The organism is Brucella sp. MAB-22, assembly GCF_025908475.1.
Taxonomy (GTDB): domain Bacteria; phylum Pseudomonadota; class Alphaproteobacteria; order Rhizobiales; family Rhizobiaceae; genus Brucella; species Brucella anthropi.
Genome location: NZ_CP109782.1, coordinates 2,223,194 through 2,338,536, shown reverse-complemented (window position 1 = coordinate 2,338,536; position 115,343 = coordinate 2,223,194). Strand labels below are relative to the sequence as shown.

The window sequence follows — 115,343 nt, the reverse complement described above, 5'->3', positions numbered from 1 at the left end:
CAGAAGCGTTCGACCGTCGCTCAGTTCGTCAAGGTTCTCGAAGAACGCGGCGCTCTGGAATATTCGATCGTTATTGCGGCTACCGCTTCCGATCCGGCTCCGATGCAGTATCTCGCTCCGTTTGCGGGCTGCGCCATGGGCGAATATTTCCGTGACAACTCGATGCACGCTCTGATCGGTTATGACGATCTGTCCAAGCAGGCTGTCGCTTACCGTCAGATGTCGCTTCTGCTCCGTCGTCCTCCGGGCCGCGAAGCTTATCCGGGCGACGTTTTCTATCTGCACTCCCGTCTTCTCGAACGCGCTGCAAAGCTCAACGACGAAAACGGCGCTGGCTCGCTGACGGCTCTGCCGGTCATCGAAACGCAGGGCAACGACGTTTCCGCCTTCATTCCGACCAACGTGATCTCGATCACCGACGGTCAGATCTTCCTCGAAACCAACCTGTTCTACCAGGGTATCCGTCCGGCTGTTAACGTCGGTCTGTCGGTTTCGCGCGTTGGTTCTTCGGCGCAGGTCAAGGCCATGAAGCAGGTCGCCGGTTCGATCAAGGGCGAGCTCGCCCAGTATCGTGAAATGGCCGCCTTCGCACAGTTCGGTTCGGATCTGGATGCCTCGACCCAGCGTTTGTTGAACCGTGGCGCACGTCTGACCGAGCTTCTCAAGCAGCCGCAGTTCTCACCGCTCAAGACGGAAGAACAGGTTGCCGTGATTTTCGCCGGCGTGAATGGCTATCTCGACAAGATCGCCGTCAACCAGGTTGGCAAGTTCGAAGCAGGTCTTCTTTCTTCGCTGCGCACCGAGCACAAGGATGTGCTGGATGCGATCCGCGACGAAAAGGCGCTCACCGACAACATCAAAGCAAAGCTCAAGGCAGCGGTCGACGCGTTCGCCAAGTCTTTCGCTTGAATTTTGTGACGGGATGAACGGATGCCTTCACTAAAGGATCTGAGAAACCGTATCGCCTCGGTCAAGGCGACGCAGAAAATCACCAAGGCGATGCAGATGGTCGCCGCGGCGAAGCTGCGCCGTGCCCAGGAAGCCGCGGAAGCCGCAAGGCCGTATTCGCAGCGCATGGGTGCCGTTCTCGCAAATATCGCGCAGAACGTAACCGGCGAAGATGCGCCGGCTTTGATGGCCGGTACGGGCAAGGACGACGTGCATCTGCTCGTCGTCTGCACCGCAGAACGTGGCCTTTGCGGCGGTTTCAACTCGCAGATCGCGCGTCTGGCGCGCGATCATGCCCGCAAGCTCCTCGCTGAAGGCAAGACGGTCAAGATCATCACGGTCGGCAAGAAGGGCGCAGATATTCTGCGTCGCGAGTTTGCCTCTCTGATTATCGACCACGTCAATTTGCGCGAAGTCAAGCAGCTCGCTTTTGTGCATGCCGACCAGATCGGCCACAAGGTGATCGAGCTTTTTGAACAAGGCGAATTTGATGTCTGCACCCTGTTCTATTCCGAATTTAAATCGGTGATTGCACAGATTCCAACTGCACAGCAGATCATTCCGGCTTCGGCTGGCGATGTTGCGCAGGCGGAGACTGCAGGCGATGCGATCTATGAGTACGAACCTGATCCTGCGGCGATCCTGAGTACGCTGATCCCGCGCAACATTTCGGTCCAGATTTTCCGCGCTCTGCTGGAAAATGTGGCGGGCGAAATGGGTGCGAAGATGAGCGCGATGGACAATGCGACGCGTAACGCCGGTGACATGATCAACAAGTTGTCGATCACGTATAACCGTCAGCGTCAGGCTCAGATCACCAAGGAACTGATCGAAATCATTTCGGGCGCGGAAGCGCTCTAATCGGAAGGTAAAGGATCGATGGCAAAAGCAGCGACCCCGAAAACTACCGCCGCGGCCGAAGCGAAGCCAGCAGCGGCGAAAGCTCCAGCCAAAAAGGCTCCGGCGAAGACAGCCGCCGCTAAGTCCGATGCAGCTCCCAAGGCTGCAAAGACCGGCGCAGTTGGCAAGATCACTCAGGTCATCGGCGCTGTTGTCGACGTACAGTTCGAAGACGGTCAGCTTCCGCTGATCCTCAACGCTCTGGAAACCGACAATCTCGGCAGCCGTCTGGTTCTTGAAGTTGCGCAGCATCTGGGCGAGAACACCGTTCGCACCATCGCCATGGACTCGACCGAAGGTCTGGTTCGCGGTCACGAAGTGCGTGACACCGGCAACCCGATCATGGTTCCGGTTGGCGAAGAAACGCTCGGCCGCATCATGAACGTTATCGGTGAGCCGGTTGACGAAGCTGGTCCGATCAAGACCACTGCCCGTCGCGCGATCCACCAGGAAGCTCCAGAGTATATCGAACAGTCGACCGAAGCTGAAATCCTCGTAACGGGCATCAAGGTCGTTGACCTTCTCGCTCCTTATGCAAAGGGTGGCAAGATTGGTCTGTTCGGCGGCGCAGGCGTCGGCAAGACCGTTCTCATCATGGAACTGATCAACAACGTCGCCAAGGCGCACGGCGGTTACTCGGTATTCGCAGGCGTTGGTGAACGTACCCGTGAAGGTAACGACCTTTACCACGAAATGATCGAATCGGGCGTTAACAAGCTCGGTGGCGGTGAAGGCTCGAAGGCCGCGCTCGTTTACGGTCAGATGAACGAGCCTCCGGGTGCGCGCGCTCGTGTTGCTCTGTCGGGTCTGACGGTTGCTGAAAACTTCCGTGACAAGGGTCAGGACGTTCTGTTCTTCGTGGACAACATCTTCCGCTTTACGCAAGCTGGTTCGGAACTTTCAGCTCTTCTCGGCCGTATTCCTTCCGCTGTGGGTTATCAGCCGACGCTGGCAACCGACATGGGCGCGATGCAGGAACGCATCACCACGACGACCAAGGGTTCGATTACTTCGGTTCAGGCAATTTACGTTCCTGCCGACGACTTGACCGACCCTGCACCGGCAACGTCGTTCGCTCACTTGGACGCGACCACGACGCTGAACCGTTCGATCGCTGAAAAGGGTATTTACCCGGCTGTGGATCCTCTTGAATCCACGTCGCGTATGCTCGATCCGATGATCGTTGGTGAAGAACACTACGCCGTTGCCCGTCAGGTTCAGTCGATCCTTCAGCGCTACAAGTCGCTTCAGGACATCATCGCCATCCTTGGCATGGACGAACTGTCGGAAGACGACAAGCTGACCGTTGCGCGCGCTCGTAAGATCGAACGCTTCCTGTCTCAGCCGTTCTTCGTTGCTGAAGTCTTCACCGGTTCGCCAGGCAAGCTGGTTGACCTCGCCGACACCATCAAGGGCTTCAAGGGCCTTTGCGCAGGTGAATACGATCATCTTCCAGAACCGGCTTTCTACATGGTCGGATCGATTGAAGAGGCGATCGAAAAGGCGAAGAAGCTGGCAGCTGAAGCTGCTTGATGAATTGAATTTCCCGGTGGGTCGCAAGGCCCGCCGTGAAAGCCAATCATTTTGTTTAAGCATGTTCTGAAAGTCGGTTTGTTTTCGGGATTGTGCTTTTGAATTCAAGTGAGAACCATGGCTCAAGCTTTCCAATTCGAACTCGTGTCGCCTGAACGGCTCCTGCTGTCCGCGCAGGTGACGGAAGTCGTCATTCCGGGTAGCGAAGGCTATCTGACGGCTCTCGCCGGTCATTCGCCTCTGATGACGACGATCATGCCGGGTGTCGTTTCGGTGAAGCTTGCCGACGGCAAGTCCGACTCCTACGTGGTCTTCGGCGGTTTCGCCGATATCACCCCGCAGGGTTGCACCGTTCTGGCCGAATCGGCGACCCATGTGGACGATATCGACCCGGCAGATATTCAGCGCCGCATTGAACATGCCCGCAAGGCTCTGGACGATGCTTCGTCGAACGAACACCGCACCAAGGCGGAAATCTTCCTGCACCAGCTGATGACGCTGCAGGGAACGATCATGCCAGCCTGATCGGCAGCATTCTATCGTTTTTCGGGAAAGCGGGCTTTTGCCCGCTTTTTCTTTTTCAGATCATCTGCTCTCCAGTGAATTTGTTCGCAGAACTGTCATATTGCCGCTAAATCCCATCACGCTTGCGTGAGTTCAGGAAGTTCGCTTGAAAATAGTTCGCCAGCGATTTATCCAAATCCGTAATCATTAGTTTACTAATATATGAGGCGGTTGGCATGGATACGGCAGATCTTAAAGCTGAAATGATTGATGCCATGGCGAAGGTTAATCGCAGGCTCCGCACTGTTTTCGACGCGCGTGTAAAGGAACGGGGCCTGACCCTGGCGCGGGCGCGCACCCTGCTTGCCTTGATGGAACAGGAAGGCCTCTACCAGAAAGAACTGGCAGAAGCGCTGGAAATTGAGAATGCGACTATGGTCCGCCTGCTCGACGGTCTGGAGCGCCAGTCATTCATCGAACGGCAAACCGTTCAGGGTGACCGCCGCGCCAAGCGCGTGGTGATGACGGCGGAAGGCAAGATTCTGGCTGAACAGGTCGTGAAGCTCGCCGGTGATGTCCGCGAGGATTTGCTGGAAGGTGTAAGCGATGAGGAGTTGAGCATCGCGCTCAACGTGCTTCGCAAAATGTCAGAATCGATGAACAAGACCCACTGATCGGGTTGTTTTGCCGTAAGTTTTCATCAGTGTCAGCTACGTCGTTACAACCTGATACGATAACCGTGATGACAATTTCGGCGCATCTGTTCAATTCGTAGCAATTGACGTTTGGCTACGTTCCAGTGAGCCGGTCACCTAGTGCATGTCTCCCCAAAGTAAGAACCGGTTTGGGAGACATGCGCAAGAACAAAGAGATAGAGTATTTCCAACGATTCAAATGAAACAGGAAATGCTCCGGCAATCACGATCTTGCGAGGACATGTCGTCCTTGTCGCAGATCAAAGATCGCAAGGTCGGTGAGGTCTTGAATACCTGAGTAACACCATTGCTCAGGAGTTCTCATGATACGCCTTTCCAGACCCTCGTACACAGCCGTGGCACTCGCATTTCTGGCGGTGACCGGGACATCAGCCCTCGCATCTGGTTCGCACGAGCATCCGGCGGAAAACGGCAGTGTCAAAGCTCCACTCAACATTGTCCGTCCGGCGAATGACCTGGCATCGCCAATTACAAGAAGCGAGCCAGCGACCATCAAGGTAAAGCTCGATACCGTCGAGGTGACGGGACAGCTCGCAGACGGCGCAGCCTACCACTATTGGACGTTCAACAAGAAGGTCCCCGGCCCGTTCGTGCGCGCCCGAGTAGGTGACACGATCCTGGTGGAGCTCTCCAACAAGGCCGACAGCAGCGAACGTCACAGCGTAGACTTCCATGCTGTGACCGGACCAGGCGGCGGAGCGGCGGCGACCGATGCCGCACCAGGCGAAACCAAGGCCTTCTCGTTCAAGGCGCTGAAACCGGGGCTGTACGTCTATCACTGTGCTGTGCCAATGGCCGCACATCACATCGCCAACGGTATGTATGGCCTGATCCTCGTCGAGCCGGCAGACGATCTGCCGCCCGTTGACCGGGAGTTCTATGTAATGCAGGGCGAGCTCTACACGTCGCAGCCATACGGATCCAAGGGGAAGCTGACCGAGAGCGTCGAACGCCTGCTCAAGGAGGACCCGGAGTACTATGTCTTTAACGGGGCTGCCAATGCACTCACAGGCGACAATGCCCTGACGGCGAAGGTCGGCGAAACCGTACGCATCTACTTCGGTGTCGGCGGACCCAACAAGACGTCGAGCTTTCATGTGATCGGAGAAATCTTCGACAAGGTTTATCAGCTGGGCTCCTTGACGACGGAGCCGCTATCCGATGTCCAGACAATTACGGTCCCACCGGGAGGCGCGGCGGCGGTCGACATCAAGCTGGAAGTTCCCGGCGAATACACTCTGGTGGATCACGCGCTGTCGCGAGCGGCACGCGGATTGGTCGGAACGCTTGTCGTGAGCGGCGAGAACCGTGCCGAACTTTTCCAAAGTGCCATGCCTGTCACGACCGAAGTGGAGCAGGGCGAACACAAGGCTCATTGATTGGGATTGGTTCTTGTGGGATGGACGCCCTTCCGACGGCCTTAGAGCGCATCCCGAAAAGTGTGAAACGGTTTTCGGAAAAGATGCGCGTAAAAACAAATGATTAGAGCGCCGATCTGATTCAATCAGATCGAAACGCGCTCTAATGTGGCAGAATGGATTTGTTGAGCACCATTGAGGAGAGGGCGTCCATCCCTACAAAGCCATATTGGTCGGACGCCGGGTGTCAGGGTGCAAGAGTGCGCAGATAGGCCATCAGTTCACTGGCCGTGTCGCTGGCCCGTTCCGGCTGACGGGAGACGATCGCCTCGATCAGTGTCGCATGGGCATTGGCAGAACCGGCTATGCCGGTCGAGGGGCGAAGGCGGAACCAGAAGCGGCGGCTGTGGGTTTGCAGGGGGGCTGCAATACGCGCGGCATAGGGATTGCTCGCCGCCGCGCCCAGAACAATATCGAATGCCTTGTCGGCATCGAGAAACAGGGCCACATCCTCGTTGGGGATGGCCTGCCGCATGGCGGCTGCAGCGGCTTCAAGCCGTTCATAATCGCGAGGGCTGCCAAAGCGTGCGGCATCGCGCGCCAGAACGCGCTCGACACCTTCGCGGGCATCCAGCACCTTGATGAAATCCGTCGGATCGATGGCCGCGATGGCAATGCCCGAGCGCGGACGCACTTCCACGAGACCTTCCCAGGCGAGCCTCTGAATGGCTTCGCGCATCGGCGTGCGGCCCATACCGGTCAGCTCGATCAGCGTGCGCTCGTTGACAACGGTGCCCGGTTCGAGTTCCAGTGTGACGATGGAGCGCTCCAGAATGCGATAGGCTTGCTCGGCGAGGCTTTCGCTACCCCAGCTGTCCATGGTCGCCAACGGCATGTTTGCCGGGCTCCGCGTCAACCTGTCTCGAACGTTTGCTTCTTCCATGCCTGTCCATGCCCTGTGGTTACGACGATTGACATAGTGCAATCTTACAGATATATCTCTGATATATCAATATGAGGTGATTTGAGTTTGTCGATCCCTAACTTTGCCTTTGTGGCTTTTTCAAGCGATGGCGAACTTTCAGCACAGTGTCATTCCAAAAAATCGATGGACAGAGCCGAAAGGCTGGCATTGAACATACTGAACGCCAATTGCTCGAAGCGTCGACATTGTCCGGTTCTTTGGCAAGGCTATAGGCAAAAATGAATCCGGTGGGGAGCCGCACAAGATGAAATCTGATCCGCAGGGTCAGCAGGATATTCTCATTATCGGTGGCGGTATTGTCGGGGTTGCCACTGCCGCCCTGCTTGCCGAGGCTGGACGCGAGGTTTTGGTCGTCGACAGAACCGGTATTTGCGAAGAGACCAGTTCTGGCAATGCTGCGGCGCTCGCTTTTTCGGACATTCTTCCGCTGGCCTCCAAGGGAGTCATGCGCAAGGTGCCAGGCTGGCTGATGGACCCGCTTGGTCCGTTTACGATCCGTCCTTCCTATTTTCCCAAAATGGTGCCGTGGCTCTACCGCTTCTGGCGCGCAAGCAGCGCGGATGCATTGGCGAAAACTGCAATTGCGCAGGCTGACATCATGCGTCTTGCCGGCAGCGAGATGATGGCGTTGATCGACAGGGCAGGGCTGCGCGGAAGATTGCGCGAGAATGGCAATCTGGAGCTTTATGAAAGCGAAGCCGAACTCGCTGCCTCACAGCCGGGCTGGGATGTTCGCGAACAAGCCGGAATTGCCTATGAACATGTGCGCGGTGACCGGCTTGCCGAACTGCAGCCCGGCCTGAACCCGCGTTTCGTTGCCGGAACTTTCGTTCCCGGCTGGAAGAATGTCAGCGATCCGAAACTGTTCGGCAAGGCGATCTGGGCTTATGCCCAGAGCAAGGGTGCGCGCTTCCTTCAGGCCAAGGTCACGAATGCAAAGCCGGGCCATGGCGGGGCGAGCGTTCATCTTGAGGATGGAACGAAAATCAAGACGACGCATCTTGTCCTTATGGCGGGCGCATGGTCTCGCGATCTTGCCAAGGGTTTTGGTGATGCGGTGCCGCTCGATACGGAACGCGGCTACAACACGACGCTGCCAGTGGGCAGTTTCGATGTGAAACGGCAATTGACCTTTCCTGGCCATGGCTTTGTCATCACGCCGATGGAAACCGGCCTGCGTGTCGGTGGTGCGGTGGAATTCGGCGGGCTCGACCTGCCACCAAATTTCGCGCGATCTGAAGCCATGCTTAAGAAGGCTTCCATGTTTCTGCCGGGCTTTCGGACAGAGGGCGGGCGACAGTGGATGGGCTATCGGCCATCCATGCCGGATTCCGTACCGGTCATCGGCCGGGCCTCGGCAGGTGGCAACATCTATTACGGCTTCGGCCATGGCCATCTCGGCCTCACGCAATCGGCGGCAACCGGGCGGCTTATCCGTGATCTCATCACGGGGGCTGCGCCTGCAATCGATATCGAACCTTTCAAGCCACAACGTTTTCGGAACTGACCATCATGGCAAGACATTCCTTCTTCTGCGTCGACGGACATACATGCGGCAACCCCGTGCGTCTCGTGGCTGGCGGCGGGCCGAACCTCGAAGGTTCGACCATGATGGAAAAGCGCGCGCATTTTTTGCGCGAGTATGACTGGATCCGTACTGGTCTTATGTTCGAGCCGCGCGGCCATGACATGATGTCCGGCTCCATTCTCTACCCGCCGACACGTCCTGATTGCGATGTTGCGGTGCTTTTTATTGAAACCTCGGGGTGTCTGCCGATGTGCGGTCACGGCACCATCGGAACCGTGACGATGGCGATAGAGCAGGGGCTGGTGACGCCGAAGACACCGGGCAAGCTCAATCTGGATACGCCTGCCGGTCTGGTGGCGATCGAGTATGAGCAGAACGGCCAGTATGTCGAGCGCGTTCGTCTCACCAATGTTCCGGCTTTCCTTTATGCTGAAGGACTTGAGGTCGAATGCCCGGACCTTGGCAACCTCAAGGTCGATGTGGCTTATGGCGGCAATTTCTACGCTATCGTCGAGCCGCAAGAAAATTACACCGATATGGAAGATTATTCTGCGCTGCAGCTGATTGCCTGGAGTCCGATACTGCGTGAGCGGTTAAATGAGAAGTACAAATTCCAGCATCCGCTGCTGCCGGATATCAACCGTCTGAGCCATATTCTGTGGACTGGGAAGCCGAAACATCCGGAAGCGCATGCCCGCAATGCCGTCTTCTACGGCGACAAGGCAATCGACCGTTCGCCATGCGGAACCGGTACGTCTGCTCGCATGGCGCAACTGGCTGCCAAGGGCAAATTGAAGCCCGGCGACGAGTTTGTGCATGAATCCATCATCGGGTCGCTTTTCCATGGCCGTGTGGAACGTGCTACCGAAGTTGTAGGCCAGGACCGCACATTGCCGGCGATTATTCCTTCAATTGCGGGCTGGGCACGCATGACGGGATATAATACGATCTTCATCGACGACCGTGATCCCTTTGCACATGGGTTTACGGTCGCGTAAAGTGGGTACGGTCGGTAATTTTAATGCTGGCCCCCAATTTTTTGGCTTTTCGGCCATGTAGAAAGTATGGAATAAGGCGTTCTGGGTAGGAGAAAAAAACATATACAGGACGTTTAGTAGGGGACATAACTAGTTTGTGGAGGGATGATGCCCTTAGTCTTTTGTCTGAGGCAAAAGGGGGTTGCATTCCTCTATACAGCCGTTAGGTGTAAAGAGCCGGGAATAAAATGAAGACGCACGAAATAAAGATGCGTCAATAAAATCCCGGGCGGTAAAATGGGTGGCTTCTCGATGGAATATTTCTTCCAGCAGGTGATCAACGGGCTCGCGCTCGGCTCGATCTATGGCCTGATCGCCATCGGCTACACGATGGTCTATGGCATTATCGGCATGATCAACTTTGCTCATGGCGATGTCTTCATGCTCGGCGCCTTCATGGCGCTGATTGTTTTTCTCATGATCACAACCTTCATTGGAGCATTGCCGATTGCGCTGATGCTTCTTCTGATGATGATCGTCGCCATGTTGCTGACGGGTTTGTGGAGTTGGACGATCGAGCGCGTGGCCTACCGGCCGCTGCGTGGTTCGTTTCGCCTCGCACCGTTGATCACGGCTATCGGCATGTCGATTGCCTTGTCCAACTTCGTACAGGTAACGCAGGGTCCGCGTAACAAGCCGGTGCCTCAGCTGCTGAACGGTTCCTACAATATCATGGGAACCAACGTGACGATCTCGCTGAAGCAGATTGTGGTCATTGTGGTGACAGCCGTGCTGCTGACGATCTTCTGGTATATCGTCAATCGCACCTCGCTTGGTCGCGCGCAGCGTGCCTGTGAGCAGGATCGCAAAATGGCAGCGCTTCTCGGCATCAATGTCGATCGGGTCATTTCGCTCACCTTCGTGATGGGTGCGATGCTCGCGGCTGTGGCCGGTACGCTCTACCTCTCCTTCTACGGTGTGATTTCCTTTGCCGACGGGTTCATCCCTGGCGTGAAGGCGTTCACGGCGGCAGTTTTGGGCGGTATCGGATCGCTTCCGGGTGCTGTGGTCGGTGGCTTGCTCATCGGTCTCATCGAGGCATTGTGGTCGGCGTATTTCTCGATCGACTACAAGGACGTTGCCGCGTTTTCGATCCTCGCCATCGTGCTGATCTTCATGCCGTCCGGCATTCTTGGCCGTCCTGAAGTCGAAAAGGTTTAATCATGGCTGCACAGTCGAGTTCACGCCCGGATTCCCTTTTTGGCCGGGCCATTCGTGAAGGGTTCTTCGCCGGTCTTCTGGCTCTGGGTCTCTTCTGCCTCATCATCGGTTTCAAGACCGATCAGAACATCAACAACGAACTGGTGCTCGTTCAGCGCTGGGGCACACTGGCCGTCATGGTCGCGCTCGCTGCGGTTGGTCGTTTCCTGTTCGTTGCCTTCCTTCAGCCAACGCTGGAGGCGCGCAAGCTTGCCAAGAGCAAGCAGCCGACCGCTGCGGTCGACGAAAGCCCGTCTTTCGTGCGCCGCAACTTCTCGCGCCTCGGCGTTGCCTTCCTTTTTGTCTACCCGGTCCTGATCGTCACCTTTCTGGGCTGGCAGGGATCGCTCAAATGGGTCGATAATTTCGGCGTTCAGATCCTCATCTATGTGATGCTGGCCTGGGGCCTCAACATCGTGGTGGGCCTCGCCGGTCTTCTCGATCTGGGTTACGTCGCCTTCTATGCAGTCGGCGCCTATTCCTATGCACTCCTGTCGGCCTATTTCGGTCTGTCCTTCTGGATGCTGCTGCCGATTGCCGGTATTCTTGCTGCAACATGGGGCGTCATTCTGGGCTTTCCGGTCTTGCGTCTGCGCGGTGACTATCTTGCCATCGTGACGCTTGCCTTCGGTGAAATCATCCGTCTGGTGCTCATCAACTGGACAGATGTCACCCGCGGCACCTTCGGCGTTTCCGGCATTGCCAAGGCAACCTTCTTCGGCCTGCCTTTCAATGCCAGCAAGGACGGTTTTGCGGCCCACTTCGGCCTCACCTTCTCGGCGGCGCATTACAAGTTCTTCCTCTATTACGTCATCCTTCTGCTGGCGCTGCTGACGGCCTGGGTCACCATCCGTCTGCGCCGCATGCCGGTTGGCCGTGCTTGGGAAGCACTGCGTGAAGATGAAATTGCCTGCCGTTCGCTTGGCATCAACACCACCACGACCAAGCTCACGGCCTTTGCCACGGGCGCGATGTTCGGTGGTTTTGCCGGTTCCTTCTTTGCAGCACGCCAGGGCTTCGTCAGCCCGGAATCCTTCGTGTTTCTCGAATCCGCCGTCATTCTTGCCATCGTCGTTCTGGGCGGCATGGGCTCCCTGGTCGGTATCGCCATTGCTGCGATCGTCATGATCGGCGGCACTGAAATCCTGCGTGAAATGAGCTTCCTGAAAGCAATTTTCGGCCCAGATTTCACGCCGGAACTCTACCGCATGCTCATCTTCGGCCTTGCCATGGTCGTGGTCATGGTCTGGAAACCGCGCGGTTTCGTCGGAAGTCGAGAACCCAGTGCCTTCCTGCATGAGAAGAAGATGGTGTCGGGTGCCTTTACCAAGGAAGGGCACGGCTGATGGCGGAGATAAGCACTATGTCTGGCACTGCGCCTGATAAAGCCGAATTGGGCAACACTGAAAAAGACACGATCCTGCAGGTCGAGCATCTTTCGATGCGCTTTGGCGGTCTCGTCGCCATCAACGATCTGAGCTTCAATGTGAAGCGTGGGGATATCACGGCGATCATCGGCCCGAACGGTGCAGGCAAGACCACGGTCTTCAACTGCATCACCGGCTTCTACAAGCCGACGGGCGGCATGCTGACGATGAACCGGAAGACGGGCGACAAGTTCCTGCTGGAACGCCTGCCCGACTTCCAGATCACCAAGCAGGCCAAGGTGGCGCGTACCTTCCAGAACATTCGCCTGTTCTCGGGCCTCACTGTTCTGGAGAACCTGCTGGTCGCGCAGCACAACACGCTGATGCGTTCGTCGGGCTTCACGATCCTCGGTCTTCTCGGTTTGCCCGGCTACAAGTCTGCGGCGAAGGATGCGATTGAAAAGGCGCGTCACTGGCTGGAGAAAATCAACCTGATCGGTCGTGCGGACGATCCGGCAGGCGATCTGCCTTATGGCGATCAGCGCCGTCTGGAAATCGCCCGCGCCATGTGCACCGAGCCGGAAATTCTTTGCCTCGATGAACCGGCCGCCGGTCTCAATCCGCGTGAATCGGCAGAGCTCAACAAGCTCCTGCTCGATATCCGCAAGGAAACCGGGACGTCAATTCTGCTGATCGAGCACGACATGTCGGTGGTCATGGAAATCTCCGATCATGTGATCGTGCTGGAATACGGCACCAAGATTTCTGACGGTGCTCCAGAAGCAGTCAAGAATGATCCGCGCGTTATTGCCGCTTATCTCGGCGTCGATGACGAAGAGATTGCCGAGCTTATCGAAGAGGCGGACAAGCCGGGCACCGGTGATGCGGCGGACTTCGTGGCGGCACAACTCGCCGAGGAAGCCATCGAGGAAGAAATTGCCGAAGAGACAGGTGAAGCACCGTCCGGACGCGTTTCTCTCGCCGGGGGTCTGGCGGAGGCACGTGGTGGCAAGGCCGATAATCTGACCCTCATCAAGGGCATCGGCGCGGTCAACGAAAAGAAGCTTCACGAACACGGGATCTATCATTTTGATCAGATTGCCGCCTGGAGCGACGCGGATATTGTGGACGCTGAAACCTATCTGGAATTCGACGGGCGTATCGCGCGCGAAGACTGGGTCGGGCAGGCCAAACAACTTGCCGCCGGTCAGGCGACAGAGTTCTCCGAGCGCGTTGAACAGGGTGATGTTCCGACGAGCCATAAGACTGCTCCCGTAAAGGCTGCCAAAAGCGGTGGTGCGAAACGCGCTAAAGCGCCGACAAAAGCACCGACTAAAACCGCGGCCAAGCCCAAGAAGGGAGGCGAATGATGCAGGCTGAAACCATGCAGAAAAAGCAACCGCTTCTGGCCGTCGAGAAGGTCGAGACCTATTACGGCAATATTTGTGCCCTCAAGGGCATTGACCTTACCGTCGATGAGGGCGAGATCGTCGCGCTGATTGGCGCTAACGGTGCCGGCAAGTCGACGCTTATGATGACGATCTTCGGCTCGCCGAAGGCGCGTACCGGCCGCATTCTCTTCAACGGCAAGGATATTACATCCATGCCGCCGCATGAGATTGCCAAGCTGCGCATTGCGCAGTCTCCGGAAGGCCGTCGCATCTTCCCGCGCATGACGGTTTTGGAAAATCTCCAGATGGGCGCAAGTCTCGATCATCAGCAACACTTCGAAGAAGACGTGAAACTGATGTTCGACCTGTTCCCGCGCCTGAAGGAACGCATCAACCAGCGTGGCGGCACGCTTTCGGGCGGCGAACAGCAGATGCTGGCCATTGCCCGCGCGCTGATGGCGCGTCCGAAGCTCTTGCTTCTGGATGAACCGTCGCTCGGTCTGGCACCGCTGATCGTGAAGCAGATTTTCGAAGCGATCAAGGAACTGAACCGCACGCAGGGGCTGACGGTGTTCCTCGTTGAGCAGAACGCATTCGGTGCTCTCAAGCTCGCAGACCGTGGCTATGTGATGGTCAACGGTTCGATCACCATGAGCGGCGCTGGCCGCGAATTGCTGGCCGATCCGGAAGTCCGCGCCGCCTATCTCGAAGGCGGAAGGCACTAGGAGGATAAGATGCAGGGTATTCTCTACGAAGAATCGTCGTTCTGGTTGTTTTTCCTCATCACCTGTCTGCTGGGCGGCTGGGCCGCCTGGATGACGGGGCGTGCCTGTGCTTCGACGTGGCGCACCTATCCGCAGCTTCTGCTCTATCTGATCCCGCTGGGAGCTGCGGTGCGCTTCATCCATTTCGCACTGTTTGAGGGAACGCTTCTTTCGTTCCACTATTATCTGGTGGATACGATCGTCCTGATGATCATAGGTACGGTCGGCTTTCGCTTCACCCGCACCAAGCAGATGGTGCGGCAATATAGCTGGCTTTATGAAAAAGCTTCGCCTCTCAGCTGGAAGGCAAAATAATTTTAAAGCTTCGCCGTCATGCGGCGAAGCTTTCTTGTAAGATCACGTTGACAGTAATAAGATTCAGCGTAGATATTGCTGAGTATTCAGCAAGAAAATAAGACGATGCAAAACATCGTTTCGGGGTAAATACAATGATGGGAGTTTCAACAATGAAGAAGTCACTTTTCTCAGGCGTTGCTCTTGCAGCAGTTATGGCTTTCGGGGGCTCGGCTTGGGCTGATGTTCTTGTCGGTATTGGTGCGCCGCTGACGGGACCAAATGCCGTTTACGGTGCGCAGATCCAGAAGGGCGCGGAAGCGGCCATCAAGGAAATCAACGATGCGGGCGGCATCAACGGCGAAAAAATCGCGATCACTCTCGGCGATGACGTATCGGATCCGAAGCAGGGTATCTCGGTTGCCAACAAGTTCGCAGCTGATGGCGTGAAATACGTTATCGGTCACTTCAATTCGGGCGTTTCGATCCCGGCTTCGGACGTTTATGCCGAAAACGGCATTCTCGAAATCTCGCCTGCTGCGACCAACCCGGTCTATACAGAGCGCCAGCTCTGGAACACGTTCCGTACCTGCGGTCGCGACGATCAGCAGGGCATCGTGGCCGGTCAGTATATTTTCGACAATTTCAAAGACGGGAAAATTGCCGTCATTCACGACAAGACCCCTTATGGTCAGGGCCTTGCCGATGAAACCAAGAAGAAGCTCAACGAGCTTGGCGTCAAGGAAGCCGTCTATGAAGGCGTGAATGTTGGCGAGAAGGATTTCTCGGCTCTGATCGCCAAGTTGAAGCAGCAGGGCGTTACGGTCCTTTATTGGGGTGGTCTGCACGCTGAAGCCGGTCTGATTATCCGTCAGCTTGCTGATCAGGGGCTGAAGGTCCAGTTCATCTCTGGCGACGGTATCGTTTCCAACGAGCTGGCCTCCATCGCTGGCGATGCGGTTGCCGGTACGCTGAATACGTTCGGCCCGGACCCGCGCAATAACCCGAACAATGCCGATCTGGTGAAGAAGTTCCGCGATGCTGGCTTCGAACCGGAAGCCTACACGCTTTACTCTTACGCTGCCGTTCAGTCTCTGGCCGGGGCTGCGAAGGCTGCCGGAAGCAACGACCCGCAGGAAGTTGCCAAGGCGCTTAAGGAAAAGGGTCCGTTCAAAACCGTGCTTGGCGACCTGTCCTATGACGAAAAGGGCGATCCGAAGCTTCCAGGCTATGTCATGTACAAGTGGGAAAAGGGCGCTGACGGGAAATATACTTACATTCAGCAGTAAGTTTCGCTTACATTCTTTCCCGACGAATGGAAATGCCCGGCTTCAAGCCGGGCATTTTCGTTTCGATGGCGTCGGTCCGCATAAAGTCATGCGGAAAAAGCAAGATATAGACTAAATCATTACTTTACTTCGGTGTTGGACGTGATTGTATCTAGCTTGACGATTGAATATAGGGCGAATCTCTATATCCAGTCTCGCGTTCTGGTGGGAGGACCAGTTTCAGCGCGGGCAGTTTCAAGCCCGAATTGCGTTTCTGGCGCTGATGCAGTCTCCCATTCGAATATCAGGTTTATGCAACGCCTCTGGTGTTGCTGTTCATGCCTGCAAAAAATGGCGGTCATCTGATCCTGTCAGACTGCCGCTCTGAATGACTATTTTGACGTGTGTCTCGAAAATCGTTTCATACCTTTCGGGATGCGCTTAGTGGGAGCAACTGAAATGAAGAAATCCTTATTCTGCGGCGTCTGCCTTTCGGCACTGGTTGTGATGGGTGGCGTGTCCTTTGCCGACATCCAGCTCGGCGTCGGCGCACCGTTGACCGGCAGCCAGGCAGCTTTCGGCGAGCAGATCAAGCGCGGTGTCGAAGCGGCTGTCGCAGAAGCCAATGCCAAGGGCGGCATGAACGGCGAGCAGATCACCATCGTCTATGGCGACGACGCTGCCGATCCGAAGCAGGGCATTTCGGTTGCAAACAAGTTCGTGGGTGATGGTGTTCAGTTCGTTATCGGTCACTTCAATTCCGGCGTCAGCATTCCGACGTCGGACATCTATGCTGAAAACGGCGTGCTGATGATCGCGCCCGGCACCACCAACCCGACCTTCACCGAGCGCGAACTTTGGAACACGTTCCGCACCTGCCGTCGCGATGACCAGCAGGGCATCGTTGCCGGCAAATATATCGCCGACAATTACAAGGACGGCAAAGTCGCAATCCTTCACGACAAGACCCCTTACGGTCAGGGCCTTGCCGACGAAACCAAGAAGTCGCTCAACGACAACGGCATGAAGGAAACGCTCTACGAAGGTGTAAACCAGGGCGACAAGGACTTCTCCGCGCTCATCTCCAAGATGAAGGCTGCTGGCATTACTGCTGTTTACTGGGGCGGCATGCATCCGGAAGCGGGTCTGCTCATCCGTCAGATGGATGATCAGGGCCTCAAGGCACAGTTCATTTCGGGCGATGGCATCGTGTCCAACGAACTTGCCTCGATTGCCGGTGATGCTGTTGGTGGTGTCATGAACACTTTCGGTCCCGATCCGCGCGACGACAAGTCGAATGCGGAACTGATCAAGGCATTCCGCGACAAGGGTTTTGAGCCCGAAGCCTATACCTTCTATGCCTATGCCGGTGTGCAGTCGCTGGTCAATGCCGCCAATGCTGCCGCAAGCAACGATCCGCAGGAAGTTGCAACCGCGATGAAGGAAAAGGGTCCGTTCAAAACGGTGCTCGGCGAAATCTCGTTCGATGCCAAGGGGGATCCGAGCCTTTCGCCTTACGTCATGTTCGAATGGCGCAAGGGTGAAGACGGCAAGTATAATTACTTCCAGAAGTAATGGAGCATTTCCAGCAAAAGCGCGAAGCGGTTTTGCGTTGGATAATGCGAGAACACAGATGCTTAGAGCGGTTCTGATGATTGCTTCATAATAGGAACCGCTCTTGTGCCTGATATATTAGCATAAAGTGCTACAAAATTCATCAATCTGCCCGGCATTTAGTCGGGCATTTTGTTTTTATCTCCCTGTTGCACAGTTTGTTTGCGCTTGTGTCTATTGCAGGTTAAGCAATGGCGCCTTTGTCATTGCAGTTAGGGAGATCTGCCTTGTCTTTCGCCCAAAAGCCTATCCGGAAAATTCTGGTCGCCAACCGATCTGAAATCGCAATCCGCGTATTCCGCGCCGCCAATGAGCTGGGGCTCAAAACGGTGGCCATATGGGCTGAGGAAGACAAACTTTCCCTGCATCGCTTCAAAGCTGATGAAAGTTATCAGGTCGGTCGCGGTCCGCATCTGGATCGAGATCTTGGTCCGATTGAAAGCTATCTTTCTATCGATGAGATTATCCGCGTCGCCAAGGTTTCGGGCGCCGATGCGATCCACCCCGGCTATGGCCTTTTGTCCGAAAGCCCGGAATTTGCTGAAGCCTGCGCTGAAAATGGCATCATCTTCATCGGACCGAAGCCGGAGACTATGCGCCGCCTCGGCAACAAGGTTGCGGCACGCAATCTCGCCATTGAAATCGGCGTGCCGGTGGTTCCAGCCACCGACCCGCTTCCCGACGATATTGAGGAAGTGAAGAAACTTGCGGCAGAAATCGGCTATCCGCTGATGCTGAAGGCAAGCTGGGGCGGTGGCGGTCGCGGCATGCGTGCTATCCGCGCCGAGGCTGATCTTGCCCGTGAAGTGACGGAAGCCAAGCGCGAGGCCAAGGCCGCATTCGGCAAGGATGAGGTTTATCTCGAAAAGCTGATTGAACGCGCGCGCCATGTCGAAGTGCAGATATTGGGCGATACCCATGGCAATGCGGTTCATCTTTTCGAGCGTGACTGCTCGATCCAGCGCCGCAACCAGAAGGTCGTGGAGCGCGCACCGGCACCTTATCTCGATGACGCGCAGCGTCAGGAGCTGGCAGGCTATGGTCTGAAGATTGCCCATGCGACCGATTATATCGGCGCGGGTACTGTCGAGTTCCTGATGGATGCCGATAGCGGCAAGTTCTATTTCATCGAGGTCAACCCGCGCATTCAGGTCGAGCACACGGTGACCGAACAGGTGACCGGTATCGATATCGTCAAGGCGCAGATTCATATTCTCGAAGGCTTTGCCATAGGCACGCCGGAATCGGGTGTGCCGCGTCAGGAGGATATTCGCCTTAATGGCCATGCGCTCCAGTGCCGTATCACCACGGAAGATCCGGAACAGAACTTCATTCCTGATTATGGACGCATTCAGGCCTATCGCTCGGCGTCGGGCTTCGGCATTCGTCTGGATGGCGGTACGGCCTATTCGGGTGCGTTCATCACCCGCTACTACGATCCGCTGCTGGTCAAGGTGACTGCTTCAGGCGCAACGCCTCTGGAAGCCATTCGCCGGATGGATCGCGCCTTGCGCGAATTCCGCATCCGTGGCGTGGCGACGAATCTTACCTTCCTGGAAGCGATCATCAATCATCCGAAGTTTCAGGCAAACGACTACACGACGCGCTTCATCGACACGACGCCGGAACTGTTCGAGCAGGTCAAGCGGCAGGATCGTGCCACCAAGCTTCTAACCTATATCGCCGACGTGACGGTCAATGGCCATCCAGAAACCAAGGGGCGCGCAAAGCCGGCTAAGGATGCCGCCAAGCCGCGCGTGCCGTGGTTCGGCGATAAGCCGGTCGCTGATGGCACCAAGCAGCGTCTGGACCAGCTTGGGCCGAAGAAGTTCGCGGAATGGGTGCGCAACGAAAAGCGTGCGCTGATTACCGATACGACCATGCGCGACGGCCATCAATCGCTTCTGGCGACGCGCATGCGCACATACGACATTGCCCGCATCGCCAATTCCTATGCGCAGGCACTGCCGAATCTGTTTTCGCTGGAATGCTGGGGCGGTGCGACATTCGACGTTTCGATGCGCTTCCTCACCGAAGACCCGTGGGAGCGTCTGGCGCTGGTGCGTGAAGCGGCGCCGAACCTTCTTTTGCAGATGCTTTTGCGCGGTGCAAACGGCGTCGGCTACAAATCTTATCCCGATAATGTCGTAAAATATTTCGTGCGCGAGGCAGCACGCGGCGGCATCGATCTGTTCCGCGTTTTCGACAGTCTGAACTGGGTCGAAAACATGCGCGTATCGATGGATGCGGTGCTGGAGGAAAACAAGCTCTGCGAAGCAGCGATCTGTTACACAGGTGATATTCTCAATCCGGAACGCGCCAAGTATGACCTCAAATATTACGTCAATCTGGCGAAGGAAGTTGAAAAAGCTGGCGCGCATATCATTGCGGTGAAGGATATGGCGGGGCTTTTGAAGCCTGCCGCGGCCCGCGCCCTGTTCAAGGCGCTACGCGAGGAAACCGATCTGCCGATCCATTTCCATACGCATGATACGTCGGGCATTTCGGCGGCGACCGTACTTGCCGCGATCGATGCGGGCGTGGATGTGGTCGATGCGGCGATGGACGCTCTCTCCGGCAACACATCGCAGCCTTGCCTCGGTTCCATTGTCGAGGCACTGCACGGTTCCGAGCGCGATCCGGGCCTTGATCCGGATTCGATCCGCCGCATCTCTTTCTATTGGGAAGCCGTACGCAACCAGTATGCCGCCTTCGAAAGCGACCTCAAGGGACCAGCTTCAGAAGTTTATCTGCATGAAATGCCGGGTGGTCAGTTCACCAACCTGAAAGAGCAGGCCCGTTCGCTGGGACTTGAAACCCGCTGGCATGAGGTGGCGCAGGCCTATGCTGATGTGAACCGCATGTTCGGCGATATCGTCAAGGTCACGCCATCCTCCAAGGTTGTGGGCGACATGGCACTGATGATGGTCAGTCAGGACCTGACGGTTGCCGACGTCGAAAATCCGGCAAAGGACATTGCTTTCCCGGATTCCGTGGTGTCGATGATGCGCGGCGATCTTGGCCAGCCGCCATCGGGATGGCCGAAGGCGCTTCAGAAAAAGATTCTGAAGGGCGAAGAGCCGTTTACCGTGCGTCCCGGTGCCCTGCTGGAACCTGCCGATCTGAACGCCGAGCGTGAAGGGTTCGAGGAGACAGTCGATCGCAAGATTTCCGATCAGGAATTCGCGTCGGCACTGATGTATCCGAAGGTCTTCACCGATTATGCATCCGCGCAGGAAACCTATGGTCCGACAAGTGTTCTGCCAACGCCGGTCTATTTCTACGGCCTGAAGCCGGAAGAAGAAGTCTTCGTCGATCTGGAGCGCGGCAAGACGCTGGTGATCGTCAATCAGGCAATGAGCGAAACCGATGAGAAGGGCATGGTGACGGTGTTCTTCGAGCTGAATGGTCAGCCGCGCCGCATCAAGGTGCCGAACCGGGCCAAAGGCGCTTCTGGCGGTGTGCGTCGCAAGGTGGAAGCCGGGAACGACAGGCAGGTTGGTGCACCGATGCCGGGTGTCGTATCAACGGTTGCCGTGGCGACCGGCCAGGCGGTTACGCAGGGTGATGTGCTGCTTTCCATAGAGGCGATGAAGATGGAAACCGCCATCCATGCCGAACGCGATGGCACTATCACGGAAGTGCTGGTACGTCCCGGCGAACAGATCGATGCCAAGGATTTGCTCGTCGTCTACTCGTAACAGTTATGGGCTTCTGTCAAAGTGGATCGATCTTCGGATCGCGTTCCAGGTCTCCTTTTCCCTCATCCTGAGGAGCCGTTGAAAACGGCGTCTCGAAGGGCGAGGGAAATGCACAACGCCTACCCTCGTCTTTCGACAAGCTCAGGATGAGGGGGAAGCGTAGCGGCCCATCAGAGACCGTAACTGTCGCTTTCGAGTCGTTAAAAGCATCAGAAACGTTAATGCCGTGCCTGTCAAAAGGTACGGCTTTTTTTGCGCTTGCAGGGTTCCCAAAATCTGATATGCATGTTTGTGCCGATTTATGCATGATTGTGCATGATAAGGAGGGTGGTGGTGACAGAGCTTCTGCTTCACGAAAGACAGGCGCGCATTCAGGAACTGCTACAGCAGTCTGGTCGTGTACTGGCTGCTGAACTGGCTGAAAGTTTCGGCGTGTCCGAGGATACGATCCGGCGCGATCTGCGCGAGATGGCGGCGGCGGGGCTCTGCAAGCGTGTCTATGGCGGCGCGTTGCGTGCCGTGCCCGAGCCTTCTCCGCTCGCAGAACGGGATTCCGAGCGACCACAAGCGAAAGCCGCCCTGGCTGCGGTCCTTGCGGAACTGGTCGAATCCGGCATGACGGTGTTTCTCGATGCATCTTCGGTGAATACGGCTCTGGCGCGACTTTTGGTCGAACGTGGTGAAGCCATCACCGTCGTCACCAATACGCCGTCTATCGCTGCAATTCTTATGGGCTCGCCGGAGATTGAGCTGATCATGATTGGTGGTCCCATCGACCGGCGGGTGAGTGCCGCCGTCGGGGCACGCGCCTTGCGTGATGCGGAACTGCTGCGGCCTGATCTTTGCGTTTTGGGCGCGTGCGGTATTGCCGCCGAAATCGGCGTAACGGCGCTGCATCTGGACGATGCGGAATTCAAGCGAGTGATAGCCGGACGTAGCCGGGTGGTGGCACTGGCCATTACGAGCGACAAGCTCGGTACGGTTGCCGCCCATGATGTCGTTCCCCTGAACGATGTCGGTGTCATGGCTGTCGAATATGATGCGGATGAAGCAGCGCTTGCGCCCTATGCGACATCGGATATGAAGATTTTACGTGCGGCAGCGGACCGCAACTGAGGGACAGATGGAACAGGTTTCCGGACGCGAAGATGCGGCGCCTGCGCGTGCGCCGATTGTAACCAGAGAGCGGATTGCCGTTGCGCTACTCTTCCTGATGAACGGCTATATTTTCGGCGGCTGGGCCCCAAAAATTCCGGAATTTGCCGAACGCCTCGGACTTGATAGTGCAGGCATGGGGTTGATGATCCTCGTCTTCGGCCTTGGTTCTCTGGCCATGATGCCGGTCGCAGGTGCGCTTTCAGCACATCGCGGTTCGGGCATGGTGGTGCGCATTTTTGCACTCGCCTTTATCCCGGCGCTGCTCATCATCGCACTGGTGCCGAATGTGGTCACGGCTGTGATCGTGATGTTCTATTTCGGCGGGACCATGGCTGCGATGGATGTGTCGATGAACGCCAATGCGGTCGCGGTCGAGAAAAAAATGCGCCGGGCAATCATGTCGTCCTGCCATGCATTCTGGAGCCTCGGCGGCCTTATCGGTGCTGCGACAGGCGGCTTTCTTATCGCGCAATTCGGATCGACCGTTCATGCGCTGGTGACAACGATTGTCGCCGCAATCCTGATTGCTATCGCATGGCCTTCGATCATCCCGGACACGGAGCATCATCATCCAAGCGGCGAAAAGCAGAAGCTGACCTTGCCGCGCAATCCTCTGCCATGGCTTGTCGGTGTCATGGCGCTGTTTTCCATGGTGCCGGAAGGGGCGATTCTCGATTGGGGCGCCTATCATATGCGCCAGGATCTGGGCGCCTCCGTCACGGTGGCAGGCTTCGGCTTCGCAGCCTTCTCGGGTTCAATGGCTATCATGCGTTTTGCAGGCGATCTGGTCCGCGATCGGTTCGGCGCGGTCAAAACCCTGCGCGCCTGCACGATCATCGCCATCATAGGCATGCTGATCGTCGGTTTCGGAAACAGCTCAGCAACGGCGATTATCGGCTTCGCGATCTGCGGGATCGGTATTTCCAACATGGTGCCGATCGCCTTCTCGATGGCTGGTAACATGCCGGGCGTCAATCCGAGTGTCGGCCTGTCCATCGCAACGACGCTCGGCTATTCGGGTATGCTGGTGGCACCGTCGCTGATCGGTTTTGTTGCCAAGCATAGCGGCTTTGGCGTGGTGTTTCTGGCGCTTCCGGTCTTGCTGCTGGTCGTGCTGGCCTTTTCAAGTCTGGCCCGATACGCGGATCATAAGCATTAAGCTTTCTTATGCCGCGCATCTTATCCGAAAACCGGTTTCCACTTTTCTGGATGCGCTATTCTGCTGTCCAGCCGCCATCGACAGGAATGGCAGCGCCATTGATCTGCGCTGCCGCATCGCTTGCGAGGAAAGCGGCAAGGGCGCCGATTTGTGCGGTGGTGACGAATTCCTTCGTCGGCTGCTTGTCCAGCATCACTTCGCGGATCACGGTTTCGCGGTCCATGTGGTAGGCCTTCATCTGGTCCGGTATCTGCGCTTCGACAAGCGGCGTCAGCACATAGCCGGGACAGATGGAATTGGCCGTGATCTTTGCGGTCGCAAGTTCCAGCGCCAGTGTTTTGGTAAAGCCGACAATGCCATGCTTGGCGGCAACATAAGCCGACTTGAACGGCGATGCCACGAGGCCGTGGGCTGAAGCGATATTGATAATGCGGCCCCAGCCAGTCTTGCGCATATGCGGGATCGCGGCAGCCGAGGTGTGAAAGGCCGATGTCAGGTTTATCGCGATGATGCGGTCCCATTGTTCGGCCGGAAACTCCTCGACGGGAGATACATGCTGGATACCGGCGTTGTTGACGAGAATGTCCACACTGCTGAACTGCTTTACCGTTTCTGCGATCAGTGCGCGGCATTGGTCGGCCTTCGACATGTCGGCCGCAATATAGACCACGCTGACGCTATGTTCTTCGCCGAGCTTGCGTGCGAGGGTATGATCCTCCTCACGGTCGGTGAAAGAGTTGATCACGACGTTGTGTCCTGCCGCCGCCAGCGCATGGGCTATACCGAGGCCGATCCCGGAATTCGATCCGGTGACGATTGCGGTCTTGCGGGCAGATACAGCATTCATGCGTGATTTCCTCCTTGTTCCCGGCGACATAATGAGAGGGCGACAAGGCAACGGCAAGCGATTATATAAAGCGAGAGCCGAATATATGCGGGCCTCAATATAGGCGGGCGTTGACATTCGCGTCGCGCTGCGCCACCTGAGAACAGGTACAGTTAAGAACAGAGCAAAATGTCTTCCGAGGCCGTCAGCTATTTTTCGCATCCATTTCCTCGTCGCCAGTCGGTTGGCGTCAGTGTCGGTGGCGTTATCGTCGGCGGCAGTGCGCCCGTCGTCGTGCAGTCAATGACCAACACGGACACAGCGGATGTGGACTCCACGGTCGCGCAGGTGGCTGCACTTCACCGTGCCGGTTCGGAAATCGTGCGCATTACGGTGGATCGTGATGAATCGGCGGCCGCCGTTCCGAAAATTCGCGAACGGCTGGAACGTCTTGGCCATGATGTGCCGCTGGTTGGCGACTTCCATTATATTGGTCACAAGCTGCTGGCCGATCATCCGGCCTGTGCGGAAGCGCTTGCAAAATATCGTATCAATCCGGGCAATGTCGGCTTCAAGGACAAGAAGGACAAGCAGTTCGCTGATATCGTCGAAATGGCGATCCGTTACGACAAGCCGGTGCGTATTGGTGTGAACTGGGGATCACTCGATCAGGAACTCTTGACCACGCTGATGGATCGCAATCAGGACGCTGGCGCGCCATTGAGCGCACAGGAAGTCATGCGCGAAGCCATTGTGCAGTCGGCTCTGATTTCCGCCAATCTTGCCGAAGAGATCGGACTTGGCCGCGACAAGATCATTCTGTCGGCCAAGGTCAGTCAGGTGCAGGACCTGATCGCCGTCTATACGATGCTGGCGCAGCGTTCCAATCATGCGCTGCATCTCGGCCTCACCGAAGCAGGCATGGGCACCAAGGGCATTGTCGCCTCGTCGGCGGCCATGGGCATTCTATTGCAGCAGGGCATCGGCGACACAATCCGTATTTCGCTTACCCCTGAACCCGGCGGCGACCGCACCCGCGAAGTGCAGGTTTCGCAGGAGCTTCTGCAGACCATGGGCTTCCGGCAATTTATTCCGATTGTTGCGGCGTGCCCCGGTTGCGGCCGTACGACATCGACCGTGTTCCAGGAACTGGCGCAGACTATTCAGGACGATATCCGCCGCAACATGCCGGTCTGGCGCGAGAAATATCCCGGCGTAGAAGCGCTGTCGGTTGCCGTGATGGGCTGCATTGTCAACGGGCCGGGCGAATCGAAGCACGCTGATATCGGCATCTCGCTTCCCGGCACGGGCGAAACGCCGTCCGCACCGGTCTTTGTCGATGGCAAGAAAGTCACGACGTTGCGCGGTCCTGCTATTGCCGAGGACTTCCAAAAAATGGTTGCCGATTACATCGAGAACCGCTTCGGACTCGATCAGAAAATCGCTGCTGGCCAGAACTAAGCGGTACAGGTAACTGCGCGCGTAGCGGTCTCTGGTGTAGCCTTTAATGTTGCTGCCCAGAAGATGAGCGTGACAAGGCTGATGCCTGCGCCAAGCAGGCAAACGCCATTCCAGCCTGCATAAGCATAGACCCAGGTTGAAACCGCCGAACCGCTTGCGCTGCCGATGGAATAGAAAACCATATAGGCGGCGGTGAGCCTGTTCTGCGCGTCCGGGCGTACACGGTAGATCATCGCCTGATTGGTGACGTGGACAGCCTGAAGGCCGAAGTCGATAATCAGCACACCTGCGATCAGCCAGAGCAGTGAATGTTCCAGCAGGGCTATCAGACCCCATGACATGAACATCAGCAGCAAAGCGATGCCTGTCATCCGCTGCGCATAGCCGCGGTCGGCAACACCGCCAGCACGCGACGCGGCAAGCGCTCCTGCAGCACCTGCCAGTCCGAACAGACCGATCTCTGCATGGCTCAGTTCGAAGGGTGGTGCGCTGAGCGGCATGACCAGTGGCGCGAGCAAAGTGGTAATATTGGCGAAGATCAGCATGGCGATGATGGCGCGAATGCGTAGTACCGGCTCGGAGCGAAACAGCGTCACAAGCGACAGAATGAGTGCCGGATAGCTAACGCTGGTCGGCTGCCGCTTCTGGTCGGGCAGGCTGCGCCACAGCAGGAGCGCGATCAAAAGCGTGATAATAGAGGAAACGAAGTAGACGCTGCGCCAGCCGCCAATGTCGGTGAGGGCGCCAGCTATCGCGCGCGCCAGCAATATGCCGAGCACGATGCCGCTGGTTACGATGCCAACCACATGGCCGCGTCGCGCCGGTGCTGCGAGGCTGGCCGCATAGGCGACAAGTGCCTGTGTGACGACGGCGAGCAGGCCCATAGTGGCCATGGCGACCAGAAGCACGGTGGCATTGGCCGCAAAGCCGATTGCGATCAGGGACAGGACCGACAGAAGGAAATGCGTGATGATCAGCTTTCGCCGGTTGAAGAGGTCGCCAAGCGGGACGAGAAAAATCAGGCCAATTGCATAACCGAGCTGGCTGGCGGCGACGATGAGACCTGCTGTTGAGCGTTTGAGGCCAAGGTCATCGGCCATCACATCGAGCAGCGGGTGAGCAAAGTAGACATTGGCTACCGCCAGTCCGCTTGCAGCCGCAAACAGAAAAAGGGTAGTCGAGGAAAGCAAAGGGCGTGCATCAGGGTTCGCGGACAGCGTTGCTGCCGCGCCGGTTGAAGGTTGCATGACGGACTCCTGCAAAACGGTTTTAAAATGAAACCATTTTGCTTGTAGCGAAAAAGGTTTTATATTGCAACCAGATTGCAATCTGTGGAGTTAACATGGTTCGAAAGAAAAGCATGAAAGGCGATTATTGCCCGAGTGCGCGCGCGCTTGATGTGATCGGCGACTGGTGGTCGCTGCTGATCGTCCGTGAAGCCTTCGACGGCGTGACACGTTTCAGCGCCTTTCAGAAGAATCTCGGAATCGCCCGCAATATTCTCTCGGAACGTCTGCGCAAGCTGACGGGAGAGGGAATCATGGAATCCGTGCCAGACCCTAATGGTGGCGCGCATCAGGAGTATCGCCTGACGGCAAAAGGGCGCGATCTGCTGCCTGTCATCGTGTCGCTCAGGCAATGGGGAGAAAAGCATCTCTTTGCGCCGGGTGAAACTCATTCGCGTCTTGTCGACAGCGTTTCAGGCGAGGACGTGGCCGCGCTTGATGTGCGTTCTCAGGACGGGCGCATGCTTTCCGCTGACGATGTGGTTATCGTCAAGGTACGTGAAGACGATCTTTAAATCGTTGTTTTTACGCATTATCCTGAGCAAAATCGGTTCCCGCTTGCGGGAGACATGCTTTAGCTCTGCCGTTCGGCGATGAAGCGGGCGGCCTGCTTCAGAATATCCGCATCCTTGCCAAAGGGTGCCAGCAAGCTTTCCGCCTGGGCAACCAGTCCGGACAGTTGCTTGCGGGTCCAGTCGATGCCGTGGAGTGAAACCAGCGTGGCCTTTCCGGCGGCGGCATCTTTACCAGTGGCCTTGCCCATCGCCTCGGCGTCGGCGGTCACGTCCAGAAGATCGTCCGCCAGCTGGAAGGCAAGGCCAATAGCGGAGCCGAATTCGGCCATGCGCTCGCGGTCTTCGCTGGATGCATTGGCGATGATGGCTCCGGCCTCGCAGGCAAAACGGATCAATGCGCCAGTCTTCATTGCCTGCAACGTGATGATGCCGGCTTCGTCAGGCTTGCTGGTTTCGGCCATCAGATCGAGAGCCTGTCCGCCCACCATGCCACCGAGACCGGATGCGCGGGCGAGCGCTGAAACCAGTTGCAGGCGAATTGCTGCATCGAGGTCGGTTTCATCCGACGAGATGATGTCGAAAGCATAGGTCAGAAGACCGTCTCCGGCCAGAATGGCGGCAGCTTCATCAAATGCCTTGTGCACGGTCGGCTGGCCGCGCCGCAGGTCATCGTCATCCATGGCTGGCAGATCGTCATGGACAAGCGAATAGCAGTGAATGCATTCGAGCGCGGCTGCAACACGCAGAACGGCGTCGCTACCTTTGCCGAACAAAGCGGCACTTTCGACAACGAGAAAAGGCCGGAGGCGCTTGCCACCGTTCAGGACACCATGCCGCATGGCGGCGAGCAGCCGTTCCGGGCGGGCGATTTCTCCCGTCTTGAGGCGCTGGTCCAGAAGGCCCGTCAGTGCCATTTCTACTTCCATGGCACGATGGTTGAGAATGGCGGTGAAATCGGTCGACAGCTTTTCCATGTCAAAGGGGATGGACGAAAGCGCTGATTTGGTCAACTGGCCACAACGATCAGCACAGGCTTTTTCATTTGAACGTCACGAAACGGCGTGTTTCGACTTGTTTCCCCGGTTGGATTATGGAATCCGGTTCAAACTTATTAAGGAATGGTTTATGTCGCTTGGGGGAAGGTAGCAGGCGGTGGCAGTGGCAAAAATCATCATCAAGAGCAAAGATGGACGCAATTATCTGGCGGATCCTGTTTGGGGTGCCCGGATTGCTCTCGCGCTCAAGATTCTGGTGATTCTGGCCGTGTTGCCGATTTTCCTGCTTTTCGTCTATTCCGTACCCTTTGTCCGCCCGATCTCGACCCTGATGGTCAAGGACTATGTTCTGTTTCAGGGCGTGGACCGGAGATGGGTCAGTATCGACGATATCGCGCCGGTTCTCGTCAATTCGGTAATGATGGCCGAGGACGGCCAGTTCTGCAGCCATGGCGGGGTGGACTGGCATCAGCTGGGGCTGGTTCTGGACGATACGGGCGATGGCGGTCCGAGCCGCGGCGCTTCCACGATTACGATGCAGACCGTGAAGAACCTCTTCCTGTGGAATGGGCGCTCCTATGTCCGCAAGGGGCTCGAATTTCCGCTGGCGCTGGCTGCTGACGGTATTCTGTCCAAAAAGCGCATTATGGAAATCTATCTCAATATCGCCGAGTGGGGACCGGGCATTTACGGAATCGAGGCCGCAGCCCAGCATCATTTCAAGCGCCCGGCAGCAAAACTCAATGCGCAGCAATCCGCACTGCTTGCCGTCACGCTGCCAAACCCGGCCTTGCGCAACCCCGCCAAGCCGACGCGCAACATGCAGCGCATTGCCCGGATCGTCGCCGGACGCGCCGCACGGTCAGGTCCCTATGTGGTTTGCGTGCAATAAATGCATGATACGAAAAAAAGATAAGACTCCCGCTGGTCAAATGCCGTTAGAGCGTGTATAGGCACGTGACTTTCCGGAATTTTGTCCGATGTGACAGGCTCTTCGGGGCCGTGCCGGACGTTTATTGACCGATCAGTGGAGCTGGATCCATGGCAGTACCAAAACGAAAAACGTCTCCGTCGAAGCGTGGCATGCGCCGTTCGGCTGACGCTCTCAAGGCCCCGACCTATGTCGAGGACAAGAACTCGGGCGAACTTCGTCGTCCGCATCATATCGATCTGAAGAGCGGTATGTATCGCGGCCGTCAGGTCCTCGAAGCTAAGGAATAAATCTGACGCTGCATTGCAGCCGAAAGATGGTTTTCAAAAACGCCGTTTCCGGTTTCCGGAAGCGGCGTTTTCTTTTGTGCGGTCTTCTCTGCAAGCTGCATGAAAAAGGCCGCATAAAGCGGCCTTGATCGCGAGCTTTTGCTGAAAATCAGCCTGCGTCTGATGCAAAGCCTACGCCTTCGATACCGGCAATGGCTGCAATTTCGTCATTGTCTGATGTATCACCGGAAATGCCTACGGCACCGAGGATTTCGCCGCCTGCATCCTTGATCAGAACGCCGCCCGGCACCGGCACGACCTTGCCGCCGGACACGCCCGACAAACCTTCCAGGAAGTGTGGACGGTCCTTGGCCTGATTGTGCAGCCAGCGCGAGCCCGTTCCGACGGCGAGTGCACCGAAAGCCTTGCCCGAGGCGATCTCGAAACGAAGGATCGAAGTTCCGTCCTGCCGCTGAAACGCTTTCAGGCTTCCGCCTGCGTCAAAGACGGAGACAGCCAGCGGCTTCAGTTTCAGCTCGGCTGCCTTGGCAAAGGCACCAGCAATAATCCCATTGGCTTGTTCGAGCGTCAGTGAAGTCATGAATATCTCCTATTTATAGCTAAATGCAATTTAGCGATCATGACCGGCAATGCACACTCCAATGCTGCTCGTCATGGGAAAAACACTTTATCGATTTTCATGAAGACGGTTGCGGGCACACGGCAAAGCTTGCCAAGGCCGGAATTTTGGTCTTTGTGTTGCGCAACATTTCAAGGAGGAAAGAATGTCCGACCAGAAAGCCATCGTCATTGCCAGCGCGGCGCGTACCGCAGTGGGCGCTTTCAACGGTGCGTTTGCCAATATCCCCGCACATGAATTGGGCGCGACGGTTATCAAAGGAGCGCTGGAACGCGCCGGTGTGGCGGCGACGGATGTGGACGAGGTTATTCTCGGACAGGTGTTGACGGCAGGCGAGGGCCAGAACCCTGCGCGGCAGGCGGCGATGGATGCCGGTTGCCCGAAAGAGACGACAGCCTTCTCGATCAACCAGCTATGCGGTTCCGGTTTGCGAGCGGTTGCGCTCGGCATGCAGCAGATTCTTTCCGGCGATGCCAAGATCATCGTGGCAGGCGGTCAGGAATCCATGTCCATGGCGCCGCATTGCGCGCATTTACGGTCCGGCGTGAAGATGGGCGACTTCAAGATGGTCGATACCATGCTGAAGGACGGCCTGATTGATGCCTTTCATGGCTATCATATGGGGATCACTGCCGAGAATATTGCCAATCAGTGGCAGTTGACCCGCGCCGATCAGGACGAGTTCGCACTTGCTTCCCAGCAGAAGGCAGAGGCGGCACAGAATGCGGGCAGGTTCGAGGATGAAATTGTTCCGTTCACTGTAAAGGGTCGCAAGGGCGATATCGTCATTTCGGCGGATGAATATATCCGTCCCGGCACGACGATTGAGGCATTGACCAAGTTGAAGCCCGCTTTCGACAAGGAGGGGACGGTTACTGCAGGCAACGCATCCGGGATTAACGATGGTGCTGCGGCTGTCGTGCTGATGGATGCGGATGAAGCCACCAAGCGTGGTGTGAAGCCGCTTGCGCGCATCGTTTCCTGGGCAACGGCTGGCGTCGATCCTTCGATCATGGGAACAGGCCCGATTCCGGCGACGAAGAAGGCGCTGGAAAAGGCAGGCTGGAGCGTCGGCGATCTCGATCTGGTCGAAGCCAACGAAGCCTTTGCAGCACAGTCCTGTGCTGTTGTGCGTGATCTTGGTCTCAACCCCCATATCGTCAACGTCAATGGCGGAGCAATCGCGATCGGTCATCCGATCGGCGCATCAGGCGCACGCGTTCTGACGACGCTGCTTTACGAAATGCAGCGCCGCGATGCCAAGCGCGGTCTGGCGACACTTTGCATCGGCGGCGGCATGGGCGTTGCCTTGTGCGTCGAGCGCGACTGACCTTCTCCTTCACTGGAACAGAGGCGGACGGAGATTTGGCTCCGTCCGCCTTTTTGTTTCCGCAATGAGACGTTTGAAATCGCTGGCGTCGGTATGGTGGCCTTGTCAGAAAGTTAACGCGAAACCGATGAGACGGTGCTCAAAGTCTGTTTAATACTGGTTTTCTATGGCGCATTGCGATCACGGACTACCAGATGTGGTGAGAACAAACGGAGAAACGTTGCAGATCAGCGATTCGTCGCCGATTCGTTCCGGCTTTGGCCTGAAGGTTAACGAAAATCGAGTTTCCATCCGCTTCGGCATTAACGAACTATCAGTAATCATTAAGATTTTCTGAAGAATTGCATTGTAATCGGAACAGCCTGTTGACAGGTTTTGCCAAAAGTTAACGGCGGTGTTGTTCCGCGTCGGGAGAACGAGGAAAAGCGGAACATCCGATTCATTATGTTGTGGGGTTTTGTGTTAGGCTTACTATATGTTGCCGTGAACAAAAGGCGAAGCTCTCTGAGTCAGCGATTCGTCGCCGATTCGTTCCAGAGTCGTTCCAATCGTTAATCGACAAGTTATTGACCGGCTGCAGATCGGTAGCCGAAAGGTTGGCAACTCGTCCATACTGAAACTTAACAGGAGCGCTTTCGGTGCAGGTCGTATAGTGCTATCGCAAGAACCAGCATCCAGCCCGTGACGGGCGCTTGTACCGGGAATCCGATTATTGGCATGAACCAACTCCCTGCCCATGATTTGCCGCTGACCTTGAGTGGCCGCGATGTGACTGCGGTGCTTGGGCCGACCAATACCGGCAAAACGCATCTCGCCATCGAACGTATGCTGTCGCATGGAAGCGGGATGATCGGCCTGCCGCTGCGCCTTCTGGCGCGCGAGGTCTATAACCGCGTGGTGGAACGGGTCGGGGCGGCCAATGTCGCGCTGGTCACGGGTGAGGAAAAGATCGTGCCGCCCGGCGCGCGCTATTCCGTCTGCACGGTCGAGGCCATGCCGCGCCGCACTGATGTGGCTTTTGTGGCTATCGATGAAGTGCAGCTCGCCGGTGATCTGGAACGCGGGCATATATTCACCGACCGCATCCTGCATTTGCGGGGACGGCAGGAGACGCTCCTGCTTGGCGCTGGGACGATGCGCGGCATTCTGGAAAAGCTCTTGCGCGGCATCAATGTGGTAACGCGTCCGCGCCTGTCGCATCTGGCCTATGCTGGGGCCAAGAAGATTACCCGCCTGCCGAACCGTTCCGCCATTGTCGCCTTTTCTGCCGACGAGGTTTATGCGATTGCTGAACTGATCCGCCGCCAGCGCGGTGGTGCTGCGGTGGTCATGGGCGCGCTCAGTCCGCGCACGCGCAATGCGCAGGTAGAGCTTTACCAGTCGGGTGACGTCGATTTTCTGGTGGCGACCGATGCCATCGGCATGGGGCTCAATCTGGATGTTGACCATGTCGCCTTTGCGCAGAACCGCAAATTCGACGGTTATCAGTTCCGCGATCTGACGCCTGCCGAAGTTGGGCAGATAGCCGGGCGCGCTGGACGTCATCTGCGTGACGGCACATTCGGTGTGACCGGGCAGGTGCATCCATTCGACGAAGAACTGGTCGAACGGGTGGAAGCGCATAATTTCGATCCGGTGAAAGTTCTGCAGTGGCGCACGGCGCGTTTCGACTTTTCATCGCTCGATTCTCTGCGGTATTCTCTGGAAACGCCCGCACCGATTGAAGGATTGGCCAAGGCTTTGCCTGCCGTTGATCAACAAGCGCTTGTAAATTTGTCGAAAGACGAAGAGATTGTGCGGCTCGCCAAGACACCGGCACGCATCGAGCTTTTGTGGGACGCCTGCGCGCTGCCCGATTATCGCAAGATCGCGCCGGCGCAGCATGCCGATATCATTGCAACCATCTACCAGGATCTTGTCCGCCGAGGGAGCGTCGATGAAGATTATATGAGCGAACAGGTGCGCCGCGCCGATAGCACAGAGGGGGAAATTGACACCCTGTCGCATCGTGTGGCGCAAATTCGAACCTGGACTTTTGTGTCGCACAGGCCGGGATGGCTTGCCGATCCGACACACTGGCAGGAAAAGACGCGCGAAATTGAGGACAGATTGTCCGACGCGCTGCATGAAAGGTTGACGAAACGCTTTGTAGACCGCAGGACAAGCGTGCTTATGAGGCGCCTGAGAGAGAATGCCATGCTTGAAGCAGAAATCAGCCCGGCCGGAGACGTGATTGTCGAAGGCCACAATGTCGGGCAACTGGAAGGATTCCGTTTTACCGCTGACGTTCAGGCCGAGGGGCCGGACGCCAAGGCGGTGAAGTCGGCTGCACAAAAGGCGCTGGCCGCCGAGTTCGAACGTCGCGCGGAGCGCTTTGCTGCCGCGCCGAATGGCGATTTCGCGCTGGGCTCGGACGGCGTTATGCGCTGGGTTGGTGCAACGGTCGCAACGCTGGTTGCGGGTGATGACCTGCTGAAGCCGCGCGCGGTGATCCTGGCCGACGAACAGCTTACCGGAGCAGCACGCGACAAGGTCGCCGCGCGTATCGAACGGTTCGTCGCTCATCATATCGAAACCGTTCTGAAGCCGCTCACCGACCTGGCTGCCGCTGATGCCCTGACCGGCATGACCCGCGGTCTTGCATTCCAGATCGTCGAGAATCTCGGCATTCTCCCGCGCCGCGATGTGGCAGAGGAAGTGCGCGGACTCGATCAGGATTCGCGTGCGGCGCTCCGTCGTCTCGGCGTGCGTTTCGGTGCCTATCACGTCTTCATGCCCATGCTGCTGAAGCCCGCTCCGGCTGGCCTCATCACGCTGCTCTGGGCGCTGAAGAACGATGGCCGCGAACGTGCCGGTTATGGCGATGTCGTGAACGTGCTGGCCGCTGGTCGCACTTCGGTCGTCGTCGATCCGGCTTTCGATCCGATGTTCTACCGTCTGGCAGGCTATCGTGTGCTGGGCCGTCGCGCTGTGCGCATCGATATTCTGGAACGTCTTGCCGATCTCATTCGCCCGGCGCTTGCCTGGCGTCCGGGTTCCGGTGCGCGTCCGGATGGCGCTTATGACGGCGGACGTTTCATCGTCACGCCTGCCATGATGTCGATTCTCGGTGCGACAACCGACGACATGGAAGAAATCCTGAAGAGCCTTGGCTATCGTCACGAGGCCATGGAAGCCGCTGCGGTCACGGCGAAGCTCGCCGAACTGGATGCTTTTGCGGCTGAAGCTGCAGTCAAGGAAATTGGCGCTTCGCCGGTCGCAGCGGCTGAGAAACCTGCCGTGCCAGCGGCTGAACCTGTGCCTGCACCGGTTGTTGTCGCTGAAACGGAAACTGAAGCCAAAGCGGAAGAAGCTCCGGTGGCTGCAGAAGCCGCACCGGCAGGTGAAACCGCAGAAGCGGCGGCTGAAGAGCCAAAGCCTGTTCTTCTGTGGCGTCAGGGTCGTTTCGAAGGCCGCAACCGTAATCAGGACCAGAACCGTCAGCGTCAAAATCGCGGCAACCAGAATCGCGGTCATCAGAACCGTGATCAGGGCGGTGAAGCACGCAAGTCTGAAGGTGGTGCAGACCAGCAGGCGCGTAATGATCGCGGTGGCAAGCGCTTCGACAAGCAAAAGCGTCATGACGGCGAAGGCAAGCGCGAAGGCTCCAAGGGTGACTTTCGTGGTGGCAATCAGCGTCAGCCGAAGCGCGATCACGGCCATCAGGGCGGCAAGCGCGTCGAGCAGGAACGTCCTGCACGTATCGATCCCGATTCGCCTTTCGCCAAGCTTCTGGCTCTGAAAGAACAGATGAAGAAGTAAAATGACTGTAGATGCGGGCGCAAGACAGCGAATCGACAAGTGGCTGTTCTTCGCGCGCGTGGTCAAATCAAGATCGCTGGCGGCGAAACTCGCCGTCGGCGGCAAGGTCCGGGTCAACCGTGACAAGATCGAGCAGGCGGCTCATCAGGTGAAGGTTGGCGATGTGCTGACCATTACCCTCGACCGACGCATCCTCGTTTACAAGATACTCGCTCCGGGGGAGCGTCGTGGTCCGGCGCCCGAAGCCCAACTGCTTTATGAAGATCTTACGCCTCCACCTGCATCCACTTCTACGATATCGCCGGAGGCCGTAGCGCCGCAGCGCGAAAGCGGAGCCGGGCGCCCGACCAAGAAAGAACGTCGCGAAACGGATCGTTTACGCGGAAGCTGACACGGACGCGTTGCCGCAGGCTCGTTGCGGCGGTGATGGAAATTGCGCATCAAACCGTTCTGGCGAAAGCGTTTTCCAAGCAAAAGCCGTCAAACGAAATGCTGTTTCAGATGTGCGTTACTTCGTGACGTTGCGGCGTTTGTACCCTTGTCACGGCAGGATAAAATCGTTACCTCACGCATTGTCATAAAAGGGCATGGGCTGAGGCTAGTGGTCTGATTCCGACATTTGCGTTCCCCTGATACAGACGTTGAGCAAATGTCGGAAGCTAAAAGACCACTAATAAACCCATGGATCTAGTGGATTTTTCGAATTTGACGTTTGAAATGAGATTGATGTCGGACGGGTATCAAACGTCAAATTCAATCCACTAGCAACCATTTCCGTGCACAGTGACTTCGTGGCGAGATATTCCAAAGCCCCGAGCCGATTGTCGGCTTGCCGGAGTATCGGCGCAAAGCTGTAGGATAGATAAGCCGCCTGTTCTGGAATTCGGGCGGCAACAGGAGTTCGACGATGACGTATGTCGTGACCGATAATTGCATTCGCTGCAAATATACGGACTGCGTCGAGGTCTGTCCGGTCGATTGCTTCTACGAAGGCGAAAACATGCTCGTCATCAATCCCGACGAGTGCATCGACTGTGGCGTATGTGAACCGGAATGCCCTGCCGAGGCGATCAGCCCCGACACCGAGCCGGGCCTCGACAAGTGGTTGGAATTGAATACGGAATATGCGGCAAAATGGCCCAATATTACCGCGAAGAAAGATGCCCTGCCGGAGGCCAAGGAAATGGACGGTGTGGCTGGCAAACTGGAGAAGTATTTCTCCGTCGAGCCTGGTAGCGGTGACTAATACCCAGCCAGCATTGCAGGTACTGCTTGCAGGCTGTTGCGAGCTGGACGGTATTGTATAAGTATGTCTTCGTTCCGGAAGACTTTGCGCTCCAGGAACGTGTACGTTCAGCCTGGCAAGACTGCCAGGTTGTCCGACATTACAGGAATGCAGGATTTATCACTTGCTTTTTCTGCAATGCATCGGCAAAAGACGAATGAAATCACGGGAAAACGCTCATATTTTAGGCGTGTTGCATTGCCAGATACGACATATTTGGCAATTTGTTGATTCTTTCGCGAAATTGTGTTAGGTTGCTCCAATAATTTCGGTGACTGGACGTCAATTCGTGGCGCTATGCGTTAATCTCTGAAAGGGCTGATCTTTAGTACCGGGCTGATGGCACCGGGGAAGATGATTGCGATTTGGCGTCGTCCCCCTCACCGTACACCCGGTCGGCTAGATTTGCCGTCAGATACGTTTTCAGTTCCAAGCCGACAAACAACTTCCGTGCTTCATTTCTCCGGAGCGCGGTCGAACATCATGTGTCAACCGGCGGGTCGCGCCGGGCACAACAGGGAGTAATGAAGCGTATGTCATCCCAGCAGAAAAAGTCTCCAGTAGCGCGTGGCGGTTTCAAGGCCGGTGAGGCCATCGTGTATCCGGCTCATGGCGTTGGTCAGATCGTCACTATCGAAGAGCAGGAAGTGGCAGGCCACAAGCTCGAGCTTTTCGTAATCGATTTCGAAAAAGACAAGATGCGCCTGAAGGTGCCGGTTGCCAAAGCCGCTTCCATCGGTATGCGCAAGCTGTCGGAGACCGACTATGTTGAACGTGCACTCAAGGTCGTACAGGGCCGCGCACGTGTGAAGCGTACCATGTGGTCGCGCCGCGCCCAGGAATATGATGCAAAGATCAATTCCGGCGATCTGATCTCGATCTCGGAAGTCGTTCGCGATCTTTTCCGCGCTGAGAACCAGCCGGAACAGTCTTATTCGGAACGCCAGCTCTATGAAGCTGCCCTTGATCGTATGGCGCGCGAAATCGCTGCCGTGAACAAGCTTTCGGAAACCGAAGCTGTTCGTCTGATCGAAGCGAATCTCGCCAAGGGACCGAAGCGCGGCAAAGCCGACGCTGAAGCAGACCTCGATGACGATGAAGTTGAAGCGGCATAAGCAGCTTTACTTCTCTTTCTTTCAAAAAGGCCCGGCATTATAGCCGGGCTTTTTTTCTCCATTGAGAAGAGTTCGCCTGCGTCATTCTCCGTGTGATGGAAAGCAGATTGCTTCAAAATGCATCGCGTCGAGCGGCTGGCCGACTTGCTCGATCTGTTGGATCAGCGCTCATGAGTTGTTTGCCCTTGTATGTCTGGGGATGTCGGTGTCTGACCTGCTAAGATATTGTTTGGCCATTCAATAGCCCCACAAATCCCTGTATTGCCCTTCGCACGTGATCGCATAGCAGGCGGACGCGCCTTGTTTGTCGGGTATCGCTATGGGTCAGTAGCCAGATATCGCCTACACAGGAACTGGCAGTTCCGGGTACGCGGATGAGTTTCGGTTCGCTATCGCCAAGAAAGCATGGGAGAAACGAGATGCCCATCCCAGCCCGCGTTGCTTGAAACTGTGATCCTATCTCCGCAAAGCGGACCGGATTGGCAGCCATTTTAATCCCGGTCGCTGACTCCCAATCTGATGGGGCATTTTCGTTTGGTCCCAGCAACCAGGTTGCGGAAGCTGGTGACGGTTGTGTCATCAGATTTCGATGAATGTAGAATGCCATATGGAATTGGCAGAGTCTTGTTCCGTATAAATTGTCGGGTGGCGTCTTCCCGCCAACGACCACACGCAAAGCGACATCAGCTTCGCGGTTGACGAGATTAATCATTGACGTCGAGCCCACGATTTCCAGCCCAATGTCTGGATAGGCGGCCTTGAAATCTGCGAGGGATGGCATCAGCAGGTCAGTCGCCATTGAAATCGGGAGCGTGAACCTCAGAGGCCCGGAGACACGCTGATCGCGCCCAAAAATCCGAGCCTCGATCTGGGATGAGGCTGTCGCCATCTGTCCTGCGAGTTCAACAATGTCGCTTCCCGCATCCGTAAGCCGGTATCCGGATGCCAGCCTGTCGAACAGTTTTGTTTCCAGTGTTTCTTCCAGCCGACTGATACCACGTATGATCGTGGCATGATTGACGTCCAACGCATCTGCTGCAGCGCGAACCGTGCCGCCCTGAGCGACCGCGAGAAACATGCGAACCTCATTCCAGTGATCCATGGTGCGTTTTCTCACGAGGGTTGTGCGTTTATCTTCAGTTTAAACCTCCACGGGTTCGTCATATCTAGCTGTCAGGCAGGGTATGCGCAATATCGCGCATGGACCTGCGGCTCCCTGTCGTTCAACGAACCCAAGCGAGGATTTCATGGGTAAGCTCGTTTCCAAAGTCGCCGTTGTCACAGGTGGTTCCAGCGGTATTGGATTTGCCATCGCACAGCGCTTTATCAAGGAAGGCGCGACTGTCTATATTGCTGGTCGTCGCAAGGCGGAACTTGAAGCCGCCGTAAATAAGCTGGGACGAGGTGCTACGGCAATTCAGGCCGACATATCCGATCTGGGTAGCTTGGATCGGCTATTTGAAACAGTCCAGAACGAGGAGGGTGGTCTCGATATTCTTGTCGCCAATGCCGGCGTTGTGGAATTGAGTTCGATCCGCGATGCTTCGGAAGATCACTTCGACAAGATGTTCGATATCAATGTGAAAGGTACATACTTCACCGTCCAGGGAGCTCTTCCCGTGATGCGTGACGGCGGTTCGATCATTCTTCTTTCTACATGTATGACAAGCAAGGGAACGCCGGGCTACAGCGTCTATAATGCTACAAAGGCGGCTGTGCGATCTCTCGCGCGTTCGGCGGCGGCGGAACTACTTGCAAACAAGATAAGGGTGAACACGCTAAGCCCTGGGCCGATAGACACTCCCATTATTGAGTCGCAGGTCACAACACCGGAGGAAGCAGCGGCGTATCGCACGAACAGTGCCGCTTATGTGCCGCTGGGACGTCTGGGACGCCCGGAAGAGCTGGCATCTGCAGCCCTTTTCCTTGCATCGGACGAAAGCAGCTTCTCGACGGGAACAGACCTTGTCGTCGACGGAGGGTTGACGCAGATCTAAATGAGATCTGACAAGTGGCCCGCTCTTTGAGTGGGCCACTTAGTTAAAATTCTATTGAATTTCGCAGTCAATCATTAACCCTTCCAGTCATCTTTCTGCATAGTCAGAGATTTATCCTTGGATGGTGGGAACCTGATCGCAACTGATGCGTTCTTCCAGACACCAGTTCGTAAGCGGGTTTGTTTTGCGGCGTAGTCATGTTGGCCAAAGAATGGGCCTGGCGGGGAGTTTTGGGCGAATTCGCATGTTCGTCCAATGAGTCTTTGTGGGACTGGCATATCCTTCCACTGAACGCCCGATGGGCGTGAGTTCAGAACAGGAGAACCAGATGAAGCAGTCATCCATGAGCAGTTCTTCCGCAGTTCCAGCCAATCGCATGCCTATGGTTGCGCGTAGCCTCCCAGCGACAGCAGCCTCTTCCCAATCCATGATCCGCAGCGCAATGTCGGCTCCCTATCTGGAGCGCGAAGAGGAGCGAGCCCTCGCTATTCGCTGGAAGGAACTGAAAGATCAGGAAGCACTTCACCGCATAACATCCGCACATATGCGACTGGTCATTTCCATGGCCGGGCGCTTCCGCAAGTTCAAACTGCCGATGAATGATCTCATCCAGGAAGGCTATGTCGGCCTTCTTGAAGCTGCTGCCCGTTTTGACCCCGAACGGGAAGTGCGCTTCTCGACCTATGCATCGTGGTGGATTCGTGCGTCTATGCAGGATTATATCCTGCGTAACTGGTCCATCGTGCGCGGCGGAACAAGTTCGGCGCAAAAGGCGCTGTTCTTCAATCTGCGGCGGCTTCGTTCAAAGCTGGCTCAGTCCGACGACAATATGACCAAGGCCGAGATGTATCGCGAAATTTCCGATCAGCTGGGCGTTTCGACAAGCGATGTCGAGATCATGGACAGCCGTCTTTCGGGGCCGGATAGCTCCTTGTCGGCACCAGTAAACAACGAGGAATCGGGTGCAGCGCGTCGCATGGATTTTCTGGTTGACGACCATCCGTTGCAGGATGAGGTCGCTGAAAGCTCCATCGATATGGAACGTCGCAATCAATGGCTCAATGTAGCGCTCGATACGCTGAATGAGCGCGAGCTGCACATCATCCGCGAGCGTCGCCTTGATGATGACGGCGTGACGCTTGAAGCGCTGGGTGAAAAGCTTGGTATTTCCAAGGAGCGGGTGCGACAGATCGAAAGCCGTGCGATGGAGAAGCTGAAGATTGCCCTGTTGAGCCAGCACGAACTGGCTGCCTATCAGGCATAAGCTGTTACAATCAGCGCAACACAAGTAGAGGGGCCGAACGGCTCCTTACTTTTGTGGTTCAGCGGCCTTGCCTTCAAGCCGTGACGACCAGTCCTCGACCTTGCGATTTTGGAGGCGGCGCACGGCATAGCGTTTCCAGCTATCGGCGAGGTGCGAAAGCTCCGCCATCACGGACAGTTCGTCATAGTTCAGTGTGTCGACATAAAGCAGGTGCCAGACACGATGCAGTGTCCAGTTTGGTGAAAGGCGGTCGACGAGGATCATCGAATCGCCAGCTTCAACATTGCCTTCTTCCAGAACACGATAATACCAGCCTGTCCGCCCCGTCTTCTGCACGCGCACGGCCATGTCGGCGGTTGCAAAGCGTTCGTTCAGTTTCCAGCAGGGCTGGCGCCCCTGTGAAACCTCGACAAGTGCACTGCCGAGCCGGAACCTGTCGCCTACGGCGACATTGTGCTCGTTCAGACCCGATGTGGAGATGTTTTCGCCGAAAGCACCACGCGCGCTCAGACGCGGGTTTTCGCCGATTTCTTCGCGCCAGACCGCATAATGATCGTGCGGATAATGATGGAGCGCTTTTTCCGGTCCACCATGCACTTTCCGGTCGCCCTGCGCATCGCAGTCCAGCCCCTCGAAAGTCACGCGGACTTTGCCAGTAACTGGCTGTTTGTCGATGCCGCTTGGAACGCTACGCGGTCCGAGAGGAGCGATTTTTCCGGCAAGGACAGAGTGGATGCATGTTTCCGTCATCACGACCTACTCGCTGATCAGCTTCACGCGGTCACCGACCGAAACCGTCGCCCCTGCCGACATGGCATTGAGAAGGCGGAACAGTTCCAGTTTGCGGGTGGTGCCCTGCATGCGTGCCGACAGGCTGGCCAGCGTGTCGCCCGGCTTCACCGTCACGACGCGGATGCGCAGCGGCTTGATGGCGTTCTGTTCGGCAGGCGACAGCAAGCGGAAGGATTGCGTGACCGTCTGCGAAGCAGGCAGAAGGGCGTTGCTGCCTTTCGGTGCTGCTGTCAGGAAGCGATAGACCTTGTTGTTTGCACCGATGACCACAATGTCGAACTGCCACCGGTCGGCGCTGGCGCGCGCAGTCGCGGCGGGCAACCCGTTGATGGTGGTGGTCTGGATCGAACTGTCGTCGAGACCGGTTACCCAGCCCGAGCGGATATAGTCGGCAAGGTTTGATCCCGCCGGAAGAGATGCGCCATCGAAACGAATGGCAACTTCGCCGGGGCCGCTTGCCATGACCGCATTGGCCGAATTGTCGATGGTGAAGCCATCTGGTGCGCGGAAAGTGACACCGAGCTTTGGATGGATGAAGGTCTGTTCGCGGACATAACCTTCATTGGGCGAGTCGCCGTAGAGAAGGCCGTCAATTCCGTTGAGGAAGGAATCGCGATCGGTTGTGCCGACGCCGGGTGCGCCGATGCGGCGTGCATGACCAAGCGCAAGCTGGATGCGCTGCGGCGTTGCCGGATGGCTTGCAAGAAAGTCGAGGCTGGCATCGGTCGCGCCCGAAACCGAACGAAAGCCCTGATAGGCTTCCATAGATTGCAGGAAACGCGCCGAAGCGAACGGATCGTAACCGGCTTCGCCGATCATCTTGATGCCGATGGCATCCGCCTGCAATTCCTGATTGCGCGAGAACTGCGCAAGCCGAAGCTTGCCGCGCAGGGCTTCCTCGCGGCTGGCAGATTCATTGTGTAACACTTCGCTGGCGACACGTCCGGCGATGGCCGTTTCGGCTTCCTTCTCCTGGCGCAGAATGCCGTGATTGGCGATGACATGGCCCATTTCGTGGGCAATCACGGCGGCGACTTCGGAAGAGTCGTTGGCGAGTGCAAGCAGGCCGCGCGTAACGTAGAGATAGCCGCCCGGCAATGCGAAGGCATTGATATTGGGACTATCGAGAATGGTGATGCGATAGGTCTGGTCCGGCTTGTCGGTAACCGTCGTCAGCTTGCCGACGATCTTGGCCACCATACGTTCAAGCCTCTGGTCCTTGTACTCGCCGCCATAGGTCGCGAGAATGCGCGGATGTTGTTGCGCACCGAGCTGCGCCAGCCGGTCATTGCGCGTCACATTGTCGACCGTCACGGGATTGTCGGAAGGCTGCAGTCCAAGATCCTTGCTGGAATTGATCGACTGGCAACCTGAAATCAGGGCGACCGCAAGCAAGCCAAGACCGATGGCTGGTTTCCGCCAATTGTGCTGCGTCCATTCTGGCAGGGAGATGGGTAGACACAGGAAGGCCCGGGAACGGGTCGATTGACGGAACAGTATTTTATCCTCGCTTCTGAATCAGATTGCTTGATCCGGGGCCAAATCTAGCCACAGACCAGAAAGCGTACAAGCCGTACATGGGCACTATAAGAAAGCTGTAGCCGGTTCTTCCGGCAGATTGCGAACAAAATATGTCCGCAACCGTAACTCTATTTGAGGTTTAGCGCCGAATTCTGCTTTTCGCCGATATAGTGCCGCAATGCTTCCGGTCCAGTCGGAGAGAGTAGTTCAGTGGCGGGGCCTATTGCGGAAATCCGGCCACTGTCGAGAAAAAGCAACACCGCGTCGAGATAGAGCGCATCTTCAGGCGTATGGGTCACCATCAGCACCGTCATACGGGTTTCAAGTTGAAGCTCCCTGACAAGATCCAGCATCTGGTGTCGTAGCGCTGGGCCAAGCGAGGCAAAGGCTTCGTCAAGGAGCAGAACCGGGCGCTGGCGTATAAGAGCCCGGGCAATCGCCACGCGCTGGCGTTCGCCACCGGAAAGCGCTTCCGGCTTGCGCTGTTCTTTGCCTGCGAGCCCGACACGCGACAAAGCCTCCGCAATATCGGTGTGGTCTTGCGCGGAGAGCTTCAGGTTCGGCGAGCGTCCGAGGCCGACATTCTGTTCGACGGTCAGATGGGCAAACAGGTTGTTTTCCTGAAACACCATCGAAACAGGCCGGTCCGCTGGCGAAAGTTCACTGACGTCTTTATCGCCGATGAAGATGCGACCGGATTGCGGAAATTCGAAACCGGCAATCAGGTTAAGAAGTGTCGACTTGCCCGAACCACTTGGTCCGACAATTGCAGCAATAACACCGCCCTCTATCGTCGCATCGAAATGCATGGCGGTTTCACCATAGCTGAAACGAACGTCATCAAGGCGAATTTCGGCGAGGACGTTTATTGGGGCGTTCATCGAGGCATCCATCCGGGCATTCATAGAGAAGGCGTTTCCTTTCGGGATGCGCGATCCGCGATCATCATCAATACGAGGCAAAGCAGCCCGAGAATAAGCGCCAGACCTGCCGCGTCGAATGTGCGGTAGCTGCCCATGCGCTGCAAGAGGAGATAGGGCAGTGTCAAAAGCGCGTCACTGCCGAACAGGGCAATCGTGCCGAGATCGCCAAGAGAAAGCGCCATGGCAAAGGCAAAGGCCATGCCGAAAGTTTTGCGGATCGAAGGCCAGTCGATAAGCCGGAAACGACTAAGGCCATGAATGCCCAATTGCGCGCAAAGCCGGTTGTGGCGACTGGCCGCCGTGTCCCATGCGGGCCGCAGAAGACGCACGGCAAAGGGCATGGCCATCGCCGCATTCACGGTGACGACCATGAACGGCGCCATCGCAAATGGATCGGTGAAATGACGAAGCAGGATGAACCAGCCAGCGCCGATCACGATGGGCGGCATGACGAGGATCAGGCTGGCGCCGGTATCGAAAATACTGGCGACCTTGCGTTTCTTCATCGCTTCACGTGCCGATACAAGCGCAAGTGACAAAATGACCGATAGCAACGCCGCGCAAAAGCCGAGCGCCAGACTGGTGCCGATCGCGCGCCAGACCGTCCTTTCCGTCAGTAGCCGCCCAAGATCGGCTGCGAGACCGGAGATGACAACGCCTGCAATTGGCAGTGCGACATAGAGGAAACCCATCCCGATGATGACGATGTTCGAAATGCGTTCAGCCGTAGACGTTTTGCCGTAGCGTCGCGGCGTCGCCGCGTGGGTGAAGCCTTCTTCAGACGGACTACCGGTCATCCGCAGGGCCAGAAGGACCAGCAACGTCAATGCAAGCTGCGTGAAGGTGAGGGCGACCGCGCGACCCGGATCAAAATCGAAATGCAAGCTTTGATAGATTGCGACTTCCAGCGTGGTGGCACGCGGGCCGCCGCCCAGCGTCAGCACAGTTGTGAAACTCGTCACGCAGAGCATGAACAGGAGGCCGATCATGCCCGGCAGATTGCGCCGGATCACGGGCCATTCGATGAGCCGGAAGCGTGCTCCATTGCCCATGCCAAGCTGCGCGGATAGCTTCCAATAATCGGTTGGTATCGAGTCGTAGCCTGCAAGAATGAGACGGACAGCGAGCGGCATGTTGAAGAAAACATGGGCGATCAATATGCCCGTAATACCGTAAATGTCCGGTTGGAACGGATGGCCTGCGGCTTCTGACAGATGCGCAATGAACCCGTTGCGACCATAGATGCTGGTGACGCCGAGCACTGCGACGAGTGCAGGCAGAGCAAGCGGCAGGGCAAACAGGCGCAGAATAAGTCCGCGCCCCGCAAAGCTTGCTTCGGCATAAAGTGCACGGGCGACCGGAACAGCAAACAGCACGGAAAGCAGGCTTGAAGCGATCGCCTGCAGGATCGTGAAGCGCGCAACCCGCCACAGATAGGTGTCGAAATTAACCGCGGCGTCAAAACCACCGCGGCCCGCTTCGAATGCCAGTGCGACAAGCGCACCACCGGAAAGCACGACCAGAAAGACAAGCGTCAGTACGCCCGCAGCCGGTCTGGCGGCGGGTGCGTCTTTCGAGCGGTGCTGTGCCGGGAATGTCGTCATTTACTGGTCGCCGCCAGCCATTCATCGACCCATGACTTCCGGTTCTTGGCTACTTCGTCGGAAGGCAGGAGAAGAGTCTTTTCCGGCTTCGGCATCGCGTCGAAAGCGGCTGGAAGCGGGGTGGATGTCTTGCTCGCTGGATACATCCAGTTGGTTTCAGGAATAACATCCTGAAAGCCGGGGCTGATCATGAAAGCCAGGAACTTTTGCGCCAGTGGATTTTTCGCGCCAGTGGTGGTCTGGGCGGCCAGCTCGATCTGGAGATAATTACCTTCCGGATAGGCCAGAGCCTTATAGCGCTCCGTCTTTTCCGCAATCATGTGATAGGCGGGAGACGTTGTATAGGACAGCACCATCGGCGCTTCACCCTTGGTGAAAAGACCATAGGCTTCCGACCAGCCGGGCGTGACGGTGAGAACGCGCTTCTGCAGTTTCTGCCAGGCCGCTTCCGCTTCGTCGCCATAAACCGATTTCATCCAGAGCAACATGCCCAGCCCCGGCGTCGACGTGCGCGGGTCTTGCAGCACGATCTTCTGGGAAGCATCGCCTTCCATCAGTTCTTTCAGGCTCTTGGGCGGATTGGGCAATTTTTCCGAATCGTAGACCACGGCGAAGTAGCCATAATCATAGGGAACGAAGATATCGTCCTTGAACCCGCCCGGAATGCTCACATTGTTTTGGTCGATGCCGCTTGGAGCAAAAAAGCCGGTGGCGCGTGCTTCGGTCGTCAGATTGGTATCGAGACCGAGGACGATATCGGCTTTGGTATTGCCACCTTCAAGCTTCAGGCGGTTGAGCAGGGCGACACCGTCGGCCGAAGCGATCCAGTCCACTTCGCAATCGCATTCCTTCTCGAAGTTTTCCTTGATCTTCGGGCCCGGACCCCATTCGGAAACGAAACTGTCATAGGTATAAACAGTGAGCTTGTCTTTCGCCTGCGCAGAAGGCGTGAAAGCGAGGGCTGTGGAGAATGAAAAGGCCAGCAAAGATAAAAGCCGCATCACGGCACTTCCTTTCTTTTACAACAAGAGGATTGAGCGCCGTTTATGGAGCATCTAATCCCTCCGCCGGTGCAAACCGGATCAGGTTCAGCGGGTTGGCCGGGAATGCGACCTCTCAGCCATCCGCGAAAGCAGACGGCACCCCGTTAGAGCGGTTGCGACAATAATCTCTCGCAACGGGAAGGGCAAGGGAGTGCAATGGCGGCGAATGCAGGCTTCCGGCATGGATTTGCCCGTGTTATGAGCGGCTTATGAGCACATTCGTCATTCTTCTCGGCGGTGATCTGGTCGTGACCGATCGCCTGAAACGCCAAATTGCAGGTGCGCGTATTCTCGCTGCCGATAGCGGGATCAGGCACGCTGCTGCTCTTGGTGTCGAACCGGAACTTTGGCTTGGCGATTTCGATTCGGCTTCTGCTGAGCTTCGCGTGCAATATGGACACGTGCCGCAAAAGAGGTTCCCTGCTGCCAAGGACATGACGGACGGGGAACTGGCCTTCGAGGAGGCCTATATGCGGGGTGCGGATCGGGTGATCCTTTGCGGAGCCTTCGGCGGTCAGCGCACCGATCACACGCTTCTGCATCTGACCATGGCAACAGCGCAGGCTGCAAAAGGGCGGAACGTGCTGTTGTCCAGCGGTTCCGAGGAGGCCTGGCCTTTGCCGCCCGGAGATTATGTTTATGATTTTCCGGACGGGACGCCGTTCAGTGTGATTAATTTCAGCACTATCGAAGGCCTTTCGATCACGAATGCGGAGTGGCCGTTAGATAATGTGACACTGCCATTCGGCTCTTCATGGACAGTTTCCAATGTAGTTCGTGGAACACTTCGCGTTACTGCGAGTTCTGGATTAGCGATACTTATCGCCAACTTGGCGATGGAGGAAACACCGCTCCGGGGCCGATAACCTTATCAATCGAAAGAGCTTGACGCTGGCAGGCGAAACGTATTGTAAATGGGCCAAGCGGGTGTCATCTGCTTTACGCCGAAATTGGGGACGCAAAGTCGGTGATTAGTTCAACTCTTGTAGGAGATGTTTCAATGAAGTCACGTCTTACGATGATTGCTGTTGCTGGCGTGCTCGCGTTCTCGACGGCTGCATGCACGACGAATGAACAGCGCACGGCCGGGTACGGCGTTGGTGGCGCAGCACTCGGCGCACTCGCCGGTGGCGCAATCGGCGGCAATGGCCGTGGCGCTCTTGCTGGCGCTGCTATCGGCGGCGTTGCCGGTACGCTCCTTGGTGCAGCCCAGACGCGCAACGGAACGCAGTACTGCCGTTACCGCGATCCTTATGGCCGCGTCTACGAAGCGCCTTGCCAGTAACACTGGGCCAGTAACACTGGGCCAGCAATAGCTGGATAAATAAGTTTGCTGACAGGTCGGGGAAACCCGGCCTGTTTGTTTTTCACGGGTCTTTTCGTGCCGTACCATTTGACAGAACGGCTTTTGTCGCGGACAAGCAGGGCGGAATTTTTAACCCTGTTTATCGAAGAGAACCATGGCACCACCGCTCCTTCGCCTCGACGAGATCAAGCTCACCTTCGGAGGCACGCCGCTTCTGGAAGATGCCAGCCTTTCGGTAAGCGAAGGCGATCGCATCGCGCTGGTCGGACGCAATGGTTCGGGTAAATCCACGCTGCTCAAGATCGCCGCCGGTATGGTGGAAGCAACGTCGGGTGAGGTTTTCAAACATCCGGGTGCAACTGTCCGCTATCTCCCGCAGGTGCCGGATATGGATGGCTTTGCCAATGTTCGCGCCTATGTGGAAGCGGGGCTCGGACCAGCCGATGACCCGCATCGTGTCACTTATCTTCTCGAACATCTCGGACTGACCGGCGACGAAAAGCCGGATCATCTGTCCGGCGGCGAAGCACGCCGTGCCGCCCTGGCGCGGGTGATCGCCCCGCAACCTGACGTTCTGCTGCTGGATGAACCGACCAACCACCTGGATCTGACCACCATCGAATGGCTGGAAAGCGAACTGCGCCAGATCCGCTCGGCGATCGTGTTGATATCGCATGACCGCCGCTTTCTGGAAAATGTCAGCCGGGCGACGGTCTGGCTGGATCGCGGTCTTACGCGTCGTCTTGAGCAAGGCTTTGGCCATTTCGAGGAATGGCGCGACAAGGTGCTGGAAGAAGAAGAGCGCGACCATCACAAGCTGGGGCGGCAGATTGCGCGCGAGGAGCATTGGCTGCGTTATGGCGTTACGGCGCGCCGCAAGCGCAATATGCGCCGTCTCGGCGAACTGCATTCCATGCGTGCCGATTTTCGCAATCATCGCAAGGCACAAGGGACGGCGGTACTGGCGGCAAGCGATACCAAGGAATCCGGCAAGCTGGTGATCGAAGCCAAGGGGTTGAGCAAGGCCTATGGCGAGCGTGTTCTGGTCAAGGATTTTTCGATCCGTGTGCAGCGCGGTGACCGTATCGGTCTCGTTGGACCCAACGGTGCCGGAAAGACCACGCTTCTGTCGCTTCTGACTGGCAAGCTTGCGCCGGATTCCGGAACGTTGCGGCTTGGCGTCAATCTCGAAATGGCCGAACTCGACCAGAAGCGCGAAAGTCTCAATCTGGATGAGACATTGGCGCATTATCTGACGGATGGGCGCGGTGAAAGCCTTGTCGTCAACGGCGAACAGCGGCATGTCGTGTCCTATATGAAGGACTTTCTGTTCCAGCCGGAACAGGCGCGTACCCCCATTCGGGAGCTTTCCGGTGGTGAACGTGCGCGGTTGATGCTGGCCCGTGTTTTGGCGCGGCCCGCCAACCTGCTTATCCTCGACGAGCCTACCAACGATCTTGATATGGAAACGCTCGATCTGCTGCAGGAACTGGTTGCAGGTTTTCCTGGCACAGTCATTCTGGTCAGCCACGATCGTGATTTTCTGGATCGCACGGTTACGTCGGTGATTGCGCCGGAAGGTGACGGGCGCTGGCTCGAATATGCAGGCGGCTATGCCGACATGATGGCGCAGCGCAAGGAGCAGGCTTTGAACCGGCGCTCGGTCAAGGTGTCAGGAAGCCGAAGTGACGAGAAGTCGGAAGAGGACACTTCGCAGCCGAAGCGTGAGGAAAAGCGCAAGCTTTCCTACAAGCAGAAATTTGCGCTCGAAACCCTGCCAGGCAAGATGGATGCTCTCTCGAAGGAAATCGCAGTGCTGGAAGGCAAGCTTGCTGACCCGCAGCTTTATGCCAAGGATCCGACGCTTTTTGCCAAGACTGCCGATCTTCTTGAGAAGAAGCGCTCCGAAAATACGGCCATGGAAGAAGAATGGCTGGAGCTGGAAATGCTTCGAGAGGAAATCGAAGGGTAGGGCTACCCTTCGATATAATCTTCGAACTTAACTGCTCGCCTTGTTCAGCAAGGCGATTTCATCATCGCTGAGTTTCAGTTCGGCAGCGGCGATCAGTTCGCCGAGCTGGGCCGAGCGTGTGGCGCTGGCGATAGGGGCTGTGATCGACGGCTGTGCGATGAGCCATGCAATTGCAACCTGCGCAGGCGTGACATCGAGATTGCGTGCAACATCATCGAGTGCAGCAATGATCCGCGAGCCACGATCCGTCAGATATTTTTCGACCGATTTGCCGCGTGCGCTTTGTCCGAGATCGTCAGCAGAACGATATTTCCCGGTCAGGAACCCTGCTGCGAGCGAATAATAGGAAATAACGCCAAGCTCGTTTTCGTGGCAGATTTTCTCCAGCCCATTCTCGAAATCTGCTCGATCATAAAGATTATAAAGCGGCTGCAGGCTTTCATAGCGCGGCAGATTGTTGGTCCGGGCGACATCAAGCGCTTCAGTCAGTCGCTCAGGCGTGAGATTGGACGCACCGATGGCGCGCACTTTGCCTGCGCCGATCAGCTCTTTATAGGTGCCGAGCACGTCTTCGAACGGTGTTTCGGGATCGTCCCAGTGCGATTGATAGAGATCGATATAATCCGTCTGCAGCCGTTTGAGGGAGGCATCGACCGCTTTGCGGATATAGGCCGGGGAAAGACCTTTTTCGTCAGGCCCCATTTCGGAGCCGACCTTGGTGGCAATGACGACTTTGTCACGCAGGCCGCGAGATTTCAGCCAGTTGCCGATAATGGTTTCGGATTCGCCGCCCACATTTCCGGGCGCCCAGGCGGAATAAGCATCCGCTGTGTCGATGAAATTGAATCCGGCATCGACAAAACGGTCGAGAAGCGAAAAAGACGTCGCTTCATCGACCGTCCATCCAAATACATTGCCACCGAAGCAAAGTGGCGAAACATTGAGTTCGGTACGTCCGAGCTTCCTGAACTCCATAGACCTTATCCCCTTCCTCTGAATACGAATCGCGGACGATCCGTCGGGTTTCGATTTCGGGAAGAAGGAAGGCTCCGGGAAGAGCCGAAATCAGCTCATGCCAAGCGCATCCATATAAAGCTGCAGCATGGCTTCTTCTTCCTGACGTTCATGGTCTTCTTTTTTACGCAGACGAATAATGGTCCTCACGACCTTGCTGTCAAACCCCGAGCCCTTCAATTCCGCGTAAACTTCCTTGATATCGTCACCGATGGTCTTTTTTTCTTCTTCCAGGCGCTCGATGCGCTCGATGAAAGCACGCAACTGGCCGACAGCAATGGTTTGGGCTTCGCTGGTAATGTCGTCGCTCACGAGGAGTTCTCCAATTCAAAATCTGTGATGATGCGGACACGCATTGCGTGAAAACCGCTTATCGAAAGTCTGGACCGTTTTTCCCGCGAGTCGCAGGCAAAATTAAGAGCCTTTTTCGATGCACGACCCGATTTGGCGGGTCAAGCCCTGTGGATAGCGGGTAAAGCCTCTCCTGACAGGCCTGTTACTCACTGCGATCAGCACGTGAGCCGAAATACTGGGCCGCGTGAATGCCGGGCAAGGTGTTGATGTGCGCGATCATTGGCGTCAGCCTGTCAGCCCATTCAGTCGCACCTTTGTCATCGGCAATCAGGTCCTGTCGTACCTCGATCAGGACATGGGCGAAGCCCTTTGCCGTCGCGTGGCGATACATGGCATCGTTCTTGAGGGCGCCGTCATAAGGTTCGTTATCGCCAACCGTCAGATCGACGTTTTCACGCAGCAGCGACAAAAGCGGCTTTACGGCGCGGTCGTCCTTGTCCCAGAGAAGGCCGATCTGCCAGGGGCGGGACTTTTCCTTCCAGCGCGGCGTGAAGGAATGGATCGAGACGATGAAAGGCGCTGCCCTGCTTTCAGCCACCACGCGTTCGCTCGCTCGCGCGACCGTGTCGTGATAGGGACGATAGAAGCGTTCAAGCCGTTCCTCGCGTTCACCTGTCGACATTGGGTAATTGCCGGAAATGACCGCCCCATCGGACAATTGCATGATAAGCGTCGGGTCGTCTTCGCCACGATTGGGATCGATCAAAAGGCGTGAAAAGCCGCCAAGGACGGCAGGCGCGTTCAGGCGGGTTGCAAGTTTGCGGGTCAGATTCTCGACGCCAATGTCATAAGCGATATGCCGGTCGAATTCACTTGTCCGCAAACCAAGCGTGCCATATTCGGCTGGAACATCACGCCGTGCATGATCGGCGGTCAGGAGCAGGCCGAGACTAAAATCGCCGTCGACACTGTATGCCGGTGAGAATGGCGGCGAAGCGGTTGATCCGGATTGAAGCGGCATGGAGCGAAATCCGAGGCTAAATAAGGGGATTATTTCTGTGTTGTGCGGGAAGCTGTTTCAGGTCTGTCATGAGAAAGCCCGGATTGCAACGATCATTCTTTGATGAAGAGTACCTGTTCTCAATGGGATTGCGTTGACATCAAAGGCGAAACTGCCGAAAAGAGAGCGACCCGAGATGGGATTTGCCCGAGATGGGATTTCCCTGTGCAATATAAATTGTTCGATAAAACCGATAGCGGGCTGAAGGGGTTCTGCGTATGCGACTTCCACTATCTCTAGTTTTGTTTGCCGGTGTGCTGATGACTGCGCTGGGCATGACATCCATAGAGGCTCGTGCGGATTTCCGCGTATGCAATGCAACCCAGAACCTGGTTGGTGTGTCCATCGGCTACAGAGCCAAAACCGGCTGGGTGACCGAAGGCTGGTGGCATATCGACGGATCAAGCTGCAAAACCCTCATCGAGGGGCCGCTGACATCGCGCTATTATTACCTCTATGCCGAAGACGCTCAGGGCGGCGGACGCTGGGAGGGCAAGGTCAATATGTGCGTGGCCGAGAAAGAATTCCGTATTACTGGCGTCCAGGATTGCTTCGCGCGCGGTTTCCAGCGCAACGGCTTCCAGGAATACGACACCGGGGAACAATCGAGCTGGATGGTTCAGCTCACCGATGAAACGCCGACAGCAAATCCCACCGTTACAGGAACGAATAGTCAATGAAGCGCAACCGCAAGGTCAAGATTCTCGCCACGCTAGGTCCGGCGTCGGGTGAAGAAGCCGTCATCCGCAAGCTGTTTGAGGCAGGCGCGGATGTGTTCCGCATCAATATGAGTCATGCCGACCATGACCTGATGCGCACCCTCGTCAAGCGCATCCGTAATGTGGAAAAGGAACTGGGCCGTCCTATCGGCATTCTGGCCGACCTTCAGGGCCCGAAGTTGCGCGTTGGCAAGTTCAAGGACGGTAAGGTCGATCTCGTTCCCGGCCAGACCTTCACCCTCGACAACAATGAAGCGCCTGGCGACGAACATCGCGTCTATCTTCCGCATCCGGAAATTCTTGAAGCTGTTGAACCGGGGCATCGCCTGCTGATCGATGACGGCAAGCTGCATCTGGTTGCCGAGGCAAGCGACGGCAAGTCGATCCGCTGCAAGGTGATTTCCGGAACGCGTATTTCGGACCGCAAGGGCGTCAGCTTGCCGGACACGACGCTCGGCGTCGGTGCGCTGACGGAAAAGGACCGTAAGGATCTCGATGCCGTCCTGAAGGAAGAAATTGACTGGGTTGCGCTTTCCTTCATCCAGCGTCCGGAAGATCTGGCCGAGGTACGCAAGGTTTCGCGCGGCAAGGTCGGCCTGATGTCGAAGATCGAAAAGCCGCAAGCCGTGACGCGTCTCGATGAAATCATCGAGCTTTCGGACGCATTGATGGTTGCGCGCGGTGATCTTGGCGTTGAAGTGCCACTTGAAAGCGTTCCAGGCATTCAGAAGCAGATTACCCGCAAGGCGCGCCGCGCTGGCAAACCGGTCGTCGTCGCTACCCAGATGCTGGAATCGATGATTACGGCTCCGGTCCCAACCCGTGCAGAGGTGTCCGACGTTGCAACCGCTGTGTTCGAAGGCGCCGATGCGATCATGTTGTCGGCGGAATCGGCTTCGGGCCAGTATCCGGTCGAAGCCGTTGCCACCATGAACCGCATTGCCGAACAGGTTGAAAAGGAACCGACCTATTCGACCATCATCGATGCGCAGCGTGCTGCACCAGAACCAACGGGTGCCGACGCGATCTCGCTTGCTGCACGCCAGATCGCAGAGACGTTGAAGCTTTCGGCCATCGTCACCTACACCGCTTCCGGCACGACCGGCCTGCGCGCCGCTCGCGAGCGTCCGCGCACGCCGATCATCGCCCTGTCGCCGGTCGTCGATACTGCGCGCAAGCTGTCGCTCGTCTGGGGCCTGCATTGCGTGGTGACAGCCGATGCGCATGATTTGGAAGATATGGTCAACCATGCCTGCGAAATTGTCTTCCATGAAGAATTCGGCAAGGCTGGCGACCGCGTCATCATTACCGCGGGTGTCCCATTCGGCACGCCGGGCGCGACCAACATGCTGCGCATCGCCTATATTGGACCAGACGGAAAGTCAGGCATTTAAACTGAAAATATGCCAGCCGTGACGGCCGGCAAATGGCGTTGTTTTGCGCTTCCGGTGTTCATGTACCCAACAGTACATTCCGCTCCGGTTCTCAAACTCCACCAGTTTGGTCGCTAAAGCGCCCATCTTCGATTCCGGCTCGCCACAGCCGAAATCTCATCCAGTTATGGCGGACGGCATCTAAAGAAACGCGCTCCTTTGGAGCGCGTTTTTTGTTTTGGTCTTGCCGAATTTTGAGAATGTTTTGTGGGGAGGCAGAAGCCGTTCTAAGAGCCTGAATCAAAAAGCGATACAGGCGACTTCTGGAACAGGCTCTAAGTCCGCGTATCCGTCAGTTCGTCGGCCAAATCGTTGAAGTTCTTCTGTGCGTCGCGCATCATCGGATAGACGATGAGAGCCTGCTCATAGGCTTTTAGCGCCTGTTCCTTGAGGCCGCGCAGGCGCAAGATGGCCGCCATGCCGGTCAGGGCGCCATAATGGCGCGGTTCCAGCTCCAGGGTACGATTGATATCGTACATGGCGTGGGCGTAGTCTTTTTGCAGAAAATAGACCGTAGCGCGGCGGTTCCAGGCCTCCGCATATTCCGGGTCGAGCGCGATCGCTTCATTCAGGAAGTCGATTGCCGAGGGATAACGCCGCTCGAGCATCGCCGCATTGGCCCATTGCATCAGAAGATCGACTGTTGCGCTGCCTGACTGCGACCACAGCGTATTGATCTGTGAAGCAATGCGCCGCGCCTTGGCTTCGTCCGTCGTGCGGCGAAGATCGGCAAAGAGCTTGTCGAGACGCTCTTCAGGCGTCTGGGTTGCCGCTGGTGCGGGCTTTTCGGGGGCAGGTTTCTGTTCGCTGTCGGGACCGGTTTGAACGGGTGTCAGAGGTGCGGTGAGCGGTATTTTGCCGGGTGCCACTTCGGCATAAGCCAAAGGCATCGTCGTACCAAGCGACGCGAGTACAGAAAAAGAAACCAGACATGCAAAAACGTTCCGCATGCGCATAGATTTTACCATGCGCAGCGAAACGTCAAATGCAAAATCAGAAATAAGATTAGCCCTGACGAGCCTTGTAGCGCGGGGCGGTCTTATTGATGATGTAAACGCGGCCCTTGCGGCGGACCAGCTGGCAGTCACGATGACGGCCCTTGAGCGCTTTAAGCGAGTTCTTGATCTTCATGTCAATCACCGGTCTTGTTGGCCCGTTGACGTGCAGATGCCGCGGGGCTTCATAAAAACAGGCGCTCGAGGCGCCAATTGATTACAGGCACTGTTAGATGCCCGAAGGGTTGGCCGAAATACACAAGGTTTCAGGCAAATGTCAACTCCTGAGCCGCAGATTCAGGGCACTGGAGCTGAAATTCTTGGCAGGTGGCAAAGATTCATCGGGAATCGACGGGATTCCCGATGAACATTATTTCCCGCGGGGGTGAATGCGCGTCACATGGCCCATTTTGCGGCCCGGACGTGCTTCCTTTTTACCGTAAAGATGCAGCACGGCATCCTTTTCAGAGAGAATCGCTGGCACCTTCTCGACATCGTCGCCGATCAGGTTTTCCATCACGCAATCCGAATGCCGGTCGGTGTTACCCAAAGGCAGACCGGCGATGGCACGGATATGCTGTTCGAATTGCGAAATGTTACAGGCCGCTTCCGTCCAGTGGCCCGAATTATGGACACGCGGGGCGAATTCGTTTGCCAGTAGCGTGCCATCCTTCAGGACGAAGAACTCAAGTCCCAGCACGCCAACATAATCAAGCGCGTTCAGAAGCTTTGCAGCGGCCTTGCGAGCCGCTTCGGCCGTGTTTTCGGAAACGGCAGCCGGTACGGTCGAAGTCGCAAGGATGCCGTCCTTGTGAACGTTTTCGGCAATATCGAAGATTGCGACATTGCCGGAGCGGTCACGTGCTGCGATCACCGAAACTTCGCGCTCGAAATCGACGAAGCCTTCGAGGATGGCCGGGGCACGATTGATCGCGAGAATCGCCTTGTGAGCTTCGGACTCGTCGAGTGATGTCAGGCGGACCTGTCCCTTGCCGTCATAACCAAGACGCCGCGTCTTCAGGATGCCGCGCTCGCCAAGTGCGCCCAGAGCTGCAATCAGGGTTTCTTCATCGTCCACAAGACGCCAGGGTGCCGTCTCGATGTCGCTGGAGTTGAGGAACTGCTTTTCTGTAAAGCGATCCTGCGAGACTTCAAGCGCTGCCGGGGGAGGAAAGACCAGAGCGGTTTCGGCCAGCCTGTCGGCAGCGCTGACCGGCACGTTCTCGAACTCGTAGGTAATGACGTCAGACGCTGCTGCAAGTTCTGCAAGCGCTTTCGGATCGTCATAGGCGGCAATGATCTGGCGATTGGCAACCTGTGCTGCCGGGCAATCGGCCTGTGGCTCCAGGATTACCGTTTCAAAACCGAGATGTGCTGCGGCCATGGCAAGCATTCTGCCGAGCTGACCGCCGCCGATGATGCCGATGGTTGCACCGGGCCTGAGTACAGAATTGAGTGCGGAGTTGTTCATATCAGGCCTCGTTTGAAGGGCGCTCAGCCACGCTTTCCGTTTGCGCAGTGCGCCATTCATCGAGGCGGGCTGCAAGCGCCTCATCGTAAAGCGCCAGAACGGCGGCGGCGAGAAGGGCGGCGTTGACCGCACCGGCGCGACCGATGGCGAGCGTGCCGACGGGAATGCCAGCTGGCATCTGCACGATGGAGAGGAGCGAATCCTGACCCGAAAGCGCCTTGGACTGGACCGGAACGCCGAAGACAGGCAGCGGTGTCATGGCTGCAGCCATGCCGGGCAGGTGAGCCGCGCCGCCCGCGCCTGCGATAACGACCTTGAACCCTTCCGCCTTGGCACCTTTGGCAAAGGCAACGAGCCGGTCAGGCGTGCGATGCGCGGAAACGATCCGGGCATCGAAGGAAATGCCGAGTGCTTCCAGTGTGTCCGCTGCATGGCGCATGGTTTCCCAGTCGGACTGGCTTCCCATGATGATGGCGACATCGGCAGTAACGCTCATTGATCTTCCTGCTCCGCTTCTTTCGTGCATGTTTCGGGTGATATCAAAATGATAAAGCCGGGCGAACCCCGGCTCTATCATCGATCATTATGGACATTCAGGCGATGATGTCGGGGATCACCCGATCTTCCATCTCCTGCAGCTTGTCCTTGATTGCGAGTTTTTTCTTCTTCATGCGCTGGACGCGCAATTGGTCGCAGCCAACCGCTATCATGGCGTTTATGGCAGCATCGAAATCCGCGTGTTCCTGTTTCAGTCGTGCGACGGCCAATCTGATTTCGGCCTGTTCCTGATCGGACATGCGGTGCCCCGTTCTGTTGAATAGTTTTACGGGCCGCGCCAAACCATAAAAGGTGCGGCGTCAGCCCGTTTCCGGCGAAGCCCTTATCACATTTTTCGCGTCAGGAAAATGCTACCACGACAAAATCGACTTTGCACCAAACTCATGCCAAACTGTCATGGTTCTGTCATGGACGGCGGCTGTCGAAGGCGACAAGCAATACCGCATCCAAGGCAGCCGGGACTGCGTGTTTGGCCCGGAATACAGGAGGTGTGCCGGGCGTTCATGCAGGTTGAATGACGGGATAGCGGGTAAACGGACAAACGAGGTCTGCGCTGTTCCGTAAACTAGGGAAATCAACCAAAGGAGATCTGATGATGGCTATCGAGTCCCATCTTGCCACGCTCGAAAAAAAGCACGGCGCTCTGGAGCAGGAAATTTCCGAAGCCATAGCGTCACCGGCAATGGACGACCTGCACGTTGCATCTCTCAAGCGCAAGAAGCTTATGCTCAAGGACCAGATCGAAAAACTGAGATCCCAGGTAACACGTCACTAACAGGGAAGCCGCGCTTAGATCGCGGTTTGATAAGGCGTCTCAAGCCATCGACATTGGAGACCGAACGGCTCTGACGAGCTGGTATTTCTTTGTCGTGAACGCAGTTTGCATTCCCAAGCGAAGATGCCAAAATTCAGTATTGGCGGCTGTGACACAGCCGCCGAACATATTGATTCAACTATTTAACCGGCTCTATTTATCGACGGTCATTTTCAGCGCCCGTCACCCTTCCGTCTCAGCTCTTGGATCGAGGTTCAGCGCTTCCGGTGTTGCCCCACGTTCGGAAGGCATGCTCTTGAACTGGTCTTTCTCTTCTTTCGGGACGGATGCACGCTTGCGTGAACGGAACAACGCATAGCCGGTGATGGAAATATGCGCGAGCATGGTGATGGCGAAGAGGCCGGACGGCCAGAAAATATCCATGGCCGCTGCTGCCAGCAGTGGCCCGAGCATCGTGCCGAAGCCGTAAAGCAGCAGAAGCCCGCTCGATACTTTCACAAAGCTTTCCGATGTCGCATGATCGTTGGCGTGGGCGACGGCAACGGGATAGAGTGCATAGGCAAGTGCGCCATAGCATCCGGTCATCGTAATGATGACCGGGCCGCTGGATGGAGCGACGAGGAAGGCTATGAGGCCAACCAGTGCCGCCAGCGCCGCAACGCTTGCCAGAACGAAACGCCGGTCGACCAGATCGGAAATGCGTCCGATCGGAATCTGCATCAAGGCACCAGCTGCAATGGTGACACTGACCATCAAGGCGATTTCGGTGGTCGAAATGCCGGACTTCGCACCGAAGACAGCTCCGAGCGTACCCCAGGCGCCATTGGCGATGCCGATCAGGATGCAACCTACGAAAGCTGCAGGTGAGTTATTGTAGAGCGCCTTGAGATCAAGCTGCACTTCCGTCAGTGGCTTGGGGCTGACGGCTGTGGAGATCGCGGTCGGGATGAGAGCCAGGCAGAAGAATATGCCGCTTATCATGAACAGATGATCGGAGCGTACGTCGCCTGCCGCTACCAACATCTGGCCGGACATGGTGGCTCCGTAGTTGACCATCATATACATGCCGAAAATCTTGCCGCGCGATTCGTTGGTCGCACGCTCATTCAACCAGCTTTCAATGACCATGAAGGCGCCAGCCATCGAAAAGCCGGTGAAGGCGCGCAGGATCACCCAAATCGTGGCATCTACGAAGATGCCGGAAAGCAGAGCGATAACCGCAGCCGATGCGGCAAAGCAACCGAATGCCCGCACATGACCGACACGGCGCACAAGGCGCGGTGCAAACAGACAGCCGGCAACGAATCCGCCTGCCCAGGTCGTGCCGAGCATGCCGAGCGATGCCACTGAGAAACCTTCCACACCGCCGCGCAGCGGCAATAGAAGACCGTGAAGTCCCGAAGCTATGAGAAGGAAGGCTGTGCCGCAGAGAAGGGCCAGAACCTGAATGTAAATGCGCAAAACTCTATTCCCGAAGTCTGAAGCCGAACTGTCAGTGCTGAGGCTGATGAGCGATCGCTGCGATCAATGATTGTTGTTCCTAAAGCGCGTCGCTCGGAAATGGTTCCGGTTGCTTTGCTCCGGTATCCATTTCCGTTGACGACCCCATTCCTATCGAAACAATGCTTCTGCCGCAGCGCGGCTATCGCCCTTCTTGAGGCGTTCTGTCTTCAATCGCTCTATTTCGGATTGCAGCAGGGCTATGCGCTGGTCGATCTCGATGACCGAAAGCAGCGATAGCTCCTCTTCGCTTAGCGCCACGCTGTTGCGGGGCTTTACCACATCCTCATCGAAACCGCTCATAGCCGTCCTCCGTGGTCAATGATGGCTCAGAAAAGATTTAACACCTTGAATCGTCGCATATATATTTGAGAAAATCGATGACGATTTCCCTAACGTGACGTCTTGCGTCCGCCGTGCGGCATTTCTGCGACGATGCGTAGGGCCAGAAATCTGAATGGAGTTTTGAATATGATGGCCGACTTGCCTTCCCAGATGACTGCTATCGAAATCTCCGAACCGGGCGGAGCCCATATGCTTCGACCTGTTCAGCGCTCGGTGCCTGAACCCAAGGAAGGTGAAATTCTGGTGCGGGTACGCGCCGCCGGGGTTAACCGACCGGACGTCCTGCAGCGACAGGGACAATATGCGCCGCCACCCGGCGCATCGGATATTCCGGGACTGGAGATTGCCGGTGACATTGTTGCCGTGGGCAGCGACGTCAAGCGGTTCAAGACCGGCGATCAGGTGGTCGCACTGCTGGCGGGCGGCGGCTATGCTGAATATGCCGTCGCGCATGAAACCAACGCACTGCCCTTGCCTGCCGGCTATGGCTACATCGAAGCGGCGGCGATCCCTGAAACTTTCTTCACCGTCTGGCACAATGTGTTCGAGCGCGGCGGGCTGAGGAAGGGCGAGGTTTTTCTGGTTCACGGCGGCTCGTCCGGTATCGGCACGACGGCTATCCAGCTTGCAAAGGCATTTGGTGCGACCGTCATTGCAACGGCGGGCTCGAAAGAAAAATGCGAAGCGTGCCTGAAACTCGGAGCAGATCGCGCCGTCAATTACGGGCAAGAGGATTTTGTCGAGGTCGTAAAGGAAATGACCAGGGGCAAAGGCGCCAATGTGATTCTCGATATGGTCGGCGGCGATTATGTTGACCGCAATTACAAGGCTGCAGCCGAGGATGGCCGCATCGTGCAGATTGCTTTTCTCAACGGTGCGAAAGCCACGGCCAATTTCGCAATATTGATGAGCAAGCGTCTGACCCATACCGGCTCCACGCTGCGTCCGCGACCGGTTGACTTCAAGGCTGGCATTGCGCGGGAACTGGAGACAAAAGTCTGGCCGCTTCTGGCGCAACGACGCGTCGCGCCGGTGATGGACATGATCTTTTCGCTGAAAGATGCCTGGCGTGCGCATGAACGCATGGAGGAGGGCAGGCATATTGGCAAGATTGTGCTCGATATCGCTTAAGCTTCAGAGCCATTCTTGCTCTGGCGATAAAAAAACGATATATAGGCCGTGATTTCCCGGAAATTGTGGTTTTGCCCACGTCCCGCGCCACCGGAGCGGACGAACAGAAGGATTATATCTAATGGCCACCCAGCTTCTTATGCCGAAGGCAACGGCCGTTTGGCTTGTCGATAATACGGCTCTGTCTTTTGACCAGATCGCCGCTTTCTGCAAGCTGCATCCGCTGGAAGTGAAGGCTATTGCCGATGGTGAAGCTTCGCAGGGCATCAAGGGTCTGGACCCGGTCATCACGGGTCAGATTTCGCGTGAAGAGATCGCGAAGGGCGAAAAAGACCCATACTATCGCCTGAAGCTTTCTGAACCGAAGGTTCGCGTTCCGGAAGCCAAGCGCAAGGGCCCGCGTTACACGCCGCTTTCCAAGCGTCAGGATCGTCCGAATGCGATTCTCTGGCTGGTTCGCAATCACCCTGAGCTGAAAGATGCGCAGATTTCCCGCCTGATTGGTACGACCAAGTCGACCATCGAACAGATTCGCAATCGTTCGCACTGGAACTCGGCAAATCTGACGGCGATGGACCCGGTAACGCTTGGCCTTTGCTCGCAGATCGATCTCGACATCGAAGTCGAACGCGCCTCCCGCAATCGTCCGGCAACACCGGAATCGGATAGCACTTTGCTGCCAGCTTCCGCGACCGAGAATTTCGATTATCGTGACGAGCAGCCTGCAGAAGAAGAGCTCGATGCGGACAAGGTTTTCGCCAAGCTCTCTTCGCTCAAGAGCTCGACCCCGGATGAAGACGAAGAAGAGTAGTCGGGACGGGAAACCGTTTTACCGAGATGCAAAAAGCCCGGCTTCATAGCCGGGCTTTTTTGTTGAACCAAGCTGCTTTCTCACTTGCGGGAACAGGCGTCGTGGCAATCCAGTGCTTTCAGCACATCTGCATAGCAGTTGGCCACACTTTGAAGCGCTTCGGTCGAAAGCTTGTCGGCGGCGTAGAGCGCCAAGGGTTCCGTGTGGGCTGGCAGTGCTGGAATTTGCCACTCTATGCACCGGCGCGAACAGGTCAATCATCACGAACATTTTCTGCCGTCACTGCAATTATGAGCGGCGTTGCTCAGATCGCAATGCTTTCTTTTCGAGATATGCCCTGATCCCAAAATCTGCGCGATTTAAAAGAATATAATAATATACTTAGGCATTATATAAGTATAACTAAAATATAATAGAGCTTATACGTCTTGTTAAGGCATTGACTGCTAGCATACTTTGATGAAATAACGGAATTATTTTAAAAATAGTGGCCTTGATTCCACCTTTTATTACGAGATGGAAAGTGATGTTTCACTATAATGTTGATTAGAGATGTCTTTTTTGCGCGTTGCAACGCGCTTTTGCCAAGGGGCCTTACGGCATGAACGACTGCTGCTTTGCTGGAAAATTCCACGACGAGAACACCCAGACCCGCGTTTCTCGGGAAGGTCGGAACGAGATGTCGATGCGCGGAATTGGGCACGAGTTTGGCCCATTTCTCCTGAGTGGAGTTAGTCAAACTCTGCTGCGCGGGGCATCTGCAGTCGCGTTATCCGTTGCGGTCGCATCGATCAGTTTGCCCGTTTCGCTTTATTTCGGGGTAATGATCGCGCATGCCGCTGACCTGCAGGGAAATGCGGGAGGGCAGACCGGAGGTAAGCCAAGCTATGGTGGTTCCGGCAATGGCACCGGCGGTTGGGGTGGTGGTGGACTTACGGCTGGGTCCTCGGCCGTAGACGGGCAGGGTGGGGAAGGGGCAATCTCTGGTCAGAGTAGTGGCGGCGGTAGTGGCGGTACCGTTGGTGCGACGACTGTTGGGACGGTTCCGCTCAACGTTATAGGTGGCGCCGGTGGCACGGCCACTACGGCATCCTTCGGCGGCGGTGGTGGTGGTTCCGGGCTGTTTCTTGGTGTGAGTATAGCTTCTGATCTTGCAAGCGGATCGACAATTAAAGGTGGAGACGGCGGGAACGGGACTGGAGGGGCTTTTTATGGTGTCGGCGGCAGTGGCGGCGGTGGAGGTGCGGGTACCATTCTCCGTGCTGGAACGCTGACGGTTGGGTCGGGCGCGACTATAACTGGCGGTTCCGGTGGAAAAGGCGGAGGGAGCGAGAATAATTCAAGCGCCTATGGCGCAGGCGGTGGTGCTGGTGGCGACGGCTTAGTCATTGATCAGAACGCGACCCTGACAAATTATGGCACCCTGACTGGTGGCACGGGCGGTGCCGGAGGCGTGAGTGGCTTGAGTACAGGGGGAAGGGGTTCGGACGGCGATGGTCTCCGTATGGGAGATGGGGCGCATGTGATCAATGCCGGTACGATTTCATACGGCGGAGCGGGTGTCGGCGCCAACGCTGTCGATATTGTCGGTAATGGCAACACTTTTGAAATCTGGAACGGTTCGACCATAACAGGAAATGTTGTGGTCAAGGCTGGCACAACAGGGAATGTATTCGTGCTGGGCGGTACGAATAACGGTACCTTTGATGCGACTACATTAGGCACGAAATATATCGGGTTTAACTCCTATGCGAAGGACGGTTCCGGCACCTGGACAATGACGGGTGCAATCGCGGGCACAAATGCCTGGGATATTCGCCAGGGAACCTTGGCGCTATCCGGCGCCGCCAGTCTGGAAAATGCATCTAACGTCACCATCGCTACAGGCGCGACACTCGATTTGGGCGGGGTTGCCTCAACGGCCAGCCTGAAGACGGTCTCGGGAGGCGGCACGATTGCGCTCGGCAGCAAGACGCTGAACTTTGCCGGAAACAACGACATGACTTTTGCGGGGAATGTCACTGGTGCAGTAAACTCGGTGCTGCAAAAGTCGGGAACAGGCAAGTTCGTTTTTACCGGAGACATTACTGCGGCCACGGTGAAAAACGATGCGGGTATTTTGCAGATTGGTGATGGTGGCACTACCGGTACGATTACCAGCGCAATCGTGAACGGTGGCTCATTGATCCTCAACCGTAAGGACACAACGACGCTTGGAGGCGTTGTGAGCGGTGGCGGTACGTTGCAGGCGAGCGGAGGTGGCACATTTATTCTGACGGCAGCCAACACTTATACCGGGGCTACCACGATTGACGCGAATACCACGCTTCAGATTGGTAACGGTGGCTTGCTCGGGTCGATCTCCACCTCAAGCGGCGTGACCAATAACGGGACCCTGGCATTCAATCGATCAGACGTGATAGCCTTCGATAATGTTGTCGGTGGCACAGGTGCGCTCACGCAGATGGGAGCAGGTACACTGACTCTTTCGGGAGTTAATACTTATACTGGCGGAACCAATTTTAACGCTGGTGTTATTTCGGTTGCAAATAATAGCAATCTTGGCGCCACCTCTGGCGGTCTGAATTTTAACGGCGGCACGCTGCGTCTTTCGTCTGCCTTCGATAATGCGCGCGCTGTGACGCTTGGTGTTGGCGGCGGCACGATCGAAACGGTCACTGGCGACAGCACTTTTTCAGGCGCAATCAGTGGCACCGGCAAGCTGACGAAGACGGGCGCGGGCACGATGATTCTGACCGGCGCTGACAGCGCGACGGGGTTGACAACGGTTACCGCAGGCGTGTTGCAGATCGGTGATGGCACCACAAAAGGTTCGATAGCAGGCAATATAGCCAACAGCGCCTCGGTGGTTTTTAATCGTTCCGACAGTCTGTCCTATGTTGGCGTGATCAGTGGCGGCGGTAGTCTCACCAAGTTGGGTGCCGGAACGCTGACGCTTACGGGCGACAGCACCTATACGGGCGCAACAACGATTTCCGTCGGAACCTTGCAAGTCGGCAATGGCGGTACGACTGGCTGGCTTGCCAGCAACGCGGTCACGAACAACGGTGCATTGAACTTTAACCGCAGCGACAACAAGACCTATTCCGGTAGCATCAGCGGTACTGGCTCGGTGGTCAAGAGTGGAACCGGTACGCTCATTCTCGACGGTACGAACAGCTATTCCGGCGGGACGACCATCAGCGGTGGCACACTGCAGGTCGCCAGCGATGCCAAGCTTGGTGCGACAACCGGCAACGTGACACTGGATGGCGGCACGCTCAGCCTTGCAGGTACGATCACGTCCGGGCGTGCATTCAGTATTACCAACAAGAACGGCACAATCGATACGGGCACTGATGCGGATACGCTCAGTGGTGTTGTAAGCGGCGCAGGCAAGTTGACCAAAACGGGTAGCGGAACGCTGGTTCTGACGGGCGCCAATACTTACAGTGGTGGCACGACAATTTCCGCAGGTACATTGCAGCTTGGTAGCGGGGCGGCTGCTGGATCGATTACGGGAAATGTTGTCAACAACGCAACACTGGCGTTCAACCGCAGTGACTCAAGTACATTCTCAGGGGTGGTCAGTGGTTCCGGTGTACTGAAACAAAGCGGCACTGGCACTACGATTCTGACTGGTGCAAATACCTATACCGGCGATACAGTGATTGAGCGTGGTGTGTTGCAGGTCGGTAACGGCACTGCTGCCGGTGCCATATCTGGTAGTGTCACCAATAGCGGCACTCTGGCGTTCAATCGTTCCGATTCCTACACGTACTCTGGCACAATCACCGGCACAGGTTCGTTGAAGCAAATTGGTACGGGCACGCTCATTCTGACGGGTGATAGCACCTATACTGGTCTTACGACGATTGACAGCGGTACGCTTCAGCTTGGCGCCGGCGGCACCAGCGGAAAACTCAACAGCGATATTGTAAACAATGCGGCGCTTATCGTGGACCGTTCGGACGATCTTTCTTATGACAAGAAGATCAGTGGCTCGGGTACATTTGAAAAACGCGGTGCGGGCAAGCTGACAGTCACCGGCAACAATGACTATGCAGGTACGACCACCATCTCGGCAGGTACGCTTCAGATCGGCAATGGCGGCGGCACTGGCTCTATCAATGGCGATATCGTCAACAACAGTAAATTGATTGTCGATCGCAGCAATAATATTGATTTCACCCATGTTCTCAGCGGCACTGGTACGCTGGAAAAGCAGGGCACGGGCAGCCTCACTGTAAGCGGAGACAACTCGGCCTTCTCCGGTGCCACGACGGTGAGCGCAGGGGGGCTTGTCGTCGACGGGAAGCTTGGTACTGGAACTGTTACGGTTGCGAGCGGTGCATCGCTTAGCGGTAATGGTAGTGAAGGTACTATCGGCGGCGATACGACGATCAACAGCGGTGGCATACTTATAGGAGCACAAGGTTCAACCCTTAACTTCGGAAGCAACCTGACGCTTGCTTCGGGAGGTGTGCTGAATGTGTCCTACGGTGCATTCGATGCCAGTGCGGGTACGCTGTTCAATGTTGGTGGCAATCTGAACTTAAACAACAATACAGTGAACATCAGTTCTCTCGGTGGTTTTGGCCCGGGTCAGTACAACCTGTTCCATTTTGGCGGAACGGTTTCTGGTACATTGCAAGTAGGCACTCTTCCACAAGGTGTAGTTGCTGGAGATATTGATCTCCATAGCGATGGCAATGATTTCTATCTCACAAATAGTCAAGGAATGGATCTCGGATATTGGGATGGTTCTGTAACCAGCGCGGGTTCATCACTGACGGGGGGCGACGGTACCTGGGACGCGGCGACAACAAACTGGACAGATGTAGATGGCGGTCTGCATGCAAGTTGGGTTGCTACTCAATATGCGATGTTTAGCGGCCAAGCCGGTACGGTTACGGTTAGCGGTCCGGTTACTACTGCAGGTATGAATTTTTATACTGATGGTTATATAATTAACGGGGATCCACTGACGCTAGCAAGTGGTTCTACAGATGCGCCTATCATACGTGTGGGTGATGCCGGATCGTCAGACTTCTCGGCTACCATTAACGCGGTACTATCCGGTACAGACGGTATGGAAAAAACCGATCTTGGTACCCTGATACTCACTGCAACCAATGATTACACGGGCCAGACCACCGTTCAGGCTGGTACGCTTCAGCTTGGGGACGGCGGAACGACCGGCAGCGTCACCGGCGGCATCACGTTGGGAAAATCAGATGAGGAATATATTCCAGTTCTGGCGATCGATCGTTCCGACAATTTCACGCTGGGCAACATAATTGATGGTCGCGGAACGCTGGTTCAGAAGGGCACTGGCGCGACGACGCTTGCCGGAGCCAATAGCTATAGTGGCGGCACGGATATTCTGGGCGGCAGCCTGATCGTTGCAGCCGACAATAATCTTGGCAATGTTGCAGGCGTCGTCGATATCGATGGCGGTGCACTTCAGTTTGCTGCTGATCTGTCATCGACGCGAGGTTATTCGATTGGCGCCTCTGGCGGTACCATCGATACAGGCACTTACAACGATACGATTACAGGTGTCATTGATGGCACCGGGCAATTCAACAAGTCGGGCACGGGAACGCTTGTTCTGGGCGGTGACAATACGTTCACCGGCAATTTGCATGTGAATGCTGGCACCTTGCAGATCAGCGATAATAGCAATCTGGGAAATCCCGATAGTCATTTGTATGTCAAGGATGCGACGTTGCAGTTTGGTGATGATTTCATCATGACGCATGATCTGACGCTTGACGGCACCGGGGCAACAATTGATACGAATGGACATGACAATTCGATTTCAGGCGTGATCGACGGAGGTAACCTTACCAAGACAGGTTCCGGCACACTTACCCTGACCGGCATCAACACCTATACCGGCGATACCGAAATTGATGGCGGTACGCTGGCGGTTTTTGAAGATGCGAACTTTGGCCAGGATGTCAGCAACAGCATTATCATCGGTGATGCGACCCTGCGTCTGGATGAAAGTTTTGATACCACGCGTGGCATCAAACTCACCAATGCCAATAGCACGATTGATGTTTTTGATGATGGCGTCAACACACTCACCGGCAAGCTGACCGGAACCGGTGCGTTGAACAAGGCTGGAACGGGTACCCTGGTTCTTAGCGGAACAAATGACTATCAAGGTGGAACCGATATCAAGGCGGGTATCCTGCAGATTTCGGACGATACCAATCTTGGTATAGCTACGGGAGCCGTCACGATTGACGGTGAAGCCGAACTGCAGTTCAGCCAGGGCGTGACGAGCGCCAGAGGCATTACGCTGGGAACGACGGGTTCCACTATTGATACCATGGCGGGTACCAGCACACTGAGCGGTGTCGTCGGTGGTGGTGAATTGCACAAGTCCGGCGTGGGTACACTCGTTCTTGCAGGGACCAATACCTACAAAGGCACGTTCCTTGACGGCGGTATCGTTCAGATCAGCAAAGATGAAAATCTTGGTGCAACCAGCGGTGCGGTCACTTTCAACGGTGGAACACTACAGTTGTCCGCTGATGTCACGACTGCAAGAGCCATGACAATCAACGATGCGGGAGGTCTGATCGACACCCAGGGCAATACGGGCACACTTGGTGGTATTCTCTCCGGCACTGGCGAATTGACGAAAGACGGCACTGGAACACTGGTTTTGACAAATGCCGGCAATTCCTACAGCGGCAATACCTTCATCAAGGAGGGTACGCTTCGTCTCAGCGGTGCTGGCTGGATAACAGGTGATGTGACCAATGATGGTACTCTCGAATTTAGCAGCAGTGCAGATCAGGAGTTTACCGGGGTCATTTCCGGAACGGGGTCGGTCGTTCAATCGGGAGCGGGTACCACCATCACCCTTTCCGGTCAAAACGCCTATAGTGGCGGCACCTCGATCACGGCTGGAACACTTGCTATCAGCGAAGACGACAATCTGGGCACCGGTGCGCTAAGTATCGCCAACGGTGCGACCCTTAAGCTGACAAATTCTTTTGCGTTCAGCCACGCTGTTACTCTCAATGGTGGTGGTGTTGTCGACACCGGAACGAACAGCAACACGCTTGCTGCTGTTGTATCCGGTACCGGTGGTCTGACGAAGACAGGTAGCGGCTTGCTTACGCTGTCGGGGACCAACACCTATGCTGGCGGCACGACGATCAACGGCGGTATTCTGCAGATCAGTGCCGATGCCAATCTTGGCGAGGCGAGTGGTTCCGTCACCATGGCTGGTGGCACCACGCTTGAGTTGGCAAATGGCGTTACAATGGACCGCACCTTCACGCTGAACGGGGATGCGACGATCCAGACTGATGAGGGAACATCGACGATCAGCAAGGTGATCAGCGGCGATGGCGGCCTCACGAAGACGGGTGAAGGCACGCTGGTATTTGACGGCGTCAACACCTATAAGGGCAATACATCTATAAATGACGGTGTGCTGCAGGTTGGCAGCGATGACAATCTGGGCGATGCATCGAGCAAACTCTCCTTCAATGGTGGCGAGCTTCAGATCACTGGCAGCGGTTTCAAGTCGGATCGCGATGTTACCCTCCAGGCCGGGGGTGGCACAATCGACACCTTGCTGACCAGTCCAGAGCTGTCGGGCGATATTACCGGTACGGGCGGACTGACTAAAATTGGCCTAGGCAAGCTTACGTTTTCGGGAACCAATACCTATAGTGGCGGAACGTCCATTGAGCAGGGAACATTGCAGATCGGCAGCGATGACGGTCTGAGTGGTACTATTGCTGGCAATATCGAGAACAATGGCACTCTGATCTTCAACCGGGACACACTGACCTATGGAGGTGATATCGCCGGAAGCGGAAAACTGGAGCAGACTGGTGCAGGCACGACGATTCTGACAGGTTCTGCGGTTATCGACGGCGGTACGACCATCGATAGTGGTGGAAAGTTACAGATCGGTGATGGAACGAATAATGGTTCTCTCGCAGGCGATGTGTTGAACGATGGCACGCTCGCTTTTGATGCTGCTGCAGATACCAACATTAATTTTGATGATGTCTTAAGCGGTAGCGGCATTCTGGAGCAGAACGGGCAGGGATCGTCGACGTTCACGGCTGATAGCAGTGCCTTCGAAGGAACAACGAATGTCACCGCAGGAAGTCTCTATGTGAATGGCACCCTTGGCAGCGCAGCATCATCAATGAGTGTGGCAGCCGGTGGAACCCTTGGTGGTAGCGGCACAATCGGAGGCAATACCACGGTTGCCGGAATGCTGAAGGGCCAGGATGGCGCGACACTGACCTTCGGTGGTAGCCTGACTATGCAGGCAGGCAGCACGATACAGGTTGCTTACGGAGCTCCGAACAGCACAGGTCTGTTTAATGTTCAAGGTGCGCTGAGCTTCCAAGGCAGTACCGTGAATATTCAGGATTTTGGCGGTTTCGGCCCCGGAGCCTATCGCCTGTTTGATTATCAGGGCACAGCTACCGGAACCGATCCCGCAAACTTGAAGATAGGTACCGTACCGGGCGGCCAATCATCTGATGCCTATATTGTCTATGATGATGTTAACAAGCAAATAAACATTATGAACTCTGCTGGTGTTGTTCTGAATACCTGGAAGGGTGGCGACGGCACTTGGAACCAGACTGATCCGAGCTGGCATGACTCAAACGATCTAGGCATTACAGGTCTCTGGAACAACTATGAGTTTGCTCTCTTTAACGGGCCGGCTGGAACAGTAGCCGTTGATACGGGTATTCAAGCGTCCGGTATGGCGTTCCAAGCGGACGGATATAGTCTGACCGGTAACAATCCCATCACACTGGCTCATGACCCAAACACTCCCTCAACTGATAAACCCATCATTCGTGTAGGGGATACAACCGATGCCGGGAAGGCCATGACGGCCACGATCGCAGCGCCGATTGCTGGTACGGAAGGCCTGCAGAAAACCGATTATGGCACTCTGGTTCTAACAGGTGCCAACACCTATACTGGTGGAACGGATGTTCTGCAGGGTTCGCTTGAACTCGGCGACGGCGGCACGATCAATGAAGCTGATGGAATTTCCGTCGATGCCCAAGGGCCGCAGATAGCAACATTCGCTATTAACAAAACTGGAACATTTACCTTCGGTGGCGTGATCTCAGGGGCCGGTCAGTTTGCGCAGAAGGGTACCGGCGAAACGATCCTCACTGGGAACAACACTTACAGCGGCGGCACATCGATCACGGCCGGAACGCTTTCAGTAAGCAACGAGAACAACCTCGGCAATGTTAGCGGTCAGGTTAGTATTGACGGTGGGACTCTCAAATACAGTCAAGGCTTTGCCAGTGCCCGCGCCTTTGCTCTCGGAGCAGGCAACGGTACGATCGAAACGGATGACACGGTCAATGACACGATTGTTGACGGCGTTGTCTCAGGTAATGGCGGCCTGACGAAGAGCGGAGCTGGAACACTGGTTCTGGCCAAGGACAACACTTATGTTGGCGATACAACAATAGCTGGCGGCACGCTCCAGCTTGGTAATGGCGGGACAACCGGAAAAATCCTGGGCAATGTCAATACCGGCGCGGATGCTAACAACAAAGGCACGCTTGTCTTCGACATGTCGAGCAATCCGAATTTTTCGGGAACGATCAGCGGTTTTGGCAGTGTTGAACAGTCCGGCAGTGACACGCTGACATTGAAAGGTACCAACACCTATAGCGGTGGCACCACAATCAACAGCGGAACGCTGGCGGTTTCGGCTGATGCCAATATGGGTAATACAAGCGGTTCCCTGACAATCAAGAATGGCACGTTGCAGAATACCGCGCAGTTCACGATGGACCGTGATGTGGTTGTTGGCGATGCCGGAGCGACATTCCAGAACGATGCCGACCTGACATTGGCTGGCAATATGACCGGAACCACGGATTGGTCGAAGGATGGAAGCGGCAAGCTGATCATCAACGGTGACGCAAGTGCCGCTACCGGGACCGCGTCTGTCAACAACGGCTATCTGCAGGTCGACAATGAACTGGGCGGCAATGTAAATCTCGTCAACAGCACAGCCGGAGTTGGCGGTGCTGGCAAGATCGACGGCAATGTCGATGTGGCAAGCGGAACTCTCTACGGTAAAGGCGGGCAGACGCTGACTATCGGAGGTGATCTGACCCTCGCCGCTAATAGCACAACCAGCGTCCAGTGGGGCAGCGTGTCCCAGCAGGCTGCTTTCCATGTGGATGGCAGTCTGACGATGGATGGTACCCTCAATGTGGTCGATACTGGCGGTTTCGGTCCAGGGACCTACAAACTGTTCACCTATGATGGCACACTGACGGATGATGGCCTTTCGTTCGGTATCGTACCGGGAGGACAGGCGGCGAAGGACCGTATGTCGGTCGTGACCGCCTATACTGGCTCAGTCTATATCGTGAACACCTATGGCGCAAAGGTTCAGTACTGGAACGGGGAAGGGACTATCGCCGATATCGAGAATAACAAGATTGTCGGAGGTGATGGCACCTGGAGCGCGACCAATAAAAACTGGTCCGACGATAAGGCCAGTGTGCTTGCGTCTTTCGATGATGGCTCATTCGCTTTCTTCGGTGGCAAAAAGGGTAATGTCACTGTCGATGACGCTGCTGGACAGGTTAATGCGGCCGGCATGCGCTTCGTTGTCGATGGTTATGTGATCAATGGCGGCTCTCTTAACCTTACGAGCACGACAGGAGCGCCTATCGTGGCGGTCGGTGACGGAACCGTCGATGGTGCCGCGATGACTGCAACCATCGGCTCTGTGCTCACCGGCAACCAGGGTCTCGATAAAACCGAACTCGGTAAACTGATCCTTACCGGACAGAACACCTATACCGGCGGAACAACCGTCAGCAACGGTGTGCTCCAGCTTGGTGACGGAACCAACTCGGGTGACATAAAAGGTGACGTGACAGTTGCCAATGATGTTAACGGAGAGGGAACGTTGTCCTTCAAGCAGGGGAGTGACTACAATTTCGCCGGAAATATTGCCGGCGGTGGCAAGGTCACTCAGGACGGTGCGAATACAATTCTGACGTTGAGCGGAAACAACAGCTTCAGCGGCGGGCTGACGGTCAACAGCGGTACCGTAAAGGCGGGCAGTGACAATGCTTTCGGCACCGGTGTCCTGACTGTCGGGGATAATGGCAAAGTAGATCTCGGAAGTACCAGCAACACGGTTGGCGGTCTCAGTGGGGCCGGAACGGTCAACATTGGCTCAGGAACCTTCACCGTCAATGAAGCTGCGGACTCGACCTATAGCGGCGTATTGTCCGGCACTGGCAGCTTCACCAAATCCGGTGCGGCTGACCTGACGCTCACTGGTTCCAACCAGTATACCGGTGCAACGCTTGTCAAGCAGGGGACGCTGGCTCAGGGAAGCCAGGGTGCATTCAGTTCGGCATCGGCCTATACGACGACGCGGAACGGGACGCTGGATCTTGGGGGGTATGACACGACTGTGGCCTCCCTCGACAACGGTGGCACTGTTACTCTGAGTGACATGACAGCCGGAACCACTTTGACGGTAGCTGGTAACTACACCGGCTCCAATGGCACCCTCGTCATCAATACGGTGCTTGGTGACGATAACTCCAAGACCGACAGATTGAAGGTTGCCGGTGACACCTCAGGCACTACCAATCTGCAAGTGGTCAATCGTGGTGGGCTTGGTGGCCAGACCGTCAACGGTATCGAAGTTGTCGATGTTGCCGGGCAGTCCAATGGTACCTTCTCGCTTGTCAGCGATTACACAACCAAGGATAACAAGAAGGCTATCTGGGCTGGCGCCTATGCCTATACACTGCAGCAAGGATCGGGCAGCGGTAACAAGGATGGTAACTGGTATCTCGTGAGCCGTTACGGTGATACGGAACCAAACAACCCAGACAACAATGGTCCCCGTTATGGCGCTGGCGTGCCGGTCTATCAGGGGTACGGCCAGAACATGCAGGCCTTGAACAAGTTGCCGACCTTGCAGGAACGTGTGGGCAACCGGTACTGGACGGGCGAGAATGGCGACGGCCAGACGAACGGCGCCATGGTCGACGGAAATGGCATCTGGGCGCGTATCGAAGGAGCGCATAACCGGCTTGAACCGCAAAGCGTCACCGGCATGAAGCAGGACATCAATACCTTCATCATGCAGGCAGGCGTTGACGGTCAGTTCTACGAGGATGACAACGGAAAACTGGTTGCTGGCATCACCGGGCAGTACGGTACGGCCCATGGCAATACCAGCTCGTTCTTCGGTGACGGCTATACCGACACGCGTGCCTGGAGCCTTGGTGCAACAGCGACCTGGTATGGCAACAATGGCTTCTATGTAGACACGCAGGGCCAGCTTACCTGGTTCGATAATGACCTGTCTTCCGATGACATGAATTCGGCACTAGCTACCGGCGCGAAGGCCTTCGGTTATGCCATGAGTGTGGAAGCAGGCCAGCGTGTCGCCATCGATGATCATTGGTCGCTGACGCCGCAGGCGCAGCTGATGTGGTCGTCGCTGGATGCGGACGCTTTCCAGGACATTATGGGTAACCGGGTTGGTCTCGACAATTCCAACAGCCTGACGGCGCGTCTTGGCCTTGCTGCAAACTACCGCAACGACTGGACGGGTGAAGACGGCCTCATGGTCAACACTTCGGTCTATGGTGTCGCCAATCTTTACCAGTCCTTCCTTGGCGGAATGCGGATCAACGTGGCCGGTGTTGATATCGACACCGACAACGACAAGACTTGGGCAGGCATCGGTGCCGGTGGCACCTATGCCTGGGCGGACCAGAAATACGCCGTCTATGGTGAGGGCTCGATCAACACCTCACTCAATCACTTCGCTGACAGCTATGCTCTTAAGGCAACCGTCGGCTTCAAGTTGAAGTGGTAAGACCCAGGCCTGGGCTATGAGCTCTGCAATCTGAGGCTCCCGAAACTCCAATGGAGGACCGGGAGCCTCACTTTGAATGCGAGAAAGGAAAGACCGATGGCGGCCTTTGTTGACGCGGGTGGTGACCTTGTCCGGTCCGAGCCGTTCATCGATCTGAGGTGGCGGCCTGGTACGCGCCTGACCATATCCAAGATTTGTACTGCGGGCATTTGCCCCTCTGGTCGAGGATATTTCTGGACAGTTGCCTACGCCGAAAGCTCCGCTGTGGTTCGCAGGCATCAGCACGGCCGGCATCGTTAGCATCGTGTAGCCACGCGGCGACTGTGTTGAGAGCGTGATCATCGCAACGGACAAGGCTGCGCGGGGCCGCGGATTGATTTCCATACTTGAATACAACACCAGCCAGTCAGGATAAAACCATGACCGATATTGAACACCTTCATCAATTGATTCTGAACCTTGCAGCGCGTCTGCAAGCAACCGAGGCGATAGCCAATGCGGCGATCTCCATGGTTTGCGCCATAGATGAAAAGAAGGGTGGCGCCCGGGAAAAGTTCCTCAAGGAAACCTTTCCGCTTCTTCTGCTGAATGCCGCTAATGCGCCGTCTCAAGCGACGAAGCCGGAACTGGACCAATGGCTGCGCCAGCGTGAGCAGGACTTCCTCAACGAGGATTTAAGCAAGATCACGGCCCAGATTGAGCAACTGCGCGGACAAACGAAAGCTACCGTCAATTAGAGCGTATTCCGAAAAGTGTGAAGCGGCTTTCGGACAAGATGCGCTTTAAAACAAACAAAGCGTCGATCTGAATCGATCAAATCGAAACGCGCCCTAACGCATTCGCCAGTCGCATGGAACTTCCACCATCGCCTACAGACGATGAAAACGATCAAGTGTCCCTGGCATTCATTACAGGGGCGCATCAAAACAATATTTTCACAAAGGCATTTCTATGAACTATCGTTATTCGTTCCTCTCCGCCGCCGCATTCTTGGCTCTCACGGCAACAGCTTCCGCAGCGCCGTTACCCGGAGGCGCCAGCACCCTCACAGAAACCTATCAGGACTGGTCCATCTCCTGCCAGGCGCAGAAAGAGAGCACAAACTGCATCATGAACCAGATGCAGAACTCCTCCCAGACTGGCCAGCGTGTCCTGACGGTCGAACTGCGCAATGTCGCTGGCGGCAAGGTTGAAGGCGTGCTTTTGATGCCGTTTGGGTTGAATCTGGCGAAGGGCGCCACATTGAAGATCGACGAGGGAGAAGCACCCGCGCTCACCTTCTCGACCTGCCTGCCGCAGGGTTGTCTGGCGCCACTTTCTTTCGATGCCAAGCAAGTCGGTAAGCTCAAGACGGCAGCCAATCTCAATATCACTGCTACCGCACTTGAACCCAGCCAGCCAGTTGCTTTCAAGGTCTCGCTCAAAGGTTTTGGAAGCGCTCTTGATCGCATTGCCGCTCTGACGAAATAAGCCGGGTTCAAAAATTCCTCTCTAGTTTCGCGCGTCGATCTGCTTCAAGCATATCGGCGTGCGAAGCAGAGCCGTTCCACATATTCTGAGTGTGACACCGGCAGAAACAGCAGCAAGGACGCGGGTTCAAAGATCAACCGAACGGGCATTTTGCCATATCTGTCGACCGTCAACGTTAGCCAGATCGCGTCAGAACCGAACTCATTTGAAAGTTCATACAATTCATTCTGCTCGGAAAGCGATAGAAGAGCCAGTCCCAGAACGGCTTAGCGGTCATCTTGGGCTTGGAAGGCAATAATCAGTCTTTAAAAGCGTTGTATTCGCTCAGTTCCATGAGGCGGTAGAAATCGCCTAGCGTCTTGCCGCGTTCGGCTCGGAAGAGGCGGCCTGCGTCGCTGGCCTCAACAATGCGATCTGTCCGGAATGTGCGGAAAGCATTGCGCAGTTCGCACCAGCCGATAACCGTCCAGACCTTGCCCCAGAACCACAGACCAAGCGGGCGAATATCACGCTCGCTTTCGCGCGATTCCAGATCGCGATAGCGGATATTGAGCACATTGCCCTGATCGACGGCGCGTTCCACCGCGTCGATGATACGGCGTTCGTCCATGCTGATGCGGGCCGTGGGCGCATGTATCTGAGTACTTGTGATACGAGCGCGTTCTTCCTTGGGCAGAACGGCTTCGATCTTGACCAGAGCCTCTTCTGCACCACGCGCCATGGAAACGCCGCCCCAGGCGCGGATGAGGCGCGCCCCGGCGACAAGAGCGACGATTTCATCGCGCGTGAACATAAGCGGCGGGAGTTCGAAACCCTGCCGCAGAATATAGCCGACACCGGCTTCGCCATCGATGGGGACGCCGGTTGACTGCAGATCGGAAATATCGCGATAGATGGTGCGTTCGGAGACTTCCAACCGCTCGGCCAGCTGGCGCGCGGTGACGAGCCTGCCACCGCGCAGGTGCTGAACAATCTGGAAAAGGCGGTCTGCACGGCGCATTCCGTTTTATTCTCCGTTGCAGTATTTGGTGTTACGCTGTTCCAGATAGCGATCCGGCCAGCCCAAATCCTTGCGCAGGTCTTTCGGCAGTCCGTCGATCACACGCTCGGTGCGAATGAAACGACGGCGTTCATCATGCCTGCGCCTGTATTCCTTCAAAACTGCGATCAATGGTGCGATTGCGAGTGCCATGGTGAAATCTCCCTCATCCTTGGATACGCAGTATCGCACACCCCTCCTGACAGCTTTCTGTCAGGAGCAAATCCTTATTTCATTATCTTCCTAATATAGCGGGGCCGCAACATCATGCCTTATAGCGTGGTGCTGCTGTATAGCTGAGGGGCAGACGCCCACCATCCGCATAGATGGTCTGGCCTGTTACATAGCTCGCATCCCGCGATGCAAGAAAAGACGCTATCGAAGCAATTTCAGAGGCTTGGCCTATGCGACCCAGTGGTGTTCTTGATAGAATCCTGTTGCGGGCATCGGCGTCTGTGTTCACGGCGGAAAGCATGTCGGTCTCGATGGAGCCGGGGCCGATGGCATTGACGCGAATCCCCCAACGGGCGAGCGCTACTGCCATGGTACGTGTCAGCTGGTTCAATCCGCCCTTGGAAACGGAATAGGCGAGCTGCTCCGGCAAACCGAAGATTGCGTTGACCGATGACATGTTGATGATCGTGCCTGGATCACCGCCCGATTCGACTCGCTCCACCATGCGTTTTGCCACGGCCTGTCCGCACAGAAACGCGCCTTTGAGATTGACACGCATGACACGGTCAAAATCCTCTTCCTTGAGGTCAAGGAAATCCGCCTGATGCACGATACCCGCGTTGTTGACGAGAATATCAACCTCACCCAGATTGGTGATGGTGAAGGTCAGGAGATTGTGGACATCGAGCTTGTCCCCCACATCCGCCGCCATATGGCGAACCGGGCCGAATTGCTCCAGATCCTTGGCTGCGCGCATGGCGGCGGCGTTGTCGATATCGGACAGGACTACGCTTGCGCCATCCATCAGGAAGCGCTTTGATATGGCATAGCCAATACCGCGGGCAGCGCCGGTGACAATTGCCACCTTGCCTTCTAATTGCATGATTGATCTCCAATTTGCATGGAGAGTGGACCGGCGGAAACCGCCGGTCAATAGCGTCAGGATCAGGCGAAGGCGAGGCCGGTGTGACGCTCGCGCAGAACGGTACTGATTTCATCCAGAATTGCCGGATCATCGATTGTGGCCGGCATCTTCCATTCTTCGCCGTCGGCAATCTTCTGAATGGTTGACCGTAGAATCTTGCCAGACCGCGTCTTGGGCAGACGCTTTACGGTCAGCGCCAGCCGGAAGGCTGCAACAGGTCCGATGACGTCACGCACCATGCTGACGCATTCCTTCTCGACCTCTTGCGGATCGCGGTCGATGTTGGATTTCAGCACGAGGAAGCCGCAAGGCACCTGACCTTTAACCGGGTCCGAAATACCAAGCACAGCGCATTCGGCAACATCGGGATGGCTGGAAAGTACCTCCTCCATCGCCCCGGTCGACAGGCGATGGCCAGCGACATTGATGATGTCGTCAGTGCGGCTCATGATGTAGAGATAGCCATCTTCATCCATGTAGCCGGCATCGGCGGTTTTATAGTAGCCGGGGAACTCGTTCAGATAGGCTTTGCGGAAACGCTCATCGGCGTTCCAGAGTGTTGGCAAGCAACCGGGCGGCAGGGGCAGCTTGATGAGAACATTCCCGAGCTGGCCGCGCTCGACTTCGTGGCCTTCATCGTCCAGCACGCGGATATCGTAACCCGGAAGACAGACAGCGGGTGAGCCGTATTTGGTTTCCAGAAGACCGAGGCCGAGCGGATTGGCGACCATCGGCCAGCCGCTTTCCGTCTGCCACCAGTGATCGATCACCGGGCAGCCCAGCAGATTTTCTGCCCAGTGGATCGTGTCGGGATCGGCGCGTTCGCCAGCGAGATAAAGGGCGCGGAACTTTGAAAGGTCGTAGCGACGTACGAAATTGCCGTCTGCGTCGTCTTTCTTGATTGCGCGCAGTGCGGTCGGTGCGGTGAACATCACTTCAACGCCATGTTCGGCGATGATGCGCCAGTAGGTGCCAGCATCGGGTGTGCCGATAGGCTTGCCTTCGAACAGGATGCTGGTCGCGCCATGGATCAACGGGGCATAAACGATGTAGGAATGGCCAACCACCCAACCCACATCGGATGCGGCCCACCATACTTGTCCCGGTTTCACGCCGAAGACATTCTTCATGGACCAGTCAAGCGCCACCATGTGTCCGCCGTTGTCGCGCACGACGCCTTTCGGCTCACCGGTCGTGCCGGACGTGTAGAGTACGTAAAGCGGGTCGGTAGCATCAACCGGCGTGCAGGGAACATGACGACCGCGCGCGGCATCAACGGCCTCGCGATAGTCGAGGTCACGTCCTGCTACCGGTTCGTGCCGGTGCTGCTCGCGCTGCAATATGATGCAATGATCGACTTTGTGCTGCGCAAGTGAAATCGCCTTATCGAGCATGGCCTGATAGGGCACGATGCGGGTAGGCTCGATACCGCAGGAACTGGCGATGATCATGACTGGCTTGGCGTCGTCAATACGGGTTGCGAGTTCAGTGGCGGCAAATCCGCCGAAGACGACGGAATGGACTGCACCGATACGGGCCGATGCCAGCATGGCGACAGCCGCTTCGGGGACCATCGGCATATAGATCAGAACGCGGTCGCCTTTCGATACACCATTGTCGAGCATGACGGCGGACAGCGCTTCCACTTCTTCCAGCAGTTCGCGATAAGTGAATTTGCGCACCTTGCCGGTGACAGGGCTTTCATAGATGAGCGCAACCTGTTCACCGCGCCCTTTGGCGACATGGCGGTCGAGCGCATTATAGCAGGTGTTGCACTGCGCACCCTTGAACCAACGTCCATAGACACCTTCGTCGCCCGCAAAAACCTGGTCCCATGGCTTGAACCAGTCGATTGCCTGCGCCGCTTCAGCCCAGAAACGTTCAGGATCGGCCTGCCATGCGGCATAGGTTTCGGCATATTTCGAAGTCATGCTCTTCCTCCCAGAAGCACGCGCAACGCCACCCGTCGGGCGGTTGTCGCTTCCTGATTAGTCTGCTGACGAAAGCGCAAGATCGACCTGTTCTGGTCTATCTCCTCCATGCGCTTTTCATCACCTCCGCATGCAGTTTACGCCGCCCGGCGGCGGCTCGTCCATGAAACTTAAGATGAAGATGGAACCTTGTCGGTAAAAGGGTTGTGTCTGTTGCACGCATCTTGCAGCGACGGCCTGTCTGCGTCACAAGGAGGCAGAGAGGTGATTTGTGACCAAAATCCTGCCTGTGCTGCTTGTTCTTCTGATGGGACTGCACATCATCAAACCGCTTGGCCTGCCGGGCCTGAAGCAGCGCGGCGATTTCTGGAAGATCGCAGCGTTCGCAATATTTGCCATGGCACTGGCGGTGGGGTTCCACTTGCACGAAGGCTGAAGAAAAGCCCGGCTGAAATGGCCGGGCTCTTGTTTCTCAAGATAAGTCAGGCTGCTTTTTCAAGATCTTTTTTCCAGCCGCCGGTGGCAGCCAGACCGTTCATCTTTGCCCGATGTGCGAAAGCCCGCTGACCGGCAGCGATGTTTTCATCCTTGCCGCCCCAGGCGTCCAGCGCTGCCGCCTGCAGGGCACGGCCATAGGAGAAAGTCATTTTCCACGGCATGTCGAAGCTCGCATTCATCGCAGAAAGGTGAGCGGTCGCTTCCTCGCCGGTCTGGCCGCCGGAAAGGAAAGCAATGCCGGGCACTGCTGCCGGAACCGTGTTGCGGAAACAGCGGACAGTTTTCTCCGCCACTTCCTCGACGGAAGCCTTGCGTGCCTTTTTGCCGTCGATGATCATATTCGGCTTCAGGATCATGCCTTCGAGCCGGACGCGAGCATCGTAAAGTTCCGTAAATACCGTCTTGAGAACCCATTCCGTCACGTCATAACAACGGTCGATGGTGTGATCGCCCGGCTGGCCGTCCATCAATACTTCCGGCTCAACGATAGGGACGATGTTTGCTTCCTGGCAAAGCGCTGCATAGCGGGCGAGCGCCTGTGCATTCTGTTTCACCGCGCCCCAGCTGGGCAGGCCATCGGAAATCGAGATCACTGCGCGCCATTTGGCGAAACGGGCGCCAAGTGCGTGATATTCATTGAGCCGTTCGCGCAGACCGTCCAACCCCTCTGTGATCGTTTCACCTTCGAAGCCCGCTAGCGGCTTCGCACCCGCATCGACCTTGATACCCGGAATCGACCCCGCCCTTCGGATGATTTCGACAAGCGGTGTACCGTCCTTGGCCTTCTGTCTTATGGTTTCGTCATAGAGAATGACGCCCGAAATATAGTTCTTCATCGCTTCGTCCGAGCGGAACAGCATCTCGCGATAGTCGCGGCGCGTGTCTTCCGTCGATGCGAGATGGATTGTGTCAAAGCGCTTCTTGATGGTGCCCGAACTTTCGTCGGCAGCGAGAATGCCTTTTCCTGCCGCCACCAGTGCAATCGCAATATCCTCAAGACGTTCAGTCATATGCAATGCTCCTTCTATCAAAGCGATGAGGGAGTGTTGGTTAAAACTATGGCGAGCGCAAGCCATTGAAACGGTTGAAAAAAATTCAAACGGTTTAGGTGAAGCAAGTTTTCTTAAACGCCGTCAGATTGGTTATCGAAGGTTTTTGCCGAAACTGGTTTTATATATGGGTCTCAAACCCCATGTAAGAAACCAGTGAGAAAAACCTCGCCCGTTTTCCATTGTCCAGATTTGAGGAGGAGATATGCGACGCGCCCTTTTGAGCCTGCCGTTTGTTCTGGCTGCATCCATGGTTGTCATGCCGGTGCTGACAGCTTCGGCTGAGAGCATCAATGCCGGAGGCAGGCAAGCCGAAGCAAATGCTCCGTTTACGGTAACGCCCGTAGCTGAATTCAATACGCCATGGGCTATCGCTTTTCTGCCCGATGGCAGACTTTTACTGACGGAGAAGGGCGGCAAGATTTTCATCGTCACGCAATCGGGTGACAAAACTGCTGTCGATGGTGTGCCGAAAGTGGCATTCAGTGGCCAGAACGGCCTGCTCGATATTGCGCCTGCTCCGGATTTCGAAAAGGGCAAGGCAGTCTACTTCTCCTATAACGAACCGGCGAAGAACGGCAGCAGCGTCGTTCTGGTGCGCGCTGTGCTGGATGAAGGTGACGGCAAGGCAGCGCTGCAGGACAAGACCACGATCTGGAAACAGGATGCGGTGGCTCGCGGCGGACAGCCGGGCGGCATTATTGCATTCGAGCCGGATGGCAAACATCTGTTCCTTTCCGTCGGCGACCGCATGTTGCCTGCAACCGCGCAGGACGATGAGGCTCCCATGGGGAAAATTCTCCGCATGAATCTCGATGGTTCCGTGCCGAAGGATAATCCGCATGCGGATGCGGGAGGTGTAAGGGCATTGACCTGGTCAACCGGCCATCGCAACCCGTACGGACTGGCCTTCGGCCCCGATGGAAAGCTCTGGGAGCACGAGATGGGCCCGCGTGGCGGTGACGAGTTCAATCTCATCAAGCCCGGTCTTAATTATGGCTGGCCTGTTGTTTCCAATGGCGACAATTATAGCGGCAGGCCGATCCCGCGCCATAGCACACGTCCGGAATTCGAGCCGCCATTGGTGTACTGGACGCCGGTTATCGCTCCGGCCGGGCTTGCCTTTTACGAGGGAGACATGTTCCCCGAATGGCGCGGCTCGGCTTTGATCGGAGGGCTTTCGGTCATGTCGCTGGTGCGTGTCGTGATCGACAAGGATGGCAAGGCGGACGAAGCCGAGCGCTTTGAAATGGAAAACCGTATCCGCGATGTGGCTGTCGGTCCCGACGGGGCCATCTGGCTGATCGAGGATGACAATCCGGGGCGGCTTTTGAAGCTCACACCCAAAAAATAAACCCGGCAGCAGCCGGGCTTATTTGAATGCAGTTTATCACATTACTTCTTCAGCACATCGACGCCGGGGAGGGGTTTGCCTTCCATCCACTCAAGGAAGGCGCCGCCTGCGGTCGAGATGTAAGTGAAGTCGTCGGCCACGCCAGCATGGTTCAACGCTGCGACCGTATCGCCGCCGCCGCCGACCGAAACCAGCTTGCCAGCCTTGGTGCGGGCTGCGACGTGTTTTGCGGTCTTGACCGTCGCCGTGTCGAACGGACGCAGTTCAAACGCACCGAGCGGACCGTTCCAGACAAGCGTAGCCGCATCATCGATGGCCGAGGCGATCAGGTCGGTCGAAAGCGCTCCGGCATCGAGAATCATGCCGTCACTTGGTACGGCATCTACACCATAGGTCTTGTTCGGCGTGTCGGCTGCAAAGTGCCAACCCACGATGGCATCGACCGGCAGGATGATTGCGCATTTGGTGGTTTCGGCCTTGGCCATGATTTCGCGGGCGGTGTGGGCCAGCTCGTGTTCGCACAGCGATTTGCCGACATCATGTCCCTGCGCTGCCAGGAAAGTATTGGCCATGCCGCCGCCGATAACGAGCGCATCGACCTTTTCGATCAGGTTTGACAGAAGGTCGAGCTTGGTCGAAACTTTTGCGCCGCCGACTATGGCGACAACCGGGCGAGCTGGATTGCCGAGGCCCTTTTCCAGCGCTTCAAGCTCAGCCTGCATGCCGCGTCCCGCGTAGGCGGGCAGGACATGTGCGAGGCCTTCCGTCGAGGCGTGGGCGCGGTGGGCAGCCGAAAACGCGTCGTTCACATAAAGATCGCCATTGACTGCCAGAGCCGCAACGAATTCCGGATCGTTCTTTTCCTCGCCCTTGTGAAAACGGGTGTTTTCCAGAAGCAGGACATCGCCGTCCTTCAGCGCATCGACGGCGGCCTTGGCGTGTTCGCCGATGCAGTCTTCGGCAAAATGGACACCGTGTCCCAGAACCTTGGCGAGCGGCTCCACGACATGCTTCAGCGAGTTTTCGTCCGAAGCAACGCCTTTGGGGCGGCCGAAATGGGCAAGCAGAATGACCTTTGCGCCTTTCCTGGAAAGTTCGGCAATAGTCGGAACGATGCGCTCGATACGGGTCAGGTCTGTGACTTCGCCATTCGCCATCGGCACGTTGAGGTCAACGCGGACCAGTACGCGCTTGGACTTGACGTCGGCATCATCGAGAGTGCGGAAACTCATGATCTTTCTCCCAGAACTGTCTTTCGGGTGCTGGTGGAGCAGGGGTGCTCAAACAGGCAGGCGCCGGAAAAGGGTTGGATAGTCGGTGACAAGCCCGTCCTCGTCGACGGGCAATTCGGCGGTGAAGGTGCGGTCGGCGGCCTCGTAGCGATAGCGCCGCCCTTCCTCAAGGCAGGTATAACGCTGCTGGTCGCGCAGCGGACGGAAACTGTCGAACGGCACGTAAAGCATGTCGAGCTGAACGGTGCCGCTTTCCGGTGTGAGGCCAAGGCGGCGGATGGGCAGCGTGTTGGTGAAGGGCGTTCCTGCCAGATCGATATCGATGCAGCCATCGAACTCGGGCAATGCATCGCCAGCCATCGTGCTCCAGCGACCGTCGCCGTCGGAAACAAGCTCCAGCCGGTGCCCGGCTGTAGTTTCGATCAGGAAATGGAGGACATGCCAGACGCTGTTGCAGTCGATGCTGTAGCGCACGCCGTAGGGATTGTCTCCGCGGTCGCCAATCACCACGCTTTCAGCACGGATCGTGCGGCCTGCGGGGCCGATATTGAGATGCTCGAGCCCTTCTCCTTCCAGCGGACGCCAGCGCGCAACGGTGGGGAGAAGGGCGCGAAACATGGTCGGAGGCTTAGATCAGCTTGCCAAAGGCGACAGCGGTATCGCCCATGCGGCTGGAGAAGCCCCATTCATTGTCGTACCACGACAGGATGCGCACCATGGTGCCTTCCATAACCTTGGTCTGGTCCGTGTGGAAGACCGAGGAATGGGAGTCGTGGTTGAAGTCGTGCGAGACGAGTGGCTCATCTGTGTAGCCGAGGATACCCTTGAGGCGGCCATTGGCGGCTTCACGGATCGCGTTGTTGACTTCATCGACGGTCGTTGCGCGCTTGGCGATGAAGGTCAGGTCGACAACCGAGACGTTCGGGGTCGGAACGCGGATGGCAACGCCGTCGAGCTTGCCCTTCAGTTCCGGCAGAACGAGGCCGACAGCCTTGGCTGCGCCCGTCGAGGTCGGGATCATCGAAAGAGCTGCTGCGCGCGCGCGGTAGAGATCCTTATGCATGGTGTCCAGCGTCGGCTGGTCGCCTGTATAGGAGTGGATCGTGGTCATAAAGCCCTTTTCGATGCCGATAGCATCGTTGAGAACCTGAGCCACGGGGGCAAGGCAGTTGGTGGTGCACGAAGCGTTCGAAATGACCAGATGGTCCTTGGTCAGCTTGTCATGGTTGACGCCATAGACGACAGTCAGGTCCGCGCCGTCGGCAGGAGCCGAAACGATGACGCGCTTTGCACCAGCTTCAAGATGAAGCGCAGCCTTGTCGCGCGAGGTGAAGATGCCGGTGCATTCCAGAGCGATATCGACGCCTTCTTCCTTCCACGGCAGTTCAGCCGGGTTGCGAACGGCATGAACCTTGATCGGGCCGTAGCCGACGTCGATGGTGTCGCCTGCAACCTTAACTTCCTTGGGGAAACGGCCATGAACGCTGTCATAACGCAGAAGATGTGCGTTGGTTTCGACCGGGCCGAGGTCGTTGATGGCCACGACCTGAATATCGGTGCGGCCCGACTCGACGATGGCGCGAAGGATGTTGCGGCCGATGCGGCCAAAACCGTTAATTGCGACGCGAACTGCCATTTTCTCTTAATCTCCCGATAGGGTACTGCACATGCAGTGCTTCAAAACTCCGTCGGAACGGACAAATCGAACAGGATTCGTCCGGCCGGACTGGAATGGAAACTCAAACGCCGGCGTTTTTACGACGCCGGCGTTCTTAAAATCATGCGGCGTTGAGCTTCTTCTCCGCAGCTTCAGTGGCATGTTCTGCCGTGATGCCGAAATGCTTGTAGAGATCGTTGATCTCGCCCGAAGCGCCGAAGCCCTTCATGCCGATGAATATGCCGTTCTCGCCGATGAAGCGTTCCCAGCCGAGTGAGATTGCCGCTTCGATCGCCACCTTGACCGGCGCATTGCCGATGGTCGCGGTCTTGTAGGCATCGCTCTGCTGTTCGAAAAGCTCGAAACAAGGAACCGAAACGACACGGGTGGCAATGCCTTTGCCTTCCAGCAGGTCGCGGGCCTTGAGTGCGATTTCCACTTCCGAACCGGTCGCGAAGATCGTCACCTTGGCATCCTTGCTTGCCGCAGCAAGTTCATAGGCGCCGAAAGCCGAAAGGTTTTCGTCGCGATGCTCGGTACGGACCGTCGGCAGGTTCTGGCGGGTCAGAGCCATCGTCGATGGCGTCTTCTTCGATTGCAGGGCAATCTGCCAGCATTCAGCCGCTTCGACAGCGTCGGCAGGGCGGAACACATTATGGTTCGGAATGGCGCGCAAGGCGGCAAGCTGTTCTACCGGCTGGTGGGTCGGGCCGTCTTCACCAAGACCGATGGAGTCATGCGTCATCACGTAAACGACGCGGATGCCCATCAGCGAGGAAAGGCGCATGGCCGGACGGCAATAATCCGAGAAGGTCAGGAAGGTGCCGCCGTAAGGGATCAGCCCGCCATGCAGCGTCATGCCGTTCATGGCTGCTGCCATGCCGTGCTCACGGATACCGTAATGGACGTAACGCTGGCCGTAGTCTTCCGGCGTTATGGCCTTGGTCTGGCTCGTCTTGGTGTTGTTCGAACCGGTGAGATCGGCGGAGCCGCCGATGGTTTCCGGCAGGACACCATTGATGACTTCCAGTGCCATTTCCGAAGACTTGCGGGTTGCGACCTTCGGCTTGTCCGCGGACAGCTTCTTCTTGTATTCGATGATGGTTGCATCGAAGTTGGAAGGCAGGTCGCCACGCATCCGGCGCTCGAATTCAGCGCGGGTGTCCGCGTCGACGGCAGCAAAGCGCTTTTCCCATTCCTGACGCTTCCTGGCGGCATTCAGACCGGCAACGCGCCAGCCGTCCAGCACTTCTGCCGGAACGACGAAGGGTTCAGCACTCCAGCCGAGCGCCTTGCGGGTTGCAGCGATTTCTTCAGCACCGAGCGGCGAGCCATGCACCTTGTTGGTGCCAGCCTTGTTTGGTGCGCCGAAGCCGATGGTCGTCTTGCAGGCGATGAGCGTCGGCTTGTCGGAAACCTTGGCCAGTTCGATTGCTTTGGCAATCGCATCCTGATCGTGACCATCAACAGCCATGGTGTTCCAGCCGGAAGCGGCAAAACGGGCTGGCTGATTGGTATTGTCGGAAAGCGTGACCGGGCCGTCGATCGAGATGTTGTTGTCATCCCAGAACACGATCAGCTTGTTCAGCTTCAGATGACCGGCAAGCGCGATGGCTTCCTGGCTGATGCCTTCCATGAGGCAGCCGTCACCGGCAATCACATAGGTGTAATGGTTGACGAGGCTGTCGCCGAACTGTGCATTGAGGATACGTTCGGAAAGCGCCATGCCGACGGCATTGGCGATGCCCTGTCCGAGCGGGCCGGTCGTCGTCTCGATACCGGCGGCGTGACCATATTCCGGATGGCCTGCTGTGCGCGAACCGAGCTGACGGAAATTCTTGATCTCGTCGATGGTGATGTCTTCGTAGCCCGAAAGATAGAGCAACGAATAGAGCAGCATCGAGCCGTGGCCTGCTGAGAGCACGAAACGGTCGCGATCCGGCCAGTGCGGGTTCTGCGGGTCGTGCGAGAGAAAACGGGTATAAAGCGTCGTCGCTATATCGGCTGCACCCATCGGCAGGCCGGGATGGCCCGAATTGGCTTTCTCTACCGCGTCCATAGAGAGGAAGCGGATCGCGTTGGCCATCTGGTTTTGTTTGTCGGAATTGGTCATGGTCTCAGCCGTCTTTCCTTGGGAGGGGTTAACGGGGTTGCGGCGATGCCTTTTGCCTGAGCACGATCCGTGTCCAAAACGGCTTCATGCGTTTCGGGATCACGCTCCAGAAGGCATCGGGACACATAGCACCTGCGTATAAGGAGTCAATAAACCGATGACTTTTGGGCAATAAACTGTCCGCGACTAATCGATTGAGTTGTGTGGAAAGCTGTAGAACAATCACCGAAAAGCCGTTTTTGCACCGATAACGGTGCATGAACGTTTAGATGCGCCCCTCATTTGTTGCTTATCGGGCGGGTGATTATTACAATCTTTTCAAAGATGCCCGTCCCGCAGGCGCGATTCGATCCCCATAAGTTGGCCCGCGAATTGGCATTGGAAAGGATATGAATGGCACCCGAAACGACCCTCAGGCAAGTCTTGGAACGGCTGGAAAAGGCACTCAATACGCTTGAACAAGCGGTCGATCTGCGGCTGGACAAAGAAGGCGACTTCGCCGAGGCCGAGGAGGAGGTGCAGCGTATGAATGCGGATCGCAGCCGTCTCGCCCAGGAACTCGATCAGTCGGAAGCGCGCGCCGAGCGGCTGGAAGCTGCTAATCGCGAGGTTTCACGCCGCCTTGTGACTGCGATGGAGACAATCCGCGCCGTTCTGGACCGATAGGAGGCTACCATAGCGACCGTAACCGTTACCATTGATGGCAAGGCCTACCGCATGGCCTGCGACGAAGGACAGGAAGAACACCTGTCCGGGCTTGCCGACCGTTTCGATCAATATGTCACGCATCTCAAAACGTCCTTCGGGGAGATAGGCGATCTGCGCCTGACCGTCATGGCCGGGATCATGGTGATGGACGAAATGGCCGAGATGCAGAAACGTATCAACGGTCTGGAAAGCGAAGTTGAAACGCTGCGCCGTGCACGTGATGAAGCGCTTGGTCGCGCTGATAGCAACGATGCTGCCTTGACAGGCATGCTGTCGGATGTGGCGTCGCGCATCGAGCAGGTGGCTTCGCGCATCGCACCACGGAACAGCTGAACTTCGTTCAGATTTTTCTGAAAAGTTTTCCTGTTAAGCCGGTGTAAGCCACTGGCGTTCCCATCGGGCAGGTACTATATTGGGCCTTGGCGAACTGCGCTTCCCGACAGGTGTAACAGCATCCCCGGGGCCTTATTGATCTCTAAGGGAGCTGTCCCTGTGAAGGCTTGCGGGCTTTCGCATATGGCGCCCACCTACTTTGTAGGTTCCCGGGATCAATCACTACCATCGGTCGTCGTGGTCGCCGCTTTCTTTTCCTCTGGCTGTCGCAGGATAGCTATGAGCTTGATCTAACGGACAATTTGTTCGTAAACATGCGCAAAGCTCCAACGATTTGCGCATCTTGATGAAATCTCCTGAAACAGCATCGCCCGATTCATCGGAAAGACTGGCCGTCGCGGTACCCATCGCATTCGTCTACGGCCTTCTGCTCTATGTCATGATCTGGTCGGGCCAATATGCGGATGCGATGCCCGTCATTGCGGGCCTGATGCTGTTACCGATGGCTGTTGCCAGCCTTGCTTCGAGCCTTTCCGACCCGCGTGCGCAAAAAAGCCTGTGGCGGCATGTCCGTATGGGATGGGCTATCATCGCCGGGCTTGTCGTTATCAGCATGGTCTTTTTCCATGAAGCAGGAATTTGCGTGGCCATGGCCGCTCCGTTTTTCATGGTGTTCTCGGCGCTCGGTTCGACGGTGACCTTGTGGATCATCCGGCAATTTCGTTCGCGTCGCACCACGACGCTGGTGATTGCGCTGCCGCTGCTCGTTCTGCCAGCCGAACTTCAGATGTCCTACATCCCGCATGATGGCGCTGTAACCACGGTGATCGAGATCGCAGCGCCGCCGGAAGTCGTCTGGCAGCAGACGGTTGAAATCCGCAATGTGCGCCCGGACGAACTGTCGTGGACATTCAGCCATGGCATTCTTGGCGTGCCGCAGCCGGTGGATGCAAGGCTGAACGGTACTGGTGTTGGAGCGGTACGCGACTTGCAGTGGACGCATGGCGTCAATTTTCAGGAAATCGTCACGCAATGGGAAGAAAATCGGCTTCTGGCGTGGGATTTCCGCTTCGGCCCTGGCTCCATACCGCCCGAGGTGGAAGCGCATATCAAGGTCGACAGCACCTATCTGAAGCTTGCGCAGGGTGATTATCGTCTTGAGCCTCTCACGAATGGTCACACGCGTCTCACGCTGACGACCCATTATCAGATCGCCACGCCGATCGATTTTTACTGTGACCTGTGGGGCAAACTGTTCCTCAATGACTTCCACGGCGTTGTTTTGAAGGTCATTCGTGACCGATCGGAGAAGATCGCGTATGGCGCGGGCGGGATCACTTGACGGATTGGCTCTTTGCGGTTCCACTGCATGGTGAAAAACGGCAGCAGGGAGTGGCTTGGAATGACGGCAACGGAGCGCAGTCCCGGTCTGGAAAAGCAAGAGCTTAGACGCAAGGTTCTTGCGGTCCGTGATGCGCTTGATCCGCGCTTTCATTACGAGGCTTCGCTGGCGGCAGCCAAAAAAGGTGAAGCTGCAATTGACGTTCCCAAAGGCACCTTGATTGCTGGTTATTGGCCGATCCGTTCTGAAATCGACCCACGCCCATTATTATCGGCGCTTCGCGCCAAGGGTGCCCGGCTTTGCCTCCCCGTTGTTCTGGACAAGGAAACGATTGCCTTTCGTGAATATCTGCCTGATGCCAGATTGCGTCAGACGGGTTTCGGCACGATGGGCCCGGGGGCAGATGCGCCGATTGTCGATCCTGCGATCCTGTTGATGCCACTTGCAGGTTTTGATCAGCGTGGGCATCGACTTGGCTATGGTGCAGGACACTACGACCGCGCGCTGGCGCGGTTCACCGAACGCGGATTGCAGCCACTTCTGATCGGCATGGCCTTCGACTGCCAGGAAGTCGAGCATGTGCCAAATGAGCCGCATGATATCGCGCTCAACCAGATCCTGACCGAGAGCGGCTTGCGCCCGGTTGGAACCGAGCTGCCGCTCTAAATTTTGTTTTCATGCATGTCTCCCAAAACCGGTTCGTGCTTTTGGGAGACATGCATTAGTTTTTTCTCCTGCATTTATGCGAGGTCAGGCAATTCCGCCTAACTGCAAAATGCCTTGATCGGCTTGCGTTCGCTTGGCGCAAGTTTATAAGGCATTCTCATGAGATTGCTTTTTCTTGGTGATATGGTGGGACGGTCGGGCCGCACCGCGGTATATGAAAAACTGCCGGGGCTGATTTCCGATCTGAAGCTGGACTTCGTAATCGTCAACGGCGAAAACGCCGCGGGCGGCTTCGGCATTACGGAGGAGATTTTCCACGATACCATTCGTGCTGGCGCCGACGTCGTCACGACCGGCAATCACGTATGGGATCAACGCGAGGCGCTGGATTTCTCCAAGCGCGAAGACCGCTTTCTGCGCCCGGCAAACTTCCCGAAAGGCACAGCCGGAAAAGGCGAGGGGCTTTATATCGCCAAAAATGGCGCCCGCGTTCTCGTGTCGAACGTCATGGGCCGGGTGTTCATGCATCCCGATCTCGATGATCCGTTTATCGCGGCCGAGAAAATTCTGGAAGCCTGTCCCCTTGGCGAGCAGGCCGATGCCGTCTTCTTCGATTTCCATGCTGAAGCGACGAGCGAAAAGCAGTGTTTCGGTCATTTTGTCGATGGTCGCGCCAGCGCTGTTGTCGGGACTCACACGCATGTCCCGACCGCCGACTGCCAGATATTGCGCAATGGCACAGCCTATATGTCCGATGCAGGCATGTGCGGTGATTATGATTCCTCACTCGGCATGGACAAGGAGGAGCCACTCAACCGCTTCCTGTCGAAAGTGCCCAAAGGACGGTTCGAAGCGGCGAATGGTCCGGCTACCGTCTGCGGTGTGGGCATAGAGATCTCGGATCGCACGGGGCTTGCAGAAAAGGCCGCTCCCTTGCGCATCGGTGCGCATCTGGAGGAAACTATTCCGGCATTCTGGCGATAACGTCTTATTTTAGCTTGAAGTATGATGTTATCTATAATTAGGCCGCTATTTTAATCCGGCAGCTTTCTGCCAGTTGAATGGATTTTCCAGACTACTATCTCCTTGCAACGAGTTTTTTTGCAAGGGGACGCAACTCAATGGATTTTTTTGCCGAGTATCTGGGATTTCTTTCGACCCCTGCCGGCTGGGCCGCGCTGGTTACGCTGGTGACGATGGAAGTCGTCCTCGGTATCGACAATCTGATCTTCATCTCGATCCTTACCAACAAGCTGCCCGCCTCGCAGCAGGCGCGCGCCCGCCGCATCGGCATTGGCGCGGCGCTCATCCTGCGCCTGGCGCTTCTTTTCACGATCTCGATCATCGTCCAGCTCAAGGATCCGATCTTCGAGGCGTTCGGTCATGGCTTTTCCTGGCGTGACATCATCCTGATTGCTGGCGGCCTGTTTCTTGTCTGGAAGGCGACCAAGGAAATCCACCACACGGTCGATCCCGATGATGGCAAGGAAAATATCGGTGGCAAGGTGGCTCAGCTCACCATGGGTGCCGCCATCGTGCAGATCCTGATCCTTGATCTGGTTTTCTCGGTCGATTCGATCATCACCGCCGTCGGCATGACCGATGAGATCGCCATTATGGTCATTGCCGTGGTCGCAGCCGTTACCGTCATGCTGCTTGCAGCCGATCCGCTTTCGCGGTTCATCGCGGCGAACCCAACCATCGTCATGCTGGCGCTGGGCTTCCTGCTGATGATCGGCATGACGCTGATCGCCGATGGTTTCGGCTTCCACGTGCCGAAGGGCTATATCTACGCTGCTATGGGCTTCTCAGCGCTGGTCGAAGCGCTCAACATGCTGGCGCGGCGAAAGCGCAAAAGCCAACAGTAAAAGCCAGATACAACAAGGCCACCCGTCTCATCCTGAGGCGGGTGGCCTTGTTATTTTAACGCCGTGAAACTGGTCTGTTGTGGCAATTCTCGTGCAGAGGTTCGACCATTCGCAACGCTCGCAGGCTTTGCGTAATGTGCCTTCTGCAAAAGCGCTGCGCATTACTGCAAGCCGCTCTGCGTCGAGCCCGAAGCGGTTCTGCGTAGCAAGGCGCTGGCCGATCAGGTCGCCTACGGCCTCCAATGCCAGCCAGTCGCGCTCACGAACACTCGCTTCGTAACAATGGCAATCGCCCCCGCAGAGCAGGGGCGCGCAAATGTCGTCCGGGCCATCGACGAGAAGAATATCTTCTCCTTCGCTCAGCCGCCCGGCAATCCTGTCGTAGTTCTCGACGAAAGCCGGGCTGTAGCCTTTGCCGACAAAAGTCAGCATGCAAAGGAGGTGATGGCCGCGCAGGCGTACTGTCACCTGGCAGATCAGGCCTTGCCGTCGCGGGCGATGGCCTTGAGGATCGCAGCGCCGAGCGCCGACTTGATGAGGGCGCCGACGAGGAATGGCGTCACGCCGAAGGCAACGGCCTTTTCAACGCCGATGATGCTGGACAGCCAGGCTGCGCCAAGAGCAAGGCAGACCACATTGGCGGCAAGGAACGAAACGAAGGCGAGGCCGACGCGGTTACCGTTCCAGCCGCGTTCGGCCAGATAGCCGGTCATGGCGGCGATGATCGGGAAGGAAACGAGATAGCCTGCGGTCGGGCCTGCGAAATGCGGAAGACCACCAGCGCCGCCTGCAAGGACCGGAAGGCCAAGCATGGCTTCGCCGAGCCAGGCCAGAACCGTGGCCATGCCAAGACGCCAGCCATAAAGCACGCCGATCAGCGGAACGATCAGGGTCTGCAGTGTGATCGGGACCGGAATCATCGGAACTTCGATCTGCGACGAGACGGCGAGAACCAGCGTGCCAAGCGCAACGGCCGCAAGGCGCATTGCAGGGGAACGGGATTCCAGATTGAGCAGGCTGAAGGATGGGCGCGTCTGGGTGATGGTCGTCATGGCTTCCTCAAATTATAGATAAAATTGAGATTCGATCTATATCTTCTTAAAGCTCCTGACGATAAACGCAAGAGGCGGAACAGGCAGCATGGCGTGTTGCTGTGGGAGTCGCGGCAGAGACCCGGTCGTGCAGATGAAAATCTGTGCGAATAATCCGTCACTACAGCCTAGAATGGGGACGCCGAAAATAAGATGCTTATCTGTGTAGGCGTCTGATCAGCCGACAATCGCAAACGAATCGCGCGTCTTGCCCGATGCGGTCTTGACCGGACGGTGCCCGATCCATTGCACATGCCTGGCGAGGATAGTGACTGCGCTCTCGACATCGTTCTGGCGCAGCGCCCGCAATATGGCACGATGGTCGTGGTCGGTGCGGGTTTCCCACTCCGACCGCCAGGTGGCGAAGAGAAATCGGGCGCTGGCAGCGTGAAGATCATCGATGGCCGCAAGCAGGCGCGGCATCTTGCATGGTTCGAGGATGAGCCGATGGAAGCGGCGATTGGCGTCTTCCCAGCTTCTGACATCGCGTGACTTGTCGCCTTCCAGTGTGGCCTGTTCGGCGGCATCAAGCGTTGCCTGCGTGATGTGCGGGGCTGCATGGCGCAGCGCCAGGACTTCCAGAGCGGCCCGCATTTCCGCCACTTCCCTGATTTCGCCGATGTCGAACGATGCAACCCGAACGCCACGCCGAGGTTCGGAAACAGCAAGCCCCTGAGCCTCCAGTCGCCGGAATGCTTCGCGCACCGGCACATGGCTGGTCTCGAACTCTTCGGCAATGTGATCCTGTCGCAGTTTCGTGCCGGGCTCGATCTCACCGGCGATGATGCGGTCGGCAAGAATGCGGCTGATACGGGCTGCGATGGTTTCGCTGGGGGTGTTCTGGGCGGGCTGAATCATGAATTTATAGATAATCCGCTTTGCCTGGCGGGTCGAGCAATATTGCTTTTGTTGACAGAGATTCGGGGGGCGCCGGCGCTTTTGCTGGACGAATGGGCCTGAATTCCTTATAACGCCGCCATTCTGCACGGAAAGCACTGTGGCCCGGCATGTGGCCCTTCTCTGCTTGATCTCTGTTTCATGCGTGACGCTTTCTCCGTGCACAGCATTTTAAACAGAACAGGGGTGCCATGGCCGGCCATTCACAGTTTAAGAATATCATGCACCGCAAGGGCCGTCAGGATGCGGTGCGGTCGAAAATGTTTTCCAAGCTCGGACGCGAAATCACCGTCGCTGCCAAGCAGGGTCTGCCTGACCCGACGATGAACCCGCGCCTGCGTCTGGCGATCCAGAACGCCAAGGCGCAGTCCATGCCGAAGGACAATATCGAGCGCGCCATCAAGAAGGCTGCCGGTAATGACGGCGAGAATTATGATGAAGTGCGCTACGAGGGCCGTGGCCCCGGCGGCGTATCGGTTATCGTGGAAGCACTGACGGACAATCGTAACCGCACGGCATCGAATGTGCGTGCAGCCTTCACGAAGTCGGGCGGTGCGCTGGGCGAAACCGGTTCGGTGTCCTTCATGTTCGACCGTGTTGGCGAAATCGTCTACAAGTCCTCCGTCGGCGACGCCGACAAGGTTATGGAAGCGGCCATCGAAGCCGGTGCTGACGATGTGCAGTCCGGTGAAGAAGAACACGTCATCATCTGCGCGTTCGAAGATATCGGTGAAGTGTCGAAGGCTCTGGAAGCTGCTCTCGGTGAAGCCGAATCGATCAAGACGATCTGGAAGCCGCAGACCAATACCGAGCTGGATGAGGAAAAGGCGCGTTCGGTTCTCAAGCTTCTCAACGTGCTCGAAGACGATGACGACGTGCAGAACGTTTACACGAACTTCGAAGTCAGCGACGAAGTGATGGAAAAGCTGAGCGCCTGATTTCTCGTGCTCACAACAATGATGCAAAACTCCCGGTTATCCGGGAGTTTTTTTGTGCCCTGATGAATGAAATTCAGGCATAAAAAAACCCCGCCGAGGCGGGGCTTTTCAACCAGATGCAATATCAGATTAGATGCCGAGATTGCCGAAACGGTTCTTGAACTTCGTAACGCGACCGCCGCGATCGAGCAGGGTCTGCGAACCGCCCGTCCAGGCTGGATGGGTGGTCGGGTCGATATCGAGGTTCATCGTATCGCCTTCTTTGCCCCAGGTCGAACGGGTCATGTATTCGGTGCCATCGGTCATCACGACCTTGATGGTGTGGTAGTCGGGATGGATATTGGCTTTCATCTTCTCAATCCTGAAAGTCTGGGGTGAAAAGCGCAGCCTTGACTATCGAAACTGCGGCACTTTCGCCCAATGGCAGATATGAAGACCCATTACCTACAGGCAACGGCTTCCAAAAGGGTTGGCGAGCCTATACATCAGGCGCACGGCAATAACAAGGGCGCAAACACAAGAATGGCCGACCGGGATACTGAAATTGATATGAATCACGAATTGACTGCAGAAGATGGCCGCAAACGCCGCACGCTGAAGCCGCTGAAGAGAGTTTTGCCGTTTCTGGCACCCTATAAGGTCCTGGTTGCAGGCGCGCTCTTTTCGCTGGTGCTGGCCGCTGTAACGACCCTTGCCGTGCCCGTCGCGCTGCGTCGCATGATCGACCATGGCTTTACGGGATCGAATGCGATCTTCGTCAATAATTACTTCGGCATGCTCGTGTTGCTGGCACTCATTCTCGCGCTGGCGTCGGGCCTGCGCTATTTCTTCGTGATCTCGCTCGGCGAGCGAGTGGTCGCGGATTTGCGCAATGCGGTCTTTTCGCATGTGACGGCGCTTTCGCCGGAATTCTTCGACCGGTCACAGTCGGGTGAAATCGTTTCGCGCCTGTCGTCCGACACGACGCAGATCAAGTCGGTGGTGGGCGCTACGGCCTCTGTCGCGCTGCGCAACATGATTCTGGGTGTCGGCGCGCTGGCGATGATGGTCGTGACCAGCCCGAAGCTTTCTGCGCTGGTCATTGCTGCCATCCCGATCATCGTTGTGCCCCTGATCGCCTTCGGACGCTCTGTGCGTCGCCGTTCCCGTATGACGCAGGACATGCTGGCGAAGGCCAATGCCTATGCCAGCGAACAGATCGGCGCGATGCGCACGCTGCAGGCCTTCACCAACGAGAATATGGTGGTCGGGCGTTTTGGCAGCGCGGTAGAAAAAGCCTTTCAGGCGGCGCGTTCCTCCATTCAGGCGCGTGCGATCCTGACGGCCTTTGCCATTTTCCTGATCTTCTCCAGCATTGTTGCGGTGCTCTGGTTCGGTTCGCGTGATGTGCTGGCGGGCACGATGTCTGCCGGTACGCTCGGTCAATTCGTGCTTTATGCCGTGTTCGCAGGCAGCTCCTTCGGCGCTTTGTCGGAAGTGGGCGGGGAACTGGCGCAGGCAGCAGGGGCTACGGAGCGGCTTGTCGAAATTCTGGACGAGCAGCCGGGTATTGCCGCGCCTTTGAAACCTGTTGCCATGCCGGTGCCGTCACGCGGTGAGATCGTGTTTGATTCCGTGCATTTTTCCTATCCGACGCGGCCAGATGCACCGTCGCTCAATGGCGTCAGCTTCACTGTGAAGCCCGGCGAGACTGTTGCGATTGTCGGTCCCTCGGGTGCAGGCAAGAGCACGATCTTCGCGCTCGTCATGCGCTATTACGATCCGCAGTCAGGCAAGATCCTGATTGACGGCGTGGCTTTGCCTGATGCTGACCCGCAGGCCGTTCGGGCGCGCATCTCAACCGTGCCGCAGGATGTGGCGATTTTCGCCACCAGCGTGCGCGAAAACATCGCCTTCGGTAGACCCGGAGCGAGCGACGAGGAGATTGTGGCAGCGGCAAAGGCAGCCCTTGCGCATGATTTCATCATGGCGCTCGACAAGGGCTATGACACGGAAGTCGGCGAACGCGGTGTGACGCTTTCAGGGGGGCAGCGCCAGCGCATCGCCATTGCGCGGGCAATCTTGCGTGCTGCGCCCATCCTTCTTCTTGATGAAGCGACATCGGCGCTTGATGCTGAAAGCGAGATGCTTGTGCAAAAGGCTCTGGACAGTCTGATTGCTGATCGCACGACGCTTGTCGTCGCGCACCGGCTTGCCACCGTGCTCAAGGCCGACCGCATTCTGGTGCTCGACCATGGCCATATTGTCGAAGAAGGCACACATCAAAGCCTTGTCGAGAAGGGCGGCATCTATGCCCGTCTCGCCAAGCTGCAATTCGAGGCAGGTGCTGGAGCCTTCGCTGCGAAGTGAAACGGGGGGCGTTGCCCCCGTTATTTCTTCTTATCGTTCGGTCAGCTTCAGCTCGATGCGCCGGTTCTTAGATCGGGCATCGGCTGTGTCGGAGGCGTCGAGCGGTTGATATTCCCCGAAACCTGCTGCAACGAGCCTATTGGCGGGGACGCCATTGGCGATCAGGAATTTGACCACTGCGGTTGCGCGGGCTGACGAAAGCTCCCAGTTGTCGCGGAAGCGTCCCGTGCCAGTCAGAGGCACATTATCCGTGTGACCGTCGACACGCAGTACCCAGTTGATGTCATCCGGGATTTCCTGATTGAGCTGGATCACCGCGTCGGCAAGTTTCTTCATCTCGTCCTGACCGGCAGGATTGATATCCGCCGAGCCTGTCGGGAAAAGAACTTCCGACTGGAAGACGAAGCGGTCGCCGACGATACGGATATTCTCCTTGTCCGACAGGATTTCACGCAGGCGTCCGAAGAAGTCGGAACGATAGCGGTTCAGCTCCTGCACACGCTGCGCCAATGCGACATTCAGGCGGCGACCGAGATCGGCGATCTTGGCGTTCGATTCGCGGTCGCGACTTTCTGAAGCGTTGAGCGCATCTTCAAGTGCTGCGATCTGGCGGCGAAGGGCTGAAATCTGCTGGTTCAGCAGTTCCACCTGACTGAGTGCACGAGCGCTGACCTGCTTTTCGGCATCAAGGCTTTCGGACAGTTCGCCAGCGCGCTTTTCAGCGGCAGCACCTGCGCCGCTGCCTTCGTTCAAAAGGCTTTGCAGACGTGAACGCTCGCTTTCCGTGCTGGACAGCGAAGCCTGCAGATTGGCGATGGTGTCCTGCATGTCCTGCGAATTGCTGCGCTCCAGCGACAGAAGCTGTGTCAGTTCCTGTATCTGGCTATTGAGCCGTGCGAGAACGCTATCCTTGTTGTTCACCTCGCGGCTGAGCAGGAATTGCGCCAGCACGAAGACGGTAAGCAGGAACATGATTGCGAGCAGCAGCGTCGTCAGGGCATCGACGAAGCCCGGCCAGTAATCGACATGCCTCTGGGAGCGGCGGTTGCGGGCGAGGGACATGGCTGCTTACTCCGCCTTGTCCGTGCGATCGGATTTGCGGTCGTGCGAGCGCTCGCCGATGGCCTTGGTGAGACGATCAAGCGTCTGGCGGATAGCCTTCTGCTCGTCCGCTTGTTTTTCCACCCAGTCGCGCATGATCTGCTGCTCGCTGCGCATGTTCTTGACGAGGCCCTGTATGCCTTCGGCAAGATTGGCCAGCGCTGCCGTGGTGCGCTGCGTGGATGCGTCGCCGCCATGCAGGTTCTGCAATCGGTCGGCCAGAACGCGGATTTCTTCCGTGCCTCCGTTCTGGTCGGCACCGATATCGGAACCGAGATCGGTGACGGAGGAAAGCCAGTTTTCCAGTTCTGTATAGAAACGATTTTGCGCGCGGCCCGCCTGAAGGTCGAGGAAGCCGAGAATCAGCGAGCCGGAAAGACCGAACAGCGAAGACGAGAAGGCTGTGCCCATGCCGGAAAGCGGAGCTTGCAAGCCTGCCTTCAACGCATCCAGCACATCGCCGGTGCTTCCTGAATTCGGGTCGAGGGTCTGGATGGTGCGCCCGATGGAACCAACCGTCTCCAGAAGGCCCCAGAAGGTGCCGAGCAGGCCGAGAAAGACCAGAAGTCCGATCAGATAGCGCGATATATCGCGGCTTTCATCAAGACGTGTCGCGATGGAATCGAGGATCGAACGCATGGAGGCAGTGGAAAGCGCCATCGACTGGCGGCGGCCGATCAAAGCCCGCATCGGCGCAAGCAGGACGGGCGGGCGCGTGGTGCCGTCGCGGTCACCGTCGCGGAATGAGTTGACCCAGCGAATCTCTGGCAGAAGCCGCAGCACCTGTCCGAAGGCCAGCAGAATACCGACCAGAAGAACGCCGAGAATGAGCCCGTTAAGGCCGGGATTGGTGACAAAGAACGTATGGATCTGTCGCATCAGGATCGCGGCCAGAAAAGCCACGATAATAAGGAAGATCGCCATGGAGAGAATGACAATGCGCGGGCTCGACAGGCGGTAGGGGTCGTAATCGCGTCCCTCGTCCAGACGGTCCCGGGAAACTCTCAAATCGCTCATGCGTTCCGCTCCATGGTCGCGTGTTTGAAAAGAAGCCTACTTCATTAATTCGTGAAGCGGAATCATTTGAAACAAGAAAATTATGCGGATTTGTGGTGTGTGCTGTCAGGCTCGCGGGATGGTCTGAATATCGTAGAGCAGAAAGTTTATAATATTAAATCCTGTGATCTTAATATGATGTATTTCTTATATATGCCTATATAATTGATGGTAATAAATAAATTATAAGTTGCTATTTTTAAGTTTTCTAATTTTGATAATTATTGCTTCGTACACTCAACTTTGTGAGAGGGACTAAGCATGAATTGGTGGAATATTCTTGGGAATATACTTGAGGCTCTGGGAAAGTTTCTCGGCCAACTGTAGCATAATTTTCTATAGATACGCTCTAAATTAATAAAAAGGCCGAGCCATTTAAGCGCTCGGCCTTGTTTCTAGATTGCTGGAGATGACCCAGGTGAAACAAACCATTGGATCGACAAAGCAGCAGGTCTTTTTTAGATCGGTTTGTTGATCGTTTTCAGCAATGCCTTCTGAATGATTTCATTGCCTGCAACGATGGTCTTGGTGCCGAAAATGTCCTGACCGCCATTCTTGTCCGAGACGAAACCACCGGCTTCGCGGATCATAAGAATGCCTGCGCCGAGATCCCACGGATGCATGCCATCTTCCCAGAAACCATCCAGACGGCCGCCTGCAACATAGGCGAGGTCGAGTGCAACAGCGCCCATGCGGCGAATGCCTGCGGTTTCGGCCATGACATTGCGCAGTTCGACCAGATAATGCCCGTGATGGCCGCGACCCAGATGCGGGATACCCGTGCCGATAACGGAATCGACCAGCTTGTTGCGTGATGCGACGCGCAGGCGACGGTCATTGAGGAATGCGCCACCGCCGCGTTCTGCGGTGTAAAGCTCATCCATGGCCGGATTGTAGATGACGCCGGCGACGATCTGCCCCTGACGCTCGAGAGCGATGGAGACTGCGAAAACTGGAATGCCGTGCAGGAAATTTGTGGTGCCGTCGAGAGGATCGATCAGCCAGCGGTGCTGTCCGTCCTTGGATTCAACCTCGCCGGATTCTTCCATCAGGAAGCCATAATCCGGGCGGGCGCGGCTCAATTCCGTATAGATGATCTGTTCGGCGCGGCGGTCTGCCTGGCTGACATAGTCGCCGGGGCCCTTGAGAGAAACCTGAAGATTCTGGACTTCACCAAAATCGCGAGCGAGGCTGCGGCCGGCCTTCATAGCGGCCTGTACCATAACGTTGAGAAGGGCTGAGCGGGCCATTTCATTGTCCTTGTAAGCACGATCCCGAAGCGTGGATTTTGAAAGGGATCAAGCAGTTAATCATATACAGAATGTCGAACATCCGAACCGAAACACATTCGGTGGAGGTCGAGGAATTGAGCGATCTGAGAAAGAACGGTCGCAAACTTTGCGACATGGATAAAGTGGTGCCTGATTCAGGCACCACAAATCTCGTTTTTCGTATTAAGCGCGGCTGACGTAGGTCAGTTCGTTGGTATCAACGATCACGCGTTCGCCGGATGCGATGAACGGCGGAACGAGGATGCGGATACCGTTTTCAAGTACAGCCGGCTTGTAGGACGAAGCAGCGGTCTGGCCCTTGACGACCGGGTCGGCTTCGGTGATCGCAAGCGTGACCTGATCCGGAAGGCGAATGCCGATCGGCTTTTCTTCGTAAAGTTCGACAGTAACCATCATGCCGTCCTGAAGGAAAGCGGCACGGTCACCGACGAAATCCTTGGCCAGCTCAAGCTGTTCGTAGGATTCGGTGTCCATGAAGATCAGCGCTTCGCCCTGTTCGTAGAGGAACGAGAAATCCTTCTGCTCCAGACGAACGCGCTCGACGGTTTCTGCAGCGCGGAAACGTTCGTTGAGCTTGGTGCCGTTGATGAGGTTCTTCAGTTCGACCTGATTATAAGCGCCCCCCTTGCCAGGCTTGACGGCGTTGGTCTTGACCGCAACCCACAAGCCGCCAGCATGTTCGATGACATTGCCGGGGCGGATTTCGTTACCATTGATCTTCATGAGCTTGATCCGGAATGAAAATGTGAAACCATGTGCGGTTCGACGCATGACGACGAAAAGGCAACCGTCCGGCATTATTCCGGAGATTGCGCACCTGCCTTATACTCGAACCACGATAATCGGCGTCTCAAGACCATAAAAAGGCGCTTGGCGCAAGCCTGAGCGCGAAAAGAGAGCCAATCCAGCCTCAAAATTCGCCCAAAAATCAGCGGACGCGCAGATTGTTGGCGGTTTCTATGGCCTGTTTAATCTGGTCATCAGCCAGTCCGTCCATCATGTCGTTGAGGTCTGGTGAGCGAAAACCGGCGCGCTGGGCAACAATATACCAGGCCGCTGCTTTGACGAGATCGCCTTCTGTGCCAATGCCATCGCGATAGAGGCGGGCGAGCCAGGCCTGTGCCATCACCATGCCGCGCTGTGCGCCAAGACGCATCCAGCCAAACCCCTGTTCGTAGTCGCGGTCGCCACCGCGGCCCTCAATCAGCCAGCGGCCCAGATCGAACTGCGCCGTATCATAACCCTGTGCGGCAGCAAGCAGGAGATAGACGCGCGCTTTCTTGTCGTCGCGGGGGATGGTCGGGGTACCGTTGGCATAAATCTGGCTGAGTGCATATTGTGCATCGGCCAGCGTGGCCCCGGCCGCCTTCTCGAACCACGGGAAGGCGAGATCGATGCCCGGCTTGCCCGGCGTTTTTTCCATCAGCATCTGGCCGTAGTTGAACTGCGCCATGGCATTGCCACCCTCGGCGGCCTTCTTCATCAGTTCCTCTGCCTTGACGGGGTCTTTCCTGGCGTAGGTGCCCTGAAGCAGAAGTGCGGCATAGCGGAACTGCGCTTCTACAACACCGTTATTGGCTGCTTTCTCGTACCATTCGGCTGCCAGTTTCTGGTTGGCGGGGATGCCAAGGCCGCGCGCATAAATTTCTGCAATGAGTGTCTGCGATGCCGGATCGCCCTTTTCAGCCTGTGGCTTGGCCAGATTGAAAGCGGTCAGATAAAGGCCACGCTGAAATGCACCGAAAGCCTCGTCTGCCGGTTTGTCGCCGAAACGGCTTGGGTCGATGTGGGGCATCGGTTCGGTCGTTGCCGGTTGCGGCAGCATCACCGGCTTGGCAGGCTTGTCGGCTTTCTTATCCTGATGATCGCCCTGATGGCTGTTCTTTTGACCGTGCACCGGCTCACCCGCTGCCAGAGCAGGCAGGACCGGCAGCGCGATTGTCAAAATGGCAGCGAGAAGAAGTTTGTTCTTCATGGGCATCGGCAAGACCTTGATGAAGGGATCAGTTTTCAAAGCGTGGCGCGTTCTCATCGAGAAGCCGGTTGGCTTCCGCGACAGCTTTTGCAGGGTCTTCGGCGTCGAAGACCGCCCGACCGAGCGCAACGAAATCCGCGCCGGTTTCGGCTGCGGGGATGATGCTTTCCAGCGTGCTTCCGGCTTGCGCGATGCTGGGAATTTCCACCATCTGCGACCACCATTCGGCCAGCGACAGGTTGCGCGGATGGGCATCCGGCTTGTTATCCGCACCGATCTTGCCGAAGAAAACATAATCGGGCTGCAACTCGCCGATTTCCATTGCGCCATGGCGGTCGCGCAGATTGCCGGTGCCGACGATCATCTTCGGCGTATGTTTTTCGATCGCATCTGCCAGATCGGCAGCCTTGCCTTCGATATGAACGCCATCCGCACCGACGCGACCCGCGATGCGCGTATCGTTCAGGATAAGCGCGGCGGCGCCTTTTTCCTGAATGACGGGGATGACCTTTTCAGCCGTGGCCTGAAAAGTGGCTTCGTCGAGATCGCCGGTGTCGAGAATGACGCTTGCAACGTCACCGCCCGAGAGCGCAGCCGTCAAAAGCTTTGCGAGGGCCGCGCCGTCGGCAAGTGGAGGCGCAACCAGCACGATGCGGCAGCGTTCGGTTTCAGTCTGGTGAGCGGGCGTGTTCATGAGCCAAGCCTAACGGGAAAAACGTGATGGAATTCGGGCAATAGAGGCGTTCTGTTTACCGGAAACGGAAGCGGGGCTCTATCTATTTGTTTTGTCGCATTTATGCGACGCAACCGGGCTTCGGCAAGTATTCATTGGCGAAACCTTCTCGGGCCCGCGCCTGTCCGGGCTGGCATAATGTTATCCACTGGAACGAAAGTTGATCGGAACCAACCCGGTTCTGCCGGGATTAACGCGTATATAAGCCACACCAAGACCGGGCGCTGAACGCTCCGACAGAACGTGTGAAACTGTTCCGGCACCCATCCGGAATGACACGAAGAAAAGTGGAAAGGCTCGCAATCCCAAGTGCAGGCACTTTCCTTCAAAGATAGGCAGGCTGGTAAATGAATATTGCGACCGCTAGAGAAGCGATGCCCGCACAACCGACGAAAATGCGCGACACGCGCATCGACGTGTTTCGTGCGCTCGCGCTGCTAACGATCTTCATCAACCATGTGCCCGGCACGATCTACGAGCATTTCACGCACAAGAATCTGGGCTTCTCCGATTCGGCTGAAGCTTTCGTGCTGATTTCCGGCATGGCCGTGGCGCTTGCCTATGGATCTAAATTCGCTCCCGGCAATCGCCTGCTTCTGTCGCTGAAAATGTGGCGCCGCGCTGGTGTGCTCTATACGACGCACATCATGACGACCATGGCGACCATCGCCATTTTCGCCGCTGCCGCTATCTTCCTGAAGCGTTCGGAGTTGCTTACGCAGATCAACATCGCGCCGCTGGTCAAGCACCCTGTCGAAGCGCTGTTCGGCATCGTCACGATGGGTCACCAGCTCGGCTATAACAACATTTTGTCGATGTATGCCGTGATGCTGGTTTTGACTCCGATCCTGCTTCTGCTGGCGCGCATCAGTCTGCCGCTCATGCTCGGTGTTTCCGGCACGGTCTGGTTCCTGTCAGGCCTCTATCATGTTGCGCCGGTAAATTATCCGACCGAAGGCGTCTGGTTCCTCAATCCGCTGTCGTGGCAGTTCCTGTTTGCAATCGGTATTGCAGGCGTGATTCATGTACGTCGCGGTGGCGAGCTGCCGAAGCATCCGCTGCTGATCGGCCTTGCCGTTGGCTATCTGGTGCTGGCGCTGGCATGGGTGCGTATTCCGCTTTGGGGCATCGACGCGTCGATGGGCCTGCCCATGGTTCTTACCGGCTTCGACAAGACTTTCCTGTCGGCTCCGCGTCTGCTGCACGTGCTGGCGATTGCCTATCTCATCGCCGTCGTTCCGACGCTGAACAATATTGCCCGGACGGCGCCGGATAATCCTCTCGCCGTTCTCGGCAAGCATTCGCTGCCGGTCTTCATTGCCGGTACGCTGCTGGCAATGGTTGCGCAGGTGATGAAGCTCGTGAACCCGGGCGGCCTGCCTTATGACACTTTGCTGATCGCAACCGGCATCGTGATGCAGTTCGCACTGGCCTATTATCTGGAATGGCTGCCAACCATCGGTTGGGGCAAGAAGGGGGCTCCCGTTTCGGCAAAACCCGCTGTTCCTGCTGCCGAACCCGTCAAGATGCAGGTTGCGTCAAGCTCCAAGCCTGCGATGCAGCGCTATTAACCACTACTGATCAGCCGCCCATTTCGGGCGGCTTTTCTTTGAGTGAAAAGTGCCGGATTGCGTGAGATTATCCACAGCGCTACGCAGAAATTAACCATTCATTAATCTTAAGAATGTTAAATGGTTTACATCCAGTTCGGCTGGATTCTTACCGAGTGGTTTAGCCACTCTGTTTGACGCCTCCCTGTTAAACTCCTGAGAGCCGCCATTGCGGCTCTTTTTTTGTGCGCTTTTTGCTGCATATCGGGGGAATATCGATTTCCACATGCAGGCGTGCGGAACGGAACAACTGCCCAATCCGTTCTAAAGCGTGTCGCGCCTTGTCATATTCAAACGACACGCTTTAATCTTTTTCACGCATGTCCTTGTCCCAAAACCGGTTTCCACTTTTGGGGGACATGCTTTGTTACAGGCTTTCGTCAAAAGCCTCTGAAAATGTTAACCGAATGTTAAACATAAACTTGCGCGACGGTGTATGAAGGTGCAGTTTATCGTGGACTTGTTTAGCACAGCTGTTCCGTCTCAGCCTCCCCCATGGTCGAACAGCGGTTCAATGGTTTCATTCGTATCCGTCTGGCATATCCCACTGGACGAATACGGCAACGGAATGGGCCGCCGATACAGGCGGTCATGCAAGGTGGCAGAGCAGTGATTAGCGAACAGAGCCAGATGCCGAGCAATATGATCAGCCTCGCAGAGCGCATGGTTTTCTCGGATTCGTTCAAGCCGATCTATGCAGAAGGCATGGATATGGTCGAGGAAGCGGCAAGCTATCTCGACGGCGAAGGCCGTGAAGACGCGCGCAATCTTTCGCGTGTGGCTGCGACGCTCTATGCCGCCGAATCGATGCGTCTGACCACGCGCCTGATGCAGATTGCTTCGTGGTTGCTGCTCCAGCGCGCGGCGCGCAACGGTGAAATGACCCGTCAGCAGGTTGCAGCCGAGAAAGCCAAGGTGCGTCTAGACACGCCATCGGCGGGTGAAATCGCACAAGGCTGGTCCGAACTGCCTGCAGCATTCATGGAGCTGGTCGAACGTTCCATGCGCCTTCAGGCGCGTGTGCGCCGTATGGATCGCGAAGTTTACGGTGAAGTGGTTTCGCTGCAGGGCGTTCCACGTGGCAATCCGGTTTCCGAACAGATCGTATTGCTCAAAACTGCTTTTGGCGCTTCATAACGATTGATCATGTGCGCCCTTCGTGGCGCATGTTTCTCTTTTGTTCACTTTTCTGCTGTCAAGTGAATCCGTCTGAGGATAGGGTTCGCTTATGAAAGAAACGATTCGCATCATTGGTATCGATCCGGGCCTGCGCCGTACCGGCTGGGGCATTGTCGAATCGTTGGGCAATTCACTGCATTTCATCGGTTCGGGGACTGTGACCTCGAATGCCGAAATGGATCTCGCATCGCGCCTCTGCCAGTTGCATGAAGGGCTTTCTAAAGTCCTGCATGAATATATGCCGCACGAGGCGGCGGTCGAACACACCTTCGTCAACAAGGACGCAACGGCGACGCTCAAGCTTGGTCAGGCGCGCGGCATTGCCTTGCTGGCGCCCGCGCAGGCTGGACTGCCCGTTGCCGAATATGCGCCGAATGCTGTGAAGAAGGCTGTAATCGGCGTTGGACACGGTGAAAAACAGCAAATCCATATGATGGTGAAAGTGCTGATGCCGCGCGCATCGTTCGATACGAGCGATGCCGCCGATGCGTTGGCCATTGCCATTTGTCATGCGCATCACCGACAAAGCATCGCAAGTGCGCGCCGGTTGCAACAACTTATCGCGTAGGTGGCCATGATCGGTAAGCTCAAGGGTGTGATCGATGAAATTGCCGAGGATCATGCCGTCATCGACGTGCATGGTGTTGGCTATGTTGTGTTTTGTTCGGCGCGCACGCTCGGCAATCTTGGTGGTGCGGGTGAGGCGGCTATCCTGTTCATCGAAACCTATGTTCGCGAGGACATGATCCGCCTTTATGGTTTTGCCAATCAGCTTGAGCGCGAATGGTTCCGCCTGTTGCAGAATGTGCAGGGCGTTGGTGCCAAGGTGGCTCTCGCCGTGCTCGGCACGTTGTCGCCGTCGGAACTCGCCAATGCAATTGCACTGCGTGACATCGCCATGGTTTCGCGCGCGCCAGGTGTCGGCAAGAAGGTTGCTGAGCGCATCGTGACCGAACTCAAGAACAAGGCGCCTGCCTTTGCCGGTGATGCGAGCGGCACGATCGGGCTCAAGCAGGAACTTGGCGCGGGTGCTGCTCCGGCGCCGGTTGCCGATGCGGTGTCGGCGCTTTCCAATCTCGGCTATTCGCGTGATCAGGCCGCCAATGCCGTCGCCGCTGCCCTGAAGGAAGCGGGGGAGAATGCCGATTCGGCCAAGCTCATTCGCCTGGGTCTGAAGGAATTGTCGCGGTGATTTACTTGCCTGAGCGATATGTTCATGCGAGGAGGAAGGCATGAGCGACCGCAACCCTCTCATCGATGCCGATAGACGCGTAGACGAAGACAATACGCTGCGCCCGCAGACGCTTGACGATTTTGTCGGCCAAGCGGCAGCGCGCGCAAATCTGAAAGTCTTTATCGAGGCCGCCAAAGTGCGTGGCGAGGCGCTTGACCACGTCCTGTTCGTTGGCCCTCCGGGTCTAGGCAAGACGACGCTGGCGCAGATCATGGCCAAGGAGCTGGGCGTCAATTTCCGTTCCACATCCGGCCCAGTCATTGCCAAGGCGGGCGATCTTGCGGCTCTGCTGACCAATCTGGAAGAGCGCGACGTTCTGTTCATCGATGAAATTCACCGCCTGAGCCCGGCTGTGGAAGAAATTCTCTATCCGGCCATGGAGGATTTCCAGCTCGATCTCATCATCGGCGAAGGGCCTGCCGCACGTTCGGTGAAGATCGATCTTGCCAAGTTCACGCTCGTTGCGGCAACGACCCGTCTCGGGCTTTTGACCACGCCGTTGCGGGACCGTTTCGGCATTCCGACACGGCTCAATTTCTATACGGTCGAGGAGCTGGAATATATCGTGCGGCGTGGCGCGCGCATCATGCAGATGGGTATTTCGCCGGATGGCGCGCTGGAAGTCGCCCGCCGTTCACGCGGTACACCACGTATTGCCGGACGGTTGTTGCGTCGCGTGCGCGATTTCGCGCTGGTCGCCGGCGCCGATGTCATCGATCGCAAGATCGCTGATGAAGCGCTGTCACGCCTTGAAGTGGACAACCGCGGGCTGGATCAGCTCGACCGGCGTTACCTCAATATCATCGCGCGCAATTTCGGTGGTGGCCCGGTCGGTATCGAAACCATTGCCGCCGGCCTGTCTGAGCCGCGTGACGCAATTGAAGACATTATCGAACCCTATCTGATCCAGCAGGGTTTCCTGCAGCGCACGCCACGCGGCCGCGTTTTGACGGCCATCGCATGGCAGCATCTCGGATTGCCTGCGCCTGCCGAAATCATCCAGCAGTCGCAGTACGGCCTCTTCATGGAAGACGAATGACGGAACGACAGGAACAATTGGCGCGGGCTGCCGTATCGGGCGAACTGAAAGACGGCGCGCATCTGCTCTATGCGCGCATCTATTATGCCGATACGGATTTTTCCGGCTTCGTCTATCACGGTCGCTATCTGGAATTCTACGAACGTGGACGCACGGATTTCCTGCGTTTGCAGGACGTTCATCATATCGAATTGGCTGAGGGCGCGCTTGGCGAAGAAATGGTCTGGGTCGTTCGCCGCATGGAGATCGATTACAAATCGCCCGCGAAGATGGATGATCTTATTCTGATTGAAACCCGCGTCAGCGAAATTCGCGGCGCGCGGGTCATCATGGCGCAGAAAATTACCTGCGGGGAGCGTCTGCTGTCGGAGGCGAAGGTAGAGGCCGTGATGATAACCAAAGAAGGCCATCCGCGCCGCATTCCCGACGAATGGCGGGAAGCTTTCACCAACAACCGCAAGAACTGAGTCCCAGGACCGCTCCAATGACTGTCTTCACTGGCATGTTCGTGCGGAATTCGATGCGCTAGCGGCAAATATACCTATTTGGGCGAATGCTAACGCATCTTTAACCATAATATTCCATTAATCACCCTGACGGAATCGGTGGAGAGGCAGGCTTGAAGCGCAGCGCCTTCCTTTCACCAAAATTAACCGTAACAAGCGCGTGATGGATTTAAAGTTGAAATCCGGAATGGCGGTTGCGGTGCGAAGTGTCGGCCGCTCGTCGGGCAGGTACGGCTTCAAGTTGAAAAGCTGCGCAGGTTTGGAGCGTCTGGTTTCAGACGTTGAGTAACGGATTTGCGATACCGCCCGGTCATGTGGCCGGGCGTTTGGATTCGAGGACGGTAGATCGATGGAAAATGTTGCGTTAGCGGCCCCCGCCGCCGATGTTACCCTCTGGGGCCTGTTCATGCAGGCGAACTGGGTCGTCAAGCTGGTTATGCTTGGCCTGTTGTTCGCCTCGATCTGGACTTGGGCTATCATCGTGGACAAGACGATTGCTTACGGACGGGCACGGCGCGCGATTGATCGCTTCGAGCAGACGTTCTGGTCCGGCCAGTCGCTGGAGGAACTCTATCGCAATCTCGGCGAACGCCGTACCACCGGCATGGCGTCCATCTTCATGGCCGCGATGCGTGAGTGGAAGAAATCATTCGAGAAGGGCGCTCGCTCGCCCATTGGCCTGCAGATGCGTATCGACAAGGCCATGGATGTCGCGCTGGCGCGCGAAAGTGAAAAGCTCGACTCGCGTCTGGGCTTTCTGGCGACCATCGGCTCTGCAGCCCCCTTCATCGGTCTGTTCGGTACGGTTGTCGGTATCATGACCTCGTTCCAGGCAATCGCCGCTTCCAAGAACACCAGTCTTGCCGTTGTGGCGCCGGGTATCGCCGAAGCGCTTCTGGCAACGGCAATCGGTCTTCTCGCCGCTATTCCTGCCGTTATTGCCTACAACAAGCTGTCGGCGGATGCAGGTAAGATCGGCGGACGGCTGGAAGGTTTTGCGGATGAATTTTCCGCCATACTGTCGCGCCAAATTGATGAGAAGCTGACGCCGCGTAATTAAGCGGCTTCAAGCATCGAGTGTAGTTTCAGCCTTCGGGAATCTTGCAATGGGCATGTCGGTAGGAAATCAGGGAATGCAGTCGGGCGGGCGCCGCAGGCGCGGCCGCAAGAAGGCATTGATGAGCGAAATCAACGTGACGCCGTTCGTCGACGTGATGCTTGTTCTCCTCATCATCTTTATGGTCTCCGCGCCGCTGCTGACGGTTGGCGTGCCGATTGACCTGCCCGATACGCAGGCCAAGGCGATGAATGCCGATACGCAGCCGATCACTGTTTCGGTCAACAGCGAAGGCAAGATCTTCCTGCAGGAAACCGAAATTCCGATCGATGAAGTGGTGCCGAAACTCCAGGCTATCGCCAAGACAGGCTATGAAGAGCGCATTTTCGTGCGTGGTGACAAGGCTGCCGATTACGGCACCGTCATGAAAGTCATGGCCCGCATTTCCGCCGCCGGTTTCAAGAATATCGGCCTTGTGACCCTCCAGGAGCAGGATAGCTGACGCCATCATGAAGGCTGGCCTGACATCTTCTGTTGCCTTGCATGCCGTTGCGGTCGCGCTGGCAGTGGTTTCGTTTTCCTCGCCGAAGGCTTTCGACGTGCAGGATTCGGAATCGTTCCCGGTTGATATCGTACCGATCGAGTCGATGACGCAAATCCAGCAGGGCGAAAAGACTGCGCCCATGAAGGAAAAGTCGGCTCCTGTGCCGACAACCAAACCGCAGACTGTTCCAAACGCCGAGAATTTTGGCGATCAGGATATCGATACCCAGACACCGCCAAAGCCCGATGCAAAGGCGAAGCCAATTGAGGCGGCGGAAGAACCCAAGGCGCAACCGGAACCGGTAAAAAAGCCGGAACCGAAGCCTGATCCGAAACCGGAACAGAAGCCCGAGACCAAGCCGACGCCGGTTCCGGCGACGGAAGTTCAGGCCAAGCCGGAAGAAAAGCAGGAAGTGAAGCCTGATCCGGTGGCTGAAGCCATCGAAAAACAGGCGGAAACCCCTGACGCTGAAACGCCGAAGCTGCCGGACAAGGTGCCAGCACCCGACGCCAAGCCGAAGCCGCCGCAGGCGCAGACAGCAAAGACGCCGGACCGCAAACCGACGGAAGATAAGAAGCCGACGCAGAACGCCGCTCAGACTTCGAAATCGAAGAATGATGCGATTGCCGATGAGGTTGCTGCCCTTCTGAACAAGCAGAAGGCGGCAGGCGGCGGAGCCAAGCGTTCCACCGATCAGGCATCGCTGGGCGGCAAGAAGAATACTGGCGGCTCCAAGCTCAGCCAGAGCGAAATGGATGCGTTGCGCGGTGCGATTTCCAAATGCTGGAACGTGCCTGCCGGTGTGGCCGACGCGCCGGGACTGGTCGTGACCGTCAAGATGAAGCTGAATCAGGATGGCTCCATTCAGGGCTCTCCGGAAGTGACATCGGGTGGCGGCGGCGATGGTGTTGGTCGTGCAGCAGCCGAGAGCGCCAAGCGCGCTGTCGCACGCTGCGCGCCGTACAATCTGCCAGTCGACAAATATGATTCATGGTCGGAAGTGATCGTCAACTTCGACCCAAGCGAAATGTTCTGACCGGGTTTCCGGTCGCCAACCAACTTACTGCAAGGACAAAGAGGTCCCAGAAGACATGAAAATCGGCATCATCAATACAAAGATCCGGACGGTCTTTTCGGCTTTCGCGTGTATGATTGCCGCAAGCCTTGTCTGCACCATGCCGGCGCGCGCCGTCGTGGAAATCAACATCAACAAGGGGGTGATCGAGCCGTTGCCGATCGCCATCACCGATTTCCTTTCGGCTGATCAGCTCGGACCGAATATCACGTCGGTCATCGCGGCCGATCTTGAGCGGTCTGGTCTTTTTGCACCGATCGACAAGGGCGCCTTCATCGAGAAGATCTCCAATCCAGATGCGGCTCCGCGTTTCGAGGACTGGAAGGTCATCAATGCGCAGGCGCTTGTCACGGGCCGCATCACCAAGCAGCCGGATGGCCGTCTCAAAGCCGAGTTCCGCCTGTGGGATACGTTCGGTGGCCAGCAGATGATTGGCCAGCAGTTCTTCACTACGCCGGACAACTGGCGCCGCGTCGCCCATATCATCGCTGACGCCATTTATGAGCGCCTGACCGGTGAAAAGGGCTACTTCGATACGCGTGTTGTTTTCGTCGATGAATCCGGCCCGGCACAGAAGCGCGTCAAGCGTCTTGCCATCATGGATCAGGACGGCGCCAATGTGCGTTACATTTCCGACGGTCGCGCCATTTCGCTGACGCCGCGTTTCTCGCCGAACCGTCAGGAAGTCACCTATATGTCGTTCGAAGGCGGTTCGCCGAAGGTGTATCTGCTGCAGCTCGAAACCGGCCAGCGTGAACTCGTCGGCAATTTCCCCGGCATGACCATTGCTCCGCGTTTCTCGCCCGATGGCCAGAAGGTTGTGATGAGCCTGCTTCAGGACGACGGCAGTGCCAATATCTATACGATGGACCTGCGCAATCGTTCGACCACGCGCCTGACCAACAGCCAGGCGATCGATACGAGCGCGTCCTATTCACCGGACGGATCGCAGATCGTTTTCTCCTCCGACCGTGGTGGACGTCCGCAGCTCTATGTCATGGGTGCTGATGGCTCCAATCCGCGCCGTATCTCGGCCGGTGACGGCAGCTATTCTACGCCGGTTTGGTCTCCGCGCGGTGATCTCATCGCCTTCACCAAGCAGTCGCAGGGCCAGTTCTCCATTGGTGTGATGAAAACTGACGGTTCGGGCGAACGCCTGCTGACCTCGGGCTTCCACAATGAAGGCCCGACCTGGGCTCCGAACGGTCGCGTGCTGATGTTCTTCCGCAAGGCGGCGGGTGCAGGCGGTCCGAAGCTTTTCACCATCGACCTGACTGGTCGCAACGAGCGCCAGATCCAGACGCCGAACTTCGCATCCGATCCGGCCTGGTCGCCGCTGCTCGAATAGCGGATTCGCGGATAGTTATGGAAAGTGAGGGCGCGAAACTCCGGTTTCGCGCCTTTTTCATGGATAGAACGGTTCCGGTTCAACCGGAAACGGGAAACCGTTCTATCTCCTTGTTTTATCGCATTATCCTCACGCAAAACCGCTTCGCACTTTTGCAGGAAATGCTCAAATTGCCACAATCATTGCCAGGAAGCCGTGTTTCTGCCGTATTTTGCCCCCAAGGGCTAACACCAGAACTGCTGCCGGAAATCGCCGGTTGCATCTGGCCGCAAGAAAATATTAACCATACTTCTTGAGCCTGTCTTAACCTCAATATGATTATTGGATGGTTACGCAGGAACATCAAATCTTAAGGAGCTCCGGCCCATGCGCCGTATCCAGTCGATTGCACGTAGCCCGATCGCTATTGCCCTTTTCATGTCGCTCGCCGTTGCCGGTTGTGCGTCCAAGAAGAACCTTCCGAACAATGCCGGTGATCTGGGTCTCGGTGCAGGCGCTGCAACGCCGGGTTCCTCGCAGGACTTCACGGTCAATGTTGGCGACCGCATCTTCTTCGATCTCGATTCTTCGCTGATCCGCGCCGATGCACAGCAGACGCTTTCCAAGCAGGCCCAGTGGCTGCAGCGTTATCCGCAGTACTCGATCACGGTCG

102 protein-coding genes, 1 other RNA gene and 1 riboswitch (2 of these 104 running past the window's edge) are annotated in these 115,343 nt (G+C 56.6%); of the genes, 63 read left to right on the top strand and 40 right to left on the bottom strand.

Translation table 11 applies throughout. The annotated features are described in order from the left end of the window. The 6 genes from atpA to nirK form a co-directional block, all read left to right on the top strand. A protein-coding gene (gene atpA / locus OHI65_RS20830; RefSeq protein WP_012091259.1) for a F0F1 ATP synthase subunit alpha crosses the window boundary here: on the top strand, positions 1-909 show its 3' portion. The gene continues 621 nt to the left of window position 1, outside the view; only the last 909 of its 1,530 coding nucleotides appear in the window; its start codon lies beyond the left edge, outside the window; the stop codon is at positions 907-909. A gap of 21 nt (positions 910-930) precedes the next feature. Further along, positions 931-1,809, top strand: coding sequence for a F0F1 ATP synthase subunit gamma (locus OHI65_RS20825; RefSeq protein WP_012091260.1), 879 nt, complete (start codon positions 931-933; stop codon positions 1,807-1,809). A gap of 18 nt (positions 1,810-1,827) precedes the next feature. Beyond that, complete coding sequence (gene atpD, locus OHI65_RS20820) at positions 1,828-3,381, top strand: F0F1 ATP synthase subunit beta (RefSeq protein ID WP_012091261.1); 1,554 nt, start codon at positions 1,828-1,830, stop codon at positions 3,379-3,381. A 117-nt stretch (positions 3,382-3,498) separates the two neighbouring features. Beyond that, positions 3,499-3,906: a F0F1 ATP synthase subunit epsilon gene (locus OHI65_RS20815; RefSeq protein ID WP_010661464.1), complete on the top strand. Its 408-nt coding sequence runs from the start codon at positions 3,499-3,501 to the stop codon at positions 3,904-3,906. 215 nt (positions 3,907-4,121) lie between these two features. Then, positions 4,122-4,559: a MarR family winged helix-turn-helix transcriptional regulator gene (locus tag OHI65_RS20810; RefSeq protein WP_010661463.1), complete on the top strand. Its 438-nt coding sequence runs from the start codon at positions 4,122-4,124 to the stop codon at positions 4,557-4,559. A 344-nt stretch (positions 4,560-4,903) separates the two neighbouring features. Continuing rightward, the gene (gene nirK, locus OHI65_RS20805) at positions 4,904-5,980 is read left to right on the top strand and encodes a copper-containing nitrite reductase (RefSeq protein WP_040129083.1); all 1,077 of its coding nucleotides are present in this window, start codon (positions 4,904-4,906) and stop codon (positions 5,978-5,980) included. A 226-nt stretch (positions 5,981-6,206) separates the two neighbouring features. Here the strand turns inward: nirK and OHI65_RS20800 are convergent, their stop codons facing one another. Beyond that, positions 6,207-6,902: a GntR family transcriptional regulator gene (locus tag OHI65_RS20800; RefSeq protein ID WP_010661461.1), complete on the bottom strand. Its 696-nt coding sequence runs from the start codon at positions 6,900-6,902 to the stop codon at positions 6,207-6,209. A 286-nt stretch (positions 6,903-7,188) separates the two neighbouring features. Here OHI65_RS20800 and OHI65_RS20795 point away from each other — a divergent pair, with 286 nt between their 5' ends. The 12 genes from OHI65_RS20795 to OHI65_RS20740 all read left to right on the top strand — a co-directional run bounded on the left by OHI65_RS20795 (position 7,189) and on the right by OHI65_RS20740 (position 23,425). Then, entirely contained in the window at positions 7,189-8,451 is a 1,263-nt protein-coding gene (locus OHI65_RS20795; protein WP_094514221.1) for an NAD(P)/FAD-dependent oxidoreductase, read from the top strand. 5 nt (positions 8,452-8,456) lie between these two features. Next, positions 8,457-9,470: a 4-hydroxyproline epimerase gene (locus tag OHI65_RS20790; protein WP_012091266.1), complete on the top strand. Its 1,014-nt coding sequence runs from the start codon at positions 8,457-8,459 to the stop codon at positions 9,468-9,470. Between the two features lie 291 nt (positions 9,471-9,761). Then, positions 9,762-10,670 carry a branched-chain amino acid ABC transporter permease gene (locus OHI65_RS20785; RefSeq protein ID WP_010661458.1) on the top strand — a complete coding sequence of 303 codons (909 nt, stop codon included), beginning with the start codon at positions 9,762-9,764 and terminating at the stop codon, positions 10,668-10,670. 2 nt (positions 10,671-10,672) lie between these two features. Then, positions 10,673-12,055, top strand: a complete 1,383-nt coding sequence (gene livM, locus OHI65_RS20780; RefSeq protein ID WP_125300883.1) for a high-affinity branched-chain amino acid ABC transporter permease LivM — start codon at positions 10,673-10,675, stop codon at positions 12,053-12,055. Further along, on the top strand, positions 12,055-13,446 hold the full coding sequence (locus OHI65_RS20775; RefSeq protein ID WP_373418751.1) for an ATP-binding cassette domain-containing protein: 1,392 nt from the start codon (positions 12,055-12,057) through the stop codon (positions 13,444-13,446). The genes livM and OHI65_RS20775 overlap by 1 nt, the downstream gene beginning before the upstream one ends. Further along, complete coding sequence (locus OHI65_RS20770) at positions 13,446-14,192, top strand: ABC transporter ATP-binding protein (protein ID WP_029376283.1); 747 nt, start codon at positions 13,446-13,448, stop codon at positions 14,190-14,192. The genes OHI65_RS20775 and OHI65_RS20770 overlap by 1 nt, the downstream gene beginning before the upstream one ends. A gap of 9 nt (positions 14,193-14,201) precedes the next feature. Continuing rightward, entirely contained in the window at positions 14,202-14,546 is a 345-nt protein-coding gene (locus OHI65_RS20765) for a DUF6867 family protein (protein ID WP_010661454.1), read from the top strand. A gap of 152 nt (positions 14,547-14,698) precedes the next feature. After that, a complete protein-coding gene (locus OHI65_RS20760; RefSeq protein ID WP_010661453.1) occupies positions 14,699-15,814 on the top strand; it encodes a branched-chain amino acid ABC transporter substrate-binding protein in 1,116 nt (371 codons plus the stop codon). Between the two features lie 438 nt (positions 15,815-16,252). After that, positions 16,253-17,368, top strand: coding sequence for a branched-chain amino acid ABC transporter substrate-binding protein (locus OHI65_RS20755; protein ID WP_125300884.1), 1,116 nt, complete (start codon positions 16,253-16,255; stop codon positions 17,366-17,368). Positions 17,369-17,634: 266 nt separating this feature from the next. Continuing rightward, a complete protein-coding gene (gene pyc / locus OHI65_RS20750; RefSeq protein WP_040129084.1) occupies positions 17,635-21,108 on the top strand; it encodes a pyruvate carboxylase in 3,474 nt (1,157 codons plus the stop codon). A gap of 330 nt (positions 21,109-21,438) precedes the next feature. Then, positions 21,439-22,224 (top strand): DeoR/GlpR family DNA-binding transcription regulator, encoded by a 786-nt coding sequence (locus OHI65_RS20745; protein WP_125300885.1) that lies wholly within the window; start codon positions 21,439-21,441, stop codon positions 22,222-22,224. Between the two features lie 7 nt (positions 22,225-22,231). Beyond that, complete coding sequence (locus tag OHI65_RS20740) at positions 22,232-23,425, top strand: MFS transporter (protein WP_010661449.1); 1,194 nt, start codon at positions 22,232-22,234, stop codon at positions 23,423-23,425. A 55-nt stretch (positions 23,426-23,480) separates the two neighbouring features. Here the strand turns inward: OHI65_RS20740 and OHI65_RS20735 are convergent, their stop codons facing one another. Continuing rightward, positions 23,481-24,272 (bottom strand): 3-hydroxybutyrate dehydrogenase, encoded by a 792-nt coding sequence (locus tag OHI65_RS20735; protein ID WP_125300886.1) that lies wholly within the window; start codon positions 24,270-24,272, stop codon positions 23,481-23,483. Positions 24,273-24,440: 168 nt separating this feature from the next. Here OHI65_RS20735 and ispG point away from each other — a divergent pair, with 168 nt between their 5' ends. Continuing rightward, positions 24,441-25,712 (top strand): flavodoxin-dependent (E)-4-hydroxy-3-methylbut-2-enyl-diphosphate synthase, encoded by a 1,272-nt coding sequence (gene ispG, locus OHI65_RS20730; RefSeq protein WP_010661447.1) that lies wholly within the window; start codon positions 24,441-24,443, stop codon positions 25,710-25,712. Here the strand turns inward: ispG and OHI65_RS20725 are convergent. Then, positions 25,709-26,959 (bottom strand): MFS transporter, encoded by a 1,251-nt coding sequence (locus OHI65_RS20725; protein ID WP_125300887.1) that lies wholly within the window; start codon positions 26,957-26,959, stop codon positions 25,709-25,711. The genes ispG and OHI65_RS20725 overlap by 4 nt on opposite strands. Before the next feature lie 95 nt (positions 26,960-27,054). On the opposite strand from OHI65_RS20725, the gene OHI65_RS20720 reads away from it, so the two are divergent. Further along, entirely contained in the window at positions 27,055-27,513 is a 459-nt protein-coding gene (locus tag OHI65_RS20720; protein WP_036587731.1) for a winged helix-turn-helix transcriptional regulator, read from the top strand. A gap of 59 nt (positions 27,514-27,572) precedes the next feature. On the opposite strand, the gene OHI65_RS20715 is transcribed toward OHI65_RS20720, so the two are convergent. Then, on the bottom strand, positions 27,573-28,487 hold the full coding sequence (locus tag OHI65_RS20715) for a polyprenyl synthetase family protein (RefSeq protein WP_012091277.1): 915 nt from the start codon (positions 28,485-28,487) through the stop codon (positions 27,573-27,575). Between the two features lie 184 nt (positions 28,488-28,671). Between OHI65_RS20715 and mtgA the strand changes: the two genes are divergently transcribed. Together mtgA and rpmF are read left to right on the top strand one after the other, a co-directional pair. Next, positions 28,672-29,400: a monofunctional biosynthetic peptidoglycan transglycosylase gene (gene mtgA, locus OHI65_RS20710; protein WP_185757996.1), complete on the top strand. Its 729-nt coding sequence runs from the start codon at positions 28,672-28,674 to the stop codon at positions 29,398-29,400. A gap of 149 nt (positions 29,401-29,549) precedes the next feature. Then, complete coding sequence (gene rpmF / locus OHI65_RS20705; RefSeq protein WP_006467787.1) at positions 29,550-29,729, top strand: 50S ribosomal protein L32; 180 nt, start codon at positions 29,550-29,552, stop codon at positions 29,727-29,729. Between the two features lie 148 nt (positions 29,730-29,877). Here the strand turns inward: rpmF and OHI65_RS20700 are convergent, their stop codons facing one another. Next, entirely contained in the window at positions 29,878-30,309 is a 432-nt protein-coding gene (locus tag OHI65_RS20700) for a GlcG/HbpS family heme-binding protein (RefSeq protein ID WP_125300889.1), read from the bottom strand. Positions 30,310-30,493: 184 nt separating this feature from the next. Between OHI65_RS20700 and OHI65_RS20695 the strand changes: the two genes are divergently transcribed. The 5 genes from OHI65_RS20695 (at position 30,494) to OHI65_RS20675 (ending at position 37,879) form a co-directional block, all read left to right on the top strand. Next, complete coding sequence (locus OHI65_RS20695) at positions 30,494-31,678, top strand: acetyl-CoA C-acetyltransferase (protein WP_094514208.1); 1,185 nt, start codon at positions 30,494-30,496, stop codon at positions 31,676-31,678. Positions 31,679-32,395: 717 nt separating this feature from the next. Further along, positions 32,396-35,479 (top strand): helicase-related protein, encoded by a 3,084-nt coding sequence (locus OHI65_RS20690; RefSeq protein WP_264358783.1) that lies wholly within the window; start codon positions 32,396-32,398, stop codon positions 35,477-35,479. A 1-nt stretch (position 35,480) separates the two neighbouring features. Further along, positions 35,481-35,870: an RNA-binding S4 domain-containing protein gene (locus tag OHI65_RS20685; protein ID WP_012091281.1), complete on the top strand. Its 390-nt coding sequence runs from the start codon at positions 35,481-35,483 to the stop codon at positions 35,868-35,870. Positions 35,871-36,386: 516 nt separating this feature from the next. After that, complete coding sequence (gene fdxA / locus OHI65_RS20680) at positions 36,387-36,725, top strand: ferredoxin FdxA (RefSeq protein WP_125300891.1); 339 nt, start codon at positions 36,387-36,389, stop codon at positions 36,723-36,725. A gap of 572 nt (positions 36,726-37,297) precedes the next feature. Further along, a complete protein-coding gene (locus OHI65_RS20675; RefSeq protein WP_006471273.1) occupies positions 37,298-37,879 on the top strand; it encodes a CarD family transcriptional regulator in 582 nt (193 codons plus the stop codon). A gap of 217 nt (positions 37,880-38,096) precedes the next feature. Here the strand turns inward: OHI65_RS20675 and OHI65_RS20670 are convergent, their stop codons facing one another. After that, positions 38,097-38,957 (bottom strand): LysR family transcriptional regulator, encoded by an 861-nt coding sequence (locus OHI65_RS20670; protein ID WP_231771243.1) that lies wholly within the window; start codon positions 38,955-38,957, stop codon positions 38,097-38,099. Between the two features lie 169 nt (positions 38,958-39,126). On the opposite strand from OHI65_RS20670, the gene OHI65_RS20665 reads away from it, so the two are divergent. Together OHI65_RS20665 and OHI65_RS20660 are read left to right on the top strand one after the other, a co-directional pair. Then, positions 39,127-39,876, top strand: a complete 750-nt coding sequence (locus OHI65_RS20665) for an SDR family NAD(P)-dependent oxidoreductase (RefSeq protein ID WP_010661437.1) — start codon at positions 39,127-39,129, stop codon at positions 39,874-39,876. A 328-nt stretch (positions 39,877-40,204) separates the two neighbouring features. Next, a complete protein-coding gene (locus OHI65_RS20660) occupies positions 40,205-41,140 on the top strand; it encodes an RNA polymerase factor sigma-32 (protein ID WP_010661436.1) in 936 nt (311 codons plus the stop codon). 45 nt (positions 41,141-41,185) lie between these two features. On the opposite strand, the gene OHI65_RS20655 is transcribed toward OHI65_RS20660, so the two are convergent. The 5 genes from OHI65_RS20655 to thiB form a co-directional block, all read right to left on the bottom strand. Continuing rightward, positions 41,186-41,890: an MOSC domain-containing protein gene (locus tag OHI65_RS20655; RefSeq protein WP_125300892.1), complete on the bottom strand. Its 705-nt coding sequence runs from the start codon at positions 41,888-41,890 to the stop codon at positions 41,186-41,188. A 6-nt stretch (positions 41,891-41,896) separates the two neighbouring features. Beyond that, positions 41,897-43,378, bottom strand: a complete 1,482-nt coding sequence (cdlP, locus tag OHI65_RS20650) for a cell division protease CdlP (RefSeq protein ID WP_029376279.1) — start codon at positions 43,376-43,378, stop codon at positions 41,897-41,899. A gap of 203 nt (positions 43,379-43,581) precedes the next feature. Further along, a complete protein-coding gene (thiQ, locus tag OHI65_RS20645) occupies positions 43,582-44,334 on the bottom strand; it encodes a thiamine ABC transporter ATP-binding protein (RefSeq protein ID WP_413541923.1) in 753 nt (250 codons plus the stop codon). 20 nt (positions 44,335-44,354) lie between these two features. After that, the gene (thiP, locus tag OHI65_RS20640) at positions 44,355-45,980 is read right to left on the bottom strand and encodes a thiamine/thiamine pyrophosphate ABC transporter permease ThiP (RefSeq protein ID WP_125300893.1); all 1,626 of its coding nucleotides are present in this window, start codon (positions 45,978-45,980) and stop codon (positions 44,355-44,357) included. After that, positions 45,977-46,981 (bottom strand): thiamine ABC transporter substrate binding subunit, encoded by a 1,005-nt coding sequence (gene thiB / locus OHI65_RS20635; protein WP_125300894.1) that lies wholly within the window; start codon positions 46,979-46,981, stop codon positions 45,977-45,979. Before thiB ends, thiP begins: the two co-directional genes overlap by 4 nt. A 41-nt stretch (positions 46,982-47,022) precedes the next feature. Beyond that, positions 47,023-47,137, bottom strand: a riboswitch (TPP riboswitch). A 95-nt stretch (positions 47,138-47,232) separates the two neighbouring features. Between thiB and OHI65_RS20630 the strand changes: the two genes are divergently transcribed. The 3 genes from OHI65_RS20630 to OHI65_RS20620 all read left to right on the top strand — a co-directional run bounded on the left by OHI65_RS20630 (position 47,233) and on the right by OHI65_RS20620 (position 50,301). After that, positions 47,233-47,889: a thiamine diphosphokinase gene (locus OHI65_RS20630; protein WP_010661430.1), complete on the top strand. Its 657-nt coding sequence runs from the start codon at positions 47,233-47,235 to the stop codon at positions 47,887-47,889. 134 nt (positions 47,890-48,023) lie between these two features. Beyond that, positions 48,024-48,308, top strand: a complete 285-nt coding sequence (locus OHI65_RS20625) for a hypothetical protein (protein WP_010661429.1) — start codon at positions 48,024-48,026, stop codon at positions 48,306-48,308. A 175-nt stretch (positions 48,309-48,483) separates the two neighbouring features. Continuing rightward, entirely contained in the window at positions 48,484-50,301 is a 1,818-nt protein-coding gene (locus OHI65_RS20620) for an ABC-F family ATP-binding cassette domain-containing protein (protein WP_125300895.1), read from the top strand. A 27-nt stretch (positions 50,302-50,328) separates the two neighbouring features. Here the strand turns inward: OHI65_RS20620 and OHI65_RS20615 are convergent, their stop codons facing one another. From OHI65_RS20615 to OHI65_RS20605, 3 genes are all read right to left on the bottom strand, one after another. Then, positions 50,329-51,276, bottom strand: coding sequence for an aldo/keto reductase (locus OHI65_RS20615; RefSeq protein ID WP_125300896.1), 948 nt, complete (start codon positions 51,274-51,276; stop codon positions 50,329-50,331). 90 nt (positions 51,277-51,366) lie between these two features. Next, positions 51,367-51,627, bottom strand: a complete 261-nt coding sequence (locus OHI65_RS20610; RefSeq protein WP_002964837.1) for a DUF2312 domain-containing protein — start codon at positions 51,625-51,627, stop codon at positions 51,367-51,369. 184 nt (positions 51,628-51,811) lie between these two features. Then, positions 51,812-52,630 (bottom strand): N-formylglutamate amidohydrolase, encoded by an 819-nt coding sequence (locus tag OHI65_RS20605; protein WP_125300897.1) that lies wholly within the window; start codon positions 52,628-52,630, stop codon positions 51,812-51,814. Positions 52,631-52,887: 257 nt separating this feature from the next. Between OHI65_RS20605 and OHI65_RS20600 the strand changes: the two genes are divergently transcribed. Further along, positions 52,888-53,349 carry a DUF1036 domain-containing protein gene (locus OHI65_RS20600; protein WP_010661425.1) on the top strand — a complete coding sequence of 154 codons (462 nt, stop codon included), beginning with the start codon at positions 52,888-52,890 and terminating at the stop codon, positions 53,347-53,349. Continuing rightward, positions 53,346-54,782 carry a pyruvate kinase gene (gene pyk, locus OHI65_RS20595; protein ID WP_012091305.1) on the top strand — a complete coding sequence of 479 codons (1,437 nt, stop codon included), beginning with the start codon at positions 53,346-53,348 and terminating at the stop codon, positions 54,780-54,782. The genes OHI65_RS20600 and pyk overlap by 4 nt, the downstream gene beginning before the upstream one ends. Before the next feature lie 314 nt (positions 54,783-55,096). Here pyk and OHI65_RS20590 read toward each other — a convergent pair whose 3' ends face one another. From OHI65_RS20590 to OHI65_RS20570, 5 genes are all read right to left on the bottom strand, one after another. Next, positions 55,097-55,789 (bottom strand): tetratricopeptide repeat protein, encoded by a 693-nt coding sequence (locus OHI65_RS20590; protein WP_012091306.1) that lies wholly within the window; start codon positions 55,787-55,789, stop codon positions 55,097-55,099. Positions 55,790-55,826: 37 nt separating this feature from the next. Continuing rightward, the gene (gene ykgO, locus OHI65_RS20585) at positions 55,827-55,952 is read right to left on the bottom strand and encodes a type B 50S ribosomal protein L36 (protein WP_010661422.1); all 126 of its coding nucleotides are present in this window, start codon (positions 55,950-55,952) and stop codon (positions 55,827-55,829) included. Between the two features lie 234 nt (positions 55,953-56,186). Beyond that, positions 56,187-57,287: a 5-(carboxyamino)imidazole ribonucleotide synthase gene (locus tag OHI65_RS20580; RefSeq protein WP_125300898.1), complete on the bottom strand. Its 1,101-nt coding sequence runs from the start codon at positions 57,285-57,287 to the stop codon at positions 56,187-56,189. A 1-nt stretch (position 57,288) separates the two neighbouring features. Beyond that, positions 57,289-57,783 (bottom strand): 5-(carboxyamino)imidazole ribonucleotide mutase, encoded by a 495-nt coding sequence (gene purE / locus OHI65_RS20575; protein WP_010661420.1) that lies wholly within the window; start codon positions 57,781-57,783, stop codon positions 57,289-57,291. Positions 57,784-57,880: 97 nt separating this feature from the next. Further along, a complete protein-coding gene (locus OHI65_RS20570; RefSeq protein WP_006471281.1) occupies positions 57,881-58,084 on the bottom strand; it encodes a YdcH family protein in 204 nt (67 codons plus the stop codon). A gap of 353 nt (positions 58,085-58,437) precedes the next feature. Here OHI65_RS20570 and OHI65_RS20565 point away from each other — a divergent pair, with 353 nt between their 5' ends. Beyond that, positions 58,438-58,620, top strand: coding sequence for a YdcH family protein (locus OHI65_RS20565; RefSeq protein ID WP_012091308.1), 183 nt, complete (start codon positions 58,438-58,440; stop codon positions 58,618-58,620). A gap of 222 nt (positions 58,621-58,842) precedes the next feature. Here OHI65_RS20565 and OHI65_RS20560 read toward each other — a convergent pair whose 3' ends face one another. Next, on the bottom strand, positions 58,843-60,081 hold the full coding sequence (locus OHI65_RS20560) for an MFS transporter (protein WP_012091309.1): 1,239 nt from the start codon (positions 60,079-60,081) through the stop codon (positions 58,843-58,845). Between the two features lie 150 nt (positions 60,082-60,231). After that, positions 60,232-60,423: a DUF1192 family protein gene (locus OHI65_RS20555; RefSeq protein ID WP_010661417.1), complete on the bottom strand. Its 192-nt coding sequence runs from the start codon at positions 60,421-60,423 to the stop codon at positions 60,232-60,234. Positions 60,424-60,591: 168 nt separating this feature from the next. Here OHI65_RS20555 and OHI65_RS20550 point away from each other — a divergent pair, with 168 nt between their 5' ends. The 5 genes from OHI65_RS20550 (at position 60,592) to OHI65_RS20530 (ending at position 76,778) form a co-directional block, all read left to right on the top strand. Beyond that, positions 60,592-61,596, top strand: a complete 1,005-nt coding sequence (locus tag OHI65_RS20550) for an NAD(P)H-quinone oxidoreductase (protein WP_125300899.1) — start codon at positions 60,592-60,594, stop codon at positions 61,594-61,596. A 121-nt stretch (positions 61,597-61,717) separates the two neighbouring features. Then, complete coding sequence (locus OHI65_RS20545; protein WP_012091312.1) at positions 61,718-62,407, top strand: DUF1013 domain-containing protein; 690 nt, start codon at positions 61,718-61,720, stop codon at positions 62,405-62,407. Positions 62,408-63,008: 601 nt separating this feature from the next. Next, positions 63,009-75,308, top strand: coding sequence for an autotransporter-associated beta strand repeat-containing protein (locus tag OHI65_RS20540; protein WP_125300900.1), 12,300 nt, complete (start codon positions 63,009-63,011; stop codon positions 75,306-75,308). A 419-nt stretch (positions 75,309-75,727) separates the two neighbouring features. Further along, on the top strand, positions 75,728-76,045 hold the full coding sequence (locus tag OHI65_RS20535) for a hypothetical protein (protein ID WP_010661413.1): 318 nt from the start codon (positions 75,728-75,730) through the stop codon (positions 76,043-76,045). Between the two features lie 214 nt (positions 76,046-76,259). Beyond that, positions 76,260-76,778 carry an invasion associated locus B family protein gene (locus OHI65_RS20530; protein ID WP_012091314.1) on the top strand — a complete coding sequence of 173 codons (519 nt, stop codon included), beginning with the start codon at positions 76,260-76,262 and terminating at the stop codon, positions 76,776-76,778. A gap of 298 nt (positions 76,779-77,076) precedes the next feature. On the opposite strand, the gene OHI65_RS20525 is transcribed toward OHI65_RS20530, so the two are convergent. The 4 genes from OHI65_RS20525 to OHI65_RS20510 all read right to left on the bottom strand — a co-directional run bounded on the left by OHI65_RS20525 (position 77,077) and on the right by OHI65_RS20510 (position 80,847). Beyond that, positions 77,077-77,778 (bottom strand): helix-turn-helix transcriptional regulator, encoded by a 702-nt coding sequence (locus OHI65_RS20525; protein WP_010661411.1) that lies wholly within the window; start codon positions 77,776-77,778, stop codon positions 77,077-77,079. A gap of 6 nt (positions 77,779-77,784) precedes the next feature. Next, complete coding sequence (locus OHI65_RS20520) at positions 77,785-77,970, bottom strand: hypothetical protein (RefSeq protein ID WP_012091315.1); 186 nt, start codon at positions 77,968-77,970, stop codon at positions 77,785-77,787. A gap of 112 nt (positions 77,971-78,082) precedes the next feature. Further along, complete coding sequence (locus OHI65_RS20515) at positions 78,083-78,874, bottom strand: SDR family NAD(P)-dependent oxidoreductase (RefSeq protein ID WP_125300901.1); 792 nt, start codon at positions 78,872-78,874, stop codon at positions 78,083-78,085. Positions 78,875-78,936: 62 nt separating this feature from the next. Further along, positions 78,937-80,847, bottom strand: coding sequence for a propionyl-CoA synthetase (locus OHI65_RS20510; RefSeq protein ID WP_264358782.1), 1,911 nt, complete (start codon positions 80,845-80,847; stop codon positions 78,937-78,939). 271 nt (positions 80,848-81,118) lie between these two features. On the opposite strand from OHI65_RS20510, the gene OHI65_RS20505 reads away from it, so the two are divergent. Next, positions 81,119-81,283 (top strand): hypothetical protein, encoded by a 165-nt coding sequence (locus tag OHI65_RS20505; RefSeq protein ID WP_185757993.1) that lies wholly within the window; start codon positions 81,119-81,121, stop codon positions 81,281-81,283. Positions 81,284-81,329: 46 nt separating this feature from the next. On the opposite strand, the gene OHI65_RS20500 is transcribed toward OHI65_RS20505, so the two are convergent. Then, a complete protein-coding gene (locus OHI65_RS20500) occupies positions 81,330-82,355 on the bottom strand; it encodes a class I fructose-bisphosphate aldolase (RefSeq protein WP_125300903.1) in 1,026 nt (341 codons plus the stop codon). 244 nt (positions 82,356-82,599) lie between these two features. Between OHI65_RS20500 and OHI65_RS20495 the strand changes: the two genes are divergently transcribed. Next, positions 82,600-83,748 (top strand): PQQ-dependent sugar dehydrogenase, encoded by a 1,149-nt coding sequence (locus OHI65_RS20495; protein WP_125300904.1) that lies wholly within the window; start codon positions 82,600-82,602, stop codon positions 83,746-83,748. Between the two features lie 41 nt (positions 83,749-83,789). On the opposite strand, the gene OHI65_RS20490 is transcribed toward OHI65_RS20495, so the two are convergent. From OHI65_RS20490 to tkt, 4 genes are all read right to left on the bottom strand, one after another. Then, positions 83,790-84,980 (bottom strand): phosphoglycerate kinase, encoded by a 1,191-nt coding sequence (locus OHI65_RS20490; protein WP_125300905.1) that lies wholly within the window; start codon positions 84,978-84,980, stop codon positions 83,790-83,792. 48 nt (positions 84,981-85,028) lie between these two features. Then, complete coding sequence (locus OHI65_RS20485) at positions 85,029-85,598, bottom strand: putative glycolipid-binding domain-containing protein (protein ID WP_010661402.1); 570 nt, start codon at positions 85,596-85,598, stop codon at positions 85,029-85,031. 10 nt (positions 85,599-85,608) lie between these two features. Beyond that, positions 85,609-86,616 (bottom strand): type I glyceraldehyde-3-phosphate dehydrogenase, encoded by a 1,008-nt coding sequence (gene gap, locus OHI65_RS20480; RefSeq protein WP_010661401.1) that lies wholly within the window; start codon positions 86,614-86,616, stop codon positions 85,609-85,611. Between the two features lie 142 nt (positions 86,617-86,758). Further along, complete coding sequence (tkt, locus tag OHI65_RS20475) at positions 86,759-88,750, bottom strand: transketolase (protein WP_125300906.1); 1,992 nt, start codon at positions 88,748-88,750, stop codon at positions 86,759-86,761. A gap of 393 nt (positions 88,751-89,143) precedes the next feature. Here tkt and OHI65_RS20470 point away from each other — a divergent pair, with 393 nt between their 5' ends. The 7 genes from OHI65_RS20470 (at position 89,144) to OHI65_RS20440 (ending at position 93,667) form a co-directional block, all read left to right on the top strand. Beyond that, on the top strand, positions 89,144-89,416 hold the full coding sequence (locus tag OHI65_RS20470) for a DUF4164 domain-containing protein (protein ID WP_010661399.1): 273 nt from the start codon (positions 89,144-89,146) through the stop codon (positions 89,414-89,416). A 9-nt stretch (positions 89,417-89,425) separates the two neighbouring features. Then, on the top strand, positions 89,426-89,791 hold the full coding sequence (locus OHI65_RS20465; protein ID WP_029376275.1) for a cell division protein ZapA: 366 nt from the start codon (positions 89,426-89,428) through the stop codon (positions 89,789-89,791). Positions 89,792-89,879: 88 nt separating this feature from the next. After that, a non-coding RNA gene (gene ssrS / locus OHI65_RS20460) (6S RNA) lies at positions 89,880-90,038 on the top strand. Positions 90,039-90,137: 99 nt separating this feature from the next. Further along, entirely contained in the window at positions 90,138-91,133 is a 996-nt protein-coding gene (locus OHI65_RS20455) for an SRPBCC family protein (protein ID WP_125300907.1), read from the top strand. Between the two features lie 60 nt (positions 91,134-91,193). Further along, the gene (locus OHI65_RS20450) at positions 91,194-91,799 is read left to right on the top strand and encodes a 5-formyltetrahydrofolate cyclo-ligase (protein ID WP_125300908.1); all 606 of its coding nucleotides are present in this window, start codon (positions 91,194-91,196) and stop codon (positions 91,797-91,799) included. Between the two features lie 159 nt (positions 91,800-91,958). Next, entirely contained in the window at positions 91,959-92,783 is an 825-nt protein-coding gene (locus OHI65_RS20445) for a TIGR00282 family metallophosphoesterase (RefSeq protein ID WP_010661395.1), read from the top strand. A gap of 137 nt (positions 92,784-92,920) precedes the next feature. Continuing rightward, on the top strand, positions 92,921-93,667 hold the full coding sequence (locus tag OHI65_RS20440) for a TerC family protein (protein WP_010661394.1): 747 nt from the start codon (positions 92,921-92,923) through the stop codon (positions 93,665-93,667). 27 nt (positions 93,668-93,694) lie between these two features. Here the strand turns inward: OHI65_RS20440 and OHI65_RS20435 are convergent, their stop codons facing one another. From OHI65_RS20435 to OHI65_RS20425, 3 genes are all read right to left on the bottom strand, one after another. Further along, complete coding sequence (locus tag OHI65_RS20435) at positions 93,695-94,135, bottom strand: DUF1284 domain-containing protein (protein ID WP_125300909.1); 441 nt, start codon at positions 94,133-94,135, stop codon at positions 93,695-93,697. A gap of 8 nt (positions 94,136-94,143) precedes the next feature. Further along, positions 94,144-94,719 (bottom strand): biotin transporter BioY, encoded by a 576-nt coding sequence (locus OHI65_RS20430; RefSeq protein WP_125300910.1) that lies wholly within the window; start codon positions 94,717-94,719, stop codon positions 94,144-94,146. 216 nt (positions 94,720-94,935) lie between these two features. Beyond that, positions 94,936-95,616 (bottom strand): GntR family transcriptional regulator, encoded by a 681-nt coding sequence (locus OHI65_RS20425; RefSeq protein WP_029929536.1) that lies wholly within the window; start codon positions 95,614-95,616, stop codon positions 94,936-94,938. A gap of 230 nt (positions 95,617-95,846) precedes the next feature. Between OHI65_RS20425 and OHI65_RS20420 the strand changes: the two genes are divergently transcribed. Beyond that, positions 95,847-96,593, top strand: a complete 747-nt coding sequence (locus OHI65_RS20420; protein ID WP_010661390.1) for a YebC/PmpR family DNA-binding transcriptional regulator — start codon at positions 95,847-95,849, stop codon at positions 96,591-96,593. A gap of 129 nt (positions 96,594-96,722) precedes the next feature. Here the strand turns inward: OHI65_RS20420 and rpmE are convergent, their stop codons facing one another. Then, positions 96,723-96,944, bottom strand: coding sequence for a 50S ribosomal protein L31 (gene rpmE, locus OHI65_RS20415; protein WP_002964804.1), 222 nt, complete (start codon positions 96,942-96,944; stop codon positions 96,723-96,725). Between the two features lie 69 nt (positions 96,945-97,013). Between rpmE and OHI65_RS20410 the strand changes: the two genes are divergently transcribed. Next, positions 97,014-98,942 (top strand): ABC transporter transmembrane domain-containing protein, encoded by a 1,929-nt coding sequence (locus OHI65_RS20410; RefSeq protein ID WP_185757994.1) that lies wholly within the window; start codon positions 97,014-97,016, stop codon positions 98,940-98,942. Between the two features lie 30 nt (positions 98,943-98,972). Here the strand turns inward: OHI65_RS20410 and OHI65_RS20405 are convergent, their stop codons facing one another. From OHI65_RS20405 to OHI65_RS20380, 6 genes are all read right to left on the bottom strand, one after another. After that, positions 98,973-100,004: a peptidoglycan -binding protein gene (locus OHI65_RS20405; RefSeq protein ID WP_010661388.1), complete on the bottom strand. Its 1,032-nt coding sequence runs from the start codon at positions 100,002-100,004 to the stop codon at positions 98,973-98,975. 6 nt (positions 100,005-100,010) lie between these two features. Then, complete coding sequence (locus tag OHI65_RS20400) at positions 100,011-101,060, bottom strand: MotA/TolQ/ExbB proton channel family protein (protein WP_012091329.1); 1,050 nt, start codon at positions 101,058-101,060, stop codon at positions 100,011-100,013. A gap of 497 nt (positions 101,061-101,557) precedes the next feature. Then, positions 101,558-102,349: an inositol monophosphatase family protein gene (locus OHI65_RS20395; protein WP_010661386.1), complete on the bottom strand. Its 792-nt coding sequence runs from the start codon at positions 102,347-102,349 to the stop codon at positions 101,558-101,560. Between the two features lie 204 nt (positions 102,350-102,553). Beyond that, entirely contained in the window at positions 102,554-103,114 is a 561-nt protein-coding gene (efp, locus tag OHI65_RS20390; RefSeq protein ID WP_010661385.1) for an elongation factor P, read from the bottom strand. A gap of 205 nt (positions 103,115-103,319) precedes the next feature. Beyond that, positions 103,320-104,366 (bottom strand): tetratricopeptide repeat protein, encoded by a 1,047-nt coding sequence (locus OHI65_RS20385; protein WP_125300911.1) that lies wholly within the window; start codon positions 104,364-104,366, stop codon positions 103,320-103,322. Positions 104,367-104,394: 28 nt separating this feature from the next. Further along, on the bottom strand, positions 104,395-105,060 hold the full coding sequence (locus OHI65_RS20380; RefSeq protein ID WP_010661383.1) for a thiamine phosphate synthase: 666 nt from the start codon (positions 105,058-105,060) through the stop codon (positions 104,395-104,397). A gap of 386 nt (positions 105,061-105,446) precedes the next feature. On the opposite strand from OHI65_RS20380, the gene OHI65_RS20375 reads away from it, so the two are divergent. The 12 genes from OHI65_RS20375 to pal all read left to right on the top strand — a co-directional run. Continuing rightward, a complete protein-coding gene (locus OHI65_RS20375; RefSeq protein ID WP_125300912.1) occupies positions 105,447-106,670 on the top strand; it encodes an OpgC family protein in 1,224 nt (407 codons plus the stop codon). A gap of 669 nt (positions 106,671-107,339) precedes the next feature. Continuing rightward, positions 107,340-107,846 carry a DUF1465 family protein gene (locus OHI65_RS20370; RefSeq protein ID WP_071633537.1) on the top strand — a complete coding sequence of 169 codons (507 nt, stop codon included), beginning with the start codon at positions 107,340-107,342 and terminating at the stop codon, positions 107,844-107,846. Between the two features lie 91 nt (positions 107,847-107,937). Next, entirely contained in the window at positions 107,938-108,456 is a 519-nt protein-coding gene (ruvC, locus tag OHI65_RS20365) for a crossover junction endodeoxyribonuclease RuvC (protein WP_010661380.1), read from the top strand. Positions 108,457-108,462: 6 nt separating this feature from the next. Continuing rightward, positions 108,463-109,080 (top strand): Holliday junction branch migration protein RuvA, encoded by a 618-nt coding sequence (ruvA, locus tag OHI65_RS20360; protein WP_125300913.1) that lies wholly within the window; start codon positions 108,463-108,465, stop codon positions 109,078-109,080. Positions 109,081-109,120: 40 nt separating this feature from the next. Continuing rightward, a complete protein-coding gene (gene ruvB, locus OHI65_RS20355) occupies positions 109,121-110,161 on the top strand; it encodes a Holliday junction branch migration DNA helicase RuvB (protein WP_010661378.1) in 1,041 nt (346 codons plus the stop codon). Next, entirely contained in the window at positions 110,158-110,628 is a 471-nt protein-coding gene (locus tag OHI65_RS20350; protein ID WP_125300914.1) for a YbgC/FadM family acyl-CoA thioesterase, read from the top strand. Before ruvB ends, OHI65_RS20350 begins: the two co-directional genes overlap by 4 nt. A gap of 388 nt (positions 110,629-111,016) precedes the next feature. Next, a complete protein-coding gene (gene tolQ / locus OHI65_RS20345; RefSeq protein ID WP_010661376.1) occupies positions 111,017-111,727 on the top strand; it encodes a protein TolQ in 711 nt (236 codons plus the stop codon). A 46-nt stretch (positions 111,728-111,773) separates the two neighbouring features. Beyond that, positions 111,774-112,226 carry a protein TolR gene (gene tolR / locus OHI65_RS20340; RefSeq protein ID WP_010661375.1) on the top strand — a complete coding sequence of 151 codons (453 nt, stop codon included), beginning with the start codon at positions 111,774-111,776 and terminating at the stop codon, positions 112,224-112,226. 7 nt (positions 112,227-112,233) lie between these two features. Then, positions 112,234-113,304, top strand: a complete 1,071-nt coding sequence (locus OHI65_RS20335; protein WP_010661374.1) for a hypothetical protein — start codon at positions 112,234-112,236, stop codon at positions 113,302-113,304. 55 nt (positions 113,305-113,359) lie between these two features. Continuing rightward, positions 113,360-114,691 (top strand): Tol-Pal system beta propeller repeat protein TolB, encoded by a 1,332-nt coding sequence (gene tolB, locus OHI65_RS20330; protein ID WP_010661373.1) that lies wholly within the window; start codon positions 113,360-113,362, stop codon positions 114,689-114,691. A 17-nt stretch (positions 114,692-114,708) separates the two neighbouring features. Then, the gene (locus OHI65_RS20325; protein ID WP_125300915.1) at positions 114,709-114,987 is read left to right on the top strand and encodes a hypothetical protein; all 279 of its coding nucleotides are present in this window, start codon (positions 114,709-114,711) and stop codon (positions 114,985-114,987) included. Positions 114,988-115,057: 70 nt separating this feature from the next. Next, on the top strand, positions 115,058-115,343 hold the 5' portion of the coding sequence (pal, locus tag OHI65_RS20320) for a peptidoglycan-associated lipoprotein Pal (protein WP_010661371.1). The gene runs 221 nt beyond the window's last position; the window shows 286 of its 507 coding nt (coding positions 1-286); the start codon lies at positions 115,058-115,060; its stop codon lies off the right edge, out of view.

What these genes read in the sequence shown, in the direction of transcription:
- livM (WP_125300883.1), top strand. Translation starts at nt 10,673, where the DNA reads ATGGCTGCACAGTCGAGTTCACGCCCGGATTCCCTTTTTGGCCGGGCC.
- OHI65_RS20425 (WP_029929536.1), bottom strand. Translation starts at nt 95,616, where the DNA reads ATGATTCAGCCCGCCCAGAACACCCCCAGCGAAACCATCGCAGCCCGT.
- OHI65_RS20605 (WP_125300897.1), bottom strand. Translation starts at nt 52,630, where the DNA reads ATGCCGCTTCAATCCGGATCAACCGCTTCGCCGCCATTCTCACCGGCA.
- ykgO (WP_010661422.1), bottom strand. Translation starts at nt 55,952, where the DNA reads ATGAAGATCAAGAACTCGCTTAAAGCGCTCAAGGGCCGTCATCGTGAC.
- thiP (WP_125300893.1), bottom strand. Translation starts at nt 45,980, where the DNA reads ATGACGACATTCCCGGCACAGCACCGCTCGAAAGACGCACCCGCCGCC.
- OHI65_RS20400 (WP_012091329.1), bottom strand. Translation starts at nt 101,060, where the DNA reads ATGAGCGATTTGAGAGTTTCCCGGGACCGTCTGGACGAGGGACGCGAT.
- purE (WP_010661420.1), bottom strand. Translation starts at nt 57,783, where the DNA reads ATGAGCGTTACTGCCGATGTCGCCATCATCATGGGAAGCCAGTCCGAC.
- OHI65_RS20670 (WP_231771243.1), bottom strand. Translation starts at nt 38,957, where the DNA reads ATGTTTCTCGCGGTCGCTCAGGGCGGCACGGTTCGCGCTGCAGCAGAT.
- OHI65_RS20455 (WP_125300907.1), top strand. Translation starts at nt 90,138, where the DNA reads ATGAAATCTCCTGAAACAGCATCGCCCGATTCATCGGAAAGACTGGCC.
- OHI65_RS20825 (WP_012091260.1), top strand. Translation starts at nt 931, where the DNA reads ATGCCTTCACTAAAGGATCTGAGAAACCGTATCGCCTCGGTCAAGGCG.
- tolQ (WP_010661376.1), top strand. Translation starts at nt 111,017, where the DNA reads ATGGAAAATGTTGCGTTAGCGGCCCCCGCCGCCGATGTTACCCTCTGG.
- OHI65_RS20695 (WP_094514208.1), top strand. Translation starts at nt 30,494, where the DNA reads ATGTCCGACCAGAAAGCCATCGTCATTGCCAGCGCGGCGCGTACCGCA.
- tolB (WP_010661373.1), top strand. Translation starts at nt 113,360, where the DNA reads ATGAAAATCGGCATCATCAATACAAAGATCCGGACGGTCTTTTCGGCT.
- fdxA (WP_125300891.1), top strand. Translation starts at nt 36,387, where the DNA reads ATGACGTATGTCGTGACCGATAATTGCATTCGCTGCAAATATACGGAC.
- OHI65_RS20620 (WP_125300895.1), top strand. Translation starts at nt 48,484, where the DNA reads ATGGCACCACCGCTCCTTCGCCTCGACGAGATCAAGCTCACCTTCGGA.
- OHI65_RS20740 (WP_010661449.1), top strand. Translation starts at nt 22,232, where the DNA reads ATGGAACAGGTTTCCGGACGCGAAGATGCGGCGCCTGCGCGTGCGCCG.
- OHI65_RS20540 (WP_125300900.1), top strand. Translation starts at nt 63,009, where the DNA reads ATGAACGACTGCTGCTTTGCTGGAAAATTCCACGACGAGAACACCCAG.
- OHI65_RS20665 (WP_010661437.1), top strand. Translation starts at nt 39,127, where the DNA reads ATGGGTAAGCTCGTTTCCAAAGTCGCCGTTGTCACAGGTGGTTCCAGC.
- OHI65_RS20395 (WP_010661386.1), bottom strand. Translation starts at nt 102,349, where the DNA reads ATGGCCCGCTCAGCCCTTCTCAACGTTATGGTACAGGCCGCTATGAAG.
- OHI65_RS20350 (WP_125300914.1), top strand. Translation starts at nt 110,158, where the DNA reads ATGACGGAACGACAGGAACAATTGGCGCGGGCTGCCGTATCGGGCGAA.
- OHI65_RS20600 (WP_010661425.1), top strand. Translation starts at nt 52,888, where the DNA reads ATGCGACTTCCACTATCTCTAGTTTTGTTTGCCGGTGTGCTGATGACT.
- OHI65_RS20685 (WP_012091281.1), top strand. Translation starts at nt 35,481, where the DNA reads ATGACTGTAGATGCGGGCGCAAGACAGCGAATCGACAAGTGGCTGTTC.
- OHI65_RS20675 (WP_006471273.1), top strand. Translation starts at nt 37,298, where the DNA reads ATGTCATCCCAGCAGAAAAAGTCTCCAGTAGCGCGTGGCGGTTTCAAG.
- OHI65_RS20815 (WP_010661464.1), top strand. Translation starts at nt 3,499, where the DNA reads ATGGCTCAAGCTTTCCAATTCGAACTCGTGTCGCCTGAACGGCTCCTG.
- rpmE (WP_002964804.1), bottom strand. Translation starts at nt 96,944, where the DNA reads ATGAAAGCCAATATCCATCCCGACTACCACACCATCAAGGTCGTGATG.
- OHI65_RS20430 (WP_125300910.1), bottom strand. Translation starts at nt 94,719, where the DNA reads ATGACGACCATCACCCAGACGCGCCCATCCTTCAGCCTGCTCAATCTG.
- atpD (WP_012091261.1), top strand. Translation starts at nt 1,828, where the DNA reads ATGGCAAAAGCAGCGACCCCGAAAACTACCGCCGCGGCCGAAGCGAAG.
- OHI65_RS20335 (WP_010661374.1), top strand. Translation starts at nt 112,234, where the DNA reads ATGAAGGCTGGCCTGACATCTTCTGTTGCCTTGCATGCCGTTGCGGTC.
- tkt (WP_125300906.1), bottom strand. Translation starts at nt 88,750, where the DNA reads ATGACCAATTCCGACAAACAAAACCAGATGGCCAACGCGATCCGCTTC.
- OHI65_RS20440 (WP_010661394.1), top strand. Translation starts at nt 92,921, where the DNA reads ATGGATTTTTTTGCCGAGTATCTGGGATTTCTTTCGACCCCTGCCGGC.
- OHI65_RS20810 (WP_010661463.1), top strand. Translation starts at nt 4,122, where the DNA reads ATGGATACGGCAGATCTTAAAGCTGAAATGATTGATGCCATGGCGAAG.
- OHI65_RS20500 (WP_125300903.1), bottom strand. Translation starts at nt 82,355, where the DNA reads ATGACTGAACGTCTTGAGGATATTGCGATTGCACTGGTGGCGGCAGGA.
- OHI65_RS20515 (WP_125300901.1), bottom strand. Translation starts at nt 78,874, where the DNA reads ATGCAATTAGAAGGCAAGGTGGCAATTGTCACCGGCGCTGCCCGCGGT.
- OHI65_RS20755 (WP_125300884.1), top strand. Translation starts at nt 16,253, where the DNA reads ATGAAGAAATCCTTATTCTGCGGCGTCTGCCTTTCGGCACTGGTTGTG.
- OHI65_RS20765 (WP_010661454.1), top strand. Translation starts at nt 14,202, where the DNA reads ATGCAGGGTATTCTCTACGAAGAATCGTCGTTCTGGTTGTTTTTCCTC.
- OHI65_RS20375 (WP_125300912.1), top strand. Translation starts at nt 105,447, where the DNA reads ATGAATATTGCGACCGCTAGAGAAGCGATGCCCGCACAACCGACGAAA.
- OHI65_RS20655 (WP_125300892.1), bottom strand. Translation starts at nt 41,890, where the DNA reads ATGACGGAAACATGCATCCACTCTGTCCTTGCCGGAAAAATCGCTCCT.
- OHI65_RS20725 (WP_125300887.1), bottom strand. Translation starts at nt 26,959, where the DNA reads ATGCAACCTTCAACCGGCGCGGCAGCAACGCTGTCCGCGAACCCTGAT.
- OHI65_RS20485 (WP_010661402.1), bottom strand. Translation starts at nt 85,598, where the DNA reads ATGTTTCGCGCCCTTCTCCCCACCGTTGCGCGCTGGCGTCCGCTGGAA.
- OHI65_RS20770 (WP_029376283.1), top strand. Translation starts at nt 13,446, where the DNA reads ATGCAGGCTGAAACCATGCAGAAAAAGCAACCGCTTCTGGCCGTCGAG.
- OHI65_RS20735 (WP_125300886.1), bottom strand. Translation starts at nt 24,272, where the DNA reads ATGAATGCTGTATCTGCCCGCAAGACCGCAATCGTCACCGGATCGAAT.
- OHI65_RS20800 (WP_010661461.1), bottom strand. Translation starts at nt 6,902, where the DNA reads ATGGAAGAAGCAAACGTTCGAGACAGGTTGACGCGGAGCCCGGCAAAC.
- OHI65_RS20525 (WP_010661411.1), bottom strand. Translation starts at nt 77,778, where the DNA reads ATGCGCCGTGCAGACCGCCTTTTCCAGATTGTTCAGCACCTGCGCGGT.
- OHI65_RS20325 (WP_125300915.1), top strand. Translation starts at nt 114,709, where the DNA reads ATGGAAAGTGAGGGCGCGAAACTCCGGTTTCGCGCCTTTTTCATGGAT.
- ruvB (WP_010661378.1), top strand. Translation starts at nt 109,121, where the DNA reads ATGAGCGACCGCAACCCTCTCATCGATGCCGATAGACGCGTAGACGAA.
- efp (WP_010661385.1), bottom strand. Translation starts at nt 103,114, where the DNA reads ATGAAGATCAATGGTAACGAAATCCGCCCCGGCAATGTCATCGAACAT.
- ispG (WP_010661447.1), top strand. Translation starts at nt 24,441, where the DNA reads ATGTCTTCCGAGGCCGTCAGCTATTTTTCGCATCCATTTCCTCGTCGC.
- OHI65_RS20405 (WP_010661388.1), bottom strand. Translation starts at nt 100,004, where the DNA reads ATGTCCCTCGCCCGCAACCGCCGCTCCCAGAGGCATGTCGATTACTGG.
- ruvA (WP_125300913.1), top strand. Translation starts at nt 108,463, where the DNA reads ATGATCGGTAAGCTCAAGGGTGTGATCGATGAAATTGCCGAGGATCAT.
- gap (WP_010661401.1), bottom strand. Translation starts at nt 86,616, where the DNA reads ATGGCAGTTCGCGTCGCAATTAACGGTTTTGGCCGCATCGGCCGCAAC.
- OHI65_RS20785 (WP_010661458.1), top strand. Translation starts at nt 9,762, where the DNA reads ATGGAATATTTCTTCCAGCAGGTGATCAACGGGCTCGCGCTCGGCTCG.
- rpmF (WP_006467787.1), top strand. Translation starts at nt 29,550, where the DNA reads ATGGCAGTACCAAAACGAAAAACGTCTCCGTCGAAGCGTGGCATGCGC.
- OHI65_RS20550 (WP_125300899.1), top strand. Translation starts at nt 60,592, where the DNA reads ATGATGGCCGACTTGCCTTCCCAGATGACTGCTATCGAAATCTCCGAA.
- OHI65_RS20470 (WP_010661399.1), top strand. Translation starts at nt 89,144, where the DNA reads ATGGCACCCGAAACGACCCTCAGGCAAGTCTTGGAACGGCTGGAAAAG.
- OHI65_RS20490 (WP_125300905.1), bottom strand. Translation starts at nt 84,980, where the DNA reads ATGAGTTTCCGCACTCTCGATGATGCCGACGTCAAGTCCAAGCGCGTA.
- OHI65_RS20690 (WP_264358783.1), top strand. Translation starts at nt 32,396, where the DNA reads ATGAACCAACTCCCTGCCCATGATTTGCCGCTGACCTTGAGTGGCCGC.
- OHI65_RS20565 (WP_012091308.1), top strand. Translation starts at nt 58,438, where the DNA reads ATGATGGCTATCGAGTCCCATCTTGCCACGCTCGAAAAAAAGCACGGC.
- OHI65_RS20530 (WP_012091314.1), top strand. Translation starts at nt 76,260, where the DNA reads ATGAACTATCGTTATTCGTTCCTCTCCGCCGCCGCATTCTTGGCTCTC.
- OHI65_RS20520 (WP_012091315.1), bottom strand. Translation starts at nt 77,970, where the DNA reads ATGGCACTCGCAATCGCACCATTGATCGCAGTTTTGAAGGAATACAGG.
- OHI65_RS20570 (WP_006471281.1), bottom strand. Translation starts at nt 58,084, where the DNA reads ATGTCCGATCAGGAACAGGCCGAAATCAGATTGGCCGTCGCACGACTG.
- OHI65_RS20555 (WP_010661417.1), bottom strand. Translation starts at nt 60,423, where the DNA reads ATGAGCGGTTTCGATGAGGATGTGGTAAAGCCCCGCAACAGCGTGGCG.
- OHI65_RS20720 (WP_036587731.1), top strand. Translation starts at nt 27,055, where the DNA reads ATGGTTCGAAAGAAAAGCATGAAAGGCGATTATTGCCCGAGTGCGCGC.
- thiQ (WP_413541923.1), bottom strand. Translation starts at nt 44,334, where the DNA reads ATGAACGCCCCAATAAACGTCCTCGCCGAAATTCGCCTTGATGACGTT.
- OHI65_RS20775 (WP_373418751.1), top strand. Translation starts at nt 12,055, where the DNA reads ATGGCGGAGATAAGCACTATGTCTGGCACTGCGCCTGATAAAGCCGAA.
- OHI65_RS20795 (WP_094514221.1), top strand. Translation starts at nt 7,189, where the DNA reads ATGAAATCTGATCCGCAGGGTCAGCAGGATATTCTCATTATCGGTGGC.
- OHI65_RS20495 (WP_125300904.1), top strand. Translation starts at nt 82,600, where the DNA reads ATGCGACGCGCCCTTTTGAGCCTGCCGTTTGTTCTGGCTGCATCCATG.
- OHI65_RS20370 (WP_071633537.1), top strand. Translation starts at nt 107,340, where the DNA reads ATGCCGAGCAATATGATCAGCCTCGCAGAGCGCATGGTTTTCTCGGAT.
- tolR (WP_010661375.1), top strand. Translation starts at nt 111,774, where the DNA reads ATGGGCATGTCGGTAGGAAATCAGGGAATGCAGTCGGGCGGGCGCCGC.
- OHI65_RS20450 (WP_125300908.1), top strand. Translation starts at nt 91,194, where the DNA reads ATGACGGCAACGGAGCGCAGTCCCGGTCTGGAAAAGCAAGAGCTTAGA.
- OHI65_RS20660 (WP_010661436.1), top strand. Translation starts at nt 40,205, where the DNA reads ATGAAGCAGTCATCCATGAGCAGTTCTTCCGCAGTTCCAGCCAATCGC.
- OHI65_RS20445 (WP_010661395.1), top strand. Translation starts at nt 91,959, where the DNA reads ATGAGATTGCTTTTTCTTGGTGATATGGTGGGACGGTCGGGCCGCACC.
- OHI65_RS20580 (WP_125300898.1), bottom strand. Translation starts at nt 57,287, where the DNA reads ATGAACAACTCCGCACTCAATTCTGTACTCAGGCCCGGTGCAACCATC.
- ruvC (WP_010661380.1), top strand. Translation starts at nt 107,938, where the DNA reads ATGAAAGAAACGATTCGCATCATTGGTATCGATCCGGGCCTGCGCCGT.
- OHI65_RS20760 (WP_010661453.1), top strand. Translation starts at nt 14,699, where the DNA reads ATGAAGAAGTCACTTTTCTCAGGCGTTGCTCTTGCAGCAGTTATGGCT.
- OHI65_RS20790 (WP_012091266.1), top strand. Translation starts at nt 8,457, where the DNA reads ATGGCAAGACATTCCTTCTTCTGCGTCGACGGACATACATGCGGCAAC.
- OHI65_RS20420 (WP_010661390.1), top strand. Translation starts at nt 95,847, where the DNA reads ATGGCCGGCCATTCACAGTTTAAGAATATCATGCACCGCAAGGGCCGT.
- OHI65_RS20590 (WP_012091306.1), bottom strand. Translation starts at nt 55,789, where the DNA reads ATGGTAAAATCTATGCGCATGCGGAACGTTTTTGCATGTCTGGTTTCT.
- OHI65_RS20625 (WP_010661429.1), top strand. Translation starts at nt 48,024, where the DNA reads ATGAAGTCACGTCTTACGATGATTGCTGTTGCTGGCGTGCTCGCGTTC.
- OHI65_RS20630 (WP_010661430.1), top strand. Translation starts at nt 47,233, where the DNA reads ATGAGCACATTCGTCATTCTTCTCGGCGGTGATCTGGTCGTGACCGAT.
- OHI65_RS20535 (WP_010661413.1), top strand. Translation starts at nt 75,728, where the DNA reads ATGACCGATATTGAACACCTTCATCAATTGATTCTGAACCTTGCAGCG.
- OHI65_RS20380 (WP_010661383.1), bottom strand. Translation starts at nt 105,060, where the DNA reads ATGAACACGCCCGCTCACCAGACTGAAACCGAACGCTGCCGCATCGTG.
- OHI65_RS20510 (WP_264358782.1), bottom strand. Translation starts at nt 80,847, where the DNA reads ATGACTTCGAAATATGCCGAAACCTATGCCGCATGGCAGGCCGATCCT.
- OHI65_RS20410 (WP_185757994.1), top strand. Translation starts at nt 97,014, where the DNA reads ATGGCAGATATGAAGACCCATTACCTACAGGCAACGGCTTCCAAAAGG.
- OHI65_RS20715 (WP_012091277.1), bottom strand. Translation starts at nt 28,487, where the DNA reads ATGGAAAAGCTGTCGACCGATTTCACCGCCATTCTCAACCATCGTGCC.
- nirK (WP_040129083.1), top strand. Translation starts at nt 4,904, where the DNA reads ATGATACGCCTTTCCAGACCCTCGTACACAGCCGTGGCACTCGCATTT.
- thiB (WP_125300894.1), bottom strand. Translation starts at nt 46,981, where the DNA reads ATGCGGCTTTTATCTTTGCTGGCCTTTTCATTCTCCACAGCCCTCGCT.
- OHI65_RS20385 (WP_125300911.1), bottom strand. Translation starts at nt 104,366, where the DNA reads ATGAAGAACAAACTTCTTCTCGCTGCCATTTTGACAATCGCGCTGCCG.
- OHI65_RS20545 (WP_012091312.1), top strand. Translation starts at nt 61,718, where the DNA reads ATGGCCACCCAGCTTCTTATGCCGAAGGCAACGGCCGTTTGGCTTGTC.
- pyk (WP_012091305.1), top strand. Translation starts at nt 53,346, where the DNA reads ATGAAGCGCAACCGCAAGGTCAAGATTCTCGCCACGCTAGGTCCGGCG.
- OHI65_RS20615 (WP_125300896.1), bottom strand. Translation starts at nt 51,276, where the DNA reads ATGGAGTTCAGGAAGCTCGGACGTACCGAACTCAATGTTTCGCCACTT.
- OHI65_RS20700 (WP_125300889.1), bottom strand. Translation starts at nt 30,309, where the DNA reads ATGACTTCACTGACGCTCGAACAAGCCAATGGGATTATTGCTGGTGCC.